113 protein-coding genes, 1 tRNA gene and 3 pseudogenes (1 of these 117 cut by a window edge) are annotated in these 113,569 nt (G+C 62.7%); 53 read left to right on the forward strand and 64 right to left on the reverse strand.

The genetic code is table 11. From position 1 onward, the window contains the following. Positions 1 to 131 precede the first annotated feature (131 nt). The 5 genes and pseudogenes from QMK17_RS15525 to QMK17_RS15545 all read left to right on the forward strand — a co-directional run. Positions 132 to 446, forward strand: a pseudogene (locus tag QMK17_RS15525) (hypothetical protein); the annotation flags it as partial. A gap of 26 nt (positions 447 to 472) precedes the next feature. Beyond that, positions 473 to 931: an RDD family protein gene (locus QMK17_RS15530; RefSeq protein ID WP_283510309.1), complete on the forward strand. Its 459-nt coding sequence runs from the start codon at positions 473 to 475 to the stop codon at positions 929 to 931. Between the two features lie 4 nt (positions 932 to 935). Continuing rightward, on the forward strand, positions 936 to 1,946 hold the full coding sequence (locus QMK17_RS15535; RefSeq protein ID WP_283510176.1) for a PHP domain-containing protein: 1,011 nt from the start codon (positions 936 to 938) through the stop codon (positions 1,944 to 1,946). 62 nt (positions 1,947 to 2,008) lie between these two features. After that, on the forward strand, positions 2,009 to 2,848 hold the full coding sequence (locus tag QMK17_RS15540; protein WP_283510177.1) for an alpha/beta hydrolase family protein: 840 nt from the start codon (positions 2,009 to 2,011) through the stop codon (positions 2,846 to 2,848). A 208-nt stretch (positions 2,849 to 3,056) separates the two neighbouring features. Next, a complete protein-coding gene (locus tag QMK17_RS15545) occupies positions 3,057 to 3,365 on the forward strand; it encodes a hypothetical protein (RefSeq protein WP_283510178.1) in 309 nt (102 codons plus the stop codon). Positions 3,366 to 3,414: 49 nt separating this feature from the next. Here QMK17_RS15545 and QMK17_RS15550 read toward each other — a convergent pair whose 3' ends face one another. From QMK17_RS15550 to QMK17_RS15580, 7 genes are all read right to left on the reverse strand, one after another. Next, entirely contained in the window at positions 3,415 to 3,903 is a 489-nt protein-coding gene (locus QMK17_RS15550) for an FBP domain-containing protein (RefSeq protein ID WP_283510179.1), read from the reverse strand. Between the two features lie 29 nt (positions 3,904 to 3,932). Beyond that, positions 3,933 to 4,502, reverse strand: a complete 570-nt coding sequence (locus QMK17_RS15555; protein ID WP_283510180.1) for a TetR/AcrR family transcriptional regulator — start codon at positions 4,500 to 4,502, stop codon at positions 3,933 to 3,935. 120 nt (positions 4,503 to 4,622) lie between these two features. After that, positions 4,623 to 5,069, reverse strand: a complete 447-nt coding sequence (locus QMK17_RS15560; protein WP_283510181.1) for a GNAT family N-acetyltransferase — start codon at positions 5,067 to 5,069, stop codon at positions 4,623 to 4,625. A 149-nt stretch (positions 5,070 to 5,218) separates the two neighbouring features. Next, positions 5,219 to 5,309, reverse strand: a tRNA-Ser gene (locus QMK17_RS15565). 60 nt (positions 5,310 to 5,369) lie between these two features. Next, a complete protein-coding gene (locus QMK17_RS15570; protein WP_283510182.1) occupies positions 5,370 to 5,567 on the reverse strand; it encodes a CsbD family protein in 198 nt (65 codons plus the stop codon). An 86-nt stretch (positions 5,568 to 5,653) separates the two neighbouring features. Beyond that, on the reverse strand, positions 5,654 to 6,106 hold the full coding sequence (locus QMK17_RS15575; protein WP_283510183.1) for a nucleoside deaminase: 453 nt from the start codon (positions 6,104 to 6,106) through the stop codon (positions 5,654 to 5,656). Next, a complete protein-coding gene (locus tag QMK17_RS15580; RefSeq protein WP_283510184.1) occupies positions 6,103 to 6,666 on the reverse strand; it encodes a tRNA adenosine deaminase-associated protein in 564 nt (187 codons plus the stop codon). The genes QMK17_RS15575 and QMK17_RS15580 overlap by 4 nt, the downstream gene beginning before the upstream one ends. Positions 6,667 to 6,698: 32 nt before the next feature. Here QMK17_RS15580 and QMK17_RS15585 point away from each other — a divergent pair, with 32 nt between their 5' ends. Beyond that, complete coding sequence (locus QMK17_RS15585; RefSeq protein ID WP_442972772.1) at positions 6,699 to 7,706, forward strand: prephenate dehydrogenase; 1,008 nt, start codon at positions 6,699 to 6,701, stop codon at positions 7,704 to 7,706. On the opposite strand, the gene QMK17_RS15590 is transcribed toward QMK17_RS15585, so the two are convergent. Then, on the reverse strand, positions 7,679 to 8,194 hold the full coding sequence (locus tag QMK17_RS15590; RefSeq protein ID WP_283510311.1) for a putative glycolipid-binding domain-containing protein: 516 nt from the start codon (positions 8,192 to 8,194) through the stop codon (positions 7,679 to 7,681). The two genes, QMK17_RS15585 and QMK17_RS15590, sit on opposite strands and share 28 nt — an antisense overlap. A 270-nt stretch (positions 8,195 to 8,464) precedes the next feature. On the opposite strand from QMK17_RS15590, the gene QMK17_RS15595 reads away from it, so the two are divergent. Further along, positions 8,465 to 8,788, forward strand: a complete 324-nt coding sequence (locus QMK17_RS15595; protein ID WP_442972773.1) for a hypothetical protein — start codon at positions 8,465 to 8,467, stop codon at positions 8,786 to 8,788. Between the two features lie 52 nt (positions 8,789 to 8,840). Here QMK17_RS15595 and QMK17_RS15600 read toward each other — a convergent pair whose 3' ends face one another. Then, positions 8,841 to 10,628: an ABC transporter ATP-binding protein gene (locus QMK17_RS15600; protein ID WP_283510186.1), complete on the reverse strand. Its 1,788-nt coding sequence runs from the start codon at positions 10,626 to 10,628 to the stop codon at positions 8,841 to 8,843. Continuing rightward, on the reverse strand, positions 10,621 to 12,411 hold the full coding sequence (locus tag QMK17_RS15605; RefSeq protein ID WP_283510187.1) for an ABC transporter ATP-binding protein: 1,791 nt from the start codon (positions 12,409 to 12,411) through the stop codon (positions 10,621 to 10,623). The genes QMK17_RS15600 and QMK17_RS15605 overlap by 8 nt, the downstream gene beginning before the upstream one ends. A gap of 198 nt (positions 12,412 to 12,609) precedes the next feature. On the opposite strand from QMK17_RS15605, the gene QMK17_RS15610 reads away from it, so the two are divergent. From QMK17_RS15610 to QMK17_RS15635, 6 genes are read left to right on the forward strand one after another with little or no spacing between them, the layout of a single operon-like run. Further along, the gene (locus QMK17_RS15610) at positions 12,610 to 13,773 is read left to right on the forward strand and encodes a DNA cytosine methyltransferase (protein WP_283510312.1); all 1,164 of its coding nucleotides are present in this window, start codon (positions 12,610 to 12,612) and stop codon (positions 13,771 to 13,773) included. After that, on the forward strand, positions 13,770 to 14,597 hold the full coding sequence (locus tag QMK17_RS15615) for a hypothetical protein (protein WP_283510188.1): 828 nt from the start codon (positions 13,770 to 13,772) through the stop codon (positions 14,595 to 14,597). Before QMK17_RS15610 ends, QMK17_RS15615 begins: the two co-directional genes overlap by 4 nt. A gap of 9 nt (positions 14,598 to 14,606) precedes the next feature. Next, positions 14,607 to 15,014, forward strand: coding sequence for a very short patch repair endonuclease (locus QMK17_RS15620; RefSeq protein ID WP_283510189.1), 408 nt, complete (start codon positions 14,607 to 14,609; stop codon positions 15,012 to 15,014). Continuing rightward, a complete protein-coding gene (locus tag QMK17_RS15625; protein ID WP_283510190.1) occupies positions 15,011 to 15,676 on the forward strand; it encodes a DUF998 domain-containing protein in 666 nt (221 codons plus the stop codon). The genes QMK17_RS15620 and QMK17_RS15625 overlap by 4 nt, the downstream gene beginning before the upstream one ends. An 11-nt stretch (positions 15,677 to 15,687) precedes the next feature. Continuing rightward, complete coding sequence (locus QMK17_RS15630; protein ID WP_283510191.1) at positions 15,688 to 15,927, forward strand: hypothetical protein; 240 nt, start codon at positions 15,688 to 15,690, stop codon at positions 15,925 to 15,927. A gap of 10 nt (positions 15,928 to 15,937) precedes the next feature. Continuing rightward, positions 15,938 to 16,432, forward strand: coding sequence for a GAF domain-containing protein (locus tag QMK17_RS15635; RefSeq protein WP_283510192.1), 495 nt, complete (start codon positions 15,938 to 15,940; stop codon positions 16,430 to 16,432). On the opposite strand, the gene QMK17_RS15640 is transcribed toward QMK17_RS15635, so the two are convergent. Genes QMK17_RS15640 through QMK17_RS15655 form a run of 4 tightly spaced genes read right to left on the reverse strand, consistent with a single transcriptional unit; the run spans position 16,412 to position 20,599 of the window. Then, entirely contained in the window at positions 16,412 to 18,079 is a 1,668-nt protein-coding gene (locus tag QMK17_RS15640; RefSeq protein ID WP_283510193.1) for a dihydroxyacetone kinase family protein, read from the reverse strand. The two genes, QMK17_RS15635 and QMK17_RS15640, sit on opposite strands and share 21 nt — an antisense overlap. A gap of 9 nt (positions 18,080 to 18,088) precedes the next feature. Next, positions 18,089 to 19,207 (reverse strand): CaiB/BaiF CoA transferase family protein, encoded by a 1,119-nt coding sequence (locus QMK17_RS15645; RefSeq protein WP_283510194.1) that lies wholly within the window; start codon positions 19,205 to 19,207, stop codon positions 18,089 to 18,091. Positions 19,208 to 19,211: 4 nt separating this feature from the next. After that, a complete protein-coding gene (locus QMK17_RS15650) occupies positions 19,212 to 19,841 on the reverse strand; it encodes a 3-oxoacid CoA-transferase subunit B (protein WP_283510195.1) in 630 nt (209 codons plus the stop codon). After that, on the reverse strand, positions 19,838 to 20,599 hold the full coding sequence (locus tag QMK17_RS15655; RefSeq protein WP_283510196.1) for a CoA transferase subunit A: 762 nt from the start codon (positions 20,597 to 20,599) through the stop codon (positions 19,838 to 19,840). Before QMK17_RS15655 ends, QMK17_RS15650 begins: the two co-directional genes overlap by 4 nt. Positions 20,600 to 20,750: 151 nt before the next feature. Between QMK17_RS15655 and QMK17_RS15660 the strand changes: the two genes are divergently transcribed. Together QMK17_RS15660 and QMK17_RS15665 are read left to right on the forward strand one after the other, a co-directional pair. After that, on the forward strand, positions 20,751 to 21,509 hold the full coding sequence (locus QMK17_RS15660; protein WP_283510197.1) for an IclR family transcriptional regulator: 759 nt from the start codon (positions 20,751 to 20,753) through the stop codon (positions 21,507 to 21,509). 179 nt (positions 21,510 to 21,688) lie between these two features. Next, the gene (locus QMK17_RS15665) at positions 21,689 to 22,342 is read left to right on the forward strand and encodes a cutinase family protein (protein ID WP_283510198.1); all 654 of its coding nucleotides are present in this window, start codon (positions 21,689 to 21,691) and stop codon (positions 22,340 to 22,342) included. A gap of 113 nt (positions 22,343 to 22,455) precedes the next feature. Here the strand turns inward: QMK17_RS15665 and QMK17_RS15670 are convergent, their stop codons facing one another. Together QMK17_RS15670 and QMK17_RS15675 are read right to left on the reverse strand one after the other, a co-directional pair. After that, a complete protein-coding gene (locus QMK17_RS15670) occupies positions 22,456 to 23,007 on the reverse strand; it encodes a gamma carbonic anhydrase family protein (protein WP_283510199.1) in 552 nt (183 codons plus the stop codon). A 104-nt stretch (positions 23,008 to 23,111) separates the two neighbouring features. Next, positions 23,112 to 23,639, reverse strand: coding sequence for an Lrp/AsnC family transcriptional regulator (locus tag QMK17_RS15675; protein ID WP_283510200.1), 528 nt, complete (start codon positions 23,637 to 23,639; stop codon positions 23,112 to 23,114). Positions 23,640 to 23,801: 162 nt separating this feature from the next. Here QMK17_RS15675 and hppD point away from each other — a divergent pair, with 162 nt between their 5' ends. Beyond that, entirely contained in the window at positions 23,802 to 25,007 is a 1,206-nt protein-coding gene (gene hppD, locus QMK17_RS15680; RefSeq protein WP_283510201.1) for a 4-hydroxyphenylpyruvate dioxygenase, read from the forward strand. A gap of 20 nt (positions 25,008 to 25,027) precedes the next feature. Here the strand turns inward: hppD and QMK17_RS15685 are convergent, their stop codons facing one another. After that, positions 25,028 to 25,513, reverse strand: a complete 486-nt coding sequence (locus QMK17_RS15685) for an Lrp/AsnC family transcriptional regulator (RefSeq protein WP_283510202.1) — start codon at positions 25,511 to 25,513, stop codon at positions 25,028 to 25,030. A 158-nt stretch (positions 25,514 to 25,671) separates the two neighbouring features. On the opposite strand from QMK17_RS15685, the gene pdhA (QMK17_RS15690) reads away from it, so the two are divergent. The 4 genes from pdhA (QMK17_RS15690) to lpdA (QMK17_RS15705) are packed head-to-tail and all read left to right on the forward strand — an operon-like array spanning position 25,672 to position 30,428. Next, entirely contained in the window at positions 25,672 to 26,784 is a 1,113-nt protein-coding gene (gene pdhA / locus QMK17_RS15690; RefSeq protein WP_283510203.1) for a pyruvate dehydrogenase (acetyl-transferring) E1 component subunit alpha, read from the forward strand. 1 nt (position 26,785) lies between these two features. Then, the gene (locus tag QMK17_RS15695) at positions 26,786 to 27,790 is read left to right on the forward strand and encodes an alpha-ketoacid dehydrogenase subunit beta (RefSeq protein WP_283510204.1); all 1,005 of its coding nucleotides are present in this window, start codon (positions 26,786 to 26,788) and stop codon (positions 27,788 to 27,790) included. Further along, positions 27,787 to 29,064: a dihydrolipoamide acetyltransferase family protein gene (locus QMK17_RS15700; protein WP_283510205.1), complete on the forward strand. Its 1,278-nt coding sequence runs from the start codon at positions 27,787 to 27,789 to the stop codon at positions 29,062 to 29,064. The genes QMK17_RS15695 and QMK17_RS15700 overlap by 4 nt, the downstream gene beginning before the upstream one ends. Continuing rightward, positions 29,061 to 30,428, forward strand: coding sequence for a dihydrolipoyl dehydrogenase (gene lpdA / locus QMK17_RS15705; RefSeq protein ID WP_283510206.1), 1,368 nt, complete (start codon positions 29,061 to 29,063; stop codon positions 30,426 to 30,428). Before QMK17_RS15700 ends, lpdA (QMK17_RS15705) begins: the two co-directional genes overlap by 4 nt. 64 nt (positions 30,429 to 30,492) lie before the next feature. Here the strand turns inward: lpdA (QMK17_RS15705) and QMK17_RS15710 are convergent, their stop codons facing one another. Next, on the reverse strand, positions 30,493 to 31,794 hold the full coding sequence (locus QMK17_RS15710) for an MFS transporter (protein ID WP_283510207.1): 1,302 nt from the start codon (positions 31,792 to 31,794) through the stop codon (positions 30,493 to 30,495). Between the two features lie 358 nt (positions 31,795 to 32,152). On the opposite strand from QMK17_RS15710, the gene QMK17_RS15715 reads away from it, so the two are divergent. Then, positions 32,153 to 33,577: an FAD-binding oxidoreductase gene (locus tag QMK17_RS15715; protein WP_283510208.1), complete on the forward strand. Its 1,425-nt coding sequence runs from the start codon at positions 32,153 to 32,155 to the stop codon at positions 33,575 to 33,577. Here QMK17_RS15715 and QMK17_RS15720 read toward each other — a convergent pair. The 4 genes from QMK17_RS15720 to paaZ all read right to left on the reverse strand — a co-directional run bounded on the left by QMK17_RS15720 (position 33,555) and on the right by paaZ (position 37,524). Then, the gene (locus QMK17_RS15720) at positions 33,555 to 34,712 is read right to left on the reverse strand and encodes a PucR family transcriptional regulator (RefSeq protein ID WP_283510209.1); all 1,158 of its coding nucleotides are present in this window, start codon (positions 34,710 to 34,712) and stop codon (positions 33,555 to 33,557) included. The two genes, QMK17_RS15715 and QMK17_RS15720, sit on opposite strands and share 23 nt — an antisense overlap. Next, positions 34,709 to 35,104, reverse strand: coding sequence for a hydroxyphenylacetyl-CoA thioesterase PaaI (gene paaI, locus QMK17_RS15725; RefSeq protein WP_283510210.1), 396 nt, complete (start codon positions 35,102 to 35,104; stop codon positions 34,709 to 34,711). Before paaI ends, QMK17_RS15720 begins: the two co-directional genes overlap by 4 nt. Before the next feature lie 63 nt (positions 35,105 to 35,167). Then, entirely contained in the window at positions 35,168 to 35,497 is a 330-nt protein-coding gene (locus QMK17_RS15730; RefSeq protein ID WP_283510211.1) for an EthD family reductase, read from the reverse strand. Then, positions 35,497 to 37,524 carry a phenylacetic acid degradation bifunctional protein PaaZ gene (gene paaZ / locus QMK17_RS15735; protein WP_283510212.1) on the reverse strand — a complete coding sequence of 676 codons (2,028 nt, stop codon included), beginning with the start codon at positions 37,522 to 37,524 and terminating at the stop codon, positions 35,497 to 35,499. The genes QMK17_RS15730 and paaZ overlap by 1 nt, the downstream gene beginning before the upstream one ends. A 108-nt stretch (positions 37,525 to 37,632) precedes the next feature. Between paaZ and QMK17_RS15740 the strand changes: the two genes are divergently transcribed. Next, complete coding sequence (locus QMK17_RS15740; RefSeq protein ID WP_283510213.1) at positions 37,633 to 37,770, forward strand: hypothetical protein; 138 nt, start codon at positions 37,633 to 37,635, stop codon at positions 37,768 to 37,770. Position 37,771: 1 nt separating this feature from the next. Here QMK17_RS15740 and QMK17_RS15745 read toward each other — a convergent pair whose 3' ends face one another. After that, complete coding sequence (locus tag QMK17_RS15745; RefSeq protein WP_283510214.1) at positions 37,772 to 38,383, reverse strand: TetR/AcrR family transcriptional regulator; 612 nt, start codon at positions 38,381 to 38,383, stop codon at positions 37,772 to 37,774. A gap of 114 nt (positions 38,384 to 38,497) precedes the next feature. Here QMK17_RS15745 and QMK17_RS15750 point away from each other — a divergent pair, with 114 nt between their 5' ends. From QMK17_RS15750 to paaK, 10 genes are all read left to right on the forward strand, one after another. After that, a complete protein-coding gene (locus QMK17_RS15750; protein WP_283510215.1) occupies positions 38,498 to 39,676 on the forward strand; it encodes a thiolase family protein in 1,179 nt (392 codons plus the stop codon). Continuing rightward, entirely contained in the window at positions 39,673 to 40,392 is a 720-nt protein-coding gene (locus tag QMK17_RS15755) for an enoyl-CoA hydratase/isomerase family protein (RefSeq protein ID WP_283510216.1), read from the forward strand. Before QMK17_RS15750 ends, QMK17_RS15755 begins: the two co-directional genes overlap by 4 nt. Next, on the forward strand, positions 40,389 to 41,261 hold the full coding sequence (locus tag QMK17_RS15760) for a 3-hydroxyacyl-CoA dehydrogenase family protein (protein ID WP_283510217.1): 873 nt from the start codon (positions 40,389 to 40,391) through the stop codon (positions 41,259 to 41,261). Before QMK17_RS15755 ends, QMK17_RS15760 begins: the two co-directional genes overlap by 4 nt. Then, complete coding sequence (locus tag QMK17_RS15765) at positions 41,258 to 42,016, forward strand: enoyl-CoA hydratase-related protein (RefSeq protein WP_283510218.1); 759 nt, start codon at positions 41,258 to 41,260, stop codon at positions 42,014 to 42,016. Before QMK17_RS15760 ends, QMK17_RS15765 begins: the two co-directional genes overlap by 4 nt. Before the next feature lie 119 nt (positions 42,017 to 42,135). After that, a complete protein-coding gene (paaA, locus tag QMK17_RS15770) occupies positions 42,136 to 43,095 on the forward strand; it encodes a 1,2-phenylacetyl-CoA epoxidase subunit PaaA (protein ID WP_283510219.1) in 960 nt (319 codons plus the stop codon). After that, on the forward strand, positions 43,092 to 43,469 hold the full coding sequence (paaB, locus tag QMK17_RS15775) for a 1,2-phenylacetyl-CoA epoxidase subunit PaaB (RefSeq protein ID WP_442972774.1): 378 nt from the start codon (positions 43,092 to 43,094) through the stop codon (positions 43,467 to 43,469). The genes paaA and paaB overlap by 4 nt, the downstream gene beginning before the upstream one ends. 12 nt (positions 43,470 to 43,481) lie before the next feature. Beyond that, a complete protein-coding gene (paaC, locus tag QMK17_RS15780) occupies positions 43,482 to 44,399 on the forward strand; it encodes a 1,2-phenylacetyl-CoA epoxidase subunit PaaC (RefSeq protein WP_283510220.1) in 918 nt (305 codons plus the stop codon). 5 nt (positions 44,400 to 44,404) lie between these two features. After that, on the forward strand, positions 44,405 to 44,902 hold the full coding sequence (paaD, locus tag QMK17_RS15785) for a 1,2-phenylacetyl-CoA epoxidase subunit PaaD (RefSeq protein ID WP_442972777.1): 498 nt from the start codon (positions 44,405 to 44,407) through the stop codon (positions 44,900 to 44,902). Continuing rightward, a complete protein-coding gene (paaE, locus tag QMK17_RS15790) occupies positions 44,902 to 45,996 on the forward strand; it encodes a 1,2-phenylacetyl-CoA epoxidase subunit PaaE (RefSeq protein ID WP_283510221.1) in 1,095 nt (364 codons plus the stop codon). Before paaD ends, paaE begins: the two co-directional genes overlap by 1 nt. A gap of 16 nt (positions 45,997 to 46,012) precedes the next feature. Continuing rightward, a complete protein-coding gene (paaK, locus tag QMK17_RS15795; RefSeq protein WP_283510222.1) occupies positions 46,013 to 47,320 on the forward strand; it encodes a phenylacetate--CoA ligase PaaK in 1,308 nt (435 codons plus the stop codon). A 60-nt stretch (positions 47,321 to 47,380) separates the two neighbouring features. Here the strand turns inward: paaK and lpdA (QMK17_RS15800) are convergent, their stop codons facing one another. The 5 genes and pseudogenes from lpdA (QMK17_RS15800) to QMK17_RS15820 form a co-directional block, all read right to left on the reverse strand. Continuing rightward, complete coding sequence (gene lpdA / locus QMK17_RS15800; protein WP_283510223.1) at positions 47,381 to 48,721, reverse strand: dihydrolipoyl dehydrogenase; 1,341 nt, start codon at positions 48,719 to 48,721, stop codon at positions 47,381 to 47,383. Then, positions 48,718 to 49,950, reverse strand: a complete 1,233-nt coding sequence (locus QMK17_RS15805; protein ID WP_283510224.1) for a dihydrolipoamide acetyltransferase family protein — start codon at positions 49,948 to 49,950, stop codon at positions 48,718 to 48,720. The genes lpdA (QMK17_RS15800) and QMK17_RS15805 overlap by 4 nt, the downstream gene beginning before the upstream one ends. An 11-nt stretch (positions 49,951 to 49,961) precedes the next feature. Continuing rightward, positions 49,962 to 50,969 (reverse strand): alpha-ketoacid dehydrogenase subunit beta, encoded by a 1,008-nt coding sequence (locus tag QMK17_RS15810; protein WP_283510225.1) that lies wholly within the window; start codon positions 50,967 to 50,969, stop codon positions 49,962 to 49,964. Further along, positions 50,966 to 52,069: a pyruvate dehydrogenase (acetyl-transferring) E1 component subunit alpha gene (gene pdhA / locus QMK17_RS15815; RefSeq protein ID WP_283510226.1), complete on the reverse strand. Its 1,104-nt coding sequence runs from the start codon at positions 52,067 to 52,069 to the stop codon at positions 50,966 to 50,968. Before pdhA (QMK17_RS15815) ends, QMK17_RS15810 begins: the two co-directional genes overlap by 4 nt. Before the next feature lie 127 nt (positions 52,070 to 52,196). Further along, positions 52,197 to 52,358, reverse strand: a pseudogene (locus QMK17_RS15820) (MFS transporter); the annotation flags it as partial. Between the two features lie 136 nt (positions 52,359 to 52,494). Here QMK17_RS15820 and prpD point away from each other — a divergent pair. Then, positions 52,495 to 54,015, forward strand: a complete 1,521-nt coding sequence (gene prpD, locus QMK17_RS15825) for a 2-methylcitrate dehydratase PrpD (RefSeq protein WP_283510228.1) — start codon at positions 52,495 to 52,497, stop codon at positions 54,013 to 54,015. Between the two features lie 41 nt (positions 54,016 to 54,056). Here the strand turns inward: prpD and QMK17_RS15830 are convergent, their stop codons facing one another. Beyond that, positions 54,057 to 54,503 carry a carboxymuconolactone decarboxylase family protein gene (locus tag QMK17_RS15830; protein ID WP_283510229.1) on the reverse strand — a complete coding sequence of 149 codons (447 nt, stop codon included), beginning with the start codon at positions 54,501 to 54,503 and terminating at the stop codon, positions 54,057 to 54,059. A gap of 47 nt (positions 54,504 to 54,550) precedes the next feature. Between QMK17_RS15830 and pdxR the strand changes: the two genes are divergently transcribed. Next, positions 54,551 to 55,966 carry a MocR-like pyridoxine biosynthesis transcription factor PdxR gene (gene pdxR, locus QMK17_RS15835; RefSeq protein WP_283510230.1) on the forward strand — a complete coding sequence of 472 codons (1,416 nt, stop codon included), beginning with the start codon at positions 54,551 to 54,553 and terminating at the stop codon, positions 55,964 to 55,966. On the opposite strand, the gene QMK17_RS15840 is transcribed toward pdxR, so the two are convergent. Then, the gene (locus QMK17_RS15840; RefSeq protein WP_283510315.1) at positions 55,938 to 56,912 is read right to left on the reverse strand and encodes an alpha/beta hydrolase family protein; all 975 of its coding nucleotides are present in this window, start codon (positions 56,910 to 56,912) and stop codon (positions 55,938 to 55,940) included. The two genes, pdxR and QMK17_RS15840, sit on opposite strands and share 29 nt — an antisense overlap. A 289-nt stretch (positions 56,913 to 57,201) precedes the next feature. Here QMK17_RS15840 and QMK17_RS15845 point away from each other — a divergent pair, with 289 nt between their 5' ends. Further along, positions 57,202 to 58,074, forward strand: coding sequence for an LLM class F420-dependent oxidoreductase (locus QMK17_RS15845; protein WP_283510231.1), 873 nt, complete (start codon positions 57,202 to 57,204; stop codon positions 58,072 to 58,074). A 4-nt stretch (positions 58,075 to 58,078) separates the two neighbouring features. Here the strand turns inward: QMK17_RS15845 and QMK17_RS15850 are convergent, their stop codons facing one another. From QMK17_RS15850 to QMK17_RS15870, 5 genes are all read right to left on the reverse strand, one after another. Further along, positions 58,079 to 58,810 (reverse strand): SDR family NAD(P)-dependent oxidoreductase, encoded by a 732-nt coding sequence (locus QMK17_RS15850; RefSeq protein ID WP_283510232.1) that lies wholly within the window; start codon positions 58,808 to 58,810, stop codon positions 58,079 to 58,081. Next, positions 58,807 to 59,832, reverse strand: a complete 1,026-nt coding sequence (locus tag QMK17_RS15855) for a phosphotransferase family protein (protein ID WP_283510233.1) — start codon at positions 59,830 to 59,832, stop codon at positions 58,807 to 58,809. Before QMK17_RS15855 ends, QMK17_RS15850 begins: the two co-directional genes overlap by 4 nt. Then, positions 59,829 to 61,040 carry an acyl-CoA dehydrogenase family protein gene (locus QMK17_RS15860; RefSeq protein ID WP_283510234.1) on the reverse strand — a complete coding sequence of 404 codons (1,212 nt, stop codon included), beginning with the start codon at positions 61,038 to 61,040 and terminating at the stop codon, positions 59,829 to 59,831. The genes QMK17_RS15855 and QMK17_RS15860 overlap by 4 nt, the downstream gene beginning before the upstream one ends. 87 nt (positions 61,041 to 61,127) lie before the next feature. Further along, positions 61,128 to 61,589 (reverse strand): NUDIX domain-containing protein, encoded by a 462-nt coding sequence (locus tag QMK17_RS15865; RefSeq protein WP_283510235.1) that lies wholly within the window; start codon positions 61,587 to 61,589, stop codon positions 61,128 to 61,130. Positions 61,590 to 61,659: 70 nt separating this feature from the next. Next, complete coding sequence (locus QMK17_RS15870; RefSeq protein ID WP_283510236.1) at positions 61,660 to 62,016, reverse strand: VOC family protein; 357 nt, start codon at positions 62,014 to 62,016, stop codon at positions 61,660 to 61,662. A 297-nt stretch (positions 62,017 to 62,313) separates the two neighbouring features. On the opposite strand from QMK17_RS15870, the gene QMK17_RS15875 reads away from it, so the two are divergent. Continuing rightward, positions 62,314 to 63,555 (forward strand): ATP-grasp domain-containing protein, encoded by a 1,242-nt coding sequence (locus QMK17_RS15875; protein WP_283510237.1) that lies wholly within the window; start codon positions 62,314 to 62,316, stop codon positions 63,553 to 63,555. 41 nt (positions 63,556 to 63,596) lie between these two features. Beyond that, complete coding sequence (locus QMK17_RS15880; protein ID WP_283510316.1) at positions 63,597 to 65,591, forward strand: hypothetical protein; 1,995 nt, start codon at positions 63,597 to 63,599, stop codon at positions 65,589 to 65,591. Between the two features lie 52 nt (positions 65,592 to 65,643). On the opposite strand, the gene QMK17_RS15885 is transcribed toward QMK17_RS15880, so the two are convergent. Both QMK17_RS15885 and QMK17_RS15890 read right to left on the reverse strand, forming a co-directional pair. After that, positions 65,644 to 66,303, reverse strand: a complete 660-nt coding sequence (locus QMK17_RS15885; protein ID WP_283510238.1) for a YoaK family protein — start codon at positions 66,301 to 66,303, stop codon at positions 65,644 to 65,646. A gap of 73 nt (positions 66,304 to 66,376) precedes the next feature. After that, positions 66,377 to 67,678 carry a lipase family protein gene (locus QMK17_RS15890; protein WP_283510239.1) on the reverse strand — a complete coding sequence of 434 codons (1,302 nt, stop codon included), beginning with the start codon at positions 67,676 to 67,678 and terminating at the stop codon, positions 66,377 to 66,379. 217 nt (positions 67,679 to 67,895) lie between these two features. On the opposite strand from QMK17_RS15890, the gene QMK17_RS15895 reads away from it, so the two are divergent. Beyond that, a complete protein-coding gene (locus QMK17_RS15895; protein ID WP_283510240.1) occupies positions 67,896 to 70,226 on the forward strand; it encodes a transketolase-like TK C-terminal-containing protein in 2,331 nt (776 codons plus the stop codon). Here the strand turns inward: QMK17_RS15895 and dapA are convergent, their stop codons facing one another. Then, positions 70,227 to 71,111 (reverse strand): 4-hydroxy-tetrahydrodipicolinate synthase, encoded by an 885-nt coding sequence (dapA, locus tag QMK17_RS15900; protein ID WP_283510317.1) that lies wholly within the window; start codon positions 71,109 to 71,111, stop codon positions 70,227 to 70,229. It lies immediately after the preceding gene. A 73-nt stretch (positions 71,112 to 71,184) separates the two neighbouring features. Between dapA and QMK17_RS15905 the strand changes: the two genes are divergently transcribed. The 4 genes and pseudogenes from QMK17_RS15905 (at position 71,185) to QMK17_RS15920 (ending at position 74,596) form a co-directional block, all read left to right on the forward strand. Beyond that, positions 71,185 to 72,111 (forward strand): LysR family transcriptional regulator, encoded by a 927-nt coding sequence (locus QMK17_RS15905; protein ID WP_283510241.1) that lies wholly within the window; start codon positions 71,185 to 71,187, stop codon positions 72,109 to 72,111. A gap of 43 nt (positions 72,112 to 72,154) precedes the next feature. Then, entirely contained in the window at positions 72,155 to 72,622 is a 468-nt protein-coding gene (locus QMK17_RS15910; RefSeq protein ID WP_283510242.1) for a DinB family protein, read from the forward strand. A gap of 74 nt (positions 72,623 to 72,696) precedes the next feature. Beyond that, the gene (locus tag QMK17_RS15915) at positions 72,697 to 72,978 is read left to right on the forward strand and encodes a putative quinol monooxygenase (protein WP_283510243.1); all 282 of its coding nucleotides are present in this window, start codon (positions 72,697 to 72,699) and stop codon (positions 72,976 to 72,978) included. Between the two features lie 163 nt (positions 72,979 to 73,141). Then, positions 73,142 to 74,596, forward strand: a pseudogene (locus tag QMK17_RS15920) (APC family permease). 59 nt (positions 74,597 to 74,655) lie between these two features. Here the strand turns inward: QMK17_RS15920 and QMK17_RS15925 are convergent. From QMK17_RS15925 to QMK17_RS15955, 7 genes are all read right to left on the reverse strand, one after another. After that, positions 74,656 to 75,111 (reverse strand): hypothetical protein, encoded by a 456-nt coding sequence (locus QMK17_RS15925; protein ID WP_283510244.1) that lies wholly within the window; start codon positions 75,109 to 75,111, stop codon positions 74,656 to 74,658. After that, a complete protein-coding gene (locus QMK17_RS15930; protein ID WP_283510245.1) occupies positions 75,108 to 76,361 on the reverse strand; it encodes a molybdopterin-dependent oxidoreductase in 1,254 nt (417 codons plus the stop codon). The genes QMK17_RS15925 and QMK17_RS15930 overlap by 4 nt, the downstream gene beginning before the upstream one ends. A gap of 92 nt (positions 76,362 to 76,453) precedes the next feature. After that, positions 76,454 to 77,074, reverse strand: coding sequence for a TetR/AcrR family transcriptional regulator (locus tag QMK17_RS15935; RefSeq protein WP_283510246.1), 621 nt, complete (start codon positions 77,072 to 77,074; stop codon positions 76,454 to 76,456). Between the two features lie 54 nt (positions 77,075 to 77,128). After that, on the reverse strand, positions 77,129 to 77,359 hold the full coding sequence (locus QMK17_RS15940; RefSeq protein WP_283510247.1) for a hypothetical protein: 231 nt from the start codon (positions 77,357 to 77,359) through the stop codon (positions 77,129 to 77,131). Beyond that, entirely contained in the window at positions 77,356 to 78,198 is an 843-nt protein-coding gene (locus QMK17_RS15945) for a universal stress protein (RefSeq protein ID WP_283510248.1), read from the reverse strand. Before QMK17_RS15945 ends, QMK17_RS15940 begins: the two co-directional genes overlap by 4 nt. 178 nt (positions 78,199 to 78,376) lie before the next feature. After that, on the reverse strand, positions 78,377 to 80,104 hold the full coding sequence (locus QMK17_RS15950) for a GAF domain-containing sensor histidine kinase (protein WP_283510249.1): 1,728 nt from the start codon (positions 80,102 to 80,104) through the stop codon (positions 78,377 to 78,379). After that, on the reverse strand, positions 80,076 to 80,765 hold the full coding sequence (locus QMK17_RS15955) for a response regulator transcription factor (protein ID WP_283510250.1): 690 nt from the start codon (positions 80,763 to 80,765) through the stop codon (positions 80,076 to 80,078). The genes QMK17_RS15950 and QMK17_RS15955 overlap by 29 nt, the downstream gene beginning before the upstream one ends. Positions 80,766 to 80,957: 192 nt before the next feature. On the opposite strand from QMK17_RS15955, the gene QMK17_RS15960 reads away from it, so the two are divergent. Further along, positions 80,958 to 81,890: a universal stress protein gene (locus QMK17_RS15960; protein WP_283510251.1), complete on the forward strand. Its 933-nt coding sequence runs from the start codon at positions 80,958 to 80,960 to the stop codon at positions 81,888 to 81,890. 73 nt (positions 81,891 to 81,963) lie between these two features. Here the strand turns inward: QMK17_RS15960 and QMK17_RS15965 are convergent, their stop codons facing one another. The 4 genes from QMK17_RS15965 to QMK17_RS15980 form a co-directional block, all read right to left on the reverse strand. Further along, a complete protein-coding gene (locus QMK17_RS15965; protein WP_283510252.1) occupies positions 81,964 to 82,950 on the reverse strand; it encodes a carbamate kinase in 987 nt (328 codons plus the stop codon). A gap of 1 nt (position 82,951) precedes the next feature. Next, a complete protein-coding gene (gene argF / locus QMK17_RS15970) occupies positions 82,952 to 83,953 on the reverse strand; it encodes an ornithine carbamoyltransferase (RefSeq protein ID WP_442972775.1) in 1,002 nt (333 codons plus the stop codon). Then, positions 83,953 to 85,203 carry an arginine deiminase gene (locus tag QMK17_RS15975; RefSeq protein WP_283510253.1) on the reverse strand — a complete coding sequence of 417 codons (1,251 nt, stop codon included), beginning with the start codon at positions 85,201 to 85,203 and terminating at the stop codon, positions 83,953 to 83,955. Before QMK17_RS15975 ends, argF begins: the two co-directional genes overlap by 1 nt. 107 nt (positions 85,204 to 85,310) lie before the next feature. Then, positions 85,311 to 88,100, reverse strand: a complete 2,790-nt coding sequence (locus QMK17_RS15980) for a cation-translocating P-type ATPase (RefSeq protein ID WP_283510254.1) — start codon at positions 88,098 to 88,100, stop codon at positions 85,311 to 85,313. Positions 88,101 to 88,417: 317 nt separating this feature from the next. On the opposite strand from QMK17_RS15980, the gene QMK17_RS15985 reads away from it, so the two are divergent. From QMK17_RS15985 to QMK17_RS16010, 6 genes are all read left to right on the forward strand, one after another. Continuing rightward, positions 88,418 to 88,939: a flavodoxin domain-containing protein gene (locus QMK17_RS15985; protein ID WP_283510255.1), complete on the forward strand. Its 522-nt coding sequence runs from the start codon at positions 88,418 to 88,420 to the stop codon at positions 88,937 to 88,939. A 25-nt stretch (positions 88,940 to 88,964) separates the two neighbouring features. After that, positions 88,965 to 89,456, forward strand: a complete 492-nt coding sequence (locus tag QMK17_RS15990; protein WP_283510256.1) for a DUF1003 domain-containing protein — start codon at positions 88,965 to 88,967, stop codon at positions 89,454 to 89,456. 206 nt (positions 89,457 to 89,662) lie between these two features. Further along, positions 89,663 to 89,875, forward strand: a complete 213-nt coding sequence (locus QMK17_RS15995) for a hypothetical protein (protein WP_283510257.1) — start codon at positions 89,663 to 89,665, stop codon at positions 89,873 to 89,875. Positions 89,876 to 89,930: 55 nt separating this feature from the next. After that, entirely contained in the window at positions 89,931 to 91,439 is a 1,509-nt protein-coding gene (locus tag QMK17_RS16000) for an APC family permease (RefSeq protein ID WP_283510258.1), read from the forward strand. Beyond that, the gene (locus QMK17_RS16005) at positions 91,426 to 91,869 is read left to right on the forward strand and encodes a universal stress protein (RefSeq protein WP_283510259.1); all 444 of its coding nucleotides are present in this window, start codon (positions 91,426 to 91,428) and stop codon (positions 91,867 to 91,869) included. Before QMK17_RS16000 ends, QMK17_RS16005 begins: the two co-directional genes overlap by 14 nt. Next, positions 91,823 to 92,338: a VOC family protein gene (locus tag QMK17_RS16010; protein ID WP_283510260.1), complete on the forward strand. Its 516-nt coding sequence runs from the start codon at positions 91,823 to 91,825 to the stop codon at positions 92,336 to 92,338. Before QMK17_RS16005 ends, QMK17_RS16010 begins: the two co-directional genes overlap by 47 nt. Positions 92,339 to 92,373: 35 nt before the next feature. Here the strand turns inward: QMK17_RS16010 and QMK17_RS16015 are convergent, their stop codons facing one another. The 7 genes from QMK17_RS16015 to QMK17_RS16045 all read right to left on the reverse strand — a co-directional run bounded on the left by QMK17_RS16015 (position 92,374) and on the right by QMK17_RS16045 (position 100,864). Further along, a complete protein-coding gene (locus tag QMK17_RS16015) occupies positions 92,374 to 92,973 on the reverse strand; it encodes a hypothetical protein (protein ID WP_283510261.1) in 600 nt (199 codons plus the stop codon). 208 nt (positions 92,974 to 93,181) lie between these two features. Next, positions 93,182 to 93,970, reverse strand: a complete 789-nt coding sequence (locus tag QMK17_RS16020; RefSeq protein ID WP_283510262.1) for a GAF and ANTAR domain-containing protein — start codon at positions 93,968 to 93,970, stop codon at positions 93,182 to 93,184. A gap of 173 nt (positions 93,971 to 94,143) precedes the next feature. Beyond that, entirely contained in the window at positions 94,144 to 95,154 is a 1,011-nt protein-coding gene (locus tag QMK17_RS16025) for a zinc-dependent alcohol dehydrogenase (protein WP_283510263.1), read from the reverse strand. A gap of 222 nt (positions 95,155 to 95,376) precedes the next feature. Beyond that, positions 95,377 to 96,111, reverse strand: a complete 735-nt coding sequence (locus QMK17_RS16030) for a cutinase family protein (protein ID WP_283510264.1) — start codon at positions 96,109 to 96,111, stop codon at positions 95,377 to 95,379. Between the two features lie 173 nt (positions 96,112 to 96,284). After that, positions 96,285 to 97,358 carry an alkene reductase gene (locus tag QMK17_RS16035; RefSeq protein WP_283510265.1) on the reverse strand — a complete coding sequence of 358 codons (1,074 nt, stop codon included), beginning with the start codon at positions 97,356 to 97,358 and terminating at the stop codon, positions 96,285 to 96,287. A gap of 279 nt (positions 97,359 to 97,637) precedes the next feature. Continuing rightward, the gene (locus QMK17_RS16040) at positions 97,638 to 99,704 is read right to left on the reverse strand and encodes an AMP-binding protein (RefSeq protein ID WP_283510266.1); all 2,067 of its coding nucleotides are present in this window, start codon (positions 99,702 to 99,704) and stop codon (positions 97,638 to 97,640) included. Positions 99,705 to 99,997: 293 nt separating this feature from the next. Further along, a complete protein-coding gene (locus QMK17_RS16045; protein WP_283510267.1) occupies positions 99,998 to 100,864 on the reverse strand; it encodes a cyclopropane mycolic acid synthase family methyltransferase in 867 nt (288 codons plus the stop codon). A gap of 266 nt (positions 100,865 to 101,130) precedes the next feature. Between QMK17_RS16045 and QMK17_RS16050 the strand changes: the two genes are divergently transcribed. After that, a complete protein-coding gene (locus tag QMK17_RS16050) occupies positions 101,131 to 101,670 on the forward strand; it encodes an FAS1-like dehydratase domain-containing protein (protein ID WP_283510268.1) in 540 nt (179 codons plus the stop codon). Positions 101,671 to 101,720: 50 nt separating this feature from the next. On the opposite strand, the gene QMK17_RS16055 is transcribed toward QMK17_RS16050, so the two are convergent. The 3 genes from QMK17_RS16055 to QMK17_RS16065 form a co-directional block, all read right to left on the reverse strand. Then, on the reverse strand, positions 101,721 to 102,116 hold the full coding sequence (locus tag QMK17_RS16055; protein WP_283510269.1) for a fumarylacetoacetate hydrolase family protein: 396 nt from the start codon (positions 102,114 to 102,116) through the stop codon (positions 101,721 to 101,723). Between the two features lie 60 nt (positions 102,117 to 102,176). Continuing rightward, a complete protein-coding gene (locus tag QMK17_RS16060; RefSeq protein ID WP_442972778.1) occupies positions 102,177 to 103,472 on the reverse strand; it encodes a lipase family protein in 1,296 nt (431 codons plus the stop codon). A gap of 1,510 nt (positions 103,473 to 104,982) precedes the next feature. Then, a complete protein-coding gene (locus tag QMK17_RS16065) occupies positions 104,983 to 105,216 on the reverse strand; it encodes a hypothetical protein (RefSeq protein ID WP_283510271.1) in 234 nt (77 codons plus the stop codon). Positions 105,217 to 105,375: 159 nt separating this feature from the next. Here QMK17_RS16065 and QMK17_RS16070 point away from each other — a divergent pair, with 159 nt between their 5' ends. Further along, positions 105,376 to 105,924, forward strand: a complete 549-nt coding sequence (locus QMK17_RS16070) for a TetR/AcrR family transcriptional regulator (protein WP_283510272.1) — start codon at positions 105,376 to 105,378, stop codon at positions 105,922 to 105,924. A 588-nt stretch (positions 105,925 to 106,512) separates the two neighbouring features. Here QMK17_RS16070 and QMK17_RS16075 read toward each other — a convergent pair. Then, complete coding sequence (locus tag QMK17_RS16075) at positions 106,513 to 106,659, reverse strand: hypothetical protein (RefSeq protein WP_283510273.1); 147 nt, start codon at positions 106,657 to 106,659, stop codon at positions 106,513 to 106,515. 678 nt (positions 106,660 to 107,337) lie between these two features. Between QMK17_RS16075 and QMK17_RS16080 the strand changes: the two genes are divergently transcribed. Continuing rightward, entirely contained in the window at positions 107,338 to 107,589 is a 252-nt protein-coding gene (locus QMK17_RS16080; RefSeq protein WP_283510274.1) for a hypothetical protein, read from the forward strand. A 1,127-nt stretch (positions 107,590 to 108,716) separates the two neighbouring features. On the opposite strand, the gene QMK17_RS16085 is transcribed toward QMK17_RS16080, so the two are convergent. From QMK17_RS16085 to QMK17_RS16100, 4 genes are read right to left on the reverse strand one after another with little or no spacing between them, the layout of a single operon-like run. Continuing rightward, a complete protein-coding gene (locus QMK17_RS16085; RefSeq protein ID WP_283510275.1) occupies positions 108,717 to 109,886 on the reverse strand; it encodes a M20 family metallopeptidase in 1,170 nt (389 codons plus the stop codon). Further along, on the reverse strand, positions 109,883 to 110,557 hold the full coding sequence (locus tag QMK17_RS16090; RefSeq protein ID WP_283510276.1) for a DUF1028 domain-containing protein: 675 nt from the start codon (positions 110,555 to 110,557) through the stop codon (positions 109,883 to 109,885). Before QMK17_RS16090 ends, QMK17_RS16085 begins: the two co-directional genes overlap by 4 nt. Beyond that, positions 110,554 to 111,003 (reverse strand): RidA family protein, encoded by a 450-nt coding sequence (locus tag QMK17_RS16095; protein WP_283510277.1) that lies wholly within the window; start codon positions 111,001 to 111,003, stop codon positions 110,554 to 110,556. The genes QMK17_RS16090 and QMK17_RS16095 overlap by 4 nt, the downstream gene beginning before the upstream one ends. Positions 111,004 to 111,033: 30 nt before the next feature. Next, positions 111,034 to 112,317: a flavin-containing monooxygenase gene (locus QMK17_RS16100; RefSeq protein WP_283510319.1), complete on the reverse strand. Its 1,284-nt coding sequence runs from the start codon at positions 112,315 to 112,317 to the stop codon at positions 111,034 to 111,036. A gap of 247 nt (positions 112,318 to 112,564) precedes the next feature. Between QMK17_RS16100 and QMK17_RS16105 the strand changes: the two genes are divergently transcribed. Then, positions 112,565 to 113,569: the 5' portion of a purine-cytosine permease family protein gene (locus QMK17_RS16105; RefSeq protein WP_283510278.1), read on the forward strand. It continues 435 nt past the right edge of the window; the window shows 1,005 of its 1,440 coding nt (coding positions 1-1,005); its start codon is at positions 112,565 to 112,567; its stop codon lies off the right edge, out of view.

The following is a 113,569-nucleotide window of genomic DNA, read 5'->3' on the forward strand; positions in this document are numbered from 1 at the left end:
AAGACCATCGGACGAGGGCAACAACGGTTCGATCAGACCCCACTGCTCATCGGTGAACATCTGCAATCTCGACACGAGAAACATTCTCGAGCACAACCACACTCACATCTAGGAGACACGCCCTAGCTGTCTCCAGAGTCGACCTTGACAAGGCAATAACCAGAGTCGACATCGACGCTGTAATCGGACGTGTCGACCTCGATGCAATCGTCGATACCGTCGACCTCGATCGGCAGGTCTCCCGCGTCGACCTGATTGCGTTCGCGAACCTCATCATCGACGGTGTCAACCTTCCCGACATCATCCGAGATTCGACCGGATCACTGTCCGCCGAGGCCGTGCGGGGAGTCAGGAGCCAGGGCATGAACGCCGACGACGCCGTCTCGCACTTCGTCGGACGATTGTTCGGCCGCGAGGCAGGGCAAGCGGGGCAGGCTACGACGTGAACGGCCCGCATCCCAGTATCGAGGACATGAACCCGGCAGGCATCGTCACCCGCGGCGTCGCTGCGGTGATCGACCTGGCCGTCGTCGCAGTAATCATGGCTTCGGTCTACGTGGGTACCGTGTTCGTACAGTTGCTGTTCGATCCGCAATCGTTCACTTTCCGGTCTCCCGCTGCGACCCTGTCCATCTCGGCGCTCATCGCAATCTCGATCGGTTACCTGACACTGTGCTGGGCGACGACGGGCCGGACCGTCGGGGCAACCATGATGGGAATTCGGCTGGTCTCACCCCATCGCGGATCGTTGCGGTGGCCGTTGGCTGCCCTGCGTGCGGTGTTGTGCGTGCTGTTCGCTTTCGGTCTGCTGTGGGTTGCCGTCGACCGACGTAGGCGTTCACTCCAGGACATCGTGTTGCGTACGTCGGTGGTGTACGACTGGAGCCGATCACTTCCGACGACCGACCCGCACCCCATTCCTGGACACTAGTGACATGGACCCGATCGAAGCTCTTCGTGAGATCGCCTACTGGCTCGAACGCTCCCGGGCGGACACCCATCGCGTCAAGGCATATCGCAAGGCTGCCGATGTCGTCGAATCTCTGAGCCCCGCAGCTCGTTCCGAGAGGCAACAAACGGACTCGTGGTCGGCGCTACCAGGTATCGGCGCCAAAACGTCGCTGATCATTCGCCAAGCGCTCGCAGGCGATGTGCCGGACTATCTGACCGAGAAGCGAGGCGAAGCCGAACCGATCGGTCAGAACGATCTACGGTTGGCGCTGAAGGGCGATCTGCATACTCACTCGAACTGGTCCGACGGCGGCAGCCCTATCGACGAGATGATGCGAACTGCCAAACGGCTCGGCCACGAGTACTGCGCCCTTACCGATCACTCCCCCAGACTCACCGTTGCCAACGGTCTCACCGCGGAGCGCCTCAGGCGACAACTCGACGTGATTGCCGAACTGAACGATCAGCTCGCGCCATTCCGCATTCTCACCGGCATCGAGGTCGATATCCTCGACGACGGCAGCCTCGATCAGGACGAAGGCCTCCTCGCTGAGTTGGATGTTGTTGTCGCAAGCGTACATTCGAAGCTTCGCGCAGACTCCGATGTCATGACGCGAAGATTGGTGAATGCCGTCGCGAACCCGCACGTCGACGTGCTCGGACACTGCACCGGCAGGCTCGTCGAAGGCGGGCGCGGAACCAGGCCGGAATCGAAGTTCGACGCCGAAGTGGTATTCGAGGGGTGCAAGCAGTTCGGCACGGCCGTCGAAATCAATGCACGACCCGAGCGTCAAGATCCGCCGGAACGTCTGATCGACATCGCACTCGAACGCGGTTGCCTCTTCTCCATCGACACCGACGCGCATGCACCTGGCCAGTTGGATTGGCAAGGGTACGGGTGCGTGCGAGCCGCGGCTCGCGGGGTGCCGGCCGAACGAATCATCAACACCTGGTCGGTCGACGACCTTCTCGCCTGGACGGGTGGCGATCGGTGAGATCCCACCGACTCCTGGCTCTTCTGAGCACCTTCCCTTTTCTTTTCGGCTGCAGTACCGCAATGGACCATTCGGTTCCGCCACTCCCGACGCCGTCGCCCGCTCTGGTCCCTGCTCTCGCCGACCCGCCCGTTCGCTTGGCGTACGGCCCGGACAAGGACAATTTCGGCGATCTTTACCTCCCGAACAACGGAGCAGATTCCCTTCCCGTCGTCGTCATGGTGCACGGTGGCGGCTGGCAGCAGAAGTACGACATGACCTACTTCGGACCGATCTCCGAGGCCGTCGCCGACCACGGAATCGCGGTGTGGAACATCGAGTATCGCCGCGGCGCCGGCGAATATCGTGACACTCTCGCCGACGTCGACGATGCCACCGAGGCATTGGCTACAACGGTCCAGGAAGCGTCGGGTGGCCGCCTTGATCTGGACCGAGTGCAGGTAGCGGGCCATTCGGCAGGCGGTCAGCTGGCCGCATGGTTGGCCGGACGCCACACTCTGCCGCCGTCGGCGCCCGGCGCGCAGCCCCACATTCTCCCGCGCAGCGCGACCATCATGGCCGGCGTGTTCAACATGGCTCGCGCTGCGCTCATCGGCGACGACCGACTCGTCCCTGCGTTTCTCGGCGGCATGCCCGACGAGGTTCCCGATCGCTATCGACTCGCGTCGCCAATCGCCAGCCTTCCGATCGGTGTCGAGGTCACGGCGATACACGGCGACGCCGACACCACCGTCTCGGTCAACCAGAGCAAGGCGTACGTCGACGCCGCACGTACATCCGGTGACCCGGCAGAACTAGTCGTACTGCCGGGAGCGGGGCACGGCGACTTCGTGGACCGAGACTCGGCCGCCTGGACCACCACCGTGGACACCATCACAGCCCATGCCGCCGATCTCGACTGAGCTCTGGTACACATGCCCCATGAAGCGGATGGGTGTTGTCGGCGTTCTTGTTGCTCTCGTGCTGGCAGGTTGTAGCGGCGAGTCGACAGACGAAGCAGCACCGCCGTCGACCACGGCGCCCCAACCAACCTCGACCCAGCCAACATCTACACAGCCAACGTCGACCCAGCCAACGTCGTCGGTTGCGACAGCCGCCGAACCAGCGGTGGTGACCCCGCCCCAAGCGCAGTCCGAAGCCGCCGAGACACCTGCAGGGGCTGTTCCCGAGGCCTCGACCGAGCCTGGCATTCCCGGTGGAACCGACAAGCCCCACGGCGAGCAACTGTATGCCGAGACGTGTCAGCAGTTCATCACCGTGATCGACGGCGTCGCCGCGACGGGCGTCTCCTCGCGGGAGCAGTCCGCTACCGGTCTTGCGGCTCAGTTGCAGGGCAACCCGAGTTGGTCGACGCTTCCTCCTGCGGATCAGCAGGAGATTCTGCGCGGGCTGACCGCTGCCGGGAAAGGGATGTGCTGAACACTCGGCCCCTGAAGAGCTCGCAGAGAAGGGTCTAGGTCAACCTTTTTCAGGTGTACAGGCGATCCACGAACAGCTCGATGTTCACGCGCACACGTTCTGCGCGCTCTTCGGGCGTGAGGTTCTCGCGGTAACGATTTCCGAGCGCTGGCGTCTTCTTTCCCCTCGCATACAACGAGCACAGCAGGTCGGTGCAGATGTAGGTGCCGACGGTGTTGCCGCGACGCCCGGATTCGCCCACCTTTTTCGCAGTCATCAACGCCACGTCACCGCGCGAATGCGTGGTCGTACAGACGGTGCACATCTGAGCTCGGTCCGATCCGCTGGATTCGTATCGCAACGCGATCCCGACGAGACCATCCACGCGTGGAACAACGATGTAACTTCGCCCCGCGTAGGAGAGATCGGACCAGCCCAGGAAATCCAGCTGCTCCCAATCGGTAGTGCCCAGCTTCGCCGGGACGTTGAGACGCTTCGTGTCTCCCTTGGAACAGTTGACGAACGACGCCCTTATATCTCGTTCGGTGACAGGATCCATGATTCTTCTCCTTGTGAAATACGGTGAAACTAGCTCGACGGCCAGGTCTCCAGCGCATGGTGCAGCACGTCGAGCACTCTCGCCCACGACAGTTCCGACTCCCGCGGGGTATGGCTGAAGCCGCCCGACGCTTCCAGCGCGATGTAGCCGTGAAATGTGCTGCCCAGCAATCGGACTGCGTCGGTTTCGTCCGGCTCGGTGAGCGAATATCCCCGCAGCACTGCCCGCGACATCAACGAGTGACGCCTAGCATCGCTGGCCGCCGCCGCTTCCGGATCGAGCGCGAATTGCGTTGCCGCATAACGTCCAGGATGCTCCCTGGCATAGTCACGATAGGCACCGGCGAACGCGACGAGAGCGTCCTTGCCTGCCCGGCCGGCCAAGGCGTCGGACACCCGGTCGGCGAGATCGGACAGTGCCGCCACCGCCACTCGCTGACGAAGGTCACGCAGGTTCTTGATGTGCGAGTACAGGCTCGCGTCCTTGACACCGAACGATCGCGCCAGAGCGAGAACGGTGACGTTCTCGAAGCCGATGTCGTCGGCCATGTCGCCTGCCGCCTCGGTCAGACGGGCAAGTGTCACCCCAGCGCGCGCCATCACATTCCTAACTAGTCACTGTGGCTTATTTCCTAGCCACCCTAGGAAGGGTAGAGCATCGGGCATCCGCGATCAAACAATTTTCGAGCGGTCACGCTGCGATGGAAGGCGGCGATCAATTCACCGTCGCTCGGCTGAGTAGATTCGCTCGATCGGGATGGTGCCGTCTGCCATAGTCCAGTCGGCGCCTCTCGTGCCCAGCAAGGTCCAACCGGTGCGCTCGTACAGTGAGATCGCCGACGAAGAGTGCTCGATGACGTCGAGCATCAGCGCTCGACCCCCGGCGTGTGTGCGCGCCCGGTCCAGCAAGGCTTCGCCGACACGCATGCCTCTGGCGGAGGGAGGTACGAACAAACGCGACACCCAGAACCCGTCCTCGCGGTCCACCAGAACTACGTGTCCGACGAGCGCGCCGTCTACTTCCGCCACCCATGCCGCTTCAGTCGGTTCGAGCCAGACGACGGGATCGGCCGGCCATCGGTCCGGGTAGCCGTCGCAGTCGTGCACTTCTCGCAGCGCCCGGACGCACTCCGGCAGATCCGCTTCGAGTCGACGACGAATTCTCACGGCTCAACGCTAGCCGCGCACCTCCCACCGACCGCGCACTGTGCAGATCGCGCCAACACCTAGAACCTGCGCCACAACCCAGAACCCGCGCCACAATCCACCCACCGCACAAAAAAGCTCCCCACCTGCATGAAGCAGGTGGGGAGCTTTGGCGGTGGCGGAGAGATTTGAACTCTCGGACGGGGGTTACCCGTCACGCGCTTTCGAGGCGCGCTCCTTAGGCCGCTCGGACACGCCACCGCGGAAAACTGTACCGCAGTGGCGGCCCGAGACTAAATCGCCTGGTCGGGCACTGTTGAATCAGTGTCCGGTGAGCTTGTCCTTGATGTTGGAGGCTGCGTCCTTGACCTTCTCCGCGCCGTCTTTCACCGAAGCCGAGACCTGGTCGCCCTTGCCCTCGTTCTTGAGGTCCTTGTTACCAGTGACCGAGCCTGTGGCTTCCTTTGCCTTGCCGCCCAGGTCCTCAGTCTTGTTGCTAATTTTGTCGTCGAGTCCCATGAATGCCTCCTGAGAATATGAAGAGGGCACTACGCCCCTTGCATGAGCACGCTTACCCGACGGCTCGACCTACAAACATGAAAAGTTCATGAGCGTTTCGACGAGAAGAACTCACGCAGCAGCGCGCCGCATTCGTCGTCCAACACACCGCCGCGCACGAGCGGGCGATGCGTGAGCCGCTGGTCGCGAACGACGTCCCACAACGATCCGACAGCACCCGTCTTCGGCTCCCACGCGCCGAACACCACGCGGGACACTCGCGCCAGCACTAACGCGCCCGCGCACATCGTGCACGGTTCGAGCGTCACAGCCAGCGTGCAGCCTTCGAGTCGCCACCCATCGCCGTGGACAGCGGCAGCAGCGCGCAACGCCAGCACTTCGGCGTGAGCCGTCGGGTCACCGGTTGCTTCGCGGGCATTGGCCGCACGAGCCAGCTCCTTGCCGTCTGCGTCGAACACCACAGCACCGACAGGTACGTCCGTGTCCGAGGCACCCACAGCCGCTACGAGAGCGGCGCGGATGTAGTCCTCGTCACTCACCTGAGCAGCTTGTCCAGCACCGTTCCGAGTTGATCGGAAAATCCGAGTCGCTGAGCGATCGAGCCGAGCTGCTCGTCGGGATAGAGATCGGTCTCGGCGACGATGATGCTCATCACCGCTTCGGGCAGGCCAAGGTCGGCCAGCAGCCCCAGGTCTCCCTCGGGCCAGGGCTCGATGTCGTCCAGCTCGTCTTCGTCGAAATCTGGGATGTCGATGTTCAGCTCGTCCAGGACATCTGCGGCAATGTCGTACTCGCCTGCAAGACTCGCGTCGGACAGCAGAAGCCGCGTACCGGAAGGAGCGGGGCGAAGAACCACAAAGAGCTCGTCGTCGACGTCCAGAAGCCCGAAAACTGCACCCGAACTCCTCATTTCGCGCAGCTCGGTTTCGGCAGCGGACAACGACGTCAATGCGGAGGCCGGTAGGGGTGTCACGCTCCACTTGCCGTCCTCGCGGACGACGGCGACCCCAAAACCTTCGAGGTCCTCCGAAGCGTTGCTCTCCGGACCGTCGATCTTCTTCGCCTTGGCGGAGCTGTTACTCGCGCGCTGTGCAGCCATGCGCGCAACGGTAGTCGCCGCACCGCCTCAAAATGAAGTCCACCGTGCGCGCGAGTGCATGCACGTATGTCAACCTGTTCACCGTGACTACTGCTCCCGTCTGTGTGCTCGGCTTGGGACTGATCGGCGGATCGATCCTTCAGGCAGCTGTTCGTGCTGGTCGAAGTGCCTGGGGATACAACCGTTCAGCGGAGGCCATCGCAGGGTCGAGCGAAGACGGATTCGAGACGGGAACCGATCTGAAAGCCGCTCTGACCCGCGCGGCCGAGACCGGTGCGCTCATCGTTATCGGTGTGCCGATGCCCGCTGTCGACAGCATTCTCGGCGCCATCGCCCAGTACGCTCCGAACAATCCGATCACCGACGTCGTCAGCGTCAAGGCAAAGGTAGCGGCCGCTGTGGCAGCGCGAGGCCTGTCCGCTCGCTACGTCGGCGGGCATCCGATGGCGGGTACCAACGAATCCGGCTGGGGTGCCGCTAACCCTGATCTGTTCCGCGACGCTGTCTGGGTCGTCGGCGTCGACGACAATGCCGACCCCGATGTGTGGCGACAAGTGGCCTCGCTGGCACTGGACTGCGGTTCGGTCGTCGTACCGGTCGAGAGCACCGAACACGACCGAGCCGTCGCGCGGATCTCGCACCTACCGCACTTTCTGGCGGAGACCCTGGCGTCCGTCGGCGCAGCCGGCGGACCGCTGGCGCTCGGGCTCGCCGCAGGCTCGTTTCGCGACGGCACCCGCGTTTCCTCGTCGGCACCCGGCCTTGTGCGTGCAATGTGCGAGGGCAACGCGGCAGCACTCACCGTCGCTCTCGACGAAGCCCTCGAACTACTGACCGCCGCACGTGCGGCCCTGGCCGAAGACGGCTCGGCGGACCTCCTCGTGCGGGAGGGAAATCTCGCACGTATCGAGTACGAGAATCATCGGCGGTGGGAAATCATCGACGTCGAACCAGGCGCCGATGGGTGGTGCGAGGCACTGCGCGAGGCCGGCCGTCGCGGCGGCGTCGTACGTCAGATTCGCTCGGCGAGTCCCGGGTAGTTGAGCACGAAGCCGTCCGCGTCCACGGTCACCGACGAACTGGAGACCGGCGAGAGGACATGGATGCCATCAGCCCCACTGCTGTAGGTGAGGTTGGCTTCCTGGATGCTCAAGTCGAGCAGATTCACGTAGACGACGGGCACCTGCTGGTCGATCGAGTCGGTGTGCAATCCGAGCCTGCGGATCGGCAGAGTGTTGAAGAACGGGCTGAGCACGACGTCGACATCCAGCGCACCGTGGTAGGTCGATCGCTGGTGGTTAGACGAATTCTCGACCATCCAGTAGCCCTCGTCGTCGAGGCTGACCGATGCCTGCTTCTCGCCGCCTGCGACGAAGGTACGCAGCGAAAGCCTGCGGGTTACACCGGTCTCGTCTGTCACCAGGTCGTATGAGGCACTGAATGCGGGATGCTCGTCGCACGCGCCGCCGATGATGCGTCCAGCGGCCTTGATGCGGTTGCCGTTGAGCTGAACGCGAACCGACTCCATCCGGGGGGCATCGTGCGCTCGCCACGTCAGAATTGCCGGCCAGGACCCTGTCGACTGCGCTGGGGCGGAAGCGCGTTCTACACCCGATGTTGGAGTGGTCACTCGACTACGGTAGGCGACAGCCCGGTCAGAAGACCAAGCGGTAGTGACTTTTATGGCCACCGAGCCCATGCCGGTACCCGGTTCTGCAGGCTTTGAACCAAGGAATCCCCACTTGGCCGAACCAGTTCACGTGGCATCGATTACATCCACGTCACTACTGTGTACCTCGTGACTGCAGGTGGCTTCGACTTCGCGCACTCCGAGCAGGCCGCGAAAAGTCGACACGACAAGGCAACGGCCCTCGCCCGCTACATCTGGGAGCGTGGCATCGACAGCGGGGAACTGCTCGCCCTGCCCGATGCGACACGTCGAAAGCTGGCCAGGGCCGCCGACCTCAGTCCGCCCAGCACGATGGAGACGTGGACGATCGCCGCCGAACTGCTCGATCAGAAGAGCGCTTGGGCACAGGACAATGCGGCCCATCCGTCGGCGACTCCTGCGCACGCCGACGAGAAGATCATGTGGGTGAAGCCGCCGATTGCGCCCTGGTAGTGCGGCTTTGCCGCCCGTGAGCACTTATGCACGCGCCAATGTACCTAAACGCTCACGGGCTGCGGAGCAGCGCTCCAGGCCCGATCACGTCCGAGGGCCGCCCGTCTTCGACAATCGTCCCGTTCGCCATCACCAGCACCCTGTCGGCGATGGCGACAGTCGAGAGTCGGTGCGCGATGATCAGTGCCGTCCGACCGTGCAGGATCGTCTCGAGCGCACGCTGGACGAGCAATTCGCCGGGGATGTCGAGGCTGGACGTTGCCTCGTCGAGCACGATCACCGCGGGCGCAGCCAGGAACACCCGAGCGAACGCGACGAGTTGGCGCTGCCCCGAGCTGAGTCGGCCGCCGCGCTTGCGCACGTCGGTGTCGATGCCGTTCGGCAGGGTGGAGATGAACTCGGTCAGCCCGACGGCTTCTGCTGCGGCAGCGACCTCGGCATCTGTCGCGGACGGCTTGCCGAGGCGGATGTTGTCGGCCACGGAACCGGAGAACAGGAACGACTCCTGCGTCACCATGACGATGTGCTCGCGCATGTTTTCGTCACCAAGGGTGCGCAGGTCGATGCCGTCGAGACTGACGGTTCCCGCCGTCGGATCGTAGAACCGTGCAAGAAGCTTTGCCAACGTGGACTTTCCGGCACCGGTGGCTCCGACCAACGCCACGACTCGACCCGCGGGGACATGCAGCGAGAACTCGGGAAGTACAACGCGGTCGGCACCGTAGGCGAACTCCACCTTGTCGAAATCGAGTTCACCCCGAGCCGCGGCGAGACGCACCGGGTTGCTCGGCGACTCCACCGACGGCTGTTCTTCCAGTACTCCCGAGATCTTCTCGAGCGCGGCAGCAGCAGACTGGTAGGAGTTGAACACCTGAGCCAGCTCGTCCAGAGGTCCGTAGAACCTGCGCAGGTACAGGACGTAGGCCGCGAGCACACCGATGTCCATGTGGCCGTTGATCACTCGGTAACTCCCGAACACCACGATGACTGCGAGCGTGAGGTTACCGATCCACCGGACGATGCCGGTGTAGCTGGCCATACCGCGCAGCGCAGCCGTCGTCGCATCGCGGTATTGGGTGTCTTCCGTCTCGAGAATTGCGTTGTTGCGACCTTCGCGACGGAACACCTGGACTGCGCGAATTCCGCCCATCGACTCCACGAAGTGGACGACGACCTTGGCGATTGCGACGCGGGTGCGGCGGTAGTCGCTGCGTTGCTCGCGCTGCGACCACCGGGTGACGAGTACGAGCGGGATGAAGCCTGCAAGCACGATCAACGCAAGTGGCACATCGAGATACACGAGAATCACCGCGATACTGACGATCGACAGCACCGCGGACAAGGCGTCGTTCAACGCACTTTCGAGCAGTGTCTGCAGTGACTCCACATCGCTGGTGAGTCGAGAAATCAACCGTCCCGAGGTGTACTTCTCATGAAACGAGAGGCTCAACTTCTGCGCATGGGTGAATACACGTCGGCGCAGATCGAACAGAATCGACTGGCTCAGTCTGCCCGAGACCATCAGGAACCAGTACGTGGTGATCGCACCGAGAATCCCGAATGCGCTGTACCCGAGCACCGCCGACACCAGTGGAGCCCAATTGCCGTCCACTGCCGCCGAGACGCCGTTGTCCAGCGCGTACGCGATGAACAACGGCCCGGCAACGAACGCGAGGTTGTCGACGATGATGATCGCGAGCGCCAACAGCGCCTGCTTGCGATACGGCCTGATCAGCGATATCAACAGTCGCCTCGATCGGCCGGCGAGGATCGTGTTACCGCTGGAATCGACTGTGGAATCTTCGTTTCCGGTTCCACGCCAATCAGTCTGGTCAGCCATCGATCGACCCCATCACGTGGCGGTACTTCGCCGACGTCGCCAACAATCGTTCGTGCGTACCCTGTTCCACGATTGTTCCGTTCTCGAGATGCAGCACTCGGTCGGCAAGGGCGGCGGTGGACGGTCGATGCGCGACGAGCAGTGTCGTCGAGTGCGTCAGAACTCGTCGTAAATCTTCTTGAACAAGCGCTTCGGTGCCGACGTCCAACGCCGAGAGCGGGTCGTCGAGCACCAGAATTCGCGGCTTTCCGAGAACTGCTCTCGCCAACGCCAGTCGCTGACGCTGCCCGCCGGACAAGCTCATGCCCTGCTCACCGATCCGAGTGTTGATACCCCACGGCAGTGTCTCGACAAACTCTCGGGCGTGTGCGATGTCGAGTGCCTCGTCGACGTCGGCATGAGTGGCTGCCGGCCGACCGAGCGCAATGTTCTCGCGCACGCTGGCCGAGAACAGCACCGGATCCTCGAACGCCACCGACACGACCGAGCGCAAGTCCGCCAACGACAACGTCCTGATGTCGATTCCATCGATTGTCACCGAACCTGCCGTGACGTCGAACAACCTCGGTACCAAGTTGGTGAGCGCGGTCTTGCCGCTACCCGTGACGCCGACCAGCGCGACGATCTCACCTGGCTCGATACGGAAGTCGACGCCGGTGAGAAGCGGGGCGGTGGCGTCGGGGAACGTGAATCCGACGCCACGAAATTCCAGTACCCCTCGCACGTTCTGCGGCAGCACAACGGGATTGACGGGTTCGGTGATCGTTTCCGGGGTATCCATGATCTCCCAGTAGCGATCCGCTGCAGTGCGCGCGTTGTTGAGCTCGGCCAGCAAGAAGCCGAAAGATTCGATGGGCCACAGCAGAAACGCCACGATCGCCATTGCCGCGACGAGCATGCCTGCCGTCATGGTTCCCTGAACGATCGAATATCCACCGAACGCGAGCATCGCACCGATTCCGATCGGCGGGATGCCGACGATCAGCGACCACAGGATTGCGAGGTAGCGGACCTTCTTCATCTCGGTCCCGCGCAGCGTTGCAGCGCCGCGCAGGAACCTGCGGCCCAGGTGCGCGCTGCGCCCGAACGCCTTCAGGACACGGATGCCCTGGATCGACTCCTCGACGGTGGTGGTGACATCGCCCGCTTGATCCTGGGCGTCGCGCGCAACGACGCGGTACAGCCCTTCGAATCGAGTGCAGATGATCACCAACGGAATTGCGGTCACCGACATGACGAGCCCGAGTTGCCAGGACTGAACGAACAGCACACCGAGACCGACAACCAAGGTGACTGTATTGATGATGATGAACGGGCCGACGAACGCGACGAACCGACGCAGCGACGACAGGTCCGAAATCGCGCGCGAGAGCAGCTGGCCGGATTCCCAACCCTCGTGCGCCGATACCGAGAGCCTCTGCAACTTGTCGAACACCGCTGCGCGGGCTGATATCTCGAACTGACTCGACGGCGCGGACACCAGGTAACGACGAACCCAGATACCGAGGGCATCGATGGTTCCCAAAAGGACTATGAGAGCGGCAGGCCACCAGATCGCGGAGAAATCGCCGTCGGTGATCGGACCGTCGATGACGCCCTGAATCACCAGCGGAATCACGAGGCCGGTCAGTGTGGCGATCAATGAGACCGTGATCGACAGCGTGAAGTGCCACCGGTACGGCGCGAGGAACGGAAGAAACCGGGCCAGCGAGCTTCGGGTGCCGCGCTGGCGGTTCGACTGTTCGGCCGTTGTCGTCCGACTTTCGAGAACACCCGTGGACACGTTTTTCTCCTTACATGCTGTGGAATGCATGGTTTCACTCCGGCAGCCCTCCGACCAACCGATTTTTCTCGTGCGGCATTCCACGCACCGGTGTGTGTGGCAGAACCTGTCGGAGTTCTCGAGTAACGTTCTGCATGAGTTTTGGCCTGCATTGGAAGTCGTTGCTGCAAGAGAAGGGTGCCCGTGAGTTCACGATCGATGGTCGGGCTGTTCGCCGGGATCGGCGGGCTCGAGTTGGGGCTCTCGGAGCAGGGCTGGTCGACAGAATTGCTGTGCGAGATCGATCCGGGTGCAGGCGCTGTCCTCGGTGCACAGTTCCCCGGCGTCCCCTTGGCCACCGATGTGACCAAGCTGCGGGCATTGCCGCCGGAAACCGAACTCGTCGCCGCCGGCTTTCCGTGTCAGGACCTGTCGCAAGCCGGTCGTACCGCAGGCATCACCGGTGCGCGGTCGGGCCTGGTCGACGAGGTATTCAGGCTGGTCAAGCGTCGCAACGGCCCGCGGTGGCTACTTATCGAGAACGTTCCGTTCATGCTGCAACTCGGCCGGGGTGCAGCAATGAAACACATCACCGACGCATTGTCCGATCTCGGCTACATGTGGGCCTACCGCGTCGTCGACGCCCGGTCGTTCGGGCTTCCGCAACGCCGCCAACGCGTGCTGATGCTCGCATCGCGCACCGAGGATCCCCGCGAGGTTCTGTTCTCCCAGGACGAAGGACCGGTGCCCGACGGTGACCCGTCCGATCAGCCGTGCGGCTTCTACTGGACCGAGGGCACCCGCGGCCTCGGCTGGGCGGTCAATGCGGTTCCGACGCTCAAGGGTGGCTCGTCCATCGGCATCGCCAGTCCGCCTGCAATCCGATTGCCATCCGGCGAGATCGTCACGCCCGGCATCGTCGGCGCCGAGCGGCTTCAGGGGTTCGATCCCGATTGGACAGCGCCCGCGTTGGCGCTGCCTGGTGTGCGCGCCGGGCATCGGTGGAAGCTCGTCGGCAACGCGGTCAGCGTGCGGATGGCGTCGTGGGTGGCCTCTCAACTCGAGCGCCCGCAGCTCCACGACGACTCCGACGACGTCGAACTGATGCCGGGGCAAGCGTGGCCTACCGCTGCATGGGGATCCAACGGCTCGGCGTACCGCGTGCACCGATCGACGTGGCCGGTCCACGAACCGTACGAGAACCTCAGCGACTTCCTCGACGACTCGAAGTTGCTGTCCGCCCGGGCCACTGCCGGGTTCCTCAAGCGCGCCCGGATGGGCAATCTGCGGTTCGTGCCGGGATTCCTCGACGACGTCGAATCTCATCTGGACCGCATGGGCGGTCATCCCAGCCCCACATCCCGAGCGGCCCCGGCAGCATGAGCGATCAGCTGTTTCCCGATCCGCCCGCGCTGGCTCGGCCCTTGGCGTTGGCGGGCAACAAGCCCGCACCCGACGCCGATCGCAGCGACAAGAAGAACTACGCGCAACGACTGTCGAACCACCTGGCTCAAACCGTCGCCGACGCCCTGCGGCCGCACTACCCGAACATCACTCCCGACGCGTGGGGCGTCGGGCAGGAAGCGCAGGTCGACGTCGCGAAAGGACGCAAAAGACTCGACGTCAAAGCTCTCGATCCGACGCTCGGGCTCATCCTGTGCGTGTCGATCAAGACCTACAGCTTCCGTGACTTCAGCCCACGGACCGGAAAGTTCGGGCGCTGGACCAAAAACATCGTGCGCAACGACCACGAATTGCGCGGCGAAGCGATGGTTCTCCACCAGCGTCAGCCCTACAGCGTGCTCATCGCCGTCATGTTCGAACCGTTTGCCACATGCGACGACGGTGACGCCTCCAAGGCCAGCGATACCGGCAAGTCGTCGTTCGCCCATCACGTGACCACGCTCTCCAAGCGATCCGGCCGCGGTAAGCGAGCAGTCGTCGGTGGCCCGAGCAAGATGTGGGTCGACCTCGGCGCCGAGGACACCCGCTACGACCTGTTCGAGAAAGTCTTCATCGGGCTGTACGACACCGACGGCACAGTGCGCTTCTTCGACGTCGACGAGTCGCCGCCGCGCAACGGGCGCCCGACGGACGCGCAGACGCTGGGGTTCGAGGACTTCGTCGCGCTCGTCCACGGGGAGGTCGAGCGTCGCAACAAGTTCGCGCCCACGTGGTCCGAGCCCGAGGACAGTGAAGACGGTTAATGTCAAAGGGTGGACAAGCCACTGACCGACGCCGCCACCAGCGCGCGGCTCAGCAAGCAACGCAGGCGAGATACCAAACCCGAGGTTGCGCTTCGCCGTGAACTGCACAGCCGTGGTCTGCGTTATTTTGTCGACCGGGCACCGCTGAAAGGTCTGAGGCGTCGGGCAGATCTTGTCTTCCCTCGTCGAAAGGTCGCGGTCTATGTCGACGGATGCTTCTGGCACAGCTGCCCCGTTCACTCCACGAAACCGCGCAACAACGCGCAGTGGTGGGCTGACAAGTTGGCAGGCAACGTAGCTCGTGATCGCGATACCGATGTGCGCCTCGCGGCCGAAGGATGGACCGTCGTGCGGGTGTGGGAGCACGAGCCGGCGGGCGAGGCTGCCGACAAGGTGGAGCTAAAGTTGAACCAGTGACGCAACGGAGAGTCACCGTACTGACGGTGTTACTGGTGGTCGCCGGGTTGCTGTACTCAGCGTGGGTGGCGGAGTTCTTTCTCGATACCGGGCTCGACCCGACCCATTCTTTTCTCAGCGAGCTGGACGCGTCCGATCAGCCGTATAGAGATTTCTTCAGTACCGCGGATCTGATCACGGGGTTGCTCCTGATCGCGGCATCGGCGATCGGAATGTGGGCATTGGCCCGCACGCGGTTCACCAGCACCGGCTGGATCGCTGTCGGGATCTTCGGCGCCGCGACGATCGCCGATTCGCAGCTGCCGATCGAGTGTGTCGCCGAGAACGACCCGACCTGCCCGGTCGAGCCGAGCGGCCTGTTCCCCCAGCTGCATCACATTCACGCGCTGACCAGCACGATCGCGGTGTTTGCTGTGTTCACCGCGATCGTGGCATTCACGGTCGCGGCATTCCGCTACCGGACGCTTCCTCTACTCCGCACCGCCGGATTGGCCGTGCTGATTGTCACCTCGCTCGCCACCGCCTGGCTGATGATCGCCGACAACCTCCCCGGCACCTACAGTCTCGGGCTCGCACAACGGATCCAAGTGTCAGGAATGTCGCTGTACCTGGCAGTGCTCGGGTTCGCCGTTCTCAGACCGGGAGTACCGCTGACCAGGTAGCTTTCCTCAGTATGTCGGGTAAAGATCGCATACTGAGCTTCCTGAAGACGCATTGGATTCCAATTATCCTGGTCATCCTCGCGGTGGTGTTCATCGCCGAGAATCGCTACCGCACCACCATCGAACTATTCTGGCTGCAGATCAGCTCACCACTGTGGTTGATTTTGCTGGTGCTGTTCGCTGTCGGTTTTGCAGCCGGGCGGCTGAGTGCTCGACGGCGCAGTGATCGACAGGCGCGGGTGAAGAAATAGACTGCGGTGCATGTCGTTCACCGCAACCGCACTCGAAGGCTCGAAGACCGATCAGTACGAGCAGCTGGTCCAGCAGGCTCGGGCCCTCGTCGACGGAGAGTCCGACCGCATCGCCAATGCCGCCAACATCTCGGCGCTCGTCTATCACGCTCTCCCCGAGGTCAACTGGGCCGGTTTTTACCTGTACGACGGCACCGAACTGGTTGTCGGCCCATTCCAGGGGCAGCCCGCATGTGTACGGATCGCACTGGACAAGGGCGTCTGTGGCGCCGCAGCAACGACGCGGAAGACGCAGCGAATCGCTGACGTCCACGCTTTCCCCGGCCACATCGCGTGCGACGCAGCGACGCGTTCGGAGGTGGTTGTCCCGTTGTACGACGGAGAGACCCTCGTCGGCGTCTTCGATCTGGACAGCCCGGTCTCGAATCGATTCGACGCCGAAGACCAGGCAGGCCTCGAAGCTATTGCCTCGATTTTCACCCAATCACTGAACAACACAGTCTGACGCAGCGCTGAAGAACCACGCCATCACCAACGCGCCGGGGTCGACGACGCCGCGAGCTGCGTCCCCGACGTAGGAAGCTCGCCCGAGGCGGGCGAGCATGTCCTGCGTCGACTGGGCTCCGGCCTCGCCTGCCTGGGCAGCGGCCCGCAATCCCTCGACCAGATCGGTAGCTGCTTCGAGCGCGTCGACGGCCGGAGCGATGGCGTCGACCATCGTATTGTCACCGACACTCGCACCCCCGACTTCGGTGATGCTGTCGAGTCCTCCCCTGGCTGCCGCGGTAATCGATGCGAGGTCGACGGTCTCCAGGCTTCGGTAGAACTGACGAAACCAGATTCCGAACAGCGCGCCGGACGTGCCTCCGGCATGCCCCAGGTACGCCTCCGACACAGCCTCGAATATTGTTTGTGCCGAATAGGTTTCGCGGATACTGGCTAGATCGAGCTGTTCCAGTGCCGCGACCATGTTGGTGCCGAAGTCGCCGTCACCGGCCCGCCGGTCGAGATCGGTCAGCGCAGGTTCTTCCGCGAGCACCCGCTCCACCCATGCCGCAACCCACCCTGATACGAAACGATCACGTGAACTGCCGTTTTCAGTCGGGGTGAAGCTCGGACCGAAGCCAGCGCGCTCGCCCAGTTCCGACTGCCCACTCGCAGTGACATTCGGCCATGCCGGCGCGTCTGTCGGCGCGTCCCAGAGTTCGAGCATCTCGTCGTCCACCCGCACCAGTGTGATCGACGCCCCGCCCATGTTGAGTGCGGTGACAAGGCTGCCGACCAGCGGACGAGCAACCTCGATCCCTTTGTCGGACAGGAACTCTGCCAGCTCGCCATAGAGCAAGTGCAGCTCCATTGGATGCGTCGCTCCGAGACCGTTGACGAAGGCGATGACCTTGTCGCCGCGCTCGAGTTCCAGCGAATCGATCACCGGCTGAGTCAGCGCGGCGACGATCTCTTGCGCTGGCATCGTGGGTACTCGCTGTGTTCCGCGCTCACCGTGGATACCGATCCCGAGCTCGATTTCACCGTCGGGAAGGTCGAACGACGGCTCGCTCGAACCGGGCAACGTACACGGGCGAAGCGCAACGGCCATGCTGCGCGCACCACCGGCGACCCTGCGACCGAGCGCGGTGATCGAGGGCAGCGAATCCCCTCGCTCTGCCGCGGCACCACAGATCTTCTCGACGACGACGGTGGCCGCCGTGCCGCGCCGCCCCGGTCCGTCGCCGTCGGTGCGTTCGGTGGCAACATCGTCGTCGACCAGAACGAAATCGGCTTCTATTCCGTCTTCCTGCAGCAGCTCTCGCGCAATCCGAAAGTTCATCACATCGCCCGTGTAGTTCTTGACGATGTGCAACACTCCTCCGCCGACATTGATCGCCTTCGATGCCTCGTGCACCTGCAACGCGTTCGGCGAAGTGAAGACCAGGCCCGGACAGACGGCCGTGAGCATGCCTGACCCGATGAACCCCGCGTGCATCGGCTCGTGACCAGACCCGCCGCCCGACAGCAGCGCGACCCGGCCGGAAGCAAGGGGCTCGCGGCGCGTCAGAAAACCGGGATCGGCGTGCCAGGCAATGTCATCGGTGGAGGCGACCAGCCCGCGGAGGGTGTCGGCAACGAACGTGGAGGCTGAGTTGACGAACATTCCCCCACCCTAGCCAGGGAACGTCGGCGGCGGCAGGCGGTAGTCGACCGGGGTGGCCGAGAAGTCGATCGGATTGCGGACATGCTTGCTCACCGCTCCCGGCACGTCCACCCGCGGATTCAGACCGAGGGACTCGGCGAACTCGAACGCTTCCTCGATCGAGTTGACCGGCCCCGCCGGAACGTGACGGTCGGTCAGGGCTCGATACCACTCGTCAGCGGTACGCGAGACAAATTTCGAGGTCAGCTGATCGACCAACACATCCCGATTCTCCACGCGTGCGGAGTTCCCAACGAATCGCTCGTCGCCCGCCAGGTCCGACAGTCCGAGCACCTCCACCAGCGCGGCGAACTGCTTGTCGTTGCCGACGGCAAGGGCGAGGGGACGGTCCGCCGTCTCGAACACCTCGTACGGCACGACTGACGCGTGCTTGTTTCCCATCGACCTCGGGACTTCACCGGAACCGAGGTAGGCCGCAGACTGATTGCTGAGCGCTGAGAGCACACACGCCATCAGGCTGGTATGTACGAGCTGCCCGGTACCGGAGACCGAACGATGATGCAGCGCAGCAAGAATACCGGCGAGCGCGTGCAGGCCGGTGGCAACGTCGACCATCGCTACGCCCACTTTCGTGGGTGTCTGGGCATCGGGGCCGGTGACGCTCATTAGCCCTCCCATGGCCTGGACCAACAAGTCGTAGCCCGGTAGCGCAGCACCTCCGCCGGTGCCGAATCCGGTGATGGAACAGTAGATCAGCCCGGGCTGCTCGTGCGACAACGCTTCATACCCGAGGCCAAGGGATTCCATCGTTCCGGATCGGAAGTTCTCGACGAGAATATCCGCGCGCGAGACGATCTCACGAGCCTCGGCGGTACCCCTGTCGGATTTCAGGTCGATCACGCGCGAGGTCTTGTTCCGATTGACCGACGCGAAATACGTTGCCGTTCGACTCGAATCGTAGGGCGGTCCCCACGATCGGGTGTCGTCACCGCCGCCCGGACGCTCGATCTTGATGACCTCGGCGCCCATGTCGGCGAGCATCATCGTCGCGTACGGGCCGGCAAGCACGCGCGAGAAGTCGGCGACGACGAGGCCCGCCAGGGGCCCTGAGTTCTCGGTTTCAGCCACCGGCTCACCCTAGCGGCGCGCCGGTAACTGCTTCCACCTGCTCTCGGGTCACGCCGGGAGCAAGCTCGGCCAGGGCCAACGTCCCGTCACCCACGACGTCGATCACCGCGAGGTTGGTGATGATCCGGTTCACCACGCCCTGCCCGGTCAGCGGCAGTGTGCACGTGTCCAGAATTTTCGGGTTGCCGTCGCGGTCGGTGTGCTCCATGACGACGATGACTCGGCGGGCACCGTGGACGAGATCCATCGCCCCGCCCATCCCCTTGACCATCTTGCCGGGAACCATCCAGTTCGCCAGGTCACCGGTGCGCGAGACCTGCATTCCGCCGAGTACCGCGGTGTCGATGTGTCCGCCGCGAATCATGCCGAACGACAGCGAGGAATCGAAGAATGCCGCACCGGGATTGACGGTGACGGTTTCCTTGCCCGCATTGATGAGGTTGGCGTCGATCTTGTCCTCGGTCGGGTACGGCCCGGTTCCGAGAATGCCGTTCTCCGAGTGCAATACAACCCTGACAGCAGGGGTGAGATACGCCGGAATCAGCGTAGGCAAACCGATCCCGAGGTTGACGTACTCACCGTCGATCATCTCAGCGGCCGTACGCTCGGCCATCTGATCGCGTGTCCAGCTCATGCCTGACCTCCTGCACTGATCGTGCGCTTTTCGATTCGCTTCTCCTGCGGGCCGGTGTGCACGATGCGCTGCACGAACACTCCTGGCAGATGCACTGCGCCCGGGTCGATTTCACCGGGTTCGACGAGTTTCTCGACCTGCGCGATCGTGATCTTTCCTGCCATCGCCGCAAGTGGGTTGAAGTTCATTGCGGTCTTGTCGAACACGAGATTACCCTCGGTGTCACCGATTTCGGCATGCACGAGCGCATAGTCGGCGTTGATCGCCTCTTCCATCACGTACCGCTTGGACCCGAACACCCGCGTTTCCTTCGGCGGTGATTCGATCGCGACGGAGCCGTCGGCGTTGTAGCGCCACGGCATCCCGCCGTCGGCGATGGGACTTCCGACGCCCGCCGGGGTGAAGAACGCAGGAATACCGGTACCACCGGCGCGCATACGCTCGGCGAGCGTGCCCTGCGGAGTCAGTTCCACCTCGAGCTCGCCGGCCAGGTACTGCCGCGCGAACTCTTTGTTCTCTCCCACGTACGAGGCCGTCACCCTGCTGATCCGACCGTTGGACAGCAAAATCCCGAGGCCGTGATCGTCGACGCCACAGTTGTTGGAGAACACCTCCAGATTCGACGCGCCGGTTGCCACGATGGCCTCGATCAGCGCGTCGGGAATGCCGCACAGCCCGAAGCCGCCGACCGCTATCCGTGCCCCGTCGCCGATATCGGCAACTGCCGAGACCGCCGATTCGAATACTTTGCCTGCCACTGTCGAACCCCTAGCTACTCGATGTCCATTCTTCGAACGTGTCCTCAGTGAACCTCGAGCTGGCGATAATGCTGGTAACAACGCCGATATCGATCGCCCTACGAAAGCTCTCAGCGGTTGGCGTTCACTGAGTGGACGCTAGAATGATGCCATGCCCCCGAACGTCGTCGCGCGAGCAACCGCACTTCTTCGAGCGGTCGGCGGCGCCGAACCTACCGGAGCATCGACCACCGAACTTGCTCGGGCCACCGACCTAGCGCGCCCGACAGCGCACCGGCTGCTCACTTCCCTGGCCGAAGAGGGCTTCCTCGACCGGGACACCTCGACCGGCGTCTGGGCCCTCGGGCCCGAGATGTACCTGCTCGGCTCCGCAGCCGCCGGTCGCTACGACATCACCGATCACGCGAGAGCCATTGTCCACACGCTCGCGAGGGAGAGTGGCGAAAGCGCGTTCCTGTCCACTCGTCGGGGTGACGAAACCGTCTGCCTTCTGCGCGAGGACGGAAGGTTCCCGCTACGTTCTCACGTGCTGTACGAAGGGGTCCGGCTTCCGCTCGGGGTCGCGTCTGCAGGACTCGTCATCCTGGCCCATCTGAAGGACCGCGAGGTGGACGATTACCTGGAGCGCACGGACCTGCAACCTGACTGGGGGGTCCACCACTCACCTGCCGCGATCCGACACCGCATCGCGACGACACGCGAGAACGGCTACGCCGTCAACCCGGCTCTCCTGGTCGAGGGAAGCTGGGGCATCGGAGCTGCCGTCTTCGACCGCGCCGGCGCACCGGCATGGGCACTGAGCCTCACGGGCGTAGAAACACGCTTTCGGCCCGAACGCCACCGCGAGCTCGGCACACTCCTACTCGAACAGGCCCACGTTCTGACGGGCCTGTTGCAACCTCGTCGCTGAGCCTTGGTACAACTCACCACCGACGGCGGGAATTGCTGTCGAATATCCTGCCGTACAACGATTGTCGGGACCTACACCGGGACCTAAGGTGGTTGAGCACCTGTTCCGACCGTAGAGGATTCCCCATGCCGCGCTTCACAGCTTCAGCCCGCCGTGCCTGCATCGGGGGGTTACTCGCTGTGTCCGCAGCAAGCTCGGTCCTGCTGTATGCCGCTCCCGCCCTGTCCCAGCCCTCAGCGACCCAGCCCTCAGCTACCCAGCCCGGCCCCGATTGCCCCGACGTTCAGGTCCTCTTCACGCGCGGGTCCGGCGAACTACCCGGTCTGGGAATCGTGGGCGCCCCGTTCGTGAAGATGCTGACGGCCGCCCTCCCTGGCAAGAAGGTCGAGTCTTACGCCGTTGAATACGGAGCGAACTGGAACCAGAAGACTGCCCCTGACGGTGCTACCGACATCTCGCGGGAGATCGTCGAGTTCGCGGCGCGCTGCTCGGAGACGACGTTCGTGCTCGGCGGTTACTCCCAGGGTGCATCGGCAACGGCGATCGCGCTCGGCGTGCCCACGAACTTCGGCCAGGGCGAGGTCATTCCGGAGGCACTTGCGCCGCGTATCGCCGCCGTCGTCACCTTCGGCGATCCACTAGGTCGTCGCAAGGGGACGATCGAAACCCAGAGTGCGCTGTACGGTGACCGCGCCCGGACGTATTGCGCCGTCGGCGATCCGGTGTGCAGCACAGGCGTCAATGTTCTCGCCCATCTCTCCTACGCGTTCAACAGCACTGTCCCGGACGCCGTTGCGTTCACGTCCTCGAAGGTTCTTGCCCTCACCCCGTGACGTCCCCGAAATATTCTCCGGCGTGAGCCGGATCTGGAGCGTGGTTCCGGGTTCCTCTCGATCATCGCTGCCTGTATATGTCACCGGACGGCGCTACTGTGGTCGAGCTGGCGCTATGCCGGACGTGCGTTTCGGTGCGTGACCGCCAATTCGCGGTAGACGGCCGAGTTCAGGCCGGAGTGCGCGACCTCGTCGTCGGTGAGTTCGCGTCGGACCTTGCCCGGAACGCCCGCGACGAGCGACCTCGGCGGAATTTGCGCATTCTCGGTGATCAGTGCCCCCGCTGCGACGAGTGATCCTTCGCCGACTACAGCGCCGTTCATGATCACTGCACCCATGCCCACCAGCGATCCGTCGCCGATGGTGCAGCCGTGCAGCACAGCATTGTGCCCGACGCTGACGTTCTCCCCCACCGTCAACGGGAAACCGGGATCGACGTGGGCCACGACGCCGTCCTGCAGGTTCGAGCCCGCCCCGATCCTGATGTCCTCGTACTCCGCGCGAAGCACGGCGCCGTACCAGATGCCGGTCGCTGGGCCCAGATGCACGCGCCCGACGACGGTCGCGTTGAACGCGATCCAGGCATCCGGGTCGATCTGCGGGCTTCCGGCTTCGAGGGCGATGACGCCCCGGTGAAGCGTCGACGAATTCTGGCTGTCGGTCACGTGAATCTCATTTCTTCTCGGATCGGACGTGTGGAGGGCAATTCGATCATTCTTGGGTCGCAAGGGTTGCATCGTGGTCCGGTTGGTGCCGGCCAGCCCCGGATCTACCGAGGATCGACCTTACGTCGGTCGCCTCGGTAGGCCGGGGCTTTCGGCATGCGAGACGACTCACCGGCATCGAGGAGCGGCAGCGTCCGAAAGCGCACGATCTCCGACAGCACGACCACGCTCGTCGACCGGGCGATAGTGCGAGATTGATTGAGAGCGATCAAGGTTCGCTGCAAATCGTCGTGCGATTCGGCCGCGACGCGACACAGCACGTCGCCGGACCCGGTGGTCGCAAACGCCTCCAACACGCCTGGTATCGCCTCGAGCACAGTGGCCACGTCGTCCAGAGCGCCCTGGGCGATCTCCAGCGTCACGAAAGCCTGAACTCCGTAACCCGCTGCGGCCAAACCAATTCGCGGCTCGTAGCCAGAGATGATTCCGCGTTCTTCGAGTCGGTGCAGACGCGCGGCCACGGTCGCGCGCGCGACTCCGAGAACCCGGGACAACTCCAGCACGCCGATCCTCGAATTCTCGTGCAGCGTACCGAGAATTGCTCGGTCCAGTTGGTCGAGTGACGACTCCATACAATGACCTCCGAGGTGAACAATATGTATAGAAACCCGGTGCAATCCCTGCGAATTTTGGCCGGATCTACCAGGAGAACAGTACTCGATTGACACCCTCAGCACCCCGGTGTTGCCTGGTTGTATAGCTACCTCAATTCGATGCAGCCGAAGGTGAATCCCATGTCTCTCGACAACGTTCTGAACGACGACGAAAAGCTTGCCGACCTCGATGCCGACCAGCTCCGCCAACTCGTCGGCCTCGTCGAATACGACGACGAGCGCGACCCGTTCCCGGTGAGCGGGTGGGATGCGATCGTCTGGGCCGTCGGCAACGCGGTGCAGACGTCCCACTTCTTCCAATCCGCGTTCGGCATGGAACTCGTTGCGTACTCCGGACCGACGACTGGCCAGCGTGATCATCACGCCTACGTGCTCAAGTCCGGCGCGGTGCGATTCGTCATCAAGGGAGCCGTCGATCCGGACAGCGACCTCAATGACCACCACGCCCGGCACGGCGACGGCGTCATCGACATCGCCCTGTCGGTTCCCGATGTCGATCGCTGCATCGAGCACGCGCGGGCACAGGGTGCGCGGGTTCTGGTGGAGCCGCACGATCTGACCGACGAGAACGGCACCGTACGTGCCGCGTCCATCGCGACTTACGGCGATACCCGGCACACGCTGGTCGATCGTTCGCGCTACAGCGGGATCTATCTACCCGGCTATGCTCCTCGCACCTCCACGTTGGTGAAGCCGGCGGGCGCGCCGAAGCGGATCTTCCAGGCGCTGGACCACGTCGTCGGCAACGTCCAACTCGGCAAGATGGACGAATGGGTCGACTTCTACAAGCGGGTCATGGGTTTCACCAACATGGCCGAGTTCGTCGGTGCCGACATCGCGACCGACTATTCGGCACTGATGAGCAAGGTCGTCTCCAATGGGAACCACCGCGTGAAGTTCCCCCTCAACGAACCTGCCATCGCGAAGAAGCGATCGCAGATCGACGAGTACCTGGACTTCTACCGCGGGCCAGGCGCTCAGCACCTGGCCCTGGCAACCAACGACATCCTCACATCCGTCGATACCCTCCGCGCGGCGGGTATCGAGTTCCTGGCGACGCCGGATTCGTACTACGAGGATCCCGAACTACGCTCGCGCATCGGCAACGTGCGGGTGCCAGTCGAGGAGCTACAGAAGCGCGGAATCCTGGTCGACCGTGACGAAGACGGGTACCTGCTGCAGATCTTCACCAAACCGCTCGTCGACCGCCCGACCGTCTTCTTCGAACTGATCGAGCGGCACGGTTCGCTCGGATTCGGTATCGGAAACTTCAAGGCGCTCTTCGAGGCCATCGAGCGCGAACAAGAGGCGCGCGGCAACTTCTGAACCGCCCCGCCACCGCCGGGTCAATTCTCGCCCGGCGGTAGCGGGCTGTCCAGGCCACCGCGGGCTTCGTCGAAAATCAGCCACGTCCGGGTGGACCGCACCCCATCGACACTTTGCAGACCCTCCAGGACGACGTGACGCAGCGTCTCGTTGTCGGGAGTTCGCACGAGCACCAACACGTCGAAATCGCCTCCGAGCAAACTGAAGTGATCGACGAACGGCATCGATTTCAGGCCGTTGGCCACCGCACGCCACGAATCCTGCCGGATCGACAATGCAATGAACGCCGATGTCCCGAGTCCGGACGCAGCATGATCGACTCGCACCGTGAAGCTCTCGATGACACCGGTGGATCGAAGCCGTTCGACCCGCGTGTAGGCATGCGCCCGAGAGATGTGAACGCGGTCGGCGAGCACTCGCATCGACAGCCGACCGTCACTCGACAGCTCCCGCAGAATCCGACGATCGACGTCGTCCAGTTCCACCCGGTCCGAACCCTCTGCCATATGTCCACCGCTCCCTTGTCGAACACCTCGCGCATTGGACACTATCGGACATCCGGGGCCACTTGTCAGCCGATCGTCTTCGAATCGCGGATCGCTGACGAAACAATGGTCTCCCGCGGGCAGAATCACTGTACAAGTCGATTTCAGGAGAGTGCCCCATGACGACAGTCGAGATTTCCCCGGCAGCTCAGTATCAACAGTTCATGCCAGCCGACCGTCCCGTCCAGTACCTCGCACCGGACGGCACGGGCGTCGACAGCGCGGCACGATACGCGCGACCGTCCGACGAGCGACTGCTGCAGATGTACCGATCGATGGTCCACGGCCGCCGATTCGACCAGCAGGCAACAGCACTGACCAAGCAAGGCCGGTTGGCGGTGTACCCGTCGGCTCGCGGGCAGGAGGCGTGCCAGATCGCGGCCGCTCTGTGCCTCGACGACCAGGACTGGATGTTCCCCACGTACCGCGACTCCATGGCACTCGCTGCACGGGGAATCGATCAGGTCGAACTCCTGGGCATGCTCGCCGGCTACTGGCACTGCGGCTACGACCCGAAGCAGTACCGCGTCGCGCCCCAGTGCACGCCGCTGGCAACGCAATTGCTGCATGCCACCGGATTCGCGTACGCGGAGTCCAAGCAGGGCCGCGACACCATCGCTCTTGCATTCTGCGGTGACGGCGCGACCAGCGAAGGCGACTTCCACGAAGCGTTGAACTTCGCCGCGGTCTTCCACGCCCCGGTCATCTTCCTCGTGCAGAACAACGGCTTCGCCATCAGCGTCCCACTCGCCCGTCAGAGCGCAGCACCATCGCTGGCACACAAGGGCGTCGGCTACGGCATCGGTAGTGAACAAGTCGACGGAAACGACCCGGTCGCGATGATGGCCGTCATGGACGAGGCCGTTGCGTACGTTCGGTCGGGCAAGGGTCCCGTCGTCGTCGAGGCGCACACCTACCGGATGGATGCGCACACGAACGCCGACGATGCCACCCGCTACCGCAAAGCCGAGGAGGTCGCAGGTTGGCTCGGGCGCGACCCGCTCGCGCGTCTCGACACCTACCTGACCGGCCGCGGAGTGGTCACCGATGCACTCCGCGCCGAAATCACCGAGGCAGCCGACGCCGATGCCGCTGCCCTGCGAACCGGAATGAACGCCGAGCAAAGCGTCGATCCGCAGGACCTGTTCCGCTTCGTCTATGAGACCCCCACCCCTGCTTTGATCGAACAACGCGATCAGGTGGCCGCCGAAATCGCCGCCGAGGAGAACTGACATGACTGTCCTGACCATGGCCGGAGCCCTCAATGCCGCCCTGCGCGACGCACTCACCGAGGACGAGAAAGTCGTCGTGTTCGGCGAGGACGTCGGGGCACTCGGTGGGGTCTTCCGCGTCACCGACGGTCTGACACGCGATTTCGGCGAGACTCGGTGCTTCGACACCCCGCTTGCCGAGTCCGGAATCGTTGGGTTCGCGGTCGGCATGGCGATGTCCGGTTTCAAACCTGTCGTCGAAATGCAGTTCGATGCGTTCGCGTACCCGGCCTTCGAACAGATCGTCTCGCACGTCGCCAAGATCCGGAACCGCACCCGAGGATCGCTGACTGCCCCGATGGTGATCCGAATTCCCTACGCGGGTGGTATCGGTGGCGTCGAGCATCACTGCGATTCGAGCGAGGCCTACTACGCCCACACCGCAGGTCTCAAGGTGGTCTCGCCGTCCACGGTCGCCGACGCGTACTCACTGCTGCGCGATGCCATCGCCGACCCGGACCCGGTGATCTTCATGGAACCGAAGCGGTTGTATTTCTCCAAAGCCGACATCGATCTGGTACGCACCGAACCCATCGGAACAGCTGTCGTCCGACGCGCCGGCACCGATGTCACCCTGCTTGCGTACGGCCCGTCGGTGTCGGTGGCCATGCAGGCCGCCGAGTTCGCCGCCCAGGACGGCCGTAGCGTCGAGGTGGTCGATCTGCGATCGCTGAACCCATTCGACGACGAGACCGTCGCACAGTCGGTACGCAAGACCGGCCGCTGCGTTGTCGTGCAGGAGGCGCAGGGATTCTCCGGCGTCGGCGCCGAGATCGCCTCCCGCGTGTCCGAACGCTGCTTCCACCATCTCCACGCTCCGGTGCTGCGCGTCAGCGGACTCGATATCCCCTACCCCGCACCGAAACTCGAACACTTCCATCTTCCCAACGCGGATCGCGTCCTCGACGCGATCGACCGGCTGCAGTGGAACGACGCGCCGGATCTGACGAAAGCGGTGTCCGTATGAGCGCGCAGGTGTTCATGCTTCCCGACCTCGGTGAGGGCCTGACCGAGGCCGACATCATCGAATGGAAAGTCAAGCCGGGCGACACGGTGACGATCGATCAGGTCGTCGTCGAGGTGGAGACCGCCAAGGCATCCGTCGAGGTGCCTTGCCCGTTCGAAGGCATTGTCGCCGAACTCCACGGCGCCGAGGGGACGACGATGGCCGTCGGGACACCGCTCATCACGGTCGACGGTGGTAGCCCCGCGCACGAGCAGTATCGCGAAGAGGAGCTGGCCGGTTCGGGCAATGTCCTCATTGGCTACGGGACCGGGCATGGCCCCGCGACTCGTCGGCGACGTCGAACTGCAACGCCCCAGGCCCCCAATGCGATTGCGCCGAAGGCCCTTGATGTCGCTGCACCGAAGGCCCCCCGTGTCACTGCGCCGAAGGTACTGTCGCCGATAGTGCGCACACTTGCATCGAACGGCGGGCTCGATCTGAACGACATCGCGACCGAAGGCACACACGGCGTCATCACCCGCGCGGACGTCGAGCGCGCCCTGGCAGCACCGGCTTCGGCACCTGCAACCACCACCGGCGGCGTCACACGCATCCCGATCACCGGAATTCGGAAACTCATCGGCGACAAAATGTCTCGAAGCAGATCCGAGATTCCCGAGGCAACCACCTGGGTCGACGTCGACGCGACGGCCCTGTTGCAGGCGCGTCGCGATCTGGACGCCTCGCTCGACGGCGTGAAGGTCTCGCTCCTTGCGGTTCTGGCCACGCTCACGATGACGGCGCTGGCAAAGTTTCCCGAACTCAACAGCACCGTCGACACCGAGGCCGGAGAGATCCTCCGTTACGAGGACGTGCATCTCGGCATCGCCGCGCAGACCGATCGCGGATTGATGGTGCCTGTCATCTCCCATGCCAACAAGGCTGAGCTGCGCGAACTCTCGGAACGACTTGCCGAGACCACGGAGATGGCCCGAACCGGATCGTTGCCGCCCGCCCGACTGACGGGTGGCACCTTCACGCTGAACAATTACGGCGTCTTCGGCGTCGACGGGTCCGCCGCCATCATCAACCACCCCGAGGCGGCCATTCTGGGCATCGGGCGCATCATCGATCGCCCGTGGGTGGTGGACGGCGTCCTCGCGGTCCGCAAGGTCACCCAGCTGTCACTGACGTTCGACCACCGCGTGTGCGACGGCGGTGTCGCGGGCGGATTCCTGCGCACCGTCGCCGATTACGTCGAGAACCCTGTTCTGGCCCTGGGCGGAGCGCGATGACCGACGTCGATGTACTGATTCTCGGAGGCGGATCCGGCGGGTACTCGTGCGCGATCCGCGCGGCGCAACTGGGATTGTCGGTGGTAATCGTCGAGGAGGACAAGCTCGGCGGTACCTGCCTTCATCGCGGCTGCATCCCGACCAAAGCACTGCTCCACACCGCCGAAATCGCCGACGCCGTTCGCGGCGCAAGCGATGTCGGGGTGGGTGCGTCGTTCTCCGGCGTCGACGTCCCGGCTGCGCTCGGGTATCAACAACGAGTCGTCGACGGCCTCTATGCAGGACTGCAGGGTTTGCTGAAACAGCAGGCCATCGAGATCGTCTACGGCCGCGGCCACCTCGTCGGCCCCAAGACCGTAGAGGTCGGCGGCCGAGAAATCACCGGCGGCTCACTCGTTCTGGCGACGGGATCGTACTCGCGCGAAGTCCCGGGGATCGCAATCACCGATCGCGTGATCACGAGTGACGACGCCATTTCGCTCGATCGGGTGCCCGAGTCGGTCGTCGTACTCGGCGGAGGTGTCATCGGGATCGAATTCGCCAGCATCTGGGCATCGTTCGGCTCGAAGGTCACCGTCGTCGAAGCGCTCGATCGCATCGTGCCGGGCGAGGACGAGTGGGCGTCGAAACAGCTGACGCGGGCACTGAAGAAGCGCGGCATCGACATTCGCGTCGGCACCAAGGTGGAAGCCGTGGTCTCGTCGGATTCACATGTTGCGGTCTCGCTGTCGAACGGAAACAAGGTCGACGCCGACATCGTGCTCGTCGCCGTCGGGCGCGGGCCGCGTACGGAAGGACTGGGGCTCGCAGAGGTCGGTATCGCCACCGAGCGCGGCTTCGTCACGGTCGACGACAACCTCGTCACCACCGTCCCGGGCGTCTACGCCGTCGGCGACATAGTCGCCGGGTATCAGTTGGCGCACAGAGGTTTTCAACACGGTATTTTCGTCGCCGAGCACATCGCGGGTCGTGAACCGATCAGAGTCGACGGCGCCAACCTCCCCCGGGTCACCTACTCGCACCCGGAGGTCGCGTCCGTCGGTCTCACCGAGCACGCCGCCGAGGAGAAGTACGGAACCATCACCGCGCTCGTCTACGATCTTGGCGGAAACGGCAAGAGCCGCATCCTCGGAACTGCAGGCGGCGTCAAGGTGATTCGTTCCGGCGTGGACGGCCCGGTCGTCGGAGTGCACATCGTCGGAGATCGCGCCGGCGAGTTGATCGGTGAGGCCCAGCTCGCCGTTGCGTGGGAAGCATTGCCGTCCGAGGTCGGGGCCTTCGTACACGCACACCCCACCCAGAACGAAGCTCTGGGTGAGGCGATGATGGCGTTGTCGGGAAGTCCGTTGCACCGCCACTCGTAGCGAGTGCAGGTGAGTGGAAATACCCAGCAGGACAGGTATTTCCACTCACGTGCGCCGAAGGCGCCTACAGGTTCAGATCCTGATCCTGCCGGTTCTTGATGCGCGAGGTTGCGACGAACGAGATCGCAGCAAGAACGATCAGATAGATCGAGATGGACATCGACGTCCCGGTCCCCTTGAACAGAGCCTCCGCGATCGTCGGGACGAATGCGCCGCCGAGAACGGTACCGATGGCGTAGCCGATGGATGCGCCGCTGAATCGCACAGCGGCCGGGAACATCTCCGCATACAGTGCCGGCTGCGGACCGTAGGACAAGCCAAGACCGACAGCGAAGAGCACCAGCGCGACGTACACCCACTTCAGTTCGCCGGTATCGACGAGCATGAAGAACGGGATGGCGCACAACATCATTGCGGCGTTACCGACGTTCATGACGGTGGTGCGCGCAATGCGGTCCGACCAATACGCGCCGAGCAACGTGAAGATACCCCAGACCACCGCAGCGAGCAGGCTGGCGACGAGGACGTCGACGCGGGCGAGCCCGTGCTCTCGTGTCGAGTACGCGACGATGAAGCCGCCGACGATGATGTAGCCGTTGCCGTTGGTTCCGATGAATGACAAGGCCGCGAGCATGACCTGCTTCTTGTTGGTCCGCCACAGTGAGCGAACCGGGGTGTGGTTGCGCTCCTTGCGCTCGGCCAGCTCCTTGAACACCGGGGTCTCTTCGACGCGGCGGCGGATGTAGAAGCCGACGAGAATCAGTACGAAGCTGATGAGGAACGGTATGCGCCAGCCCCAGGACTCGAACTGTTCTTCGGTCAGCAGGCCGGTGCACAGGGCCAAGGTTCCGGTCGCTATGAGCATGCCCAGCGGGACGCCCATCTGTGTTGCTGCTCCGTAGATTCCGCGCTTGCCTTTGGGCGCGTGTTCGACGGCCATCAACGCGGCACCGCCCCATTCGCCGCCGGTGGAGAAGCCCTGCAGGATGCGCAGGGCGATCAGGATGGCCGGTGCCCAGATGCCGATCGACTCGTAGGTCGGCAGCAGGCCCATTCCGACGGTGGCAACGCCCATGAGGGTCAAAGTGACGATGAGGACCTTCTTGCGACCCACCTTGTCACCGAAGTAGCCCGCGACGACTGCGCCGAGGGGTCGGAAGATGAAGCTGATGCCGATGGTCACGTAGGCAACCAACTGTCCGGACGAGCCCATCGGAGCGAAGAACAGGCTCGCGAAGATCAGCGATGCAGCCTGCGCGTAGATGAAGAAGTCGTACCACTCGACCGTCGTGCCCACCATGCTCGCAAGAGCTGCGCGCCGATGCTCGCGCGACGCCACCGAGGGCGCCTCGACCTGTGTTGCCATCGAATTCTCGTTTCGTGTCGGCCCTGACCTCGATAGACATGCATCGGATCGGGGCGAAGAGGGAGACCGGACGGTCGTTCCATCCTGCAAGAGTCTTTTCTGAACCGCGGCGGACGGCCATGCCGATATCCACCGTCCATTCGGTCGGTAATTAGAATGGCTACCTGCGCCGCTGTTGTCAAGATCTCATCCACCGGATCTACCCGATCCGGTCACCGCACTGTAGAGACCAGAAGAGCCATGACGAGCACATTTCGCGCCCGGACCGCGAATTTTGTCCGAATCTACGGCTACCGCGGTCGGAGTTCGTCCATCTCGACGCAGACAACGCCCTGTGATTCGCGCCATACTCGCAGTCATGACGTCGACGCATTCGCTTGTCCCTGCCAGCTTCGTCGGCGAGAACGTACTCGACGAATTGCGAGCCGCGATCGGTGCCGATGCGGTCGTGGTCGACGTCGATATCCTCGAGAGCTATCGCCACGACGCCGCTGCGCTGTGCGACTCGACGACCCCTGCCGTGGCGGTCCTCCCCAGAACCGAATCCGACGTCCAGGCCGTCATGACCATCGCGTCGAGGCACCGAGTTCCCGTCGTTCCACAAGGCGCACTGACCGGCCTTGCCGGTGCCGCCAACAGCAGTCCTGGATGCATCGTGCTGAGCACCCGGCGGATGAACGTCATCGTCGAGCTCGACGTCGCAAACCGAGTGGCGGTCGTACAACCAGGAGTCACCAACAAGCAGCTGAAAGACGCTGCCGCCGAACAGTCCCTGACATACCTTCCCGACCCGTCGAGTTGGGAAGCGTCGACCATCGGGGGAAACATCGCCACCAACGCCGGGGGTCTCTGCTGCGTGAAGTACGGCGTCACAGCACGCTTCGTTCGAGGTCTGCGGGTGGTGTTAGCCGACGGCCGGGCCACTTTCGTCGGTAGGCGAACCGTCAAAGGTGTAGCGGGCCTCGCGCTGGCCGATCTGTTCGTCGGCTCCGAGGGCACGCTGGGCATCATCACCGAAGCCACCGTTGGACTCGATTTCCCCAAGGCAACCCCGTCGACGATGGCCGCGGTCTTCCCGTCGACCAGTTCCGCAGCTGTCGCCGTGGCGAACACCCGCGCAGCAGGGATAACTCCGAGCCTGTTCGAACTGTTGGACCGCACGACGATTCGTGCGATCGACGACTACGCGAAGATGGACTTCGGACCGGAAGCCGGAGCAGTGCTGATCGCACAATCGGACTCGGGACCGAGCGCACCGTCGGAGTTGGAAGCGATCGCCGCCATCTGCTCTGCTGCCGGCGCACTCGAGGTGGTGGTGGCCGAGAACGACGCCGAATCCGATCAGCTCGTGCAGGCTCGACGGCTGGCCTACCCCGCACTCGAGCGCCTCGGGTCCCCGCTGGTCGACGACGTGTCGGTTCCGCTCTCGCACCTGGCCGAGATGATCGACGAGGTCAGCCGCGTGGCAGAACGCATCGGCATCGTCATCGGAGTGGTCGGCCACGCCGGCGACGGCAACATTCATCCGACGGTGATCGTCGACCGCGCCGACCCCGCGTCGTTGTCGAAGGCACAACGCGCGTTCGACGACATCGCCGAGTTCGCACTCGGATTGGGGGGAACCATCACCGGCGAGCACGGAGTCGGGTTGCTCAAGCGGGACCTGCTCGAGAAGGAACTCGATCCTGTCGCCGCGTCCCTGCAGCGCGGCATCAAGGAACTGCTGGACCCGGACTACCTGCTCAACCCGGGCAAAGTGCTCAGCTCTCGTGGTGACTGGTAAATCCGCGACGTTTCGAGCGCAGGATCAACCACACCAGCAGGCGAGTGTCGGCGTCGTCCAGATCGAGACCGAACAGGTCTTTCGTGCGGCGCACCCGGTACCGAAAGGTGTTGGCATGCAGATACAACGAGTTCGCTGCAACAGCAACGTTGGATTCGTGGTCGAGCAGCGCGAGAATCGTCTCGGCGTAACTCGTGCCCTCGGCCGCATCGTGCGCGAGCAATTTTTCGACGGCGGGGATCGACATCGACGTGCCAGCGAGTGCGGTCTCCATCTGATGCAATCGCACCTGGACCTCGACCGTCCGGTAGGTGGCAGTGCGCGCGGCCGCGACGTCGAGCACGCTGGACGCTTGCCTGCGGGCGGCGCTCGGACGAGCAGACGGTTCACCGATGCCGAAGGTGATCGGCACACCAAATGACGCTGTCGCGCGAACCCGAACGACGTCGGCCTCGGTTGCGAAGTCCTCGACAGTGTCGTCGGATTCGAGGGGGCGCAGCAGAAATACCGTCTGCTCGATCACCACGCACCCGGAGTCCCTGCCGCGAGCGACTGTGAGATCGAGCAGTCCGACGAGTCGGTCGAGGTACCCCTCAGGGTGTTCGGACACGACTTTGGCCGCAAGCACGACATACTCGATATCGGAATCAGGGCGCACCGCATCCGGATCCGTCAGCAACGCATGTGTTCGGCTCGTGCGCGACGATGATCTGCGTGCCAGGATCAGCGGCACCGCCGCCTCCGCGGCCCGGGCCATTGCCGCCTCCGCGGCCCGGGACACAGCCGCGACGGCCGCCGGGTCCGGTGGATCGACAGGCCGTCCCGCGCAAATCGACCAGATCGAACCAAGGTGTTCCGTCCCGTTACTGATCGCCACGGCAAGCCGCGGCAGGGTGCCCGCGACGTCGATCACTCGTACGGTTCCGCTGGCGCGGAATTCCGGATCTCGATGGTGGACCATGTACTTGTCCGGCACCCGCTTGCCGAGGATGCCGTCTCGACGGACGTCGTCGATCGGTTGACCCGGCAGGGACGAGTACGCGATGACGTAGCCGGCGGGATCCATGACCGAGACCGCGCCGCCCGTAGCCGCCGCGACGGCGTCGGCCAACGTCGACAGATCACCCGAAGTCACCGGTTCACGATACGACTGTCCCCACGGAACTCGGCGACCGGTTTGTTCTCGCAGGTCACCGCGACGTCGTAGATCCCGTTCCGCCCGAACCGTGCCCGCTCGACGGCCTCGGCGACCAGTACGTCCCCTGCCTTCGTCGGACGCAAGTACCTGATGTCGCACCGTGCCGCTACGGCTGCGTCATCGCGACTGTTGCAGGCCATCGCAAACGTGGTGTCCGCGAGAATGAAGACGTAGCCGCCATGGGTGATCGCGTGCCCGTTGACCATGTCCTCGGTGATGGTCATGGACATCTTGGCGTATCCGTCGCCGATCTCGATCAACTCGATACCGAGCTTCTGAGATGCGGCATCCACTGCGAACATATCGAGCGCAATCTGGTTCTTGCTCATGGGTTTCCTTCTGAAGCGGTTCCGCCCGTGCGCGTTTTCATACCGCCCAATGTCACAGAACAGTCACCGGTTCGGCCTGCCGGGCGGGACCCGCACATCCTCCTGGGTGAACATTGTGGCCCCTCCGGAGGCGAAGTTCGCGACATCCTCGCCCGCGGCCTTCATCTCCGGCGACGCCAAACCGGCCTTCAGGGAAGCTTCGTCATCGAAGACCAAGTTGGCGATGAGGTAGTAGGGCGGCTGCGATCCGTCCATCGAACTGGAATTGCCCCAAGTGAACTCGGTCAGCCCCGGGATCACCTGGGCGAGCGGCACGTGTACCGATGTGTAGTGCTCATCGAACGCCGCGGCGTCCTCCGGCTTTCCGTAACAGACAGCGACTCGAAAACTCATCAGTTCTCACCTTCCGGCTTCGCGACGAGCGTCAGCACGTCGTAGGTGGCGACGGGGTCGCCCTCCTGGTTGACAACTACTGCATCCCAACGTACTTCACCGTAGTCCGCGCTCTGGCGCGGCGTGATGAGTTTGGCCGTGAGCGTGACCGTCAAGCTGTCGTCGGCCTTGACGGGCGTCAGGAATCGAAGACTGTCGACGCCGAAGTTGGCCAACACTGGACCTGGCGCGGGATCGACGAACAACCCGGCGGCGAGCGAGACGACCAGGTAGCCGTGCGCAACGATTCCGCCGAACAGCGGATTGGCAGCTGCTGCTTGCGGATCGGTGTGCGCGTAAAACGTGTCGCCGGTGAATTCAGCAAAGTGGTCGATGTCCGCGCGCGTCACCTGGCGTGGGCCGCCCACGATGGTGTCGCCCAGCTTCAGCTCGCCGAGATTCTTGCGGAACGGATGGACGTCGCCGACAATGCGCGCGGATCCGGCGACCCATTTGTTGCCGACCGCGGTGAGCACGTCGGGAGTCCCCTGAATTGCGGTGCGCTGCATGTGGTGCAGCACTGCGCGCATGCCGCCGAGTTCCTCACCGCCACCTGCTCGTCCGGGGCCGCCGTGTACCAGAACTGGAAGTGGTGAACCGTGGCCGGTCGACTCGCGAGCGTCTTCGCTGTTGAGCACCAAAATTCGGCCGTGGTACGGGGCAGAACCGAGGACGACCTCGCGTGCCACCGCGGAATCCTTCGTCACCAACGAAGCAACGAGCGAACCCTTGCCGCGAGCAACCAGGTCGAGCAGATCTGCGGTGTCGTCGTAACCGATCACGGTGGACACCGGCCCGAAGGCTTCGATCTCGTGCGGCTCGGGTGCAGCTTTGTCGCCTGCCTTCAGCAGAACCGGTGCCATGAATGCGCCGGGCCGCTGATCCACTGCATCGGGATTGCCATAGACCACCGAGGCCGACTTTGTCAGTCCGCGAACGGATTTGAGGACCTCGTCGCGCTGCTCGATGCTCGCGAGGGCTCCCATCGTCACGCCCTCGGTGCGAGGATCGCCGACGACGACCTTGTCCAGTCGAGTCTTGAGCGCGTCGACGACAGTGTCGACGAGCGGCTGCGGCACCAGTACGCGGCGGATGGCCGTGCACTTCTGGCCGGCCTTGACCGTCATCTCGGCGAAGACGCCCTTGACGAACAGGTCGAATTCAGGATCTTCCGTCGTGACGTCGGATCCGAGGATCGACGCGTTGAGCGAGTCGGTTTCAGCGGTGAAATGCACGCCTTCGCCGACGACGTTCTGGTGCGCTCGCAACGATGCTGCGGTGTCGGCAGATCCGGTGAAGGCCACCGAGTCCTGGCCACCGAGGTGGTCGATGATGTCGCGTGCGCTGCCGCAGATCAGCTGAACCGAGCCTTCGGGCAGGATGCCACTCTCGACGATGCGTCGGAACACCAGTTCGGTGAGGTACGCAGTCTGGCTGGCGGGCTTGATGACCGACGGTACGCCTGCGATGAACGCGGGTGCCAGCTTCTCGAGGAAGCCCCACACCGGGAAGTTGAAGGCGTTGATCTGCACGGCGACACCGCGACGCGAGGTGTAGATGTGCTGGCCGAGGAACGTGCCCTTCTTGCCGAGCTGCTCGATGGCGCCGTCGAGGTAAACCGTGTCGTTGGGCAGCTCGCGTCGGGCCTTGCTCGCGTAGCTCAACACGGTGCCGAAGCCGCCGTCGATGTCGACGCCCGAATCGCGAGTCGTGGCGCCCGTCAGCGTCGAAACCTCGTAGAACTCGTCCTTGCCTGCCATCAGCGTCAGGCCGAGTTGCTTGAGCAGTCCGGCGCGCTCGTGAAAGGTCAACGCAGCAAGTGCCGGGCCGCCGACGGTGCGGGCGTAGTCGATCATTCCTGCGACATCGAGACCGGTCGAGGAAATGCGCGCAACCTCGGCTGCGTCGATCGCGCTGAGCAGCGGTGTTCCCTCGTCGCTCGCAGCGAACCATTGTCCTTGGGCGTAGCTCTCCAGCATTCTGCTCACAGCATCTCCGTCTCACCGTACGTTCGGTCGGTAATTAGCTTCGTCCGCGACCGATGGGGTTGTCAAGCACGCCGCATCGTTACTCCTGCGAAGGGTATGGTCCAGTACATGCATTTCAACCCGCCCCGAAAGTGGTTCGGAGCCAAGAAGGTCGGCTGGGGAATCGGCCCGCACTCATGGGAGGGGTGGGTTGTCACCGCGCTCATCGCCGTCGCCTTGATCACTCTTTCGACGACGGTCTTCTAGTTCAGGCCCTGCGTAATCCGTCGAACGTCAGCGCTACCACCGCGTCGGCAAGATCGTTGGCCGATCCCCCGGTGCGCGGTTTATACCACTCGATCAGTGAGTTCACCGTTCCGAACAGCAGTCGCGAGACCAGCGCAGGATCGATGTCCGCTCGCAGATCACCCTCTTTCGCAGCCTCGACGACGAGGTCGCTGACGAAGAAATCGAACTCGCGGCGTCGCGCAAGGGCACGGCGTTCGACCTCGGTGTTTCCGCGCACCCGCAGCAAGAGCGTTACGTACGGCAGCTCAGCCACGAGGATCTCGACACTGCGCCTGACCAGATAATCCAATCGGTCGATGTAGCGACCCTCGGTGGCTTTCTCCTCGGTGGTGACCGCGAACAACGCATTCAGCGCTCGCGACAACGCAAGTTCGAGAAGCTCCGACTTACCGGATACGTGGTGGTAGATCGAGCTCTTCGTGATGCCGAGGCGGCCCGCGAGCACCTCCATGGAGGTGCCGTCGTACCCCTTGTCGTTGAAGACCTTCACCGCAACGGCCAGCAGCGAATCGAGGTCGTAGCCCGGGCGGCCAGGAAGGCCGGTGCGACGCGGGGCCCGTGCGGTTGTCATGTGCTCCATCCTTCCAGGCTCGTTGCGATTTCACAGTCCGACCCACCACCGCCCTTGCGTGACTACCGAATGTTCGGTTATTAATAGGGGGGTAACCCGTCGAAGGAGCGCATAATGGGCGAAGTTTTTCTGGTATCCGGAGCACGAACGCCGCACGGTCGCTACGGGGGCGCGCTCGCAAGCGTCCGGCCCGACGACTTGGCAGGCATCGTCGTCGCCGAGGCAGTGCGTCGTGCGGGGATTCCAGCCGAGGTGATCGACGAGGTGATTCTCGGCGCGGCGAATCAGGCGGGCGAGGACAATCGGGACGTGGCTCGAATGGCTGTACTGCTTGCCGGCTTGCCCGAATCCATCCCCGGGTACACCGTCAACCGTCTGTGCGCGAGCGGTCTGACCGCCATCGCCAACGCCGCGGCCTCGATCCGAAGCGGAGAAGCTGACTTGATCGTCGCCGGTGGCGTCGAGTCGATGACGCGGGCGCCTTGGGTCATCGCGAAGCCGGGTACGCCGTGGGCCAAACCCGGGCAGATCTTCGACACCGCGCTCGGATGGCGATTCACCAATCCCCGCTTCGATCCGGCAACGACCCTGTCGATGGGCGAGACCGCCGAGGAAGTAGCTCGCCAGGAGGGCGTCACCCGCGAGGAGTCCGACGCCTTCGCGCTGCGCAGCCAGGAACGCGCGATCGCAGCCCAGGACGCCGGTCGGTTCGACAACGAGATCGTCGCCGTTCCGACGAAGGCAGGGGACGTCACTCAGGACGAGACTCCGCGTCGCGGCCTGACACTGGAGAAGCTCGGAAAGCTGAAGACAGTCTTCAAGCAGGACGGCATCGTCACCGCCGGCACGTCCTCCCCGTTCACCGACGGTGCCTCTGCGCTGGTAGTCGCGAGCGAGGACGCCGTAAAGAAGTACAACCTCGAGGTCCGCGGACGCATCGTGACCAGTGCCAGCGCTGGCGTCGAGCCGCGTGTGATGGGCCTCGGACCGGTGCCGTCGACGCAGAAGGCACTCGCCCGCGCAGGCTGGAGCGTCGACGACCTGGGCGCAATCGAACTCAACGAGGCCTTTGCGGCCCAGTCGCTCGGCGTCATCCGCCAGTTGAAACTCGACGAAGAGAAGGTCAACGCCGACGGCGGCGCGATCGCACTGGGCCACCCGCTCGGCTCCTCGGGTGCCCGAATTCTCCTCACCCTGATGGGACGGATGGAACGCGAGAAAGCCTCACGCGGACTCGCGACGCTGTGTGTCGGCGTCGGCCAGGGCGTATCGATGTTGATCGAGGCGCCGTGAACACTCTTGTCGTAGAGGAACTGTCCGACCGGGTCGTCGTCACTCTCGCCCGAGAAAAGCAGCGCAATGCCATCGACGCGGAGATGATCTCCGAGCTGCACGAGGTCTGCGCGCTGATCGAAGACAAGCCCAAGCTTCTCCTGCTGACCGGCCAGGGCGAACACTTCGCCGGCGGCGCCGACATCAACCAACTCAGAGTGCGCACGCGCGACGACGCACTACGCGGCATCAACCGGAACCTGTTCGACCGCATCGCTACGCTCCCCCTACCGACCGTCGCCGCGATCCGCGGGTACGCCCTCGGCGGCGGCGCAGAGTTGTCGTATGCCTGCGATATCCGGATCATCTCGTCCACCGCCGTTTTCGGAAATCCCGAGCCCGGCCTGGGCATCATGGCAGCAGCAGGCGCCAGCTACCGTCTGCCTACTCTGATCGGCGTTTCGGTGGCCAAACAGGTACTCCTGGGTGGACGGACGCTCGATGCCGATGCGGCGCTGCGCAGTGGATTGGCTATGGAGATCGTCGAAGATCCTCTGGCCGCGGCCCATTCGCTGCTGGACCGCGTCGCCAAGCAGGCACCCCTCGCACTGAAGCTCACCAAGAAGATTCTCGACGCACCAGGTTCCCATCCGTGGGCCGACGACATCGCCCAAGCAATCCTCTTCGAGACCGAGGACAAACAACGCCGTATGACGGCATTTCTGGAGAAACTGTGACATTTCTAGAAGAACCTACAAGCATTCCGGCCAAAGTAGGCGTCGTCGGTGGTGGACGGATGGGTGCTGGCATTGCCCAGGTGTTTGCCCAACTCGGATCACAGGTGGTCATCGCCGAAGCCGCGGATCAACAGGCGGCCCTCGAGAGGGTGTCCACCGGTCTCACTCGCGCGCACGAGCGCGGCAAGCTGGACGGCGCACCCGACGAGATCCTGTCGCGGGTATCCACCGTCGCCGGCCCGGACGAGCTGCCAGCGGACCTGGACCTCGTCGTCGAGGCAGTCCCGGAGATTCCATCGCTCAAGGTCGAAGTGCTGGCACTGGTCGACAAGTCGGTCTCGTCGTCGACAGTGATCGCGTCCAACACCAGTTCCATTTCCATCGCCGAACTCGGTGCAGCACTGAGTGATCCAACGCGCTTCATCGGCATGCACTTCTTCAATCCCGTTCCGGTATCGGAACTGGTGGAGATCGTGCGGGCACCGGAAACCTCGCCCGACGTCGTGACGAAGGTTCGCGATTGGGTCTCGTTGCTCGGCAAGAGTGAGGTGCTCGTCAACGACTCCCCCGGCTTCGCCACCAGCCGCCTCGGGGTCAGCCTGGGCCTCGAAGCCATCCGGATGCTGGAGGAGGGCGTCGCCGACGCCGAATCCATCGATCGTGCAATGGAACTCGGCTACAAGCATCCGATGGGACCGCTGCGCTCGACGGATCTGGTGGGTCTCGACGTGAGGCTTGCGATCGCCGAGCACCTGGCGTCGACACTCGGCGACCGCTTCACCCCGCCACAGCTGCTGAGAGACACAGTCGCGCGCGGAGAACTCGGCCGCAAGTCCGGCAAGGGATTCTACGATTGGGAGAAGAAATGACGGTACGACTCGACATCTCGGATGGCCTCGCCACCATCACCCTGGAACGCTCTTCACTGAATATCGCGACCAAGGTTGCATTCCAGGAGGCGGTGGACGCTGTCTCAGGGGTACGGGCTGTCCTGATCACCTCCGAGGGCAAGAATTTCTGCGTCGGGCAGGACCTCGGCGAGCATGTCGAAGCGCTTGAAGCTGATCCGTCGACCGCGATGGATACCGTCGGGATTCACTACAACCCGCTGATCCGGTCGCTGAAGAGACTCTCGGTTCCCGTCGTCGTCGCAATTCCCGGCGCCTGTGTCGGGGCAGGCCTCGGCATTGCGCTCGCCGGAGATATCCGCGTGGCCGGGACGAAGACGTCCTTCGGGACGGCCTTCACCGGCATCGGCCTTGCCAGCGATTCGGGGCTGAGCTACTCGCTCGTCGAGTCCCTCGGTTCTTCGCGGGCCACGGCTCTCCTGCTCCTCGGCGACAAGATCAGCGCCGAGCAGGCGCTCGACTGGGGGCTCGTACACCGACTGGTGGCCGACGAAGAGGTTCAGGAGACTGCGCGCACGCTCGCGCAGAAGCTCGCGTCCGGCCCCACCGAGGCGTACCGGCAGGTCAAGGCACTCGTCGCCGCATCGGCCTCGGGCTTGTCCGACGCCCTGGAGCGCGAAGCCACCGCGCAGACCCACCTCGGTCAGACCAAGGACCACAAGGCTGCGGTCGATGCCTTCCTCGCCAAGGAGAAGGCCTCCTTCGTCGGTATGTGAGTGAAAATACGTCCCCTGAGACGTATTCGCACTCACGTGCGGCGAAGCCGCCTTGTGTGCCGAGTCACTTCGGTGCATACTGGTTACCAACCGATCATTCGGTAATGAAAGTAGGACTTATGACCACGTCAAACGCCCTCAGCGCCGACGCGCTACAGGATGACTTCGACGCGACCATCGCAGATCAGCAGCGAGTCGAGCCCCGCGACTGGATGCCCGACGGCTACCGCAAGTCACTGATCCGGCAGATCGCGCAGCACGCGCATTCGGAGATCATCGGCATGCAACCCGAGGGCAACTGGCTCACCCGCGCGCCCTCGCTGCGACGCAAGGCGATTCTGATGGCGAAGGTGCAGGACGAAGCGGGCCACGGTCTGTACCTGTACTCCGCCGCGGAGACGCTCGGCGCCGATCGCGCTGACCTGACGGTCAAGCTCATCGAGGGCAAGCAGAAGTACTCCTCGATCTTCAATTACCCCACGCTCACCTACGCCGACGTCGGCACCATCGGCTGGCTCGTCGACGGCGCAGCCATCTGCAACCAGGTTCCGTTGTGCCGCAGCTCCTTCGGGCCCTACGCACGCGCGATGATCCGCGTCTGCAAGGAAGAGTCCTTCCATCAGCGCCAGGGATTCGAACTGCTCGCGACGATGATGCGCGGCACCGACGAGCAGCGCGCGATGGTCCAGGAATCGGTGAACCGCTGGTGGTGGCCCGCACTGATGATGTTCGGCCCGCCGGACGACGAGAGCCCCAACACCGAGCAGTCCATGAAGTGGGGCATCAAGCGCCACACCAACGACGAACTGCGCCAGCGTTTCGTGGATATGTCCATCCCGCAGGCCGAAGCGCTGGGAGTCACCTTCCCCGATCCGGATCTGAAGTGGAACGAAGAGCGCAACTCACATGACTTCGGTGAGCCCGATTGGAGCGAGTTCATGCAGGTCATCAAGGGCAACGGGGCGTCGAACGTCGAGCGCATCGCAGGCCGTCGCGCAGCCCACGAGGACGGCGCCTGGGTCCGCGAGGCGGCAACAGCTTGTGCAGCTTTCGAGAAAACACAGGGGAACGCATCATGACCGAATTCACAGCCTCCGGGTTCACTGCCGAAGGCGGCCATGGCGCAGTTCCTACCGACGGTGTGCCGGTCGAGCCGAAACGCGAAGCCGTCAAGGCAGATTGGCCCTTGTACGAGGTCTTCCTGCGCGGCAAACGCGGACTCAATCATGTACACGTCGGATCGCTCCACGCCGCCGACGACACGATGGCGCTGCGCCACGCCCGCGACGTCTACACCCGCCGCAACGAAGGGGTCAGCATCTGGGTGGTGCCGTCCAACTCGATCGTTGCATCGTCCCCGTCGGAGAAGGATCCGTTCTTCGCACCCAGCGGCGACAAGGTGTACCGCCACCCGACGTTCTACGAGATCCCCGACAACGTTCCCCACATGTGAGGCCTGAACAAGATGACTGATCACGACAGCGCCTACGAAGGCCTGGTCAACGAGGACACGCACGGGCAATGGGCTTTCGGGACGAGTTTCGACGACCCCCTTGCCGGCGTCGACACCACCGTGCCCGACGACGTAGACCTCGAAGCCCTCGCCGCCTACTGCCTCATGCTTGGCGACGACGCGCTCGTCAGCGCACAGCGTCTGGCCGAATGGAGCACGCGGGCACCGGAACTCGAAGAGGAAGTTGCGCTGGCGAACGTCGGCCTGGATCTGCTCGGCCAGGCACGATTGCTGCTCGCCCGTGCGGCAGCCGCGGACTCCTCGGTGGTCCCGACAATCTCGGAGACCTCGCCCGCTCCGGCCGAGGACGCACTCGCGTTCTTCCGCACCGATGCCGAGTTCAAGAACGTCCGACTCGCTGAGCTCGACAACGGCGACTTCGCGAAATCTCAAGTGCGCCTGCTGGTTCTGTCGACGTGGCGCCTCGCGATTTTCGACCGCCTGCGCACCTCACGTGATCCGGTTCTGGCCGCCGTCGCGAACAAGGGCGTCAAGGAACTCACCTACCACCGCGATTACTCCGCGCGCTGGGTCGTCACTCTCGGTTGCGGCACGGACGAATCCAAGCGCCGAGTCAGCGATGCCCTCGATCGCATCTGGCCGTACGTCTCCGAACTGTTCCTGCCCACTGAACAAGAGATCACCCTGGCGAGTGTCGGCGTCGGCGTCGACCCCCGTGACGTGCGCGAAGAGTTCGACGCTGTCATCGCGCAGGTCCTGCACGCTGCGGAACTCACTGCACCAGAGGGCAAGTCCGTCGGTACCATCGGCGGCCGCGGTGGTCGTCGCGGAATTCACACCGAAGCATTCGGCCCGCTGATCGCCGAAATGCAGTCCGTTGCGCGCGCACATCCGGAGGGAGTCTGGTGACCACAATGCAACTCTCGGCGCGCGAGATCGCAGCCAGCGTCATGGACCCCGAAATGCCGTTGTTGACCCTCGATGACCTTGGCGTTCTGCGCGAGGTCGAGGTAGGCGAGAACGGCAGCGTGCGCGTCACCATCACCCCGACGTACTCGGGATGCCCGGCCATGGCCACGATGCGCGACGACATCGAGCACAAACTTCGCGACGGTGGCTACGCGGATGTCGAGATCGTCACCAGCCTCAGCCCCGCGTGGAGCACCGACTGGATCTCTGAGGATGGTCTCCGAAAGCTTCGCGAGACGGGCTACTCGACACCGGGACCGGCTCCCGCCCGCGCTTCGGGACCGGTTCCGTTGACGCTGACGATCAAGCCGCGCGTCATCGACTGCCCGCAGTGCGGCTCCGGGAACACCAGGCTGACGTCGGAATTCGGCGCAACGCTCTGCAAGGCGCAGTACCGCTGCGACGACTGCCTCGAACCCTTCGACCACGTGAAAGAAATCTGATGACCGTCACCGACGAACCTGTCGTCACCTCGAACCGCAACAAGGCTTTTCACACGTTGACCGTCGCCGACGTCGAATCACTGTGCGACGATGCCGTTGCCGTCACGTTCGACGTTCCCGGCGACCTGCAGGGCGAATTCGACTTCCTCCCTGGCCAATCGCTGATGCTCAGCCGCACCGTCGACGGCGTCGAACATCGCCGTTCGTACTCGATCTGCGCTGCAGCAGGCACACGGCCACGCGTCGGCGTTCGCGAGGTCACCGACGGCTTGTTCTCCTCGTGGCTCGTGCACGAGGTCAAAGCGGGCGACAAGATCGACGTGCAGGGACCGAGCGGGAACTTCTATGCCGACCCGGCCGCCGGCGGGCGACATGTACTCATTGCAGCCGGCTCCGGTATCACCCCGATGCTATCCATCGCTGGCTCAGTACTGGCCAACCCCGACGCCGAAGTTGTGCTGCTGTACGGCAACCGACGTACCAGGTCGGTCATGTTCGCCGAGGAAATTGCCGATCTGAAAGATCAGTACGGCTCCCGCTTCGACGTCATCCACGTTCTCTCCCGCGAACCCCGCGAGGTCGAATTGTTCAGCGGCCGCCTCGACGCGGAGCGCCTGAAGAACATCCTCGACACGGTCGTCCCGACGCCGGACATCGATCACTTCTGGTTGTGCGGTCCGTTCGGGATGGTCAACGACGCGCAGGATGTGCTCGCCGGTCTCGGCGTCGAGAAGTCGCAGATTCACCACGAGCTCTTCTACGTCGACGACGTACCGCCGCCGCAAGAGAAGCACCGCGAGCCCGGCGTCACCGGCCCGAGCAGCGAGGTCACCATCACCCTCGACGGGCGCACGGTGACGGGAACGCTTCCCCAGGACGAGTCGATCCTCGACTCCGCAGAGCAACTGCGCTCCGACCTTCCCTTCGCCTGCAAGGGCGGCGTCTGCGGTACGTGCCGCGCCAAGGTCACTCTCGGTGACGTGGACATGCGTCGCAATTACGCGCTCGAAGACAACGAGGTCGCCGCCGGCTTCGTCCTGACCTGCCAGACCTTCCCCGTCAGCGACAACGTCACCGTCGACTACGACGCCTAATCCCCCGGAGACTGCCATGACCAGCGTCTTGTCCACCCCCACCGATACACCGGACATCGAGTTCGCCAGCCGCGATCAGATCTCCGCGCTCCAGCTCGCGCGGATGCAGTGGTCACTGAAACACGCCTACGACAACGTCCCGCACTACAAAAAAGCGTTCGACGACGCCGGAGTCCATCCGAACGATCTGTTGGACCTCAGCGATCTCGCCAAGTTCCCCTTCACCACCAAGGCAGATCTCCGCGCGAACTACCCGTTCAAGATGTTCGCGGTACCGCAGGACCAGGTCTCGCGCATCCACGCGTCGTCGGGCACCACCGGCCGTCCCACCGTCGTCGGCTACACCGCCAACGACATCAGCAATTGGGCCGATCTGATTGCCCGCAGCCTCCGCGCGGGAGGCGTGAAGCCGTCGGACAAGGTCCATGTCGCCTATGGCTACGGGCTGTTCACCGGCGGCCTCGGCGCACATTACGGCGCAGAGCGGCTGGGCTGCACCGTCATTCCGATGTCCGGCGGCCAGACCGACCGTCAGATCCAACTGATCGAGGACTTCGAACCCGACGCGATCATGGTCACCCCGTCGTACATGCTCACGATCGTCGACGCGATGCTCGAGAAGGGTATCGATCCCGCGAAGACGTCGCTGAGGACCGGAGTCTTCGGCGCCGAGCCGTGGACCGAGGAGATGCGAAAGGAAATCGAGAAGACCCTGGCCATGGACGCCGTCGACATCTACGGACTGTCGGAGGTCATGGGACCCGGCGTTGCGATGGAATGCGTCGAAACCAAGGACGGACTCCACATCTGGGAGGATCACTTCTACCCGGAGGTCATCGATCCGGTGACCGGCGAGGTTCTACCCGACGGTGAGGAGGGCGAATTGGTCTTCACGTCGCTGTCCAAGGAAGCGATGCCGATCATTCGGTACCGGACCCGCGACCTGACGCGCCTCTTGCCCGGAACCGCCCGAAGCATGCGGCGTATGCAAAAAGTCACCGGACGCACCGACGACATGATCATTCTGCGCGGTGTGAACCTGTTTCCAACTCAGATCGAAGAGCTCATCCTGACGGTTCCCTCGCTCGCACCGCAATTCCAGTGCGTGCTCGAGCGAGCAGGGCGAATGGATTCACTCACAGTGTTGGTGGAGGCACGTCCCGACGCGCCCCTCGAAGTCCATCCCGTTGCTGCCGCGACGCTGCGCAAGCTCGTGAAGGATCGCATCGGCGTCAGCGTTCAGGTCGATGTGGTTCCCCCTGCTGCGCTCGAACGTTCCATCGGCAAAGCTCGCCGTCTGATCGACAACCGGCCCCAGGCGTGAGGCGCATGTGAGCGAAAGTACGTCCCCCACGACGTATTTCCGCTCACCTGCGCGCAGCGCTTAATGCGAATGCAGCGGCTTGCCGGCCAGCGCGAGGTGCGCCTCACCGAACGCCTCGGACTGCGTCGGGTGCGCGTGGATCAGATGGGCTACCTCTTCGGGGTAGGCACCCCAGTTGACCACCAGTTGCGCTTCACCGATCAGTTCGCCGACGCGTGCGCCGACCATATGGATCCCAACGACTGCGCCCCCGGCTCGCACGAGCTTCACGCCGCCCGCCGCCCCGAGGATCTGACTCTTGCCGTTGCCCGCGAGATCGTAGACGGTCGAGTCTGCCGAACCATGCTGCCGGGCGGCTTGTGCCTCGGTCAGCCCGACCGACGCAATTTCCGGGTTCGAGTAGGTGACACGCGGAATATTGGCGTCCGGAACAGATTTCGGTGCAAGGCCAGCAATCTGCTCGGCCACGAAGATGCCCTGTTGGAACCCTCGGTGCGCCAGCTGCGGGCCACGAACGATATCTCCGACGGCATAGACGTCGGCGTGGTTGGTCTGCAATACAGAATCCACGGTCACGAAGCCGCCATCGAGCGAAATTTCCCCGAGATCCTCGGTCCTGGGTCCACGCCCGACGGCTACGAGCAGCACATCCGCGTCGAGGGTCTCCCCCGATTCGAGAGTCACTGTCACACCGTCCGGGGTTTCCTTCACACCGGTGAACGGGGACGACGTCTTCGCGGTGATCCCGCGCTTCTTGAACGCACGAGTCAGCTGCTTCGACGCCCACTCATCCTCGGCCGCAACGAGCCTCGGCAAGGCTTCTACAATGGTGACGTCGGTGCCGAACGATGCCCACACACTGGCGAATTCGATACCGATGACGCCTCCACCGAGCACGATTGCCCTTCTCGGGACCGTGTCGAGCGTCAGCGCCTGATCGCTCGTCAGCACCCGAGGCCCGAGCTCGATCCCCGGCAGCACCTTCGAGTACGACCCGGTCGCCAGGACCACGGACTTGCCGGTGATCCGCCGGCCGTCGACCTCGACGGTCTTGTCGCCCACGTATCGCCCTGTACCGCTGACGAATTCGATCTTGTGCGCGGACACCAGACCTTGCAGGCCCTTGTACAGCTTGGCGACGACGCCGTCCTTGTACGCATGGACACCCTGCATGTCGACGCCGTCGAAGGACGCCTTGATTCCGACCGACGCACTCTCACGGGCGGTATCGGCCACCTCGGCGGCATGGAGAAGCGCCTTCGTTGGAATGCATCCGCGATGGAGACAGGTACCGCCGACCTTGTCCTTCTCGATCAGCGTGACGGAGAGCCCCAGCTGAGCGGCGCGGAACGCAGCGGCATATCCGCCCGAACCGCCGCCCAGGATAACTACATCGTTCATGACAGCGCCACCAGGTTCAGCGGGTCCGACAGCAACGACGCGATGTCGGACAGGAACCGCGAGCCCTGTTCACCGTCCACGAGACGATGATCGAACGAGAGACTCAGCGTGGTCATCGACCGCAGCGCGATCTCACCCTCGAACTCCCACGGCTGGCGGCGAATCGCGCCGAAGCACAGGATCGCGGCCTCCCCCGGGTTGAGGATCGGGGTTCCCGAATCCACGCCGAAGACACCGACATTGGTGATCGTGATGGTCCCGTCGGCGAGATCCGCCGGCCCGGTCTTGCCTTCCTTGGCCGTCGCCGTCAGATCCACGAGCGACTGCGCCAGATCCTTGAGACCCAGCTTGTGAGCATCCTTGATGTTCGGCACCATCAGCCCGCGCGGAGTCGCCGCCGCGATACCGAGGTTGACGTATCCCTTGGTGACAATCTCCTGGTTCTGCTCGTCCCACTCGGAGTTGAGGCTCGGGTTGGAACGCAATGCCACCAGCAGCGCCTTCGCAACCAGCGCCAGAGGCGTGAGGCGAACATCGCGGAAGTGCTTGGTACCGCGGAGCTTCTCCAGAAGCTCGACCGTCGGCGTCACATCGACCGTGATGAACTCGGTGACGTGTGGGGCAGTGAACGCACTCGATACCATTGCCGCCGCGGTGTGCTTGCGGACGCCCTTGATCGGTGTGCGGGTCTCATCCTTGCCATGAACGAGGGCTACCGGCTCCTCGTCACGAGCCATGTACGACGCGATATCGTCGCGCGTCACCTCGCCGTGGGTACCGCTGGCAGGCACTTCGGCCAGATCGATGCCCTCTTGACGAGCAACGAACCGAACCGGCGGAGACGCAAGCGGTTTGTCCGACACCGGCTTCACAGTCTCGGGCGCGGCCGCGCGGCGGTTACCTCGACGACTCGGACCCTCTCCGGCGACGCCGTACCCGACGAGAACGGGAACGCGCTCTTCCTCTTGTACAGGTTCCTTCAACGGTTCGCTGCCGTCGGCGATGTCGATGATCGCGGTGCCGACCTCGACCGTCGTACCCTCTTGTGCGCGAAGAGCGGTCACGACGCCTGCATACGGCGAGGGCAGTTCGACCGATGCCTTGGCAGTTTCGACCTCGGCGATCACCTGGTTCAGCTCGATGGTGTCACCGACCTTGACGAGCCAGGTGATCAGTTCGGCCTCGGTGAGCCCTTCCCCGAGGTCGGGGAGCAGGAAGCTCTTCGTCATCTGGAATGTTCCTATCGGAGATTGAGGGTGCGGTCGACGGCGTCGAGAATCCGGTCGGCATCCGGGAGAAAGAACTCCTCCACCTTTGCGGCGGGGTACGGCGTGGAAAAACCGCCGACGCGCTGGATCGGCGCTTCGAGGCTGTAGAAGCACTGATCTTGCACTCGCGCAGCGATTTCGGCGCCGATTCCCATGAACGTGGCCGCCTCGTGCGTGATGACGAGCCGGCCGGTCTTGCGTACCGAAGCGGCGATCGTGTCCATATCGAGGGGTGACAGCGAACGCAGGTCGATGATTTCGAGCGAGCGGCCCTCTCCTGCTGCGATATCGGCAGCCTGCAGGGCTGTGGTGACGAGCGGGCCGTAGGCGACGACGGTGGCGTCCGTACCGTCGCGGACCACCCGCGCCTTGTGTAAGGGGTAGGCGTCGTCGATCGATACGGTGACGTCGACCTCGCCCTTCTGCCAGTAGCGACGCTTCGGCTCGAAGAACAGAACCGGATCGTCCGACGCAATGGCCTGACGCAGCATCACGTTGGCGTCGGCGGCGTTGCTGCAGCTGACAACCCGCAAGCCGGCGGTTTGCGCGAAGTAGCCCTCGGGGGACTCCGAATGATGTTCGACCGCACCGATTCCGCCGCCGTAGGGGACGCGGATCGTGATGGGCATCTTGACGTTGCCGCCGGTGCGGTAGTGCAGCTTGGCCACCTGCGAGACGATCTGGTCGAAGGCCGGATAGATGAATCCGTCGAACTGGATCTCACAGACGGGACGGTAGCCTCGGAACGCGAGACCGACTGCTGTACCGATGATTCCGGACTCGGCCAATGGTGTGTCCACCACACGGTTCGGTCCGAAATCCTTCTGCAGACCATCGGTGATGCGGAAGACGCCGCCGAGCTTACCGATGTCCTCGCCGAGAAGGATCACCTTCGGGTCGTCTTCCATGGCGCGTCGAAGACCGGCGTTGAGGGCCTTGCCGAGCGGAAGAGTTGTCGGTGCGGCGAGCGTGGCGGTCATGACAGAGCTCCTTCGAATCCAGCGAGGTAGGCGGCGTAGTTCTTGCGCTCTTCGTCGATAAGCGGATGCGGATCGGCATAGACGTTGTCGAAGATCGACATCGGACCGGGCTCCACGGTCCCGAGGCAGCCGCTACGCAGTTGAGCGGCGGTGTCGTCGGCGCGTTCCTTGACGCGAGCGCGGAAGGCGTCGTCCATCGCGCCCTCGTGCTCGAGTAGGAGCGCTATACGATCGATCGGGTCCTTGAGCTTCCACTCGTCGTCGAGTGCCGCCGGCCGGTAGCGGCTGGGGTCGTCGGAGGTGGTGTGCGGACCCATCCGGTAGGTGAACGCCTCGATCAGCATCGGCCCGCTGCCTTCGCGCGCATGTGCCAAAGCCATTCTGGTGGCGGCGAGTACGGCCAGGACGTCGTTTCCGTCGACGCGCAGTGACGGAATTCCGAAGCCTCGACCGCGCTCGGCGATGGTGGTGTGCGTCTGGAGCGTCACCGGTTCCGAAATTGCGAACTGGTTGTTCTGGCAGAAGAAGACGACCGGTGATGCAAAGCTGGCGGCGAATCCGAATGCTTCGGAAATGTCGCCTTGGCTCGTCGCGCCGTCACCGAAATAGGTGATTACGGCCCCCTCGACCCCGTCGAACTTCATTCCGAGGCCGTAGCCCGTGGCGTGCAGGGCCTGCGCGCCGACGATGATGGCGGGCGTCGTCATGTTGTATTCGTAGGGGTTCCAGCCGGATTGGGTCGATCCGCGCCAGAACCGGAGCATTTCGGTGGGATCCACGCCCCGGCAGTAGGCGACGCCGTGTTCGCGATAGCTCGCGAAGACGAAGTCGTCGCCCTGCAGAGCGCGAGCCGAACCGACCTGCGCTGCCTCCTGGCCGAGCAAGGGAGCCCAGAGCCCCAGCTCGCCCTGACGCTGGAGCGCAGTCGCCTCGGCGTCGATGCGCCGGACGACGACCAGATCCTCGTAGAGATCTCGCAGCTTCTCGGTGGTGATGTCGGCGACGATGTCGCTGTATTCCGAGGGCTCGGTGCGGTGGCCGGCGGGGGTGACGATTTGTATGAGTTCTTCGTCGGTGTTCTTCGTGAACGCGGTATCCATGTCGACCTCCGTACAGGTTGCACTGTTACCTGGAACACAACCAAGAATCATCAGTTGGCGCAATAGTTGTGTTCTAAATTGAGCGATATGCACGTTCTGAGGTAACGGAATCGTGCTTGTTCTGCGCTCAATGACTAAGTGCGGGGTCTGCGTCCGGGGTCCGCCCTGCACCCACCCCTCCACGAAGCACGCTGACCAACAGCACCACTGCGCCCACTATCCACAAGCCGGCTTTCGCATTGCCGGTGGCGTCGACAAGCCATCCCGTGACGTACGGGCGCGGAAGGCCGACATGGGCGAAAGCGACCTGGCTGCTCAGGCCTCCGGGCACGTGCGTGGAAATACGTCCCAGGGGACGTATTTCCACGCACATCCAGGCGAACGTAGCGTCGCACCTACAGCCACACACCGACGGAGGATTCAGCGTGAAGAACCATCTCGTTCGCACTCATACATCAGCCGAGGAGTTCCCCCAGTCCGAACATCTAGCATGGAAGATCGCGGAGGTCGCCGCCGACACCGTCGACGTCTCGGAAGCCACCGAAGAGATGATCGTCAACCGGATCATCGACAACGCCGCTGTGGCCGCAGCTTCTCTGGTGCGCAGGCCCGTGACGAGCGCACGGGTGCAGGCGCAGTCACATCCCTACAGCCCCGGTTCTACCGTATTCGGTATCGGCGGCACCTACTCCCCGGAGTGGGCTGCGTGGGCCAACGGGGTCGCCGTGCGTGAACTGGACTTCCACGACACTTTTCTCGCCGCCGAGTACTCGCACCCGGGCGACAACATCCCACCGATCCTCGCCGTCGCGCAACATACCGGCCGTAGTGGGCGCGAGCTGATCCGCGGACTCGCCACCGGATACGAGATCCAGATCGACCTGGTGCGCGCAATATCGTTGCACGAGCACAAGATCGACCACGTCGCCCATCTGGGACCATCGGCGGCCGCTGGCATCGGCACGCTCCTCGGTCTCGATACCGAGACCATCTACCAAGGCATCGGGCAAGCCCTTCACACGACGACGGCTACCCGCCAATCACGCAAGGGCGCAATCTCCAGCTGGAAAGCCTACGCACCCGCACTGGCAGGCAAGGTCGCCGTCGAAGCAGTCGACCGCGCTCTACGCGGCGAAGGTGCACCGTCGCCGATCTGGGAAGGCGAGGATGGCGTCATCGCATGGCTCCTCGGTGGACCGGATGCGAAATACTATGTGCCGCTGCCGGGTATGGGAGAGCCGAAGAGCGCGATCCTCGACAGCTATACCAAGGAACATTCTGCCGAGTATCAAAGCCAGGCACCGATCGACCTCGCACGACGCATGCGGGACCGGGTTGGCGATCCGAACCAGATCGTCAAGATCGTGCTGCACACCAGTCATCACACCCACTTCGTCATCGGCACCGGCTCAGGCGACCCGCAGAAGTTCGATCCCACAGCCTCGAGAGAGACGCTCGATCACTCGGTCATGTACATCTTCGCCGTTGCATTGGAGGACGGTGAATGGCATCACGAGCGCTCCTACGCGCCCGAGCGCGCGCAGCAACCGGACACCATCGCCCTGTGGCAGAAGATTTCCACCGCAGAGGATCCGGAGTGGACCCGTCGCTATCACTCCGTCGATCCTGACGAGAAGGCCTTCGGTGCACGAGCGGAAATTACGCTGAAGGACGGAACGGTGATCGTCGACGAACTCGCTGTCGCCGATGCACATCCTCTTGGGGCCAGGCCGTTCGCCCGCGCGGAGTACGTCGCCAAGTTCCGCACGCTCGCCGACGGCATCATCGCTCCCGATGAGCAAGACCGCTTTCTCGCTGCAGCCGAGCGCACACCGTTGTTGGTAGCAGGCCAGCTGGATCAGCTCACCTTCACCGTCGCCGACGACGTCCTGGCGCGAGCGCCGCATACCCCGAACGGCATCTTCGACGGCGCTCCGCGCACGTGAGTGCGAATACGTCCCAGGGGACGTATTTCCGCGCACATAGGTCAGTTCGCGACCCCCGGCACCAGATGCGTCGTAACTCCAATTCGGTTCCAGGCATTGATGGTGAAGATCTGCGCCAGTAGTTGACCGATCTCGTGCTCGTCGAAGTGCTGGGCAACCCGCTCGTAGATTTCGTCGGAGACACCACCGTCGGAGATCTTGGTTACTGCCTCGGTCAGCGCGAGAACGGCGCGTTCCTGCTCGGTGAAGAAATTCGCGGCGTCGTGCCAGACCGCGACGAGCGCGAGGCGCTCTTCGGTCTCACCGGCTTTGCGGGCGTCGGTGGAATGCATGTGCAGGCAGAACGCGCACCCATTGATCTGGGATGCCCGGATCTTGACCAGCTCGGCGAGGCCGGGGTCGATGCCTTCGCGAGCTGCGATGTCGAGTGCGACGAGTGCTTTCCTGGCTGCGGGAGCGGCTGAACTGAAATTGATTCGTGTTGTCATGGAAAGAACGTTACGACTCCAGGTGACCCTCGGTAGGGTTCAATTCCATGGTCAGAAGTAAGGTCAATTCCCCCGGTGTCGACTTACATTTGAGCCTGTCCCCCGAGGGCTCACGCAGGGCTGCGCTCGGCGAGGCCCTCCGGGACTCCGTTCGATCCGGCCGTCTGGAACCAGGGACGAAACTGCCTTCGTACCGGGCATTGGCCGAGGACCTGAACATCGCCAGGAACACCGTCGCCGAGATTTACGGCGAACTCGTGTCCGAGGGATGGCTCGAAGCCCGTCAGGGATCCGGCACTCGGGTTACTCATCGAGGCGCAGTGGAGTCGCGCGCGAGCTCGTCGGTGGTTCCCGCGGCCACCCGTCCACAGTTCGACCTTCGCCCGGGCCGACCGGATCCTGCGGCATTTCCGCGTGCCGCGTGGCTCTCTGCTGCCAGGCGTGCCATCTACCGCTCTCCGACCGATGCGTTCGGACCAGGCGACCCGCACGGGCGCATCGAGTTACGCCGCGCACTGGCGGACTATCTCGCCCGCACGCGCGGAGTCAGGACCGATGCCCGACGGATCATCATCTGCTCGGGTTTCGCGCAAGCAGCGCAGATACTGACGGACTCCGGCCGTGCGGCGCCGTTCGCGCTGGAGTCCTACGGCCTGCCGTTTCACCGCATGATCTTCGACAAGGCCGGGCCGTCGGTGGCGATAGCGATGGACGAGAGGGGTTGCCTGACGGACACTCTCGGTTCCACCGAAGCCCGCACCGTTGTCCTGACCCCGAGCCACCAGTTTCCGACGGGCGCGTCATTGCATCCGCAGCGCCGCACTGCCGCGATCGAGTGGGCTCGCCAGCATGACGGCTTGATCGTCGAGGACGACTACGACGGCGAGTTCCGTTACGACCGCACGCCGGTCGGTGCGATGCAAAGCCTGGACCCAGACCGAGTTCTCTACGTCGGATCGGTGTCGAAGAGCCTGTCACCGGGCATCAGGGTCGGCTGGATGGCCGTGCCCGAATTTCTGCTGGATCCGATTCTCGCGGCCAAGGGCGAGCGTGAAGCAACCGTCGGCGTCGTCGATCAGCTGACGCTGGCCGAGCTGATCGTCACCGGTGCATACGACCGACACGTTCGTGCTGTCAGGACCAAATATCGACGCCGTCGTGACGAACTGGTTCGTGCAGTGAATGAACGCGCACCCCACGTCGCCGCCATGGGGATCTCGGCCGGCCTCCAAGCCGTCCTGACGCTGCCAGCCGGGTCGGCGAAGACCGTCCTTCGCGCGTCGAGCGAGATCGGTCTGGCGCTGGAAAGCCTCGAGATGTTCAGACACCCCGACTCCCCGGATGCACCGGTCGACGCTGTGCTGGTCGGCTTTTCGGCTCCCAGCGACAACGCCTACCCGCAGGCCATCGACGCACTTGTGTCGATTCTGACGCTTACAGCCCCAGGCCGGCGGACAGCGTAGGCCAGCTCTTGGGTAGCTGGTCCACCCAGTACGCCCACGAGTGCGTCCCCACCTGCTCGAAGTCGAAGGTCGCAGGCACACCGAGCTGCCGCAGCTTGTCATCGAGTCGATGGGTGCAGTAGTTCGCGCCCATTTCGATGGCCCCGCCCACCATCACGATGTCCCAGTCCTTCGCCGTGTCGAACCGCTCGTACGGGCCGGCCAGGCCGGATCCAACGGACACGTAGATTGCTGTGTTACGCAAATTCTCCGCCTGAGCGAGCACGTCGTGCGCTGCCCAGTCAGGATCCAGTGGGCCGCCGAACATGTTGTTCGCGTCGCCGCCGAACGCCGACACAATTCCGCGCATACTTCCCTGGCCCAGCACCTCGGCGGACGAGAAGCACCCACTGTATGCCGCAACGGCCGAATACAGCGACGGATTCCTGGCCGCCAATATCATTGCCGACTGCGCACCCATCGATAGACCGGCAACCCCGTTGCGTCCGTTGCCGTCGAACTCGGCGTCGATCAGCGGCGGCAGCTCCTTGGTCAGGAAGGTCTCCCACTGGTAGCGACCGAGCTTCGGGTCGTCTTGCTGCCAGTCGGCGTAGAAGCTTCCTGGACCAGCGAGAGGCAGGACGACGTTGACGTTCTTGTCCTCGAAGAACTCCGCCGCCCCGCCCTTGCGGAGCCACATGCTGTTCTCCAGATCCTCTTCGCCGATGCCGCTGAGCATGTACAGCGAGGGCCTTGGACCGTTCTCGACGGCAGGCGTCAGTACCTGAACATCGATGATTCGATCCATGCTCGGCGAGTACACCGCCAACGTCGTCAACGTCTCGCTGGAGACTTCGACGTTCTCGATCGACGCCCCCGACGATTGCGCTGAACTCACTGCGGGAGCACCGACGAGACCGAACAAAAGCACAGCACATAAGACACCGAAGTGTCGCGTGTAGACCATGGAACCCCCGACTGACATGCGGCACCGACGACCGCGCTTACGCGCAGTGTTGCACACGAAAGTGCCTGTTACGCAGGATCGCACAAACTTCCCGGACAATACCGACCTTTTTCCTGCGTTCGACGCCGAAGCAATACGATCACCCGTCTTGGCGCGATTGTCATACCCCAGGATCATTCGAGTCGGGCATCGGAGCAAGGTGGTGGCAACACGCTGGCACACATTCCGAAACGGAAGGTAGTACCGCTGATCCCTGGGTAACCCCACGAGGGAGGCCTACCTTCGAGGCATGGAACTAGGACTGCACATCGCCGACTTCACCTTTCCCGGCGGCCCGCCCGCCCTCGCCGGCGACCTGTCGCGCATCGCCGCCGCCGCCGAGGACGCCGGCTTCGCCAAGCTCAGCGTCATGGACCACCTGTGGCAGATCGAGCCGGTGGGTCCTGTCGACACCGACATGCTCGAGGCCTACACCGCCCTCGGGTACCTCGCGGCCGTCACCGAGAAGGTCGACCTGCTGGCCTGGGTCACCGCCGCTGTCTATCGGGCGCCTGGCCTTTTGGCCAAAGCCGTCACGACGCTCGACGTCCTGTCCGGCGGACGGGCATACCTCGGCATCGGCGCAGCGTGGAACGAGGACGAGAGCGTCGGAATGGGCCTCGACTTTCCGCCTACCGCCGAACGCTTCGAGCGGTTGGAGGAGACCCTGCAGATCTGCCTACAGATGTGGAGCGAGGACGAAGGTCCCTACGAGGGAAAGCACTACCAGCTCGGCCGCACGATGAACGTGCCCCAGCCGCTGCGCACACCGCATCCGCCGATCCTCATCGGCGGCGGCGGAGAGAAGAAGACCCTACGACTCGTCGCGCAATATGCCCAGGCGTGCAACCTGTTCGGCGGACCCGACGTCGCGCACAAGCTGGAGGTTCTGAAGGGGCACTGCGACACTCTCGGTACCGACTACGACGCGATCGAGAAGACCGTGATGATGAGAATCGACCCGGGTGTCGACGGTGAGAACGTCGACACCGTGCTCGGACAGCTCGAGGAGATGTCGAAGCTGGGGGTGTCCCATGTTCACACTGGATTGGCGAACCTCGCCTCGATCACTCCGCTCGACATTGTCGGCGAGAAGGTCATTCCGGTGATCGCTGACTGGTAGAGAACTAGGCCCCGAGGCCTGCACCAGCCCGGGTGACGACGATTCTCGGGACGACCGCCCGCGACGACAGCTTCAGCACGCTCGTGGCGAGTTCGACGATGTCGTTCACTCGGATCATCGTCTCGGCTGGAATCGCATCCTTGGTCCAGTCGCTCATGTCGGTGTCGACGTAGCCGGGTGCTATGGAGGTCCCGGTGATCCCGTTGCCGCTCTCCTCCGCGTTGAGAGTATCGATCAATGAGAGCATGGCAGCTTTCGTCGCCCCGTATACCGCGAGACCGGATTCCGAATAGACACCGGCAAGCGAAGCCAGCGCCAGTACTTTCGCACCGCCATCGGGGTTCGCCTCGACGGCCTTGCGCAGCAGTGGAATCGAATTCTGCAGTACCTGAAACGGCGCCCGAACATTTACATCGAGCGTCTTGTCGAACCGGCGCATCGGGTAGTCCGCGATCGCCCCGGCGGTCCCGACGCCTGCATTGAGAACAAGTGCGTCCATGGCGGGGAAACGCTCGGCATGCGCCGCGACGATGAGGTCTGCGGCGTCTCGATCGGCGAGATCTGCTGCAACGGTCACAACCTCAGGCGCTCCGGCAGTTCGGAGCGTGTCTGCGACAGCACCGAGTGCGTCGGCGTTGCGGGCGGTAATGGTCAGCCCGTAGCCGAGTTCGGCCAGCCGCGTGGCGATTCCGAGACCGATCCCCCGCGAGCCACCGGTAACGAGCGCCGACTTCACGAGTTCTTTCCTTCGATTGCACGCAAACCGGCAGCCATGAATTCGTGAGTCGCCTCTGCGGCACCTGCAGCGCCCGCACCCGAGTCCGAACCCGCTCGGGCTCGGTGGGTGATGCCTTCGCCGATCACCCCGAGCTTGAAGTTAGCCAGGGCGAGGTAGAAGTTCCAGTCGGACAGCTCGTTACCTGATTCACGGCTGTACATCTCGGCCAGTGCATCGGCCGAGGGGTAGCGTGTGCTGGTCCACGCCGCCCTTACTCCGAGCACCTCGTCGAAGATCGGTTGCCGGTAGATGCACATCAATGCAACGTCGGTCAGCGGATCCCCGAGAGTAGACATTTCCCAGTCCACCACGGCAGCAATCGAACTCGGATCGTCGGCCTTCAAGATCACATTGTCGACCCGGTAGTCGCCGTGCACGATGCTCGAACGCGACGTCGCCGGCACCGCAGCTTGAAGCTTGTCGTGGAGTTTCGCCACGTCGGGAAGCTCGCGGGTCTTCACCTGTTCCCACTGCCGTGCCCACGTCTTCACCTGTCGGCCGACGAAGCCGTCGGGCTTGCCGAACGATCCCAGCCCGACTTCTCGGTAGTCGACGCCGTGCAAGAGTGCCAAAACTCGAATGAGCTCCTGGGTATTGCCCTCGATGTCTTTGTCGGACAGATCTTCCAGGTCCGAGTTCGTGCGGATTACTCGGCCCGGCTCGAACCCGACGACGGTCGTCGGGGCCCCGAGCACCGTTCCCTCCGCATCGAACGCAATCGTCTTCGCCACAGGTACATCGGTCGACTGCAGCGCGCTCGTGACAGCCCATTCACGTGCCATGTCATGCGCCGAAGGCGTCAGGCCGCTGGTCGGCGGCCGCCGTACGACCCACGCCGAGGCGTCGTCGTACGCCTTGAACGTCAGATTGGATCGGCCGCCGCTGATGAGCTCGACCTTCAGGTCGCCGGTCAGCGAGACACCACTGTCGATGAGGAACTTCGCGAGTGCCGGGGTATCCATGCCCTGTAGTTCGCTCATTTCGCTGCTTCCTTTGCTGCCTTCTTGGCTGCACCCACGACGCGTTTGGCGATGGCCCACCGGTGCACCTCGGACGGGCCGTCGTACACCCGGAACGGACGAACTTCACGCGAGAGCCGAGCCAGGGGGAGATCGTCGGACACGCCGAGGCCGCCACACATCTGAATGCTGCGGTCGACGATGCGGAAGATGGCCTCGGCCGCAAAAGTTTTGGCAATCGAAGTTTCGTTGCTCGCGTACAATCCCTGATCCAGCGCGAAACATGCCTGCACCAGCAATGCGCGCGTGGCAGCGATGTCGATTTCGTTGTCGGCGACCATCTTCTGCACCATGCCCAGATCGCCGAGCTTGGAGCCGAAGCCCTCACGCTGAGCAACCTGCGCGACGGCGATGTCGTGGCCGCGACGAGCGGCACCGAGCCACCGCATCACATGGGTCATCCGGGCGGGCCCAAGACGCACCTGGGCGTAGGAGAATCCCTCGTCGACGGCACCGAGGACGTTCTCGTCGGGTACGAACACGTTCTCGAAGGAGACCTCACAGTGGCCACCGATCATGGCCTTGTCCAGGGTGCCGATATGACGGACGATCCTGATGCCCGCGGTGTCGGCTGGAGCGAGGAACATCGTCGCGCCGCCGCGGTCACCGGGCTTGCCTGCGGTGCGCGCCATGATGATGAAGAAGCCTGCACCGTCGGCGCCGGTGATGAAGTACTTGCGTCCGTCGATCTTCCAGCCACCCTCCACCTTGACCGCGGCAGTGGTCAGTGCCGAAGGATCCGAGCCTGCACCGGGGGCAGGTTCGGTCATTGCGAATGCGGACCTCATGTCGCCTGCCGCGAGCGGTGCGAGAAACTGTTCCTTCTGAACAGCCGAGGCGATGTGCGCGAGCATGTGCACGTTGCCCTCGTCCGGGGCTCCGATGTTCAGCGCGATCGGCCCGAACAGCGAGTATCCGCCTGCCTCGAAAACCGGCGCGCGGTCACTCATGTTCAGCCCTGCGCCGCCGTATTCGATGGGCGCATGTGGCGCGAACACCCCTGCATCCTTGGCTGCGCGCTGCAGCGATACCCGCAGCTCGTCACCACCTGCGTCAGCGACGTTGCCGAGGAACTTGTCCTCGATCGGCAACACCTCGTCCCGGACGAACACTCTCGTCTTCTCGATCAGAGCCTGAACATCGGGCGAATAGGTCAGATCGATGGGCACGAAAGTCGCTCCTCGGATTTCACGGGCCGACCGAGCGATCGCTCGGTATTGAACAGGGTGGCATGCGACCGAGGGGCGCGTCAAGGCTCAATCCGATGCGCACTCGATCACACGGTCCAACAGAACGACCTGCGCAGCGAGCAGTTTGATACGCGCCTGTTCGACAGGGAACCACTCGATGCGATCGACCTCGGGGAACGACTGATGCTTACCCGACCTCGGCGGCCACTCCATCTCGAACGTGTTGCTCACCGCACCCGTCACGTCGAAGTCTGCCTCGATGGCGAACACCGTCACCACCTTGCCTCCCCGCTGCCGGACGACGGGCAACAGAACGGACGCCACGTCGGGCACCTCGATCCCGGTCTCCTCGGTGAACTCACGCTTCGCGGCCGACCACGGCTCCTCGTCGGTGTACTCGCCCTTGATCACCGACCAGGCCCCGTCGTCCTTGCGCGCCCACAACGGGCCACCGGGGTGTGCGATGAGTACCTCGAGACCACCGCTGAGACGGCGAAACGGCAAGATTCCTGCACTCTGCTTCGGCACTACTACCTCAATCCAGAAACACGATGCGCGAGCGGCCGTCTGCAGACCCGCCGCGCTCGAACCGACCCGCTCAGGCAGGGGCGCTGAGAACGCAGAACTCGTTCCCTTCCGGGTCGGCGAGCACTGTCCACGTCTTGTCCTCGCCCTGCCCGACGTCGGTGTGGACCGCCCCCAAACTCAGCAACCGTTCCACCTCCGCGGCCTGATCGTCGGGTCTGAAATCCAGGTGGAGTCGATCGAAGCCGTCCTTCGCCTCGGGGACACCCACGAACATCAACGCCGGGAAGGAATCTCGTGTCCGGCGAATTTCGACATCGCCATCCTCGTCGATCTCTGAAAAATTCCAGCCCAGTGCGGCTTTCCACCACTCAGCGAGGGCTTTCGGATCGAGCGAGTTGACCACGACCTGTTCCCATTTCAGTGACATGCGTTCATTGCACCACCGAAGAGCTTGGGTGTCACCTGCGGCATAGGGACGGAACCGTCGAGCCGGTGGGCGCGGACCGATGCAGGCTCGTCCAAGGAACCTGGTCGTGAACGGCCATCTCAGCGTCCCTCGGCCGGTTCGACGTCGACCGCGTGATCGTCGTTCCCCACGAGCTCCGAGAAGCCTGTGCAGCACTCGCCGATCGGTACGCCCGCACAGGGGGCTGAAACCGAAAAAAGCCCCTCTGTACGGTGGAAAGGACGACCTGACCTGAAAAAAAGATGGAAAGGACTTTGTATGCCACAGCCCGCAAGGCTGGAGAAAGACCCGAGCAAAGGCTACGTCGCACTGCTCGGCTGGAGTCTGGCCGCGGTGGAAGCGCTGGACAATTTCGACCGTCGTTACGTGGTCGTGGCACCTGAATGGGCCGAGCCGTACTGCACCGAACACGACATTCCGTACATCCCGTGGAACTTCGAACGACTCAACGATCGGTCGCTGGAGATCGCCGAGACGCTGCAGGACAAAGGCGTCGACGTCGCGATCCCGCTGTACGAGGAGACCGTCGAGTGGGCCGGTGCGATCAACTCCGTTCTTCTCGGCAACCCCCGCCTGTTCGGACAGGCGATGCTGCTGCGTGACAAGGCGCTGATGAAGCGTCGCGCACAGTTGGGCGGCATCCGCGTCGGAATCTTCGAGGAAGCCCACGACCGCGAAGACGTCATTCGATTCCTGCGCCGCGTCAACCAGACACTGCTCAAGCTCGACGGCGACCCCAACGATCCGATCCACCTCAAGGCTTTCGACAAGGCAGGTTGCCTCGGCCACCGCGTCATCAGGACCCCCGACGAGGTCGATTCCATCCCGGACGACGAATTCCCGGTACTGATGGAGTCTCATCTCGACGGCTGGGAATTCGCTGTCGAGGCCTGGATCCACAACGGCAAGATCAAGTTTCTCAACATCTCCGAGTACGTGACCCTCGGTTACTCGGTCTTCGTACCCGCGACACCGGAGCTGGAAAAGTACCGGCCGCAGATCACCACTCAGATCGAGAAGCTCATCAAGACCTTCGACATCGAGTTCGGGTTCATCCATCCCGAGTACTTCGTGACGAGCGACGGTGAGATGTACTTCGGCGAGGTCGCGTACCGGCCGCCAGGCTTCAAGGTCTTCGAACTCCTCGAACGAGCATACGGATTCAATGCGTACCAGGGCCTCGCGCTGGCATTCGATCCGAAGACCACGGAGGAGGAGATCGACGCCTTTTTCCCGAAGGAGGTCGTCGACGCCACCGGCATCGCCGGTTGCTTCGGTGTTTACCCCCGTCGACGCGTCGTCAGCCACCTCGAGATTCCGGAGGAGACGGCCGAGCACGACTACTACGAGACCAACGACTTGGCGGCTCCCGTCGAGGAAACTGTCACGAAGAGAACCGCTTTCGGTACACATTGGGGTCTGCTGTACTTCTTCGGTGAGGATCCATACGTCATGCGCGACCTGTTGAAGCATCAGGAAGAATTGGACTTCTACGTGTGAGGCAAGACTTCGGGGACGCTTCCAGTGGGCCGTCGCAATCGATGGACCCGGCGCAACAGACCGACCAGATCGACAAGGGGCTACTGTCGCGGCTCGCGCAGCTCGACAACGCGACCGAGGCATTGGCGTCGGCACCCGATTTTTCCAAGAACACCAAGGTGCCGCGCGTTCTCGACGCGCTGCACCGTGTTCTGACCAGGCCGGGCGGGTGCGCGGCTGTTCGTGACCGCGCAGCGGCACTCGACTCTGCTGGGCTCTTCCTGGGCACCGACTGGGCGAAACCGGACATTCTCGTTCCCGGTTTCGTCGGGCCGAGCCTGCGCAGCGGCGTCATCGATACCGTGCTGCTCGAAGCAACGAGTGAACTCCGCCTGTGCGCGATCGCCGCAGGCGAGTACGAACACCCGGCGGTCAGCGCCGACGACGCACGTAGGTTCCTCTCGCAGGTATTGGCGATGAACCTCGAAGTGCTGTTCTCGCCGCCGTCGGAGGCGGAACGGGTTCGGCTCGGACGCGTCGCACATCTGATTCGCGATCTGTTCGGCTACGTCGCCGACCAGATCGGGTACGCCAGCGTTCTCGGCGAGCTCGGCGAAGAAATCTGGCGAGTTCTGCGTCAACGCCCGATCCAGGTCGACCATGTCAAGGCGATGGTCACTCGGATCGCGGTCTATCGCGAGGATCCCGACGTCGATCTCGGTGCCTCCGGTCAAGGGCTCGACCGCTTGATCTCGGCGCTTTTCGGACCGACCGAGGCATGCCGCGAGGATCCGGGTGTCGACGTCTATCGATCTCGGCTCGATGCCATGGACACCGAAGCGCTGGAATTCGAGGCACGCGGATTTGCCCGAGCCATGCACGACACTGGGCTTGTATCTCCTTACCACGCAACGCTTGTTCGCTTTCTCATCGAGCACAACACGTATCTGCTCGGTGAGGCGCTCGGGGTATCCGAAACAGGCCGGACGTGTTTGCAGCGGTACCCCGAGTTGGTGCACTGCCTGATCAACGAAGCCGTACATCCGGAATCCGCGCAGTGCCTGTATGGAATCGCGTTGATGCTCGACCGCGGCATTCTGCACCAGCCGCCAATCGTCCCGTCGCTGTGGCGCCAGTTGGCGTTGCGACTCGCACCCGACGTTCGGCAACGACTCATCGACACATTCGGTCCGAGCCCGAGTCCCGAATCTCGCCTTCTGGGCGGTCTGCTGTCGATGCTCGGTCAGCCGTTGGGTGTCGGACAGGGAGACAACCCGACGTGTCAGTCTGCTCGGGCCCTGTCGATGTGGGCGTACAACGATCCCGACTATCTGCTCCAGATGCTCGTGTGGGCCGCTCGCGACGATGAGATCGTTATGCATTTCGAAGGACAGTCCCTGTCCTCCAACGACAGTGAGGGAGGCGTTGCAACGGCAACACCGATCGATCTGGACCCCGTCTCTCAGATCGTCGTCCCTCATCTCGACCGGATCTATGCGGAGATGGGTCGGCGCTGCGCGGACCGCCCCGGCGACCCTCACCGCTGGGTGAACCCAGAGTTCCACGGCTGGTGGTCAGCTCGCGGCTTCCATATCAACGTCGACGTCGAGACCGGCGATCTGATCGATCTCGACGAATTTCTGCGAGGGTTCTACGCGTCGTACCACCTGGAATACAACGGTGGCCAACCGTTGATTCACCCGCAGCCTGCGGGCATTGCTGCCACCGACAGTGCAGCTCGCTACGTCGGTTGGCACGCGATCACCGTCCTGCGGGTTGCCCCCGATCCCGACGCCGTGATGCGGGTCTATTTCTTCAACCCGAACAACGACAGCGGCCAGGACTGGGGCGACGGCGTGGTCGTCGGGACGTCGGGCAACGGTGAGCGGGCGGGCGAAGGCTCACTTCCGTTCGAGCAGTTTGCATCCCGGCTGTACATCTATCACACCGATCCGCTCGAGCACGGTGAGCCAGACAAGGTTCCGGCAGCTGACATCGAGCGCGTCATCGGTTACATCGAACGCAGCTGGGGCAGTGAGCGACTGCGTCGCATGTGAGTGAAAGTACGTCCCCCGCGACGTATTTCCGCGCACGTGCGGCGGAGCCGCCTCACCGCCGAACCACCAGACCCAACGCAATACAGCCGGTGGCGGCGGAGACGAGCGGCCCGAGACCAGGCGCCAGCAGGATCGACACGGCGCCTGCAAACGATCCGGCCACCAACGCTGCGATCGCACCGAGACGCAGGGCGAGGTACTCCGTTTTTCCCTGGGCCAGGTCGTCGACGACGTTGACCATCGTGCCGGTGACGAACGTCGTCGACAGTCCGCCGCCCACCGCTGAGGTGCGCGCAACCACCGTCTGAAGCGCCATCGCCGACGCCGACAGTGCGACAAGCACATCGATGACGACTTCGGCGGGCGGATTGTCCAGAATCCACCAGGCAGCAAAAGTTCCTACTTGAATGGCAGCAGCAAGCGCGAGGAGCACCGTCGTCGACCTGGTGGGTGTGGCCGTAGAGGTGTGCACGTAGCGAAAGCCCGCCAGCAGCACGACGAAGAACACCGCGATCGCTATCGCAGCACCGACAAGAGTGTCCAGATACTCCTCACGGCCGACGAGCCCGACCAACACCAGGTTGCCCGTCATGTTCGCGGTGAAGATGCCGCCCAGCGACAGGAAAGCGAACGCATCCGTCGCGCCTGCTCCGAACGACAGGACCAGCAGTAGCCAGGGTGAACGCAGATGCGAGTCGGTCGGGGCGGTCATTTCCGTGACTCTAGTGGCGCGCGACTCCAGTGTGGCGCGTCGACGGTATCGAGACTTCGGACAAACGGATGCCTCAGAGGCGACGGCCGAACACTGCGAGTGTCGCCGACCACGCCAACGCGAAGAGGTCGCGGACGGCCCCGAGCGACAACGCCGTCGACCAGACTGTCGTCACTCCCGACGCAGGCAGCTCGCGTCCCTCGAATCGGTCTCGCAGCCAATCCAGGGTGAGAGGCGCCGAGAGTGGGTGTAGCGACAGATGCTCGCTGAGCCGGTCACGTAGATAAGTGACGTGCACACCGTTGTCGAGGTAGCGATGGACCTGGCCATCGACGTCGTCGACGGCGATGATCTGGTCGTGCACGGCCTGGATCACCAGCATCGGGACCGACGGCGCGGTCCGACCCGGCTGTATCGCCTGGAAGACCTCAAGAATCTCGGGCTTGGCCAGCAGATCGGCGAGCGGGATGTCGATGTATTTGTCCAGGTCGTGTCTGGCGAGCTTGCGCACGGCTGCGACGGTGGTCATGTCGTCGACGGAGTCGAGCAGCGCAAGACCGTCGGCGTTGACGTGGGTACGGACCAGGCGATCGAGATCGGGGTATGCCCGACGCAGACCCTCGACGACCAGGGTCGGAAGTCCTGCGTGCAGGGTGGCGTTGAGCCTGGTGAACGCCGACGCCGGGTCACCGACGGGCGAGCCGAGAGCAGCTCCGACGATGTCGATCTCGGGCGCGTACTCCGGTGCCATCTCCGCTGCCCACGACGTCGCGAGCCCCCCGCCGGAGTAACCCCACAACCCGACCGAGGTGTCGTCCGACAGGCCGAGCGGCGTGAAGCGCAGCGACGCACGTACAGCGTCGAGAGTGCAGTAGCCGGGTTCGCGCGGTGTACCCCAATGCCCTTGCGGTCCTTCATGATCGGGGATCGTGATCACCCATCCGCGGCGGAGAGCATGCAGCACGAGGACGAACTCGAACTGCGGGACGGCGCCCCATGCCTTTGCTCCACGCTGGAGCGCGTACGAGGGGAAACAGGTCGACGAGACGGCGTCGATGGCGCACTGGTACGACAGCAGGCGCGGGATCTCGGCGACGCTCCCCCGCTGCATCAGAACAGTCGTGACGCTCACCTGCGCCACGCCGTTGAGGTCGGTGGTCCGGTAGAGCAACTGCCACGCATCGACCTGCTGAGGAATGGATCCGTACAGGGCGACCTCGACCTCGCGGTGACGAAGGACTGTCCCGGGCTCGTGCTCTTCGAATCCTTCCGGGGGTGAGTAGAACGCGTCGTCGTCGGGCAGCGTTGCCCGCCGGGGCCGAGGCGATTCCTCGGCCTGCCACGGCGTACTGCCGGTATCCCTGTCGACGCTCATTAACACTCCTGTTTCTCCAGAACCCGAGTATCCGAGTCTTTCCGTCACAGTAACCGTGGCTGCTGTTCGCTGGCCGTTGGCATACGCAGCGTGATCATGCCGGTCCAACCGGGTGCGTGCCAACTGTGCAGGATGCACGATTCTCTAGCCGCCGATTGTGCAACACACAAACGAATGGTCGACTGATGCAGTGGTGCCCACCCGAGGAGCGGCCAGAATGACCAGCATCGTCCCCAGTGACAAGGACTCGACCAACGAGGCGAACGACCCGTTGCACGACATCGCAGAGCACATCCTGTGGCTCGCGACCTCGATGATTCATCATGCGAATCGCGTCAGGCCGAACCCAAGCGGCTTGAAGGTCGGCGGCCATCAGGCTTCCTGCGCCTCGATGGTGTCGATCATGACGTCGCTGTGGTTCGAACAGTTGCAGCCGGGCGATCGAGTGTCGGTGAAGCCGCACGCATCGCCGGTTCTCCACTCGATCAACTACCTCCTCGGAGAACTCGACGAGACCTATCTGACGACGCTCCGCTCGTTCGGCGGGCTTCAGTCCTATCCCTCCAGGTCGAAGGATCCCGACCCGGTGGACTACTCGACAGGGTCCGTCGGAATCGGTGCAACCGCACCCATCTGGGGTGCCATCTCCCGCCGTTACGTCGAGACGAGCTTCGGCGGGGCCGGAAGCGGGCGCCAGTACTCGCTCGTCGGCGATGCCGAGCTCGACGAGGGTGCAGTGTGGGAAGCCATCGTCGACCCCGGCATCGCGGAACTCGGCGAGGTCGTCTGGATCGTCGACCTGAATCGGCAGTCTCTCGATCGGGTCGTCCCGAACATCGCCGCTCGGCGACTGGAGAAGATGTTCGACGCCGCAGGCTGGCAAGTCATCACCGTCAAGTTCGGCGGCCTTCTGGAATCGCTGTTCGTACGCCCCGGTGGCGGCGCCCTACGTAACCGCATCACGGGCATGCCGAACCCGGAGTACCAGCGGCTACTGCGTTGCAGCGCTGACGAACTCCGTACGCGGCTGCCAGGAGACGGCCCCGAGGCTCAGGCGATCGAGGCATTGATCGCCGACCTGCCCGGCACGACTCTGACGGAAGCAATCCGCAACCTCGGTGGCCACGATCTGCCGGCATTGCGCAAGGCATACGCGGAGATCGACGACACACGACCGACAGTCATCATCGCTTACACGGTCAAGGGATTCGGACTACCGACACAAGGGCATCCCCAGAACCATTCCTCGCTGCTGACGGTCGAGGAATACGATTCGCTTGCAACAAGTCTCGGGAAGAATGCGGCAGCGCCGTGGGAACGCTTCCCCGACGACAGCCCGTCGGGACGGATCATCGGCGATGCAGCGATTCGCTTACGTCGTGATGCGATAGCTCTCTCGGAGCCGCCTGCCGTGCCCACCGACATCGGCCGCACGCCGAAAGGAACCGCGACAACCCAGGCCGCGCTCGGACGCACGCTCCTCGATTTGACGCGCGAAGCCCCTGCCGCCGCCGAACGCGTCGTCACCGTCAGCCCCGACGTCAGCTCGACGACGAATCTCGCCGGATGGGTGAACAAAGTAGGCGTCTGGTCCGCTATCGAGCGGCGCGACTGGTTCGACGATGATGCCGAGACGATCATGCACTGGCGTGAGAATCCAGCAGGACAGCACATGGAACTCGGGATCGCCGAAACCAACCTGGTAGGCCTGATGGGTGAGCTCGGTGCGACGTGGAGTCGTTGGGGGCAGCCACTTTTTCCGATCGGAGTGATGTACGACCCCTTTGTCGAGCGCGCCCTCGAACCGTGGTCGTACGGCATCTACGCGGGCGGCCAGTCCATTCTGGTCGGGACACCGTCGGGAATCACTCTTGCCGCCGAAGGCGGTGCGCACCAGTCGATCAAGACGCCCTCGATCGGCCTGGAACAGCCCGGTTGCGTCAGCTACGAACCTGCTTTCGCGATCGATGTCGAGTGGACCCTCCTCTCCAGCATTGCACAGCTCGGACGCCCCGACGGCACCTCGGCATATCTACGGTTGTCGACGAGGCCCGTCGACCAGACGTTGGCCGATGTGCCGGCGGATCCCGCTGCGCGAGAACGTCGTCGGCGCCAGGTGGTGGCGGGCGGGTATCCACTCGTTCGCCGCGAGGACGCCGTCGTGACGATCGTTTCGATGGGTGCGCTCATGACCGAGGCATTGGCGTCGGCCGCCCGGTTGGACCAGATCGGAATCGCGGCGAACGTTCTGTGCATCACCAGCCCAGGCCTGCTGTGGGAAGCGTTGCACGCTCGTCAAGGGCGCAGCGAAGGACCGAGCTGGATCCTCGACCAGCTGCTCCCGGCCGAGCGAGCAACGCCGATGGTGACGGTTCTCGACGGCCATCCTCACACCCTTGCATTCCTGCCGACGGTCAACAGGGTTCCCTCGATCTCGTTGGGTGTGAGCAGGTTCGGTCAAGTCGGTTCGCTCGACGAGGTCTATCGGTACCACGGCGTCGACACCGATTCGATCGTCCGAGCGGCACTGGATGTGATCGGTTACTGATCAGGACGTGACAGCCAAAGCGTCCACAATCAGTCGTCGATGCTCCGGCAGGGCATGGAGCAGCGGCAGGCGCACAGCAGGGTCGGCGATGATTCCGACCTCGGCGAGTGCAGCCTTGGCCATGATTGCCCCCTGCGAGGTGCGCATCACTGCATCGGTGAACGGCAGCAGCGAATTCTGGATCGACCGTGCGGCGGCTAGGTCGCCCTCGCGTACGGCTCGGATCAGTCGACTATTTCGTTCGGCAACAACGTTTCCCACCACACTCACCAACCCGATGGCGCCGATGGCCAGATACGGCAGGTTCAGTTCATCGATCCCGCAATAGTATGCAAGCGAAGTCGCAGACATAACCGACATCGCCTCGAACAGATCACCTTTCGCATCCTTGACGGCAAGGATCAGCGGATGAGATGCCAACTCGATCAGGGTCGACGCTTCCATCGCGATACCGGTGCGCGCCGGAACGTCGTAGAGCATCACAGGCAGATCGGTCGCATCGGCCACGGCTGTGCAGTGGGCGATGATCCCGGCTTGGGTCGGCCTCGAGTAGTAGGGGCAGACCAGCAGCAGCGCGTCCGCGCCGCACTCCTGTGCACGCCGAGCCCGCTCGATGCTGGAAGCAGTGTCATAAGTACCGACACCGGCGATCACCCGCGCCCGTCCTGCCGCGCGCGTAGCAACCGTGCGAACCAGCCACGCCGACTCGGCATCGGTCAGAGTCGGCGCCTCACCTGCAGTTCCTCCCACTACGATGCCGTCACAACCAGCCGCGATCAGGTGGTCGACCAGGCGGTCCAGGCTCGTGTCGTCGAGGCTGCCGTCGTCGTTCATCGGCGTCACCATGGCGACGAGGTTGGAGCCGAAGTGATGTTCTGGAGTCATGTCGATGATCATCCGTTGAAGAACTGCATTGGTCCACCAATGCTTTTTCATCGATATTGCATAAGATTGCTTCATGATCGATGTTGCGGCATTGCACGCACTGCGGACGGTGGCAGCACTCGGTACCCTCGCCCGTGCCGCCGAGGAACTCGGGTACACCGCCTCCGCCGTGTCTCAGCAAATCAAACGACTGGAACGCCAGGTTGGCGTCGACGTCATCTCCCCCGCCGGACGTGGCGTGGTGCTGACGCCGGCGGGGCAGGCAATCGTCAACGCGGCACCAGAGGTGTTTCAGGCCCTCGAAAGATGCACGCAAGCAGCACAATCCGTAGCGGACGGTACGCCGCGCGGAACACTTCGGATCGCGGCCTTCTCCACTGCCATTCGCGGCATGGTGGCGCCCGCGCTGGGACGGATGCACCTCGAATTCCCCGATCTGCGTGTACTCGTCACCGAGCAGGATCCCGATCGGGCGCTCCACAGCGTCGACTCCGGCTCCGCGGACGTCGCCCTGGTTCACGACGCCGACGGATTGCCCGTGTCGGTGCCGGCCAACCTGAACCAACGTGCACTGCACGTCGACATCGGCGACATCGTGATGCATCGCGAGCATCCACTCGCGAAACACACTGCGCCGCTCCGGGGTACCCATTTGTCCGGCCACGCGTGGGTAACCAGCCCGCCGGGCACCGTCTGCCACCAGTGGTTTCGGCGCCTGGTTGCGGACCTTGACGAAGCTCCCGACGTTCGGCACCTGGTCGACGATTTCGCCAGCCAGCTTTCGCTCGTGGCATCGACTGGTGTCGTCGCCCTCATTCCTCGACTCGCGCGCCCACCGCTGGGAAGTGATCTGGTCGCCGTTCCCCTGCATAGACCCCCAACTCGGGAAGTCCATGTAGCGTGGCGTCGCAGCGCCGATGCCAGCCCGTCCATCCGGGCTTTGGTCACCGAACTGTCGAAGGCGCACCTCGCACCTCGGGACAGAGACTCTCGACTCTGACGATCCGTTGCACACAGCATCTGGTGCATGCAAAGCTAACGGTGTGAATGAGCTCGATATCATGCTCGACGAAAACCGTTCAGCGCTCGTTCGATCCGTTGCGCGTCTGACGGACGAACAAAGCCGTCGGCGTCTTGTGCCTTCTCTCACCACTCCAATTGCACTCGTCAAGCACTGCGCTGCAGCAGAGCGAGTGTGGTTTCAACGCACAGTGGCTGGAATAGCCGAGTCCGAGTGCGATGGTTACGCCGTTGGCGACGACGCTGGTTGGGCGGTGGGTGCGACCGAGTCACGTCGTTCCGTCACAGAGGAATTCGAGGCCGCCGCCCACCGCTCGCGCGAAATCTGTGCGGGGCGGGTGCTATCGACCGACTACGTCCACTACCGACGCGGTCGCGTCACTCTGTTCTGGATCAAATTGCACATGATCGAGGAGCTCGCCCGGCACGCCGGGCATGCCGACATCCTTGTCGAACAGATCCTCGCGAGTGAAACGCGGGTTGGGGCGTAAGCGTCAGCTCCCACAATCGTGCAACCACGACACGGCCGCCGATGAGTTCTCGACGCCGCTCCGGTCAACACTGCATGATCATCGTCTCTGGATACCTGACCGTGAACCCCACCGAACGCGCGAGCTACCTCGACGGTTGCGTCGAGGTGGTCCGTCTCGCGCGCGCCGCCGATGGGTGCCACGACTTCGCACTCGGCGCGGATCTCTCGGATCCCACCCGTGTCAACGTCTACGAACGCTGGGCCAGTCAAGCGCAACTGCATGCATTTCGTGGGTCCGGCCCCGACGACGGTCAGCAGGCCGCAATCCTGGGTGCCGACGTGCGCGAGTACACGGTGAACGAGCTGCAGTCCTGATCTGATCTCCCCGGCCACGAACACAGTCGAATATCCTGCAACACATTTTGATTTGAATTCGGACATTTACTCTCACCCTCAGGAATGAGGTTCGTCGGTTTCGGCGACGAGCCACCATCGTCGCCGATAGCCTTCCAGCGACATTCCTGCCGGCAGGCACGGGATGCACTTCGAGCCATGCGAGGTGTTCATGGTGACACGGACCCAATCGAACGAGCAGCCCGAACTGAAGAGGACGCTCGGTTCGTTTCAAGTGTTCGCGATCTCGTTCGCGTTCATCTCGGTGGCGGTCGGCGTCTTCGCGACCTACGACGACCTACTGCGCACTGCGGGTCCCGTCGGCATCTGGTTGTGGGTCATCGCAGCCGTCGGCCAGACTTTGGTAGCGCTTGTGGTGGCTCAGTTCGCCGCGAGGATCGCGCTCAGCGGGTCCTCTTACCAATGGGCTTCGCGTCTTGCCAATCCGAAGGTCGGCTAAATGTTCGGATGGCTCACCTTCTGGTATCTGGCGATAGCCGTCGTGGCAATGGACAACGCGATGGCGAGTCAGGCCTTCATGCCGCTTGTCGGAATGAACCCGGACGAGGACACGGCGAGGCTGATCACGGTGATTGTTCTCGTCGTCCAAGCCCTGCTCGTGGTTGCCTCGACCCGCTTGCTCGGCATGGTCACCTCCGCGGCTGTCGCGATCGAGCTGGGCATCATCGTCGTCGTGGTGGTCGCCCTCGCCGCCGTCTTCGTGTTTCAGGGCGGCGGCGATCTCGACAATCTGACCTCGCGCGGGATCACCGCGGGCGATAGCGACTACTTCGCCGTCGGCGGCGGTCTCATGGCCGGCATGATCATGGGACTGACCACCCTCGTCGGTTTCGACTCCGCCGCCAACCTTGCCGAAGAAGCCAAGGACCCCTTCCGCAGCGTCCCGCGCGCTATCGTCGCGTCCGTGATCGCCGCGGCAGTCACCGGCATGCTCTTCCTCATAGCACTGACCGTCGCCATCGACGATGTCACCGCGACGAGCACCAGCGGCGCTCCGATCGCCACGATCATCGAAGACCGATTGGGACCGGTGATGGAGAGAATCCTGCTGAGCGGGCTGGCGTGCGCGATGTTCGGAGCGGGAATGGTCGTGATGGCCGCGTGCTCACGGCAGGTGTTCTCGATGGCACGCGACAAGCGGTTTCCCGCGCACTCAATCATGCGTCGTGTCAGTCCGCGGACCCGAACACCGATTCCCGCGACGATCCTGATCCTGGTGATCGGAATCGTCCTGATGGTCGCGCTTCCCGGTGATGCCCTGATCCAGCTCATTGTCGGCTCGACGATTCTGCCTGCCCTCATCTACGGCGCGACGGTCATCCTGTACCTGGCGGTACGAAAGAGATTGGACCGCAAGGAAGGTGGCTTCAGCCTCGGTCGCTGGGAACTACCGGTAGCCGTGTCCGCTCTCGTCTGGGTGGTGTTCGCGCTGTTCGTTCTCGTGACGCCGAGCGATGCGACAGTCCCGAATCTGATCGTGGTCGGCCTGATCGTTGTGGGTGGCATCTACTTCGCGTCGATGCTGACTTTTCGCCGCGAGGTTCTGGAGACCGAGCCCGCGTTGCCCTCGGAAGTCTGAGCCGGCTCGGCTGGCAACGTTGCCGTCGCGGTACACCGTTCGAGCACCCTTTCGTCGAATTACGATCGAAAGCGGTGAACCACGGCCCGCGCCGCGTAAAACAGCCCGCTTGCCACGAAGAGGGCGACCACCAGCAGCAACCACCTGACTGCGAACGGTTGCTGAGTGAGCCCAGTGGCTGACTCGTAGGACACGCTGCCCTGAGAGATGATGCCGGGGAAGAACAGAAGCAGGCTCAGTCCCGCCCCCAACGCCGGTATCCGAACAGCGTTGACCCAGCGCCCAAGACCAACAGCGAGCCCTCTGTCGACCAGGGAATACAGCGGAAACAAGACCAGGTCGTGAAGCAACGCTGCGCCGACGAACCAGACTGCGATGGACTGCCACCACACGGCCTGGTTCCACAGCGCCGGAAAACCGATACTGAACACGACCGACAGCCCGACGGCGAGACAGAACGCGACCGCAAGCAGATGCAGTGGGCCTGCTCCGTACAGCTTCCGGAAAGTGGTCATGCCGAAACTCCCTTGAATTCGATGGAGTCGACCCATTTCGTTGTATGGACTCCGGGAACGCCGGGAATCATGATCCTGGCCGGAAAGCCGTGATCGAGTGACAACTCGGCGCCGTTCACGCGTAAGGCAAGCAGCGAATCCGGATGCAAAAATTGCGATTCGGTGAAGGTCACGTGATTGAACGTTCCCGATCGTTCCAGCGAACGCACCTCGGCGGTGTCGATGGACCGGACCCCCATCAACGCTGCAAGATCGATCAACCGCACCCCGGTCCACGTCTGCACCGTCGACCAACCCTCCACGCACGCGATCGGCAGATCAACGGTATGCAGGGTCATGCGCTCGAGGCTCTCACGACTCAACTCGAGCGTATCCTCTCCCGCAAGCACCGCCAGTGCCCACTGGTCGCCGACCTGATCTTCGGTGATGCCGGCCGATTTTGCCGTCCGATTGATCTGAAAGTCGTTGGGGCCGTTGCCATACGAACGGCCTCGGGGAAGCAGAATAGCCGCCGAGCGGAGAAACCCTCCGGTCGTCTGGCCGACGCTGAGCACCGCGACGAACAGCGCGCCGCCGCCCACCAGAGCGAGTGCACCCCGCCGACTCACCGTTGCCGGAGACGGATCCGGTGATGCCAGACCCGTATCGTCATCGGAATCGACGACGGTCTCGTCCACCCTGATTCTCATGACCTCGAGAAACGGCTTGGTTCTCAACGTCTTCCACATGACCGGAAACTTCAACACCACATGCGCGAGAAATCCGCCGATGAACACCCAGGCGCCCCAGTAGTGCGCGGTGTAGAAGCTGAATCCGAACAAATAGTCGTACTGAATGTTGAGTACGCCGGTGGCGATCTCGAACAAGATTCCACCGACCAAGGCGAGCAACGATATTCGCTCCAGCAGATGAGCGAGGCTCCGGATCGGGGGGAATTCGAAAAGCTTCGGTATCACCGACCACAACTTGGCCAACACGATCGGAACCATGATCAGCCCGAGCCCCACGTGCAGACCTTGGGTGAGGCGATAGATCCACGACGGACTCGACGGCCAGTCGAATACAGGAAAGTGCATCCATCCGACGTCGCCCGGCATCGATTGTCCGAACCGCGGCCCGTAGGCAACCCACGACAGCAATCCGGTGACCGTGACGACGGGAAGGGCTACGAGCAGAACGGCTCCGAGTACGGAGGTGAACCACACGCCTCGGATCGGGCTACGAAACTTGGGCATCGGAGCACGAGCCATGAGGTTGTCCGATCTCGATGAATGTACCCGATAGTACAATTGGTACCAGACTAGCCCAGCCGCGCCATCCTGACCAGTACTGCCGCGAACTTCTATCGTTTCGCTCGCCCACGCTCACTGCGGCGACGAATCGAGTCCACCGCAGCACCGAGAGTGTCCCGTAGCGGTTGAACATCACCGGTTATGCGAGCAAGCAGCATCCCGCCTTGCAGCGCGGCGATGAGCATCGACGCGCACGCTGCAGGATCGGTGTCCACGTCGAGTTCTCCGCGTTCCGTCATCGCGCGTAGGCCCCGTTCGAGCGGTTCGGCCCACGTCCGAAAAGCTGCATTCAGTGCGGGGACGAAAGCCGGATCGTTCTTGAGCTCCGCGGCGAGAGAACCCAGCGGGCAGGCGAACGGCCCACCCGGCTGTTCGTGGGCGCGCACGACGTCCTCTGCCCAGGCATCGATGTCATCGAGACCCTCGATGTGGGCCAATAACGGTTGCGCAACGAGCACGCGTTCGAGTTGCCGCACAATGACTGCGTCGACCAGATCCGATTTGTCGGAAAAGTAGTGGTAAAGCTGCGACTTGCCAGTCTCGGAGGCAGTCAGAACGTCGTCGATGGTGGTGCCCGCCACCCCGCGTGAATACATCATCGTGGCTGCGGCGTCGACGATGGCTGCCCGGGTTCGCCGCCCCTTGGCCGTCCTCGGTAGCTCTTTGGTCACGACACGACCCCGCCTCGGCGGGCATTATCGGCAATCACCGATCAAATGTACTCCTCAGTACACAAAGTTGCACGATCGCACAGCGTCCACATTGCTGACCCTGCGCATTCTGCGTGTGCGAGAGATCGCAGGCTCCACCGGGATTTTTTCGGTCGTCGCCACGAGATCCACAGCCCGCTCCACTCCCTGCAACTTCATCATCGACGCCATGGCGCAATAGACGGCGTCGAGCTGGTTTGCCAACGGGGACATCAACAGATCGCGCGAACCGCTGTTCATCATCATGCGTGCGGCACCACGAGCACTGGACACCGTGCCTCACGGAGCACGGTGGTAAGCGTGCTTCCACACGCTTGCCCTTGCTCATGCCCCAGGACGATCAACTGAGCGCTACTGGACAGCGCGACGAGTTCGGGTCCAGAGCCGGCCTCTCCGCGGACGGTGGATACCCGTACCTTCGGATACTTCTCGCCGAACGGCTCCAGCCTGATGTCCATCAGCGATTTCACTTGCGGGTCGTGGCCCGAACCCCCGAACGCGTGCGCGAGAATCTGCGACACCGCGACGGTGTGGATCGCTACGAGATGGGCGTTTCTGCTCGACGCCTCGCGAAATGCCTCTCCGACGACCACATCGGAGACCACTACCTCCGCATCTCCGACCGCGACCACCACCGCTCCATCGGAGCCGATGCTGGATTCTCGCACGATCGCCACCGGACATGCCGAAGACTCGACAAGGGAAAAAACCAACGACCGTAGGATCCGTGCAGCCAATACACTGCTACCGCTTGCACCGAGCACGAGAAGACAGGAGGATTTCGCCTCCGACAAGAGAGCGGATTCCGGTTGACCATGTAGCACTGCGGTTTCCACCATCACGCCGTGATCGACCTCCGAAGCAGCGAGCACAGCCTCATGCAGCACGCCACGGCCGTAGTCGCCGTCCACATCAGGAGCGCCGTAGACGGTCTCCGGTTGCGGATGAGGACTGATCACGTGCACCAGCCGCAGTGACGAGTGCCGATCCCGCGCCTCGTGCATCGCGAACCGAACAGCATCGAGCGCCGCCCTCGATCCGTCGATGCCGACGACCATGGGTCCAACCGGAAATGAACTGTTCATCAGGTTCCTCTCGATGTTCGTCATCGCCACCGCGTACCGTAAATTGCAGCGACTTCTCTCCAGAACGGTACGAGTTACCTGCCGTTCGGCACAGCGGTCAGAGGTCCTTTACGTTCAGGACCAATGCCACCAGCACCTGAGCACTACGCCTGAAGGTCGGGCTGTGGGGCAACGCCTGTCACGGTAGCGGCACCGACCAGACAACCGAGGTACCCATGCCAGATGTCGGTGAGCCCACGGTGAGTGCGCCACCACATTGGACGGCGCGTGCACTCAGATTCGCCAAGCCACTGACTGTGACGTCCTCAGGCATGCCGATTCCGTTGTCCGACACTTCAATTCGAAGTTCATCTCCGACCGATACCGTCACGGACAGCGTGTCGGCCTGCGCGTGGTGAACAGCGTTGCTGACCGCCTCCCTGATGACGGCGACAGCATGGTCGGCGAGTGAGTTCTCGACGACCGACAACGGTCCGTACATTCGGACGATCGCATGGACCGAGACATTGCCGGTAAGTTCGAAGACCGCGTCATTGAGACGTTGACGCAAGCGAGTGGCAGAGTGAGACGAACTCTGCAGATCGAAAATCGTGGTTCGAATGTCCTGGACGGTGTCTTGCAAATCGTCGATGGTTCTCGTCAGTCGTTGACGTATCTCCTCGGATTCGGTGCGCTGCAGCGTGCTCTGCAAGGACAGACCGGCAGCGAATATTCGCTGGATCACGTGGTCGTGCAGATCGCGGGCAATACGGTCGCGGTCGGACAGAACGTCGAGTTCGTGTACCCGACGAGCAGAGTCGGCCATCTGCATCACCAGCGCAGCCTGATCCGCGAAACTGGAGACGAATTCCAGCTCGGCATCACTGAACGAGGCCGCCCCTTCCTCCCGCAACACCACGAGCACGCCGCTGACCCCATTGGTTACCCGCAGAGGCGCGATCAGGGCGGGGCCGAGTTGGTGACCCAATTCGAATTCATGGTAGTCGAGGTGCTCTTTTCGAAAGGCTGTGCGGCGCTTGAACGCCGCGCCTGAACTCGATCCCTCCATCGGGATGATGGACCCCAACAATCGGTCCGCGGCGTATCCCTCGCTGACAATGATCTTCAATTGATCTACGAGTTCGGAGCTCTCGTCGACGTCCTCCGGAACTGCGATAAACGCGACATCGGCACCGGTCAGGTGCAAGGCCTTGCGTGACACCATCTGCAGAACCTCATTCGGTTCCGTGCCGGCCAGCAACTCGGTACCGACGTCCCTCGTAGCTTCCATCCACGCTTGCCGGGTGCGCGATTCCTCGTACAAGCGCGAATTTTCGATAGCGATACCCGCCGCTGAGGCGAGCGCCCGAATAACGACCTCATCGTCCTCGGTGAATTGCTTTCCGTCCTTCTTTTCGGTCAGGTAGAGGTTCCCGAAAATTTCATCGCGGACCCGGATCGGTACTCCAAGAAAAGATTTCATCGGAGGATGACCAGGTGGGAAGCCGACCGAATCCGGATGCAATGACATGTCTTCCAGACGCACCACTTTGGGCTGATCTATCAACAATCCAAGCACACCTCGACCCGTGGGGAGTGGTCCGATGTCTGCCTTCGTCTCCTCCTCCATTCCGAAGTTGATGAAGGCGCTCAGTTCGTGACCATCGCCTCGGACACCGAGGGCGCCATACCGAGCGTCGACGAGTTCGACGGCAGATTCCACGATGGACCGGAGCGTCATCTCCAGGTCGAGCCCCGATGTGATGACCAGCATGGCGTCGAGCAGCCCATCCGCTTGGGCTCTGGCGTCAGCGATATGGTCGATGCGCTTCTGCATTTCGAGTAGAAGTTCGCCCAGCCGAAGCTGCGGCAAGAAGCTCCCCGCATCACCCGCAGGCTCATCCATCTCGATTTCCAGGACGCGCATCGGTTACTGCATGTGCACCGGTCGTTGATTGAGCACCGGCATGCTTGGAGGCGTACACCGCGGCCTGGGTCCGTCGCTCCATGCCGAGCTTCGAGAGAAGCCGAGAGACGTAGTTCTTCACGGTCTTTTCTGCCAGAAACATCCGGGCAGCGATCTGCCTGTTGGTCAGCCCCTCTCCGATGAGATCGAGCAAGGTGCGCTCCTGCCCCGTGAGGTGGTCGATCGGTCCTGGCTCCGCGGTTCCCGCTCGCAGTTTGTCCATCAGCGCAGCCGCCGCTCGGTTGTCGAGCAAGGATTTTCCATGGCCGACGTCTCTGATCGCGCGGGTCAGTTCCATTCCGGTGATGTCCTTGACAACATATCCTCGGGCTCCGGCGAGGATGGCGTCCAGCATCGCCTGATCCTCGGTGAACGACGTCAGCATCATGCACTTCAGGTCAGGCATTCGATCGAGTAGTTCACGGCACAACTCGATGCCGTTGCCATCCGGGAGCCGTACGTCGAGTACAGCCACATCCGGCTTCAAGGCTGGGATGCGGGCGAGCGACTGGGCACAACTGCCGGCCTCTCCGATCACCTCGAGATCGGGATCGGAGTCGATCAGGTCTATCAAACCTCGGCGCACGATCTCGTGATCATCGACCAAAAATACTGTGACCACGGAACACTCCCTCGTACGCGACCGGAATGGACGCATCGAAACCAACCTTACGTACTCATGACGTAGGCGACCGACCCTTTGGTCACCGAAAGCGGCGACAAAAGTCACCAGTGTCGGTGTTGTTGTGCTGGCGCGCCGGTCACAGCCCGCGAGGTTTGATGGAGTCACCGAACACGATGAAGGAGGTCTCGGATGGGTTCACTCCCGACCGTCGTCGGAGTCGACGGGTCGTCCGCGTCACTGGATGCTGTCCGGTGGGCAGTTCTCGACGCCGGACTGCACAACTCCGATCTCACGATTGTCTCCTCGCTCCCCTTGCCGGCCGCCCTGACCGGCTTCGAAGTTCTGTCCGAACCGACGATCACGCAATTGAGAGTCGAGACGGAACGAATTCTGGACGAGGCGAATGCGGAAGCGGTGGCCATAGCGGCGCAACCGATCGCTGTCGAAGTATGTCTTTCGGAGCGACCAGCCGCTATCACACTGCTCGAGCTGGCAAGAACGTCGAGGATGGTGGTTATCGGCACCAACGGTCTCGGCGGAACCGATCGGCGATCGCTCGGGTCGATCAGTTTTGCGCTCAGCACCCACGCTCACTGCCCAGTCACTGTTGTGCGCGAATGGACTGACCGCCGTCGTATCCCCGCGTCGAACCCCATCGTCGTTGGGATCGACGGAACGAAGGCCAGCGCGGCCGCGCTGGATTCGGCGTTCGAGGAGGCCGACATGCGAGGTGCACCGCTCACGGCCATTCACGCGTGGTCCGACGCCGATCTGTCGATAGGAATACCGGTTCACGGACTCGAATGGCCGGTGAACAGGCCCGCTACCGAGGATGCGCTGACGCAGATTCTGAACGAATACTCGTTGCACTATCCGTCGGTGTCCGTGCGACGTGTGGTCGTCAAGGATCGCCCGCTGCATGCTCTCCTCGATCATGCGCAGGGTGCACAGCTACTGGTGGTAGGTAGCCACGGTCGCGGGGGCTTCAGCGGAATGATGCTCGGATCCACCGGCAGATCAGTTCTGGGACGCGCCAATTGCCCCGTCATGATTGTTCCGTCGTCGGCTCGATTCGCACCGAGAGCAGTGTCATCTGCGAGCAACGACTCGACCAGTGTTTGAGCTAGAAGAACGGTTCCATCGCGTATCTCGCCGAAGCCGTGCGCCCTCTCCACTATGGTTCACGCACAATTTGTTACGCCCGAGCACCATACTTTTGATCGGCTCCGATCGAAGCGTCGACAGAGCGTCGCCCGGTGCGTGCGTCATCGACCCGACGGTCGAGAACGCGCGTGCCCGTGATCCCCGCCAGCACGTCCTGCGCTTCGTCGAGTGCGCCGATGTATGCAGAATGCCCCGAATTGGCGACGAATTTGCTGCACGCCTGGACCTTCGGACCCATCGAACCTGCCGCGAAGTTCATTTTCGCCAACTCGTCGATGTACACACGTCGAAGCGAATGCGCCTGTGCGGTACCGAAATGATCGAAGACTGCCGACACGTCGGTGAGGATCAGTAGGCAGTCGGCGTCGGAATCGAGAGCCATCAATGTGGCGGTCAGGTCCTTGTCGATCACCGCCTCCACACCGGTCATGCTCCCGCCCACGGATTCGACGACCGGGGCTCCGCCGCCTCCGCCGCAGATCACGAGAGAACCGGAACGAACCAAACGCGTGATCGAATCCTGCTCGAGCACGCGAATGGGGCTCGGCGACGGCACTGTTCGACGCCATCCTGCGCCATCGGCAGCGATGGACCATCCGTGCGCATCGGCGACGGCGGAGGCCTCCCCGCGCGTGTAGACGGGTCCGATGAACTTCGTCGGGGCCGTGAACGCCGGATCGTCCGGGTCGACGCAGACTTGAGTGGTCAGGTTCACGATCGGCTTCACTACGCCCGCGTTGCGCAGCGCTTGGGACAACCAGTAGCCGATCATTCCCTGCGTCTGCGCAACGAGGGCGTCGAGCGGATAGGGCGCCTTCAGCGACGGGTCAGCACTGCTTTCCAGGGCGAGCAAACCCACCTGGGGTCCATTGCCGTGACAGAGTATTACCTCATGTGCACGAACGATCGGTGCAAGTGCAATTGCTGCGCTACGAATGTGGGCAAGCTCGACAACAGCGTCGGGACTTGCGCCGCGAGGGAGCAAGGCATTTCCGCCGATCGCGATCACGATGCGCACATCAACCTCCCAACGCAGCAACAAGTACCGCACGAATAGTGTGCAGTCGATTTTCCGCCTGATCGAATACCACCGACCCGGCCGATTCGAAGACCTCGTCCGTAACCTCTGCCCCGTCCAGGCCGAACTGCGCAAAAACTCGCTGTCCGGCGTCAGTGCTGCGGTCGTGGATCGAAGGAAGGCAGTGCATGAATTTGCTGTCCGGCTTACCGGTGAGCTTCATGACCGACGCGGTCACGCGGTACGGCGTCAGCAATCCGACGCGCGAGGCCCACTGTTCATCGGATTCGCCCATACTGACCCACACGTCGGTGTAGACGAAGTCGGCATCGGTGACGCCGTCGGACACGCTGTCGGTCAGCAGAATTCGTGCTCCACTCTCGATCGCCAGGTGTTCCGCGATCTCGACAACGTCTTCCGGTGGCCACAACTCTCGTGGCGTCACAATACGAACATCCATTCCCAGCAGCGCACCGGTCACCAACAGCGATCGTGCCACATTGTTGCGGCCGTCCCCGACGTAGCAGTACACGATCTCCTCGATGGGACCGTCGTGATGCTCGGTCATGGTCAGGATGTCGGCAAGCATCTGGGTTGGATGCCACTGATCGGTGAGCCCGTTCCAGACCGGAACCCCAGCGTATTCAGCGAGCTGCTCCACAATGTTCTGAGAGAAGCCGCGAAACTCTATACCGTCGAACATCCGGCCGAGTACCCGCGCAGTATCAGGAACCGATTCATCCTTGCCCAGGTGAGATCCGCTCGGGTCCAGGTATGTGACGTGTGCGCCTTCCTTGTGAGCGGCAACCTCGAAAGCGCATCTGGTTCGCGTGGAACTCTTCTCGAAGACCAGCGCGATGTTTCTGCCGGCAAGTCTGGGTACTGCGTTACCGGTGTCGTCCGCATGTTTGAGCCTGCGCGCCCGGTCGACCAGGTGCAGAAACTGCGCCTTGGTCAGGTCGATTTCCTTCAGCAGTGAGCCTCGCGTACGTTCGCTGAGCATCAGAGGGCCTCACGTTCGATGGGACAGGTCATGCAGCGCGATCCGCCTCGACCTCGGCCGAGTTCGCTGCCGGCAATACCGATGACGTCGATTCCGTTGTCACGCAACATGTTGTTGGTGATCGTGTTTCGTTCGTAGCCGATGACAATGCCCGGCGAAATCGCGAGGAAATTGTTGGCGTCGTCCCACTGCTCTCGCTCGGCAGCGCGGCTGTCTTCGTCGGCAGAGAGGACAGTCAATTTGTCGAGGTCGAGTAGTTCAGCGATGACGGTGAACAGATTGTCTCGCTGCTGCACGTGCAGCCCTCCGGTGTCGTGTTCGAGCATTTCCTCCGGGTCGGTGGCGGTGATCACCCAGGGCCGCAGAGATGCGGGATCGAGGTAGGGATACCGAATGAAGGTGCCGTGGTCGAGCATCGTCAACACGGTATCCAAGTGCATGAACGCATGAGACTTGGGAAGCTGCACCGCCACTACAGCTTTCGCCTGTCCTGTTCGGAACAGTTCGCGTGCAACTATTTCGACGCCCATCGGCGTCGTCCGCTCACCCATTCCCACGAGAACAATGCCGTGTCCGAGAACGTGGATGTCGCCACCCTCGAGAGTGGCCGGTTGATGCGATAGATCATCGTCACCGTAGTAGACCGGGAAGGTCTCCGAGGTGAACAGCGGATGGAACTTGTACACCGCGCGCGCATGGAGTGATTCACGTTGGCGCGCGGGTTTCGCCATGGGGTTGATGGTGACACCGCCGTAGATCCAAGCCGAGTTGTCCCGCGGGAACATGGTGTTCGGTAGCGGCGGCAGAATGAACTCGTTGAGTCCCAGGGTGTTCCAGCGGAGGCTGCCGACATGCAACGGCGACAGATCAGCCCTGGTCACCCCGCCGACCAACAACGTTGCGAGTGTCGCGCCGTCGCTTTGCTCGGCAAGCCGGCGAAGCGGTCCGGCAAGCGTGGGCCCCACCAACTCGGGTGTGCACGTGCGATCGAGCACGAACGCACGAGCTTCCTCGTTCTGAAGCGTCTCGGTCAGCAATGCGTCGAAGTGGTGAACCTGGACGCCGTGCGTGCGCAGCACATCGGTGAAGGCATCATGCTCTTCGTGCGCCTTCTCGGCCCACAACACGTCGTCGAACAGGAGCTCTTCACAGTTCCCCGGCGTGAGTCGGGACAATTCCAAACCTGGACGATGAACGATGGCCTGGCGCAGTTGGCCGATTTCGGAATGGACGCCGATCGAGCGACTCACGATGGTCTCCTTACAGTGGATGAATAATAGGAACTCACGGGTAGTGGTCGTTTATCCGCCAAGTCTCGTGGCCTGAAAACTCGCGCACCAGGGCACAACGTCCCTTCTCATGTCCCCTTCGTCACCCGGTTTTCTCGTTCACTGCACTCTCTCGGCGGGGATTTCCTTCGCCGACTCCAACGTGCACACTCATCGATTCCCCACACGAGAAACGGGAACGGCGCAATCAAGGCGAGCTGGGTGAAATCGAGCGCAGCGGTGCCGAAGACGTGCTGCAGGGGCGGCACATAGATCACCGTCCCGGCGAAGACGAGTTCGAAGACGATGCCCCACAGCAGCGGACGGTTCGTGAACAGTCCGATCGAGCGGAGAGAGGCGCGGTCGGTCCGGGCCGCGAACGCAGCACCTATTTGGCAGGCGACAATTCCAGCGAACGTGACTGTTGTGGCTTGCAGGTAAGCATCGTGCAGCGGGTCGCCGACACCGGTGGGATCCCCAGGACTCCACCCTGCACGGTGCAGCGTGAACAGGAAGCCCGCCATCACCAGAATCGCCGAGGGTACGCCCAGGATCAACCAGGCTCGGAACAGTAGAGCGCGGTCGATGATGGCGGCCGAGCGGCGACGCGGTGGGCGGTCCATCAGTCCTGGTTCGGCGGGTTCGCGGCCCAGCGCCAGGGCAGGCAACGTTTCGGTTCCGAGGTCGATAGCAAGAATTTGCAGGACTGTGAGCGGTAGCGGGATCGCACCGCCCGACACTGCGAAGACGAGAAACGGGACTACTTCTGGGACCGCATGCGCGAAGATATAGAGAACGAATTTGCGAACGTTGTCGTATACCTGCCGTCCAGCGCGCACGGCAGTGACGATGGTGGCAAAGTTGTCATCGGTGAGCACGACCGTGGCTGCTTCACGGGCGACATCGGTCCCGGAACGTCCCATCGCGATTCCGATATCGGCGTGACGGAGCGCGGGCGCGTCGTTGACGCCATCGCCGGTCATGGCCACGATGTGCCCTATCGACTGAAGTGCCTGCGCGATGCGCAGTTTGCCCTCCGGCGAGGCCCGCGAGAACACGATTTCGTCGTTACCGGCCAGAAGCGCTTTCACCTCGGTGTCCGTCATCGAATCGAAGGCGGCGCCGTCGACGATTCGGCGGAGATCCTGCCCGCTCCCGATACCGACGTCTCGCGCGATAGTCGACGCCGTCAACCCGTTGTCACCGGTGACGACGTGGATGCGGATTCCAGCGTGATGCGCATCGCGCACGGCAGTGGACACTCCTGCACGTGCCGGATCTGCCATCGCGACGAGCCCAACGATGCCCAGCCCGATTTCCGCCTGCTCCCGGCGCACCGGGACGTCCTGGCCCGGTGCGACAGCTCGCTCCGCGACGGCGAGAACTCGCAGTCCCTGCCGGGCGTAACGATCGAGGGAGTCCGAAAATTGTTGGCGCAAAGCATCGTTCAGAATTACGAGCGTTCCTGCACTGTCGAGCGCATGGGTGCACAGCGGAAGCACTGTTTCCGGAGCCCCTTTGGTATGCACTTTCGTACCACCCGGCACCGCATCGATGGTTGTCATCCGCTCGACATGTGAGTCGAATGTGAAAGTTGCAACGCGCGATTCGGCTCGATCAGCGGGCGAGACCCCGACGCCGAGTTGTTGTGCCAAGTTCAGAAGCGCGATCTCGGTCGGATCTCCTAGCGTGGAATCTCGCTGCTCGGTGGCGAGCTCGGCAGTGGTGCACGCTGCTGCATCGGCCGCGAGCAGCAGAGCGCCTGGATCATTTCGCGCGTCAGCGGGATCGACGTCCCTTTCCGGAAGCCAGAGATGCGTCACCTGCATACGGTTCTCAGTGAGAGTTCCGGTCTTGTCGGTGCAGATCACCGTGACCGAGCCCAGAGTTTCGACGGCAGAGAGCCGTTTGACGACTGCCCCCGCTCGTGCGAGCTCACGAACGCCTGCCGCCAGCGCCAACGTGATCGTCGGAAGCAATCCCTCCGGCACGTTGGCGACGATCAGTCCTATGGAAAAGCTGATCGCCGCTGCCCACCCCAGGCCGGCAAAAAGCCCGATGGGCAGAAACGCGGCGCCGACAACCACCGCGACGATCGCGATGATCATGGTGGCTCGGGTGACTTGACGTTCGAGCGGGCTCTTACCGGTGTGAGGTCGTTGAGCGAGGGATGCAATCCGTCCGAGTTCGGTGTGCATTCCGGTACGAGTAACTACGACTCGGGCATCACCGCCGACACAGATGGTGCCACTGAAGATCAGGTTGGCGGCATCCAACCGCGGATCACCGACATCGCCGGAGTCGGTGGACCGTTGGACCGGCATCGACTCGCCCGTCAAGGCTGACAGGTCCACGGTGACCTCACCCGCGATGATCCGTCCGTCGGCGCTGATCTTGTCTCCCTCTCTGGCCAGCAGGATGTCACCGGGCACTACGTCTGCAGCGGCGACCTCCCGCTCGATGCCTCTGCGAACCACATGTGCCGACGCAGGAAGGAACTTTGCCAGTGCTTCGACAGCGCGCTCGGCCTGCATCTCCTGCACGAAAGCGAAGGCCGCGTTCAGCACGATGACCGCAATCACTGCGTACGCCAACGCCGGCGTTCCCCCGATCCAGGCCAGGACGGCGGCGAGCATCAGGAGAACGGCGAGCGGTTGGGTGAATTGAGTCAGTAGCTCTTTCGGCCACCGCCTAGCGTGAGTGCGCGTCAGAATGTTCGGGCCGTATGTGGTCGAGCGCCGGGCGCTTTCAGCCTCACTCAGCCCGTCCGGGCCGGTTCTGAGATCGCGGAAAAGGTCTGCGACGGGTCGATTCGTATCGTCATCCTCCGGCCCAGCGGAGGTATGACCCTGCGGACTATCGGTCCGAACGGTACTCACCGAGTCTCCTTGCAGTCGAGCTGCCGCAGATGCGGTCTGTGCACCCCCAAGCGTGAGCGCCCGAACAGGAATGGTCTGCGGTCGCATGTCATGAGGACGAGGGGTACTTGGTCCTTCTGTGCCCGCAACGGACGCCACCGGCACTGCGGACGGGATCACATGTGCGTTCCAGGAGTGCTCTCGACGAACTACCACCGATGAAAGGACCGAAGGCCCTATCCGCGGCATTGAAATCCGTCGACAGTGAGGCCAATAGGGCAATGAGCCGGGCAGCAGAAGCACCGAAAGCCGAGCCTCGGAGAAGAAGGAACACCGTCATGCGCGTCCTGATCGCAACATCGAGCCGGCACGGATCTACCCATGAGCTCGGGCAGTGGCTCTCATCCGCGCTCGCCGATGCGTTGAAAGACTCTGGCGTCTCGGCGACGGTGGACACCCGCGATGCCGCTGACGTCGACAGCATCGCCGAATACGATGCGGCAATCATCGGCAGCGCCGTCTACATGGGCAGGTGGTTACGTGCCTCTCGCTCCCTCGTCGCAAGGGAACAACCCGAGCTCCAGACTCGTCCGGTGTGGCTGTTCTCCAGTGGACCCATCGGCAACACCGACACATCCACGGCGACATCACCGTGGGACAAGGCGTCGTGGGCAGTGGAACATCGGATCTTCGGCGGACGGCTGCATCGATCGGAACTCTCCTGGTTCGAAAAACTCGTAGTCCGGCTCATTCGAGCCAAGGACGGAGACGATCGCTCACGCGATGCGGTCGAGGAGTGGGCGCGATCGATCAGCACGACGCTCGCCGCGGCCCAACCGACGGTTCCGGTTCAGCCATGACGCTGACATTCGAGACGGTTGCGTGATGAATCGATGGCGAAAGCATCCCGGTGTACGAACCGGCGACCAGTTGACCAGAGGCGAGCGGGCTGCCGACCACGTTCGCAACGGCATGGGCTCGTGGCCCTTCGTACTATTCTTCCTCGCCACGATGGCGGTGTGGGCCGCATACAACGGCAGGGGCGGTTTCGACCCGTACCCCTTCATTCTTCTCAATCTCTTCCTGTCGATGATCGCCGGTCTGCAGGGCGCAATCTTGCTCATTTCGGCCAAGCGTGCGGATTCGATCAGTAGCGAAGTCGCATTGCATACCTTGTCCAATACTGCCAAGCTGCAGGACCTGATCGAGGCCAACACGGTTCTGACCGAGACTGTCGCACAGCTGGCCTCGGAGATGCACGAACACATCTGTCGCCCACACCCCGGACAGGGGAATGCACGCCGCTCGTCCACCCGCGAAAAAGCGTCGGCACTCGCCGACGCAGCGGCACGTCGGTCCGAGGAGGCCAGGCCCTGAATGCCGTGCCAGCCTGGTAGTGCAGAACTAAGGAGCATCGAGACCGATCGTTGTTCGGTGACTTTCAGTTCCACCGAGACTGAACGATGCTTCTACCGAACACCTTCGGCTGGCCAGATGGGGAACAAAGTCCCTTTCTTCGACCTAGAGGCTGAGCCAAAATGATGGTCGGAAGTTGACACCGTGTCACCAAGAAGGACAAACAGATGATGCTCGCGCTTGTAGTGATCGTTGCCGTAACGGCTGCCCTCGGGGCTGGACGGTTCGGCATCGGTTCACCGGCCACCACAGCCTCTGCGCACGTCGATGGACCCGGCACGTTGGAGGAGCTGTTCGCTGCACGCTTTACGCGCGGCGACATCGATGTAATCCAGTATCGAACGGAAGTCGATCACATTGCAGCGCAACTCCACACGTGACTCGAAGCCGCCACTGCCGTGCAGACCATCACGGGTTCCCTACCAGGAGAGCAACATGAGTCCGACAACAGTGCCCGATCCGAAGTCGACAGACCAGAAGCCACTTACCAATTCAGAGTCGGGAACCACTCATTCGGCTGTGAAGAACACTTCACCCGACGCACGCAAGGCCAATGCATTGGGCCTGACCTCGGCGACAGGTCTCGTGGTCGGAAGTATCGTCGGTACAGGGGTTTTCACGATGCCCGCGGTACTGGCCGGGGCCGGAACGATGAGCATTATCGTCCTGGCCGTCATCGCCGTGGGCGCGATGCTGCTGGCTGCGATGTTCGGGCAACTCACCAAGCGGATACCAAACAGCGATGGCGGACTTTACGCCTTTGCGCGTTATGAATACGGCGACTTCGCCGGGTATCTGGTCGGCTGGTGCTATTGGATCCAAACTTGGGCGGGCAATGCCGCGATCGTTGCATCGTGGGTGTTCTACGTCGACGCCCTCTTCGGACTCGAAAACCCTTCAGGCCTGACGAATTGGGGAATCGCGCTGGTGGGATTGTGGGTTCCCGCGATTATCAACCTTGCGGGAGTCAGGCAGATGTCGTGGTTTCAGAACATCACGGTGGTGTTGAAGTTTCTTCCGCTGCTGTTCATCGGCGTGATCGGGTGGTTCTTCGTACAGCAGGGCAACTTCGGGGAGTTCAATGCCTCGGGCGGCAACCTCTACAGCGGCATCGGCATCGCCGCCGGGGTTGCGTTGTTCTCGTTCATCGGGGTTGAGGCCGCGGCGGTCACCGCCAAGCGTGTGAAGAACCCGCGAGTGAACGTCGGTCGTGCGTCACTGATCGGCACCGCGGCCAGCGCGCTGCTGTACGTGCTGGTGACTGCGGCGGTCATGGGTCTAGTACCACACGACACCCTCATCGGAACCGGCGCTCCGTTCGTGGACGCCTTCGAAGCGATGTTCTCCCAAAACGGTTGGGCGGGCACGTTCATCGCCGCCATCGCAGTCATCTCGGGCATCGGAGCGCTCAACGGATGGACGCTCATTGTCACCGAGACCTCACGAGCCATGGCCCAGGACGACATGTTCCCACGGCCGTTCGCCTGGACCGATCGCAATGGGACGGCATGGTTCGGTATTCTCATCGGAACGGCACTGCCGTCGATTCTCATGCTGTGGCGCTACACATCGACCTCCGGCCTGACGGTCTTCACCTACCTGGTCAACCTGACCGTTGTCACAGTCGCCATCCCCTACTTCATCTCCGCGATCGCCCAGCTCACCTACCTCGTATCGCGCCGGCGCCCTGTTCAGGGCTGGCGCCTTGCGCGTGATCTCGCGGTGGCAGGGACCAGTGTCCTGTTCTCGATGTGGGTGACCTTTGCTGCGGGGTACCAAGTGGTCTATCAGGCACTGGTGGTGATCCTTGGAGGTCTGGTGCTCTACGCGTTCCTCAATGCCAGACGCCAACGTCTCGGTGAGGCGCCCGAACCAGTCGATGGTCCGCCGCACGTCATCGATGTCAAACCTCACGAGAGAACGGAACAGCATGGTAGACAATAAGATATCCACGGCCCGCATAGTAGTGGGCGTCGACGGTTCCCCCTGCTCGATACTTGCGTTGCAGCGCGCAAGGCGACTTGCGGAGGCACTCGGCACAGGCATGGACGTCGTTGTTGGTTGGCAGTATCCGTCGTATATGGGTGTGGGTTTCATCGGCGAATTCCATCCAGATCTGGACGCCAAGCAGATCATCACCGATTCGGTCACTGCCGCGTTCGGTCATGATGTGCCAACCGATGTCGAATACATCGTCAAGGAGGGGGTCCCGGCCCAGATATTGCTCGACGCCAGCCGGGAGGCCGAGATGCTGGTCGTAGGAAGCCGTGGCCACGGAGGGTTCGTCGGCCTGTTGCTGGGATCGGTCAGTGCACAGTGCGCCGAACATGCTCATTGCCCTGTGCTCGTCGTTCATTCGAGGGATCATCACTAGCGCTGGCGGCGTCGGTGCCGCGTCGTCGAACCCCACGCCATCGAACCCCACGTCATCGAACCCCACGTCGATGGCAGTCTCCTCGATGCTGATGCGTGTACTCCGGTTGGAGCCGTCGATCGACTTCTATTGCGATGTGTTCGGATGTACGGTCGCCCTCCGCGAAGCGGATGCGGCACTCTTGTTGGCCCCAGACGGTTTTCAGATCTACCTGTACGCGAACGGGCCATCGCTCCAGCGACCCATCGAGGGTCTTGGAGTGAAGGAAGTCATGTGGTCCGCAGCCACCGAAACGGCCCTCGAACAGGTCGGCGATCGCTTGCGCCAACGCTATCCCTCCACCTACGTTCACAGCGCAGGCGGGGTCAACTTCGTCGATGGTCGCGACCCGGATGGAAACCGTGTTCTCGTCGCATATCCGAGTCCGCTCCAGCTACCACGCCATATTATCGCCGACCGATTCAAGTGACACAGTTGCATTCGGCCCGGCGCTGACGGAATCCGCTAACGCCGGGGCGGATGCCACCGGCGGGCATCGCGTAGGACACGGCGGGCGACCTCGATGACGGGCGTACCCGATAACAGTGCGAGGCGATTCATTTCGGCCCGGCCTTCGGCGGAGGTGCGGCCACCCTCGATAAGCACGCCTACCGCCTGATTGATTTCGCTCACGGCAGTAAAGCTGTTCTCGACTTCTGTTGCAATCACATTACTTTCGTCGATTTCTCGAGCATGCCCGTCGAGAGTGATCGCAGCACGGTCGAGTCCGAGTGAATAGTTCACGTCCGCGGCCAAATCCACAAGGGCGCCAGCAGTAGCGGAGAGGATCAACAGTTCGACAGAAGAGTGCGCATTCGTCGGACGGGCGAGAGTAAGACGCAGTGACGAGACCGTGGCCCCGGCGCTCTCGTCCGTCGTCGAACTCGCGATCACGAAGTGCGCGCCATCGATCGTTATGGTGATGGCAACGGACACAACGGATGACACGGCATCATCGATGTCGGCCATGAGCCGACGTGCCAGATGTTCGAGGTCGACATCGTCGGTGTCGAGTGCTGTGGTCAACAGTGCGAGATCAGCAATCAGCCGAGGGTGCAGTTCCATTGAGAATCCAGTGCGGCCCGATCGCCTGTTGAGTACTTCGAGGGCCCCACGAAGATAATGTTCGTAGGGAAAGGCAGGCGAGAAGCCAAAGTCGGACCCCGAGCCTCGTGGTTCACCTGCACCTTGAACGCTACTCTCTCTGACCGAGTCCTGTACAAAAAGTCTCGGTGACGCAGAAGTGGTCCGGGCACTGCGGGCGATGGACGCGCTACATGCGTCTACGCCGCAAGCGGGCGGTTTTCGTCGCCTCGGCGACCATCGAGTCAGCGACCGCTGAGAGCTTCTTGTGTTCGTTCTGACTGAGCGCTTGAAGTTTCTCGTACCCTTCGGCGCCGCTGCATCCACTTCTACTGATCAGAATTCCGATTGCCTGATCGATCACCGCTCGGTTGCTCAGGGCCTTCTCTAGATGCTCGGTCAGCTGCACCGCGCTGGCCAATGCGCGTGCATTTTGAACCGAGACGGCGGCCGGGACCGCAAACAGTTCGCCGAGTTCCACCGAGCGATCATCGAACGCATCGGGCTGGTGAGCGTAGACGTTCATCGCCCCGAGCACACCGGCACGGGTGATCAACGGCAGAGACAGAACACTGTGCACACCCAAGTGACCAACTTTGGGCCCGAATTCGGGCCATTGAGGATCAGCGTCGAGTGATCCGGACCGAACCGTGATGCCCTTCGCCGCTGCCGTGATGCACGGCCCCTGACCCATCCCATATTGAATGCCGTCGACCACTCGGACAAAATCCGCGCTTGCCACGATTGTGGGTGGTTTATCGGAGTGAAGGAGCGTCAACCCTGCCCCGTCAGCGCCCGGGATTGCCCGCACCGCAAACTCCGCCACATGCGACAGAGTTTCGGATAACGTCAGAGTGCTCATCGCCAGTTTGCCCAGGTCGGCCAGGCTCGATCTGAAGTCGTCATCGAGCTCGTTCGGGTACGCGTGCCCTGAATCGGTAGCGCTCCGCTGCGGAACGCCGATATCCCCTGTATTCATCGCACTGCTCGATTCGTTGTGGCCACACGCAATTTCTGCACGTGCCTGCCCCTTCGAACACTACGGCGTATCCGTCCTCAGTGGAACGTCGACAGGTGCTCCAGACTACGCAGGAGCATCGATGGGAACGGTATCGATGCAGCATCGACGCAAGAACGTCGTTCGATCCTGGATCAAAACTCGAAGACCTGTCGGGCCGTGACACGGCCGCCGAGCAGATCGTCGAAACACTCGTTTACTTCGTCGAGCTTACGAGAGACCGCTGAGACCTTCGTCCGACCGGCTTCGTGAAGCTCGAATACTTCGCGCAGGTCCTTCCGGGTACCGACGATCGATCCGAGTACAGAGATTCCGCCGACCACTGCCTCGAAGATTGGGATCGGAAGGACGCCGTGTGCAGGCATCGAAACGCAGACGAGCCGCCCGCCGCGACGAAGTGATCTGAAGGCCTGGTCGAATACGCTTGGAATCACAGCCAACACGATTGCGACGTCGGCGCCGCCGAGCGCTCGGATGGCCTCGACCGGATCCGTCGTCATGGAGTTCACCGTATGGTCCGCACCGAGCTCGCGTGCAAGTTCGAGTTTCTCGTCCTCGATGTCGACGGCGATAACGAATCCTCCTGCGATACGGGCATATTGCACGGCCATGTGGCCCAGGCCCCCGACGCCGAATATCGCAACACGCTGGGCGGGTACTACACCGCCGACCTTGACCGCCTTATATGTCGTCACGCCTGCGCACGTCAAGGGTGCGGCGTCGAAGGAAGAAATCCCGTCGGGCACGCGCGTGACATAACGTGAATCTGCCACGGCATATTCTGCATAAGCGCCATCGATCGAGTAGCCGCTGTTCTCCTGCTTCTCGCACAGCGTCTCCCACCCGGACACGCAGTAGTCACACTCACCGCACGCAGAACCGAGCCATGCGATCGCGACCCGCTCACCGATTCGGTCCTCCGATACCTGTGAACCCACGCCCTCGATGATTCCGATTCCCTCGTGACCTGGTACGAACGGGACCGTCGGCTTGGCGGGCCAATCACCCTGTGCGGCGTGAATGTCGGTGTGGCACACGCCGCAGGTTTGAATCTTCACGAGCACCTGTTGGGGTCCCGGCACAGGAGTAGGAATGTCCTGGACGGTAAGGGGCGCACCGAACTCGGTAACGACAGCAGCTTTCATCGTGGCGATCCTCCGTAAATCACAAGCAATGCCGTTCTCGACGATCGAGCGATGCACGCTATCGATCCTCGCCGCCCGCATACCCGCTCGTGCAGGGCCAGAAGTCACTAGTGATCGGGACAAATGCCGGCGCAGCGATTCGCTGCAGAGCGCGCCCCAGGTGCAGAACGCGTCGAGGCGCTCTGCCTACTCGGGCACGAACAATCCACGGCTTCGGCTGAGTCAGCCGATGATTCGTGAAGCCGCGAATGCTGCACCCTGCGTCGTTTTTCCGTTGGTTCCGTACGTCAGATGCGCGAAGGTGTTGAACCCGCCGAGCTGGCACACTGGGTCACCGAAGTTGCAATAGCTTGACGCACGAGAACCGAATGGGCCGCTGGCAGTCTCGATGGTCTGCCCCTGCAGTCCGAGCGGGTTTCCGAATACGACGACAGCCGCGATCCTGTCGGCGACAACACTCGGCAGTACTGCGCCGGAGGCGCTACTCGGGGTACGTAGGCCGACTGCGTTCGAGATCACCGTCGCGCCCTGCGAATATCCGCCGATCACGAACTGCGTTCCGGGACACGCTGCTGCGACCGACGAGATGTGGTCGACAAGATCCCGGGATCCGGGGCCCGCGCTCAATTGACTGTAGTCAGCCGCGTAATTCACTGCGTACGTACTGACCGAACGCCCCGAAAGCTCCGAGGTGAGCCTGTTGACAAATGGACCACCGGTGATTCCGAAGCCCGGTAGCTCACCGGTTCCACGGGCGAACGACACATCGACGTCCGAGCAAGGCCCAGCAAATGCAACCGGGCCGGCAACGACGGCGGCGCCTGCCACGATCGTCAGAACAGTGACCGCATTGGCACACAACCGGGTCTTCCTTCGGCGGCCTGCGCCGACTGTGGTGACCTCGGTAGGAATGCGCGATGCTGCAGCGATAGCAGACGCACGCACTGTATTTCGCATGGTTCGATCCCTGTCGTCGTGTTCCGCCGTACAGGTAGCAGTGTGCCGGAACCAAGATCGGTTCGCACCCCTTTCGGGGGTGTGATTCGCGGGCGATTGCACCAGAATGCAACGAGGCCCGCACCCATCAGGGTGCGGGCCTATCGAAGGTTCAGCCGTCAGCGCTGGAGTCGTCAGCGCTGGAGCGCAGGGTAATCCGTGTAACCCTTGGCGCCGTCGGAGTAGAACGTGCTCGAATCCGGGGTGTTGAGCGGCAGATCTTCTCGCCAGCGGTGCGCAAGATCGGGGTTGGCGATCGCCGGGCGCCCGACCACCACTGCGTCGCCGATTCCGTCGGCCAGCAACGACAGTGCCTCGTCCCTGCTGGTGATCTCACCGAAACCACTGTTGACCAGCACCGGTCCGCCGAATGCCTTTCGCAGGTTCTGAACGAGCTCGCCCGCTGGGTCTTTGTGCAGCACACTGAGGTACGACAGGCCGAGCGGCGCGATCCGGTCCACCAGTGCCCGGTAGGTCGAGCGCACATCATCGGCGTCGCTCTCGAGCGTATCCTGAATGTTGTGTTCGGGCGAAATGCGGATTCCCACTCGACCCGCGCCGATCGCCTCGGCGACGGCTTCGACGACCTCGGCCACGAAACGGGCCCGATTCTCCGGTGATCCTCCATAGGAATCGTCGCGGAGATTCGATGCCGGAGAAAGGAACTCGTGGAGCAGATAGCCATTGGCCGAATGAATCTCGACGCCATCCATGCCGGCCTCGATTGCGTTCCTCGATGCCTGAACGAAATCCGCTATGACCGAGGGCAATTCATCGGTACGAAGCGCGCGAGGAACCGGGTACGGCGCTTTCCCGTCGTACGTGCGGGTCTCGCCGTCGATGGCGACAGCGCTCGGCCCGACGACCTCGCGGCCTCCCGTCGTACCTTCGTGTGTCACTCGGCCTGCGTGCATGACTTGAGCAACGATGAGTCCGCCGTCGGAGTGGACCGCGTCAGCGACGTTGCGCCAACCGGCGATCTGCTCGGTTGTGACCAGACCGGGCTGCCCCGGGAATCCCTGCCCGGCATGGCTCGGGTATGTGCCCTCGCTGACGATGAGACCGAGGGAAGCACGCTGCTTGTAGTGCTCCACCACCAGCGGGCCGGGAACACCATCGCGGCCGGATCGCACACGCGTCAGCGGTGCCATGACCAACCTGTTCTCGAGCAACAGGTCACCGAGAATCAACGGGGAAAACATATTCACTGGTTCGACTCTTTCCTCACAGCGGGTGCACGTAAACGTGCAAGTAACTCTCTGGGCGAACCGCTGGAGCGCCGGGACATATTCCAACTAGAGATTTTCATCACGAAGACTCGACCCGAGATCGACGCCCTGTCCTGAGGCCGGAACAAGCCCACCGGATAAAGCATCGATCCGGTTTCCACCACCCCAATGGACATGACAGAGTGCCCGATATCTACGGTGTCATTGTCACAACTCGGCAGTCGATCTTCCTGCCGTAAAGCACGTAGTGGATGTGCGTCAGGGTCTCGGAGCAGGTGTGGGTTCGATCAGCAGGCTCTTGATGACTTTGCCGGTTGCGGTTCGGGGAAGCGTATCGAGGAACGTCACGTCCCTCGGCACCGAGAATCGACTCAACCTGTTGCGGATGTAGCTACGCACCATGTCTGCGTCCAGACCGGCCGCGCCTCGCCCGACGACGAACGCAGCCAATCGGTGTCCGTACTCGTTGTCAGGAACACCGACAACAGCGACCTCGCCGACCTGAGGGAGGTTCGCGATGGCATCCTCGACCGGGCCTGGGAAAACATTTTCCCCTCCGGACACGATCATTTCGTCATCTCGCCCACAGACGAACAAGCGGCCGTTGCAATCGAGGTAACCCAGATCGCCGGTGTCCATCATGTGCGATCCCAGAGCGGATGCCGTCGACGGCGGATCCGCGTTGGTGTAACCGTCGAACAGCATGTCATTTCCCACGAAGATGCGACCGAGAGCGCCCACGGGAACGACGTTGCCTGCGGCGCCCAGAATGCCGACGGTTGTTCCCAACGGGGGCCTGCCGGCGGTGGCGGGCGATGCGCGCAGATCGTCCGGTGTCGCGATAGTCGCCCAGGACACCTCGGTTGATCCGTAGAAGTTGTACAGAATGTCGCCGAAGGTGTCCATGAAGCGGCTGACTGTCGTTCCTGTCAGAGCGGAACCACTACATGCGACGACACGCAAACTCGACGTGTCGTATCGATTTCGAACGTGATCCGGAAGGTCGAGTATCCGCTGCAGCATGATGGGCACTGCGATCAGCGACGTACACCGATGCTCCGCGATGGCGCGTAGAGAATCCTCGGCGTCGAATCGATCCTGCAGCACCACCGTGGCACGCAGTGGGGTGCTGATTTGCAATGCCGCCAATCCCCAACTGTGAAACAGCGGTGCCGCGATGAGCATCTTCTCGTTCATTTGCAACGGCATACGAGACAACATTGCCGCGACAGTCCCGAATCCGCGTGGGGTGGGGCGAAGTGCGCTTTTGGGTGACCCAGAGGTTCCCGACGTGAGGACCACCATGGTACCGGGTCGATCGGGTCGATCGAACGTGGCCGATGGCGGGGCAACGAAGTGCTCCAGGGTGCGCCGATGCGGGATGGCCGTGTGGGCAGACAGGCTGATCCGCATGACTTCAGGCGAGAGATAGCGGATCATCGAGTCGAATTCGTCGTCGATGAACAGTATTTTGAAGTGTTGACGCGCGGCGATCTTCTCGATTTGCCGGGCAGCGAGGCCGGTGTTGAGCAGAACCACTCCGACACCGAGCATGCCGCAGGCCACGACGGATTCGGTCATCGTGATGTGGTTGCGCGCCAGAATGCCGACGGTGTCGCCGGGCACGACGCCGAACGCGCTCAGTCCAGCGGCAATTCTGTGCGAACGTCGATGAATTTCGTCGAACGTTCGGCTGCCCCGATCGTCGACGACAGCCATTTCATCCGGTGATCTGGCTGCGGCCGCGGCGAAACCGCCGCCGAGGGTGAAACCCCATTTGGCCAGTGAGTTGAGTTGGCGATACGCGCGATCAGGCCGGGCCGCGCGTACGACGCCGGTGCGGATCATCGTCTTCGCTATCGCCAAGGGCAACGAGCGGTGCTCCCCTCCGTTCGTCACAATCGAGTTCGGTTTTGCGGACAGGTAGTCGTCGATGCGACTCAGTCCGCCCCGAATCCAGTCGGTGACAGCTCGATTGTTGTCGGGCGTTGGCGAGTACGAGCCGTTCAGGGCCGCCTTGAAGATCGTCACGTTGACAGTGGTCTCGGTCGGTCTCGATTGGCTGAGCGCGAAACGAATGAACCCGCCCGAGTCGACATGCTCGATGGCGACGTCCCTGCGGAAACGATCCACCGTCAACCGCACGGCATGGTCTACGCCGCCGGCGCGGACCCAGTATCCAGCTCCGATGGCATCATCGCGCAACACGCAGGACTCGATGCCGGGGAAAAAACGCGGATACCACTCGAGTCCGCTCAACATGCTGCGTACCTGCTCGACGTCGTGCTCGACGAAAGCGGTGCACTCGATAACGTCTGTAACCATGCTCGATCCCTCCCCGATCACCTGCGGAATCGAGCACAAACCTTTAGCTCGACCTTCGATCCAGTAGGACTGGACACGCCGGGCGAAAAGGTCGAGTAACCCGACTAGGCTGAGATACTATCCGTTACCGCCGGTTACATCCGCCGAAACGAACAAATATGCTTGGCTGGCACTCTCGATGAGGTCTCAGTCAACGTTTCACTGGGCTTGGTGGGGGTCGCGTCTGACGAAAAGACTGCCCACCACATCGCCAGTCGGTCGTCACGGCAGGCGTCGGAACCAAGGTCTCCGGGTCAGCTGGGCTCTTTGATCATGGTGAACTGGCGAACATCGATCAGGCCCCGCCGAAAGAAGTCCGCGCAGCCCGGCAGATAACGCATGTACCTCTCGTACATTGGGTCACCGGCAATCGCGATCGCCTCGTCCCGGCGTCCCCGAAGTGCCTCGGTCCACAGATCGAGCGTCCGCGCGTAATGCGGTTGCAACGGCTGAATGTGGGCGATGGAAAACCCGGCGTTCTCGGCACGATCGACAATGACCGGTGATAGCGGCAACTCGCCCCCCGGAAAAATCTCTTCTCCGATGAAGTTCGCGAAGTCTACGTCGGCGCGGGTCACCCGCGACTTCTGGCGAAACATGTCGTGCCCAAGCTGAACGATGGTGTGCAGCATCATCCGTCCATCGGCAGGGAGCACATCGAACGCTTTGGCAAAAAAAGCGTCGTAACGCTCGGACCGAAAGTGCTCGAACGCCCCGATGCTGACAATCCGATCGACGGGCTCGTCGAACTCCTCCCAGCCTTGCAACCGAACTTCCGTTTTCCTAGTGGTGTCGAGGGCATCGAGCGTCGACTGCACATGCTCGTGCTGGTGGCGACTCAGCGTCAAACCCACCACATCGACGTCGTACAACTCGACGGCACGGCGCATCGTCGCCCCCCAGCCACACCCCACATCGAGCAACCGCATACCGGGCTTGAGATCACACTTGGACAGCGACAAATCGATTTTGGCGTACTGAGCTTCCTCGAGAGTCATGTCCTCGCGCTCGAAATACGCGCAACTGTAGGTCTGACTCGGGTCGAGAAACAGACGGAAGAACTCATCGGACAAGTCGTAGTGCGCCTGTACATCGTCGAAAAATGGCTCGAGTGTGTTCACAGCGTTATCTCCTTGCAATGGCAGCGACGACCCCGCAGCCAACTGCTCGACTGTGCCACCCCCACAGTGGAGACTACGTCCTGGTCGACATCTGCGCAGCGATTTCACACCCATTCACATGCCACCCCATCGGCAAGGGCCTCTCATATAACCCGGCTCGAAGCATCACTGCCGCAGCGCTATAGACGCAAGAGGGCCCGCGCACTTCACTCGACACGCCACACCGACAGCAAGCGTGAGCCGTCCTACGCGTACGTTGGGGAAACATGAACGAGGTCGACGACGTGCCCGCACAAGTCCGTTCCATGGTCGGCCACAGCTATCGCATCGACGACGTCTACGACGTGGGCGCAGCCAAAGTCTCCGAGTTCGCGAAAGCGGTACAGAACTTCCACCCAGCACACTTCGACATCGACGCAGCCAAAGCGCTCGGTCATCCCGCGCTCGTCGCACCGCCCACATTCATGTCCCTCGTCGCATTCGTCGCCCAGCGCCGCATGTTCGAAGAGGCATTGAACTGCTACGCGCTACCGCAGGTCCTCCAAGTCGATCAACGATTCGCATTTCACCGACCACTGCAGGCCGGTGACCGGCTCAGCTGCGAAGTCACCCTCGTCTCGGCACGCCGAGCATCCGGTGCAGATCTGATGATCGTCGAAAACGACATCTTCGATCAACACAATCAGCCGATCCTCAAAGCGACGACCACACTCGTTGCCTCCACCGAAACGTCCATGCCTGACGGGTTCATGGAAGTCGTCGATCGCATCATGATGGCCAGCGCACCCTCGAACCCACCCGGGTAATCATCCACCGAACCCTCCGCGAGCCGGGGCTCGCTCCCGAACGTCCGAAACTACTTACCGGCGATCGTGGTACGCAAGATTCCGAGCCTGTCGACCTCGACCTCCACTACGTCGCCCGGCCCGAGTAGCCAGGGCGGTGTCCGCGAATAGCCGACGCCCGACGGAGTGCCGGTTGCCAGAAGATCCCCAGGACGGACCGTGAACGTCCGCGAGATCAGCGCCAAGGTGTCCCCGACCGTGTAGACCATCTCGTCGGTGCGAGCGTCCTGCGCCACCTCGCCGTTGACGCGCGTCGTGATGCGCAGCCCCTCCCGCAGATCTCCGACCTCGGCCGAAGGAACGAGTGGGCCGACCGGACCCGACCTGTCTGCGTTCTTTCCAAGAATCCACTGCGACGTGAGCTTCTGGGCACGTCTGGCCGTGATGTCGTTGGTGTCGGCGGACACGGGCGTCCACCGGCATACGCCAGAACTCAGCCGTGAAATCTCGGGTTGCCACACCTGCCGTCAGTCCACTGTGCACCCGTCGGCTACCGGAATGTCGTCGAGTCGGTCGGTGATGTAGTCGAGAGCACTGCCGTTGACGTAACCGTCGAGCACATCCGGTCCGTAGTGGTTGGGTAGCACGGCTCCCGGCAGAATCGGTGGCAGTTCGTCGGTCCGAAAATCGACTGTGGCGCCCTTGGCACACCAGTCGACTGCGAGTTGACGGGCCTGCGCATAAGGGACAGTGTCGTCGTTGCGTCCGCTGGTGATCAGTACAGGGCTCGTCGGCGTCAGTGTGCCGATGCGTTGCTCGTCGAAGACGGGCGCGGCCTCGGGAATCGTACGAAGGTTCGCCAGCAGCGATTGATGATCGGAGGTGTACGTACTCGTGCGCAGGAACGGATAATCGAGGATGACGTCGGCGATGCACGACCCGCTCAATGCGGCCATAGCCGCCTTCCCTTCCGGCGTCAGCCGGGCGTTGAACGGCTCCAACAACTCCGGGCGACGCGCCACGAAGCCATTGACAGCGAATCCGATCACCCCGCCGATGAGGGTGCCGTCGACTTGATCGAGGGTCTGCAGCAAATCGGCGGGTGGGGCGCCTGCCCATGTTCCCTTGATATTCAATTCTGGTGAGTAGGACTGTTGTAGCTCTGCCGCTGCGGCAACCGCACCGCCGCCTTGCGAGTAACCCCACAGCGCAGTCGGAGTGGAGGAACCGGTGCCGCTCAATGCGTTGGCGGCGCGTGCAGCATCGAGCACCGCGTGCGCTTCCTCGACTCGGTTGACGTAGGTGTGCACCCCGGGTGTGCCCAGCCCGATGTAGTCGGTGACGAACACTCTGGCGCCTCGCGCGATCCACACCGAAGAGGCCAACAGCTCTTGGTTCACGGAGACCGACAACGGATCGGTAGCAACGTTGAGTCCGGTTGCGAATGCGCGCGAGGGTGCGCATTGGTCTCCCTGGCCGACCGTACCCGGTGCGACGATGATGGTCGGACGTTCACCGTCGCCCTGCCACGGCTGGCTTGCTTCGATGTAGGTCCCGGTTACTGCCACCGGTGAATCATCTTGCAGGCGTGAGGTGTACATGACACGTTGCGCCCGGCCGGGCCACGTCCCATCGGCGCCGGGAAACGAGGCCAGCAACGGTAGCGGCTCGGCACGGACCACGGAACCGGGACTGGGATCGAACTCGGCTGGTGGAGTGTAGAAATCCGCTATCGGCTGGGCCGTAGCGACAGCGGCAGGTATCAATGCGGCGGCGACGAGGATGCTGCACGTCGCTACCGCCGTTGTCCTGATGCGAGTCAGTGCCCGGGGAAATACGAGCGTGCCTTTCAGCGAGTGCACAGTGGCATCCTGTCGTCGGTATTCATCGAAGTTGCATGAGCGTGCCGACGCCGTAGGGCTCGAACAGGACAAAGGTCCCCAACAGGTTCGGGCTCGATCCGTACCGGCGGATTCTCTTTCTCTGGTGCGATCGCACGTAGAGGGTCTCCGAATTCAGACTTGTAGGCCAACGCTTTCCGCATTCGAGAACACGTACTGGCTCCCCCACTTCGGCAAGAAGTAGCGCCGCGGTGGCCAGCGCCGAACCGGGAACCGCGGTTCCTGTCAGAGAGCGGCGATCCACAACGCACAAGCTTCCCCCAGAGTCGAAGATGGTGCGCGCAGAGATTTGAATCACACGCCGACCCACTAAAACTAGACACCCAACCCCGTTTGTGTCAAGAATTCGATCTACGCAGTCCTCACCACTTCTACAACAGACACTGTCGCGTGATCCCGCAGAGCGACTTTCGAGCTTGCACTGCGCGTGCCGGGGCATCTCGGGCTGTGAGTGCACGCCAATCATGCAAACATTGACACTTGGACCCTAAAGTGTCTAGTCTGATGAGACGGATGTGCATCCGGGGGGCGGGGGGCACAACCGTAGGGTCTATGGGATGCGTACACCGGTTGTGCTGCAGCGCTGGACCAATCTGTGTCGAATCGAAAATCATCAGCTACATCAGCGCTGGCGTGGTTATCGGTCAAGCGTTCGGTCGACAGCGTCCATTCACGTGGCCCGGCCCCACTCCGCATCCACTGGTCTGCGGTATTTACTCATTTTTGATATCGCTGAAGATATCTGCCACAAGCACTCGCACGACTCGGTCCTGAATGGGAGCCGCTGAAGCCGCAAAACTGTTTCGAAGCGAAGTTGCTCGCTGCTGAAAACAGCGCAATTTCGAAATATCATGTCGTTTCGTAGACAGCCACTTTTATTTGCAGAAAATCGGGCTTCCGAATGTTCTCCTGCCGGCCGAAGGTTGAACAGCACGGCACGATTTCCGTTGGCGGAATCTAGGCTCGGAATGACTACATGACCAGTCGACTCGCGAAATACTAATCCAGACTGCACTTCTCATGGCTCGCGTACGATGCCGCGAGCCATGAGAAGTAATCCGTCTTACAGAGCAGCCGCAGCGGTTGCCGAACTACCGGCAATTCCATCGCTTCCGAGGAAAAGTTGAACGAGAAGTCCGAGCAGTCCCAATTCCATGGTGATCTCCCTTTCGTTTCTGCATCTCCCGATGTCGGAAAGTGCACGCGGTTTGGCCCGCCACTCAATCGTAGATATCGAGCGCTATTTTCTCTACATCTCCCCTAAAAGATTTACGACTTTTATGACATTGATTTCCGGCTCTTGTCGAATTTATCGTCCCGTTCGAGATGGATGACTTTTTTCAGGCAATGAATTCGGCCGTTACTCTACAGAGGGACCGAAATTTTGTTCATTGTCTGCGCGCCACTAACGGCGAGCCCCTGTGCATGGTCGTTACTTTCGCTGTTCAATGTTGGCAAGTATCGTCGCGACGGCGGTTGGATCCTCGTCACCGAAGCGGACGAGCAGTGCGTTGATTTTTCGGGGGGTCTGCGGCCAGGACACTCCGAAAGCGTCAGCAACAGCAACGTAGTCGATCGCACGAACGCACGCGTCGACGTGCCCGGGCGAACGGTTGCGCTGGACAAATGCGCGTACACCTTGCCAGGCCCAGTGCTTCCACAGCATTGGTCGTCGTCACCTCTCTTGCGTGCCGGGCACCACCGGGTGCTTCCGAGATCGAAATATGGTCATTGCCGTGCATGTGATGGACTGGCCGCCGGGTGTTCACCGTGCTCGAGTGGGGGGATCAGACCGGCGATTGCAGGAGTTGTAGATAATCCATAGATGCGGTCACGCCGGAAAATAATCGATGCCACTTCTCAACTCATCGAGCATGGCGGCTTCGATGCTGTGAATATTGCCGCCGTGGCTGAAACAGCGGGCGTTTCGCGGCAGACGATCTACTCCATCTTCGGCACACGCAACGAGCTGGTTTCGCAGACTGTCGCAGAGATAACACTCGCGGTGGTCAAGGAGATTCGCGCTCGGCTCGACGCCACCGACACGCCATTCGAGTACCTCGTCGAGTTGGTCGTTGCCGGTCGTGCTGCAGTGCGGACACATCCAGTGATGATGGCTCTTTTGCAGGTAGGGGACGCAAACCCGCTGTTCGATCCAGACATGATGGACCGGGCGAGCTCGGTCACTGCCGCGTTGCTCCAACCCTTGATCGATCGTGAGCCAAATCTTCCCGACCTGAAGGAAATCGCTACGGTCATAATGCGGATGGGGCTCTCGATCATCCTCTTCGAGGATGAATACGTACGTTCCGACGACGACATTCGAGAGTATTTGACTCGCTGGCTACTCCCGGCCATGCCCTTCGGCTTGTAAGTAGATACATCCGGCCCCTTCAATTCCATGTGCGCCAATCCCCACCACCCCGGCTGGACACACAGTACTAAGAGTGTCCAAGTATGTCTACCGGTGACCGTGATCGACTGCCGGACCCTGGATATTTCATCGATGCACGGATGAATGCCTGGAAGACGGGTTTCTTCGTCAATCCGAGGACGCCGCCTGGGAGGGGCTCTCGGTGTCAGTGTCTGCCGTCAGAAATTCGTCGAGCACACGAAAGAACAGGTCGGGCTCGTCCAGTTGCGGAAAATGTCCCGCACTCGAGAATACTTCTACCCGTGAATTGGTTCTCGACGTGTGTACCGAACTCCTCTGGTGGATTATGGGCTCTGGACCGGCCCAGCTTTGGGCGCCCACCCGTTCTGAAGCTCCGCGTCGCGCTGCCCGCAGCCAGGGCTAGAGGCAGGGTCATCCTGTCGGTGGTCTGGGCAGCGTGGTCGTTGACGAGTACTGGGCACCCCACGTAAACGAACGGGCCGGTGCCGACGCCGCCCATAGCGGTGCCGAAGATGTTGCACCAGTTTGGCGCGGGCGGATGCTGATAGCTCAGACTCCAGCTGTGCATCAGTCCCCAGTCGGAATCGATGAGGTTCGCCGTCCACCGCAGCATGATGGGAAGTCCGTCCAGGCGAGGTCGACGGTGCCGCACTGCAACTCCATGACAGCACCGAGAGGTGCCATCGTGCGCAGGGCCGAACTGAATGTCTTCATACGTACTCCCCGACGAAGTATGTTCTCGCACAGGACATCGGCAACAAGTCACGCTCGGATGCCTCCCCCTGACGCTGGACGGACCGATGTCCGCTAGTCCGCGTTTCGGGAACAAGCTGAGCTCACAATCGCCCTGTTTTGTGACGTGAGACAACAACTTTTCATGTTGTCGCCTTTCTCGCGTTCCCGCTCCACTAATTTTCGGAGTTGGCTCCGTCGCCCGCATAAGCCGCGTCGGAGTTCATTTCGTGTGCGGCGGCTAATGTTTGGGCGGCGTCGAAGAGTGATCGATGTAACTGGCGCGGTTCTCGTTTACGGCGCGTGCGTCGGCGATTACGTTGCCTTCGCCGGGAGTGGAGAGGGTGGGCAAGTGGTTGGGAGCCTTCCAGTGCGGCTCGCAGGGATTTCGCCGAACAGGCACCGATCGCTAGCCGAGCTGAACGGCCCGCAGTGCGTGAACAATGCGCGGTGCGTGAACAATGCGCGGTGCGGGTGAGGGCGCTCGAACGTGACCCTCTTCTACTCCGAGCGATCACCTGACTCCGAAGGATCCCGCCCGCCACGCGCAGCGCCAACACTGCTCGTGTGCGCACGTCGACAGCGCGCGAAAAGTCGCGAAGGCTACAAATCGTTCGCCGAGCGAACTTCCCGGCGAACTGCTTGAATACCAATATGTCTGTGTCGGGAGTTAACATTAATGAACTGCGTGCCGTCGGTGATGTCGTCGATATAGTCCAAACTGATGGCGCGGTCCTTGCCGGGACGATCGTCGAGGACTATGCCGGCACGTCGATGGCTATCGAGGATTTCGGCCGTAACTGGGCGCAACCACGTCGGTGGGCGGTCGCACTCGAGACTGGTGTGCTCGTGTTTGTCGACGATGCAGACCTCACCGAAGGTGACGATGAACCCGCCGTGAGCAAGAGATGACCGACCAGGTGAGCGGGCTTGATCCCTTGGTTGCGTTTGCGGTGAAGTGGGAACCGTACGGCGGTGCAGCCGCAGGCGATGTGCTCGTTGAGTTCGGACTCAGTATGGGCGAGTACCGAAGTCGACTGTTTCAGAAACTGAGCCGTCCGGACCGCGCCGGTGTGAGCGCGCAACTCCGTAGGCGGCTGATCTCATATTCGTTGATCCCTGTTCAGCGGGCACAGAGGAATGGTGAATGACGACTCGCACCAATGCGGTGCGTGCGGGGCGGCGTGGCATCTACCGTGATGCGGCAAATGTACTCGATTGATCAGATTCTTCGAGGTATGGAGACAATCAACCAACATGCTGTGGCACAGGAGTCCATTCTTCGATCTTCCTGGCGACTGTACTTACCATTGAAAAAATCTTTACGGGCTTGAACACCGGGGTGCCAAAAGCATTCAAGAAGATTTGCGTGAGTTGGTGGACTTCTCGCAGAACTATTCCGATGCTGGTCCACAGTTGGTCGATGCAGTGGGCATTCGATGCGGCACATTCGGACGTGATCGTCTAGTGAGGTAGCGGGTCACGGCCTGCCGCACTATTTCGACCCTCGAATCGATCGACCATCCAGCGACGCTGTACCCAGGATCGTGGGCGGGGGCTTGGTAGAACGGTTCACAAACGTCCCGTCCTTCAGGGTTCAGAGCCCGGAAAACTACCTCCTCCCACCGAGGGGACTGATGTATGACCGGGATTATCCAGCAACACTTGGGTTTCGGCGGGGTGTCGTTCACTTCGAGAACACCACTGAGCTGTTGGATGTCGCGCAGAGTGCTGATGACCACGTTGAACGACCCGGGGTTCGCGTCAAGTGAACTGCCCGTTCCGGGAACCTAGGACCCCCGCTCCACCCACGCTGCTCACCTTCCGCCGATGCTCGATCTTGGACGGTGATCGATTGGGGTGTCAGCCGCTGTACGCCAGGGCCGTCGGGGAACATCGACGCCAATTCAGCCCGTTCGAGGCTCCCGCCACGAAAACTTCTACTTCGGCCTGCGGGGCGTTCGTTCGTTCGGTCTCGTATATTTGAACTAGGTGAGCAGCATCTCGGCGCCCGCAGGCCGCATCCGAGTCGCAGGGTTTCACGGACGTGTTTTCGCCCCGTTTACAAGGCGGTTTCGGATGTTGCCCTCCAACGCTGCGTCGACGATTGTCCCCGCCAGCGCTATTGCTCCCTGTGCGATTGCCGCCTCCGCTGCCGGGGAGAGGGTGGCCGCGGCGAATTCGAGTTGGTGGTTGACCGCGGGAGCCGAATCGATGCCGATGTACGGGTGGATCGCGGGTAGGACCTGCGAGACATTCCCCATGTCCGTCGACGCACGCGCCATCATGGAGTCCGGGCCCGACACGAAGCGGCGTCCGACCCCGGTGGCGCGTCGCTCGTAGCAGGCCAGAAGCTCTTCGTCCGTTTGGAATTCGGCGTACGGCTTGGATTCGGGCGTGACGCTGAGCGACGAGCCGGTCGCCAGCGCACCCGCTTCGAAGCAGCGCATGATGCGAGGCTCGATGGCAGCCAGCTCCGCGAGGGTGTCCGCACGGACATACCACCGTCCCTCGGTTCGCTCAGCAATGGCATTGGGTGCTTCACCGCCTCGGGTCATCATTCCGTGTACCCGAGAAGAGGGCGGAAGATGTTGACGCAGTAAACCGATGGCCACCTGCGCAACGGTGAAAGCGTCGGCGGCGTTGATTCCCCGTTCCGGGTAAGCGGCAGCATGCGCAGATTTTCCCTTGTACTCGATATGACTGTGCGACACCGCGAAAGGTCTTGCTCGGGCCACATCGACGGGTCCAGGGTGGACCATTGCGGCTACGTGTTGGCTATCGAAACCGCCACGCTCGAGTAACTCGATCTTCCCTCCGCCGCCCTCCTCGGCGGGCGTACCCATGACGGTCAGACGCACTCCGAGGTCATCGACCAGCGGAGCAAGTGCACGTGCTGCGCCTACGGTGATCGCCGATATCAAGTTGTGTCCACAGGCGTGTCCGAGGCCGGGCAATGCGTCGTATTCTGCACACAACGCGATGTGTAGGTCCCCTTCGCCGATGGTCGCGGTGAACGCCGTATCGAGGTCGCAGAAGTTTGCGACTATCTCGAACCCATTGTCGGAGAGATGTTCTGCCACCACCCGGGCGGAGCGGACCTCCTCCCAGGCCACCTCGGGATGGTCGAAGAGGTCGCGGGACAGGCGTGCGAGCCCGCGGTGGTCGGCATTCACCCGGGCGGTGACAGCGTCGTCGATGTTGCTCATAGGTCTCCCGGCACGCCGTAGGAAGGCGCGCTGGTGGGGTCCACGCCCCGCGCGCGATAGTCTCGCTTCTGAGGCTGCCACAACTTCCACAGTGCCGTGAGATCGAGAAACGGGTCGTCCGAGGAATCGATTCTCAGATCGGTCACCGGCCAGGGAACATCCTCGACCACGATGAGACCTGCCGAATGTACGGGTCCCGCCTCACCGCCGGCTGCAACGGCCGCTCGGAACCCGTCGAGCAAACGGTCTTCGAAGTAGGCGGATCCGCTACGGAGATAGCCCGCTAGCAATTCGCTGATCACGCCGGTATCGGCCAACATGTTTCCCGCGGCCACTGCTTGACCGCCAGATTCAGCGGTATGGACGCCAAGGCTGTTCGGTCCCGAATGCACCGCCGTGTTGCCCTGGGCGTCCACGACGGTGACCTGTCGAAATTCACGGAACTTCTCGTCGGAAAGTGCGGCGGCAAGGGCAGTCTCGGCATCATTCCCACCGGCGAGCGCATCGAGGACGGCTGGGCCGAGCGCTGGATTGGTGATGTTCTGCGAAGCTACGATTCCGACACCGGCTCGTGGGTGGGCGCACCGCGCGGCGACCGCGAGGCTCGACGAACAGACAACCATGCCGAAGGCGCCGGTCTGGGGGTCTCGGGCCCCCAGCGAGAAGGTCACGACCCGCTCGCGGGTGTGACGGCGCTGATGACGGCTGTGGCGTCGATTTCGACCAGCCACTCCGGACGCGCAAGCGCCTCGACCACCAGTCCGGTCGAGACCGGGTAGACCCCTTCGAGCCAGCGGCCCATGATTCGATAGACCGTCTCGCGGTATCGGATGTCGGTGAGGTAGACGATCACCTTGACCACGTCTCGCAACGAACTGCCGGACTCGTGAAGAAGCATGGCGATGTTCGCCATTGCTTTCTCCGTTTGTACTGCGACGTCGCCGATTCCGACGGACTCACGAGTGTCGAGGTCCTGGCCGATCTGACCGCGTAGATACACCACGCCGCCTGCGACGACGGCCTGACACAGGTCATTGTCGAGATCCTGCTCCGGATATGTCTCCTTCGTATTGAAGGGTCGGATACGGGTATGAGTGGCTGCAGATGCGTCGGTCATATGGTCACTGTCCATTCTCTGATCGGCATGTCAGGACGAGGGAGCGAGGCGACGGTCGACGGGAGGCGTCGAATGGTCGAGGTCGAGATACCCACGCTGAATCTGAATTTGGTCCGCGATGAATTTAGCGTCGTGCCACACGCCCCAGATGAAGCTCGAACCGCGGCGTGACTGCCATGGAAGACCGAGGAAGTAGACCCCGGGCTCGGACGAAATACCGCGCTGGTGCTTGGGTTTGCCGACTTCGTCGAACGCGTCTACGTCCAGCCAGCCGAAATCGACGGCGAAACCGGTTGCCCACAGAATCGTCGTGACCCCGCAGGATTCCAGGTCGAGTTGCGTCAGGGGGTCGGATAGGTACTCGGGGTCTTCGGCGTGGAGTCGCGCTTCGGGTTCTTCCGGCAGATCGAGGCCGTTCCGTGTGGCGTACGCGTCGGCCTCATCGAGAATCGAGAGGTAGTTGGCGTCACCGTTGGCGATATTCTCTTCGAGATCGGACGCGAAATACATGACCCCGTCGTTGAATTCGTTTGCTCGCCCCAGCAGGGTGATTCCGCTGCACGCGAGATCTCGGAAATCCACGGTGTGCCCGCCATGCGCACCACTGACGGCAATGGTGACATGTTCGGCTCCCCGCGGCGGCGCGGACATCTCCCATTTCCCGAGAACGCCCAGCCACCAACAGAAATCACGTCCACGGTAGCTGCGCGGCGGTCGGTCGTGCGGACCGACGGCGAGGTAGACCTCGCGACCCGACCGACGAAGTTCGTCGGCGATTTGCACGCCGGAGGATCCGGCCCCGATGACGAGCACGCCGCCGTCGGGTAGCTGCTCGGGGTTGCGGTACGAGCTGGAATGCAACTGGTGGAGGTCGGTGCCCGACGGCACCACAGGTGGAATGACGGGCCGCTGGAAGGGACCGGTGGCCGCGACGACGTAGCGAGCTCCGACCGTCCCCTCGGACGTCTCGACAGTGAAGCCCGGCCGCCCGTCGACCTTCCGGACGGACGTGACCTCTACACCCGTGCGAACTGGAGCATCGATTTTTGCGGCATAGTCCACGAAATAGTCGGCGACTTGCTCTTTGGTGGCAAAAGCATCGGGGTCGACATCGAATTCCAGGCCGGGGAAGCGGTCGTGCCACGCAGGCCCATTTGCCACCAGGCTGTCCCACCGCCACGTTCGCCACCGCTCGGCGATTCGATCACGCTCGAGGACGAGATGAGGAACTCCGAGCGCACCCAGATGCTCGCTCATCGCTATTCCTGCCTGACCGCCACCGACGACCACGACCTCGGTTTCCAGGTTCGACATCTCGACCTCCACTGCTTCGACAGGCGACGTTTTATCCCCTGTCATGGTTCAGTCCGCGAGAGAATCTGTAAAATTCATAGTTCCGATTGTTTACATCTTTACTGCAGATAGCGAGATGAGCAGCAGTTTTCGGACGGCATCGGCAAAACAGATACGTAACATCCATTTTGACTGCTGTACAGCGATAGTTTCAGCCGGGGATGGTGACTGAAAAGCACCAGTCGCATCATGTCACCGGAGGCAACCCATGACCACCGCCCGCACCCGGGTGCTCGAAAAGCACACCGTCGGTTTCGTTCCCGAGGAAGATCGCCACGGCAAGGTCCGTGATTTGTTCACGCTGTGGTTCGGCGGCAATCTCGCTCCGCTGCCGATCGTCACCGGCGCACTCGGACCCGCTTTGTTCGGCCTGTCCCTGTGGTGGAGCCTGATCGCTTTTGCTGTCGGCCACCTGTTGGGTGGTGCGCTGATGGCGCTGCACTCGGCCCAGGGACCGCAAATGGGTATCCCGCAGATGATCCAGAGCCGCGGGCAATTCGGCTCTCTAGGGGCACTGTTGGTGGTCGTCATCGCCGCGGTGATGTATCTCGGCTTCTTCGCTTCTAACATCGTGCTCGCCGGCCAATCGCTACACGGAGTCGTGCCGGCCGTTCCGTTGTCCCTCGGGATCGTCATCGGCGCTCTGTGCTCGGCGGCGATCTGCATCGTCGGCTACAAGTTGATCCATCTGCTGAACAAGATCGGTGCCTGGGTTCTGGGCATCGGTATCGTCGTCGGGTTCATCGCGATATTCGCCTCCGACCTGCCCGCGGACTTCCTGACGCGTGGTGGATTCGACTTCGCCAGCTGGCTGGCGACAGTCTCATTGGCCGCGCTGTGGCAGATCGCATTCGCCCCTTACGTGTCCGACTACTCGCGCTATCTGCCTGCCGATGTCGGTGTCGCATCGTCATTTTGGGCCACGTACGCCGGATCCGTTCTCGGCTCGTTCCTGGCGTTCTCGTTCGGCGCCGTGGTCGCGTTGGCCGCGCCTATCGGGATGGACACGATGGAAGGCGTCGATGTCGCGACTGGCAGCCTCGGCACAGCGATGCTTCTTTTGTTCCTGCTCAGCGTCATCAGCCACAACGCCCTCAACCTGTATGGCGCCGTGCTGTCGATCATCACGTCGATCCAGACCTTCCGCGAACAGTGGATCCCTACAGCTCGCGCTCGGGTGGTCGTCTCGATCGTGATTTTGATTCTGGCGTCT

Origin of the sequence: Rhodococcus sp. G-MC3 (genome assembly GCF_030063335.1) — a bacterium.
Lineage (GTDB): Bacteria > Actinomycetota > Actinomycetes > Mycobacteriales > Mycobacteriaceae > Rhodococcoides.

What these genes read in the sequence shown, in the direction of transcription:
- pdxR (WP_283510230.1), top strand. Translation starts at nt 54,551, where the DNA reads ATGGTCAGAAGTAAGGTCAATTCCCCCGGTGTCGACTTACATTTGAGC.
- QMK17_RS15750 (WP_283510215.1), top strand. Translation starts at nt 38,498, where the DNA reads ATGGGCGAAGTTTTTCTGGTATCCGGAGCACGAACGCCGCACGGTCGC.
- QMK17_RS16070 (WP_283510272.1), top strand. Translation starts at nt 105,376, where the DNA reads ATGCGGTCACGCCGGAAAATAATCGATGCCACTTCTCAACTCATCGAG.
- paaE (WP_283510221.1), top strand. Translation starts at nt 44,902, where the DNA reads ATGACCGTCACCGACGAACCTGTCGTCACCTCGAACCGCAACAAGGCT.
- QMK17_RS15845 (WP_283510231.1), top strand. Translation starts at nt 57,202, where the DNA reads ATGGAACTAGGACTGCACATCGCCGACTTCACCTTTCCCGGCGGCCCG.
- QMK17_RS15700 (WP_283510205.1), top strand. Translation starts at nt 27,787, where the DNA reads ATGAGCGCGCAGGTGTTCATGCTTCCCGACCTCGGTGAGGGCCTGACC.
- QMK17_RS15945 (WP_283510248.1), bottom strand. Translation starts at nt 78,198, where the DNA reads ATGAACAGTTCATTTCCGGTTGGACCCATGGTCGTCGGCATCGACGGA.
- QMK17_RS15990 (WP_283510256.1), top strand. Translation starts at nt 88,965, where the DNA reads ATGAATCGATGGCGAAAGCATCCCGGTGTACGAACCGGCGACCAGTTG.
- QMK17_RS15710 (WP_283510207.1), bottom strand. Translation starts at nt 31,794, where the DNA reads ATGGCAACACAGGTCGAGGCGCCCTCGGTGGCGTCGCGCGAGCATCGG.
- paaC (WP_283510220.1), top strand. Translation starts at nt 43,482, where the DNA reads ATGACTGATCACGACAGCGCCTACGAAGGCCTGGTCAACGAGGACACG.
- QMK17_RS15730 (WP_283510211.1), bottom strand. Translation starts at nt 35,497, where the DNA reads ATGAGTTTTCGAGTCGCTGTCTGTTACGGAAAGCCGGAGGACGCCGCG.
- QMK17_RS15805 (WP_283510224.1), bottom strand. Translation starts at nt 49,950, where the DNA reads ATGACGAAGAGCTTCCTGCTCCCCGACCTCGGGGAAGGGCTCACCGAG.
- QMK17_RS16015 (WP_283510261.1), bottom strand. Translation starts at nt 92,973, where the DNA reads ATGGAACTGCACCCTCGGCTGATTGCTGATCTCGCACTGTTGACCACA.
- QMK17_RS16050 (WP_283510268.1), top strand. Translation starts at nt 101,131, where the DNA reads ATGAACGAGGTCGACGACGTGCCCGCACAAGTCCGTTCCATGGTCGGC.
- QMK17_RS15590 (WP_283510311.1), bottom strand. Translation starts at nt 8,194, where the DNA reads ATGGAGTCGGTTCGCGTTCAGCTCAACGGCAACCGCATCAAGGCCGCT.
- paaB (WP_442972774.1), top strand. Translation starts at nt 43,092, where the DNA reads ATGACCGAATTCACAGCCTCCGGGTTCACTGCCGAAGGCGGCCATGGC.
- QMK17_RS16005 (WP_283510259.1), top strand. Translation starts at nt 91,426, where the DNA reads ATGGTAGACAATAAGATATCCACGGCCCGCATAGTAGTGGGCGTCGAC.
- dapA (WP_283510317.1), bottom strand. Translation starts at nt 71,111, where the DNA reads ATGACTCCAGAACATCACTTCGGCTCCAACCTCGTCGCCATGGTGACG.
- paaK (WP_283510222.1), top strand. Translation starts at nt 46,013, where the DNA reads ATGACCAGCGTCTTGTCCACCCCCACCGATACACCGGACATCGAGTTC.
- paaI (WP_283510210.1), bottom strand. Translation starts at nt 35,104, where the DNA reads ATGAGCAAGAACCAGATTGCGCTCGATATGTTCGCAGTGGATGCCGCA.
- QMK17_RS15715 (WP_283510208.1), top strand. Translation starts at nt 32,153, where the DNA reads ATGACGTCGACGCATTCGCTTGTCCCTGCCAGCTTCGTCGGCGAGAAC.
- QMK17_RS15685 (WP_283510202.1), bottom strand. Translation starts at nt 25,513, where the DNA reads ATGGCAGAGGGTTCGGACCGGGTGGAACTGGACGACGTCGATCGTCGG.
- QMK17_RS15830 (WP_283510229.1), bottom strand. Translation starts at nt 54,503, where the DNA reads ATGACAACACGAATCAATTTCAGTTCAGCCGCTCCCGCAGCCAGGAAA.
- QMK17_RS15650 (WP_283510195.1), bottom strand. Translation starts at nt 19,841, where the DNA reads ATGAGCTGGACACGCGATCAGATGGCCGAGCGTACGGCCGCTGAGATG.
- QMK17_RS15580 (WP_283510184.1), bottom strand. Translation starts at nt 6,666, where the DNA reads ATGGCTGCACAGCGCGCGAGTAACAGCTCCGCCAAGGCGAAGAAGATC.
- QMK17_RS15880 (WP_283510316.1), top strand. Translation starts at nt 63,597, where the DNA reads ATGGACCCGGCGCAACAGACCGACCAGATCGACAAGGGGCTACTGTCG.
- QMK17_RS15740 (WP_283510213.1), top strand. Translation starts at nt 37,633, where the DNA reads ATGCATTTCAACCCGCCCCGAAAGTGGTTCGGAGCCAAGAAGGTCGGC.
- QMK17_RS15600 (WP_283510186.1), bottom strand. Translation starts at nt 10,628, where the DNA reads ATGGCTGACCAGACTGATTGGCGTGGAACCGGAAACGAAGATTCCACA.
- QMK17_RS15915 (WP_283510243.1), top strand. Translation starts at nt 72,697, where the DNA reads ATGATCATCGTCTCTGGATACCTGACCGTGAACCCCACCGAACGCGCG.
- pdhA (WP_283510226.1), bottom strand. Translation starts at nt 52,069, where the DNA reads ATGGATACCGCGTTCACGAAGAACACCGACGAAGAACTCATACAAATC.
- QMK17_RS16020 (WP_283510262.1), bottom strand. Translation starts at nt 93,970, where the DNA reads ATGAATACAGGGGATATCGGCGTTCCGCAGCGGAGCGCTACCGATTCA.
- QMK17_RS15615 (WP_283510188.1), top strand. Translation starts at nt 13,770, where the DNA reads ATGAGCGATCAGCTGTTTCCCGATCCGCCCGCGCTGGCTCGGCCCTTG.
- QMK17_RS15840 (WP_283510315.1), bottom strand. Translation starts at nt 56,912, where the DNA reads ATGGTCTACACGCGACACTTCGGTGTCTTATGTGCTGTGCTTTTGTTC.
- pdhA (WP_283510203.1), top strand. Translation starts at nt 25,672, where the DNA reads ATGACGACAGTCGAGATTTCCCCGGCAGCTCAGTATCAACAGTTCATG.
- QMK17_RS15745 (WP_283510214.1), bottom strand. Translation starts at nt 38,383, where the DNA reads ATGACAACCGCACGGGCCCCGCGTCGCACCGGCCTTCCTGGCCGCCCG.
- QMK17_RS15610 (WP_283510312.1), top strand. Translation starts at nt 12,610, where the DNA reads ATGGTCGGGCTGTTCGCCGGGATCGGCGGGCTCGAGTTGGGGCTCTCG.
- QMK17_RS15660 (WP_283510197.1), top strand. Translation starts at nt 20,751, where the DNA reads ATGCCCCCGAACGTCGTCGCGCGAGCAACCGCACTTCTTCGAGCGGTC.
- QMK17_RS16075 (WP_283510273.1), bottom strand. Translation starts at nt 106,659, where the DNA reads ATGAAGACATTCAGTTCGGCCCTGCGCACGATGGCACCTCTCGGTGCT.
- QMK17_RS15640 (WP_283510193.1), bottom strand. Translation starts at nt 18,079, where the DNA reads ATGTTCGTCAACTCAGCCTCCACGTTCGTTGCCGACACCCTCCGCGGG.
- QMK17_RS15985 (WP_283510255.1), top strand. Translation starts at nt 88,418, where the DNA reads ATGCGCGTCCTGATCGCAACATCGAGCCGGCACGGATCTACCCATGAG.
- QMK17_RS15585 (WP_442972772.1), top strand. Translation starts at nt 6,699, where the DNA reads ATGAAGTCCACCGTGCGCGCGAGTGCATGCACGTATGTCAACCTGTTC.
- QMK17_RS15890 (WP_283510239.1), bottom strand. Translation starts at nt 67,678, where the DNA reads ATGAGCGTCGACAGGGATACCGGCAGTACGCCGTGGCAGGCCGAGGAA.
- QMK17_RS15675 (WP_283510200.1), bottom strand. Translation starts at nt 23,639, where the DNA reads ATGGAGTCGTCACTCGACCAACTGGACCGAGCAATTCTCGGTACGCTG.
- argF (WP_442972775.1), bottom strand. Translation starts at nt 83,953, where the DNA reads ATGCTCAGCGAACGTACGCGAGGCTCACTGCTGAAGGAAATCGACCTG.
- QMK17_RS15855 (WP_283510233.1), bottom strand. Translation starts at nt 59,832, where the DNA reads ATGAGCGAACTACAGGGCATGGATACCCCGGCACTCGCGAAGTTCCTC.
- QMK17_RS16025 (WP_283510263.1), bottom strand. Translation starts at nt 95,154, where the DNA reads ATGAAAGCTGCTGTCGTTACCGAGTTCGGTGCGCCCCTTACCGTCCAG.
- QMK17_RS15635 (WP_283510192.1), top strand. Translation starts at nt 15,938, where the DNA reads ATGTCGTTCACCGCAACCGCACTCGAAGGCTCGAAGACCGATCAGTAC.
- QMK17_RS15630 (WP_283510191.1), top strand. Translation starts at nt 15,688, where the DNA reads ATGTCGGGTAAAGATCGCATACTGAGCTTCCTGAAGACGCATTGGATT.
- QMK17_RS15940 (WP_283510247.1), bottom strand. Translation starts at nt 77,359, where the DNA reads ATGATGATGAACAGCGGTTCGCGCGATCTGTTGATGTCCCCGTTGGCA.
- QMK17_RS15930 (WP_283510245.1), bottom strand. Translation starts at nt 76,361, where the DNA reads ATGGCTCGTGCTCCGATGCCCAAGTTTCGTAGCCCGATCCGAGGCGTG.
- paaA (WP_283510219.1), top strand. Translation starts at nt 42,136, where the DNA reads ATGACCACGTCAAACGCCCTCAGCGCCGACGCGCTACAGGATGACTTC.
- QMK17_RS16040 (WP_283510266.1), bottom strand. Translation starts at nt 99,704, where the DNA reads ATGGTTACAGACGTTATCGAGTGCACCGCTTTCGTCGAGCACGACGTC.
- QMK17_RS15905 (WP_283510241.1), top strand. Translation starts at nt 71,185, where the DNA reads ATGATCGATGTTGCGGCATTGCACGCACTGCGGACGGTGGCAGCACTC.
- lpdA (WP_283510223.1), bottom strand. Translation starts at nt 48,721, where the DNA reads ATGAACGATGTAGTTATCCTGGGCGGCGGTTCGGGCGGATATGCCGCT.
- QMK17_RS15925 (WP_283510244.1), bottom strand. Translation starts at nt 75,111, where the DNA reads ATGACCACTTTCCGGAAGCTGTACGGAGCAGGCCCACTGCATCTGCTT.
- QMK17_RS15995 (WP_283510257.1), top strand. Translation starts at nt 89,663, where the DNA reads ATGATGCTCGCGCTTGTAGTGATCGTTGCCGTAACGGCTGCCCTCGGG.
- paaD (WP_442972777.1), top strand. Translation starts at nt 44,405, where the DNA reads ATGCAACTCTCGGCGCGCGAGATCGCAGCCAGCGTCATGGACCCCGAA.
- QMK17_RS15555 (WP_283510180.1), bottom strand. Translation starts at nt 4,502, where the DNA reads ATGGCGCGCGCTGGGGTGACACTTGCCCGTCTGACCGAGGCGGCAGGC.
- QMK17_RS16030 (WP_283510264.1), bottom strand. Translation starts at nt 96,111, where the DNA reads ATGCGAAATACAGTGCGTGCGTCTGCTATCGCTGCAGCATCGCGCATT.
- QMK17_RS15530 (WP_283510309.1), top strand. Translation starts at nt 473, where the DNA reads ATGAACCCGGCAGGCATCGTCACCCGCGGCGTCGCTGCGGTGATCGAC.
- QMK17_RS15535 (WP_283510176.1), top strand. Translation starts at nt 936, where the DNA reads ATGGACCCGATCGAAGCTCTTCGTGAGATCGCCTACTGGCTCGAACGC.
- QMK17_RS15540 (WP_283510177.1), top strand. Translation starts at nt 2,009, where the DNA reads ATGGACCATTCGGTTCCGCCACTCCCGACGCCGTCGCCCGCTCTGGTC.
- QMK17_RS16000 (WP_283510258.1), top strand. Translation starts at nt 89,931, where the DNA reads ATGAGTCCGACAACAGTGCCCGATCCGAAGTCGACAGACCAGAAGCCA.
- hppD (WP_283510201.1), top strand. Translation starts at nt 23,802, where the DNA reads ATGTCTCTCGACAACGTTCTGAACGACGACGAAAAGCTTGCCGACCTC.
- QMK17_RS16095 (WP_283510277.1), bottom strand. Translation starts at nt 111,003, where the DNA reads ATGACCGACGCATCTGCAGCCACTCATACCCGTATCCGACCCTTCAAT.
- QMK17_RS15950 (WP_283510249.1), bottom strand. Translation starts at nt 80,104, where the DNA reads ATGCGCGTCCTGGAAATCGAGATGGATGAGCCTGCGGGTGATGCGGGG.
- QMK17_RS16010 (WP_283510260.1), top strand. Translation starts at nt 91,823, where the DNA reads ATGCTCATTGCCCTGTGCTCGTCGTTCATTCGAGGGATCATCACTAGC.
- QMK17_RS15570 (WP_283510182.1), bottom strand. Translation starts at nt 5,567, where the DNA reads ATGGGACTCGACGACAAAATTAGCAACAAGACTGAGGACCTGGGCGGC.
- QMK17_RS15875 (WP_283510237.1), top strand. Translation starts at nt 62,314, where the DNA reads ATGCCACAGCCCGCAAGGCTGGAGAAAGACCCGAGCAAAGGCTACGTC.
- QMK17_RS15765 (WP_283510218.1), top strand. Translation starts at nt 41,258, where the DNA reads ATGACGGTACGACTCGACATCTCGGATGGCCTCGCCACCATCACCCTG.
- QMK17_RS15550 (WP_283510179.1), bottom strand. Translation starts at nt 3,903, where the DNA reads ATGGATCCTGTCACCGAACGAGATATAAGGGCGTCGTTCGTCAACTGT.
- QMK17_RS15885 (WP_283510238.1), bottom strand. Translation starts at nt 66,303, where the DNA reads ATGACCGCCCCGACCGACTCGCATCTGCGTTCACCCTGGCTACTGCTG.
- QMK17_RS15810 (WP_283510225.1), bottom strand. Translation starts at nt 50,969, where the DNA reads ATGACCGCCACGCTCGCCGCACCGACAACTCTTCCGCTCGGCAAGGCC.
- QMK17_RS15895 (WP_283510240.1), top strand. Translation starts at nt 67,896, where the DNA reads ATGACCAGCATCGTCCCCAGTGACAAGGACTCGACCAACGAGGCGAAC.
- lpdA (WP_283510206.1), top strand. Translation starts at nt 29,061, where the DNA reads ATGACCGACGTCGATGTACTGATTCTCGGAGGCGGATCCGGCGGGTAC.
- QMK17_RS15960 (WP_283510251.1), top strand. Translation starts at nt 80,958, where the DNA reads ATGGGTTCACTCCCGACCGTCGTCGGAGTCGACGGGTCGTCCGCGTCA.
- QMK17_RS15695 (WP_283510204.1), top strand. Translation starts at nt 26,786, where the DNA reads ATGACTGTCCTGACCATGGCCGGAGCCCTCAATGCCGCCCTGCGCGAC.
- QMK17_RS16065 (WP_283510271.1), bottom strand. Translation starts at nt 105,216, where the DNA reads ATGCTGTGGAAGCACTGGGCCTGGCAAGGTGTACGCGCATTTGTCCAG.
- QMK17_RS16085 (WP_283510275.1), bottom strand. Translation starts at nt 109,886, where the DNA reads ATGAGCAACATCGACGACGCTGTCACCGCCCGGGTGAATGCCGACCAC.
- QMK17_RS15870 (WP_283510236.1), bottom strand. Translation starts at nt 62,016, where the DNA reads ATGTCACTGAAATGGGAACAGGTCGTGGTCAACTCGCTCGATCCGAAA.
- QMK17_RS16100 (WP_283510319.1), bottom strand. Translation starts at nt 112,317, where the DNA reads ATGTCGAACCTGGAAACCGAGGTCGTGGTCGTCGGTGGCGGTCAGGCA.